The sequence below is a fragment of the Acinetobacter bouvetii DSM 14964 = CIP 107468 genome (genome assembly GCF_000368865.1).
Lineage (GTDB): Bacteria > Pseudomonadota > Gammaproteobacteria > Pseudomonadales > Moraxellaceae > Acinetobacter > Acinetobacter bouvetii.
Genome location: NZ_KB849726.1, coordinates 391,634 through 506,976, shown reverse-complemented (window position 1 = coordinate 506,976; position 115,343 = coordinate 391,634). Strand labels below are relative to the sequence as shown.

Sequence of the window (115,343 nt, the reverse complement as noted above, 5' to 3'; positions counted from 1 at the left end):
GCATACATCTGCTGCTCGGTCAGCGGCTCAATATGCTTAACGCGGAATCCTGAAGCAATATTTTGCTGCAGATACCATTTTTCCTGATCAAATGCCCCCGCGCTGGCATAACTTTGCGCTGGCCTCAGTTCACCGCGCAATCGGTAATAATGCCCTAATTGCAGCTCCTGCTGCGCTGAATGCAGATTCGCCAATGGAATATAGGCCAAATATTGCAGCGGCGGCTTAGCGTTTACTGAGCCATTCGAGTGCAGCACAGAAACTTTTTGCTGGACGCTTCGATCACTCAGCTCGTTTAAACGTTCTATATAAACAAGCAACTCTCTGGATTCCGGCTTATGCTCCACTTGCATAAGGCGCTGATCTAATTGGCTATTGGTATAGCCAAATCCTAAATATGCAGCCAGCAGCATACTCAGGCTGATATTCAAAATTTTGAGTAATAGGCTTTGAAGCTGAATGAACGAATGCATCATGCGCTGCACGATCAGCCAAATAGCCGCAGCACTGACCGCAGTCCAAAAACTCACTTGAGGATTGAGCCACATTGCGCCCATACAGGAAACGCCCAAAATCCAGCCAAGGCAAAACCATTGCAGCATTTTCTATTCTATTTTTTGCTTTATTGCGCGCAATAATAAAGCCCGCCAAGGCGGGCTTCAATCTATAGCGTAAAGTTCAAATGAATTAGGCTTTTTCAACCCAGAGGCCATCCTGCATATGCAGAACAGCATCTGCCGACTGCGCTAAGTATTCATCATGGGTAACAATCAGCATCGCCATGTTGAATTCTTTACGCAGCTCGGTCAGCAGCTCAAAAATTTTCACCGCTGTTTTGCGGTCTAAATTGCCTGTCGGTTCATCCGCCATCATTAACTTCGGCTTTGTCACCAATGCGCGGGCTAGAGCCACGCGCTGGCGCTCGCCGCCGGAAAGCTCCCCTGGCTTATGCGTTAAGCGGTGAGATAAGCCTACGCGTTCAAGCAAATATTCAGCCTGCTTTTTCACGTCTTTATACGAAGCGCCTTTGCGCAGCATCAGCGGCATGGCTACATTTTCCAGCGCGCTGAATTCAGGGAGCAAATGATGGAACTGGTAGACAAAGCCCAAATGCTCATTGCGGATATAGCCTCGCTCTGCCTCACCTAAGGTGTCAAAGCGCTGGCCGTTAATCATCACCTGACCAGACGTGGGACGGTCTAAACCGCCGAGAACATGCAGCAAGGTGCTTTTGCCTGAGCCGCTGGAACCGACGATCGAAACAAACTCTCCTGCCTTGACCTGCAGTGATAAACCGCGGATCACATCAACAGAAGATTTGCCGTCGGTAAAGGATTTAGTAATATTTTGCGCATCTAAAATTACATTACTCATAACGCAATGCCTCCGCTGGCTGAATTTTCGCTGCGCGGAAAGCAGGATAAATCGTTGCAATAAAACTTAAGCCGAATGACAAGGTCACAATAATCAGCACATCCTGCCAGCGCAAATAAGAGGGCAAATAGTTAATAAAATATGCATCAAACATATTCAAGCCTAGGCTCGTGTTGAGCCAGCCCACCACGCTGCTGATGCTGGATGCGGCGATAATGCCTAAGATAGCGCCAGAGACCGTGCCAATCACGCCAATCACCGTTCCCTGCACCATAAAGATTCGGGTAATGGTTGCAGGCGATGCGCCCAATGTCCGTAAAATTGCAATATCCGATTTTTTATCAGTCACCACCATCACCAGCGAAGACACAATATTAAATGCCGCCACTAAAACAATCAGGAACAGCAATAGGCTGACCATCGCTTTTTCCATCTGAATCGCGCTGAACAGATTGCCGTGCGTATAGGTCCAGTCAGATGCATAAAAATTGGCGGGCAAGTCGCGGACAATTTCCTGAGACACCTGCGGCGCTGCAAAAATATCATCCAGCTTCATGCGGATGCCTTGCGCGCCATCCGGCAGGCGAAGCAAGGTCGAAGCATCATTCAGGGCAATATAGCCCATCATTGAATCCACTTCGGCGCCAATACTGAAAATGCCGACAATTTTAAAGCGCTTAAAGCGCGGCACAACACCCGCAGGTGACGGTGTCGCTTCCGGTAAAACCAAAGTGATGCTGTCATTCAAGCCCAGGCCTAATGCATCTGTCAATTGCTTGCCCAGCACAATGCCGAATTCGCCTTTTTTCAGATTATCAATGCTGCCTTCAACCATATGGTCTTGAATAATCGAAACCTTTTTTTCGTACTCCGGTTCTATCCCCGTGACCATTACCCCAGAGACCTGGCCTTGCGCTGTCAGCATGCCCTGAAGCTGCGTAAACGGCGCTACGCCTTGCACATGCTCATGATGCTCAATTTTCTTTGCAAGTTCCGGCCAATTTGTTAAAATTTGTGTTGAAGAAACAGTGGCTTGAGGTATCATTCCCAAGACGCGGTTTTTCAGTTCTCGGTCAAAACCATTCATCACGGATAACACGGTAATGAGTACAGCTACACCTAGGGTAAGGCCGATCATCGAAACCAGAGCAATAAAAGAAATAAAGTGGTTACTGCGCCGTGCGCGAGTGTATCTCAACCCTATATACAGCGAGATTGGTTTAAACATAACCATCTAGTCCGAGGTAATAATTATGGAAAATTTACAGCATCAAAGCGGAAACACGGAACGCCGCGTTATGTCACGCATCGATGCTGCCTTGAGGATCAATTATCAGATCATTTCTGATGATGTAGCGCTGAATGATCCTTACGATCCTAATTTTGTCTTGCCGCGCTATTTTCTACTACTTGCAGAATTAGATCAATTTGATCACGCGCTTAACTACGAATTAGAACAATTAGCTGAGAAAGATCAACAAATTGCTCGAATATTATCCTTATTTAATCAAAAGTTAAACCTGATTACGGGATCTTTGTATGATGCAATTGTACAAAGCATGTTACCTATTCCAGAACATGTGAATTTTTCAGAGACCGGCTTAAGCTTTTTCAGTGAGCATCCCATACAAGAAGGCACTTACCTGCATCTCACGCTCAGCCATCCCGAAAATTTCTTTCATATCGCCGCGACTGCGCAAGTGGTTTACAGCCGCCATGAAGAAAATGGCAAATACCGCACAGGGGCTTATTTTATTACCCTGCATCCGCAAGACCGTGTAAAACTCTCAGAATGCGTCTCTTTAACCCAGCATAAGGACTGAAGCTTTATTCAGCCTTAATTTTTTGGGCGAGTGCTCTGCTCGCCTTAAAATCCTGATAAAAATATACAAACAGGCCCGTCAGCAGCACAGCGGCTCCCACAAACACCATAATGGTGATTTTTTCATCATTCAGCAGCGCGCCAACCAGCATCGCAATCATCGGCGTCAGGACTGTGGTTAAAGACAGTGTGGTCGCCTGAACATTTTTCACCAATTTAAAATAGCAGAACATCGCCACCAGCGACGCCATGACTACCGCATACGCCAATCCAAACAGCGATCTGGCGCCCGGCATTTCTGTTGGCGCATAAGACCAGATAAACGGCAGCAGGCATAGTGCAAATAGCGCCGACACCAGTATTGAACCAGTCGCCTGCGCCATCGGCTCAAGCGGCGCATTCACCTTTTTCACCCAAAAAATTGAAGCGCAATAAATGAATACGCTCAGCAGCATCAACGCAATTCCGATGGGCTGTACATGATGCTCACTGCCGCCAATGCAAATAATCCCTAGCCCGCCAACAGCAATCAGCATACCCAGCCATTGCATGCGCCGGAGGCGGATTTTGAACACAAAAAAACCGATTAATCCGGTAATAATCGGCGCAAGGCCGAACATTAAAGCAATAATGCCTGAACTGAGATAGGCCGTCGCCAAATAGGTGAAAATTTGTGAACCGATGAAACTGCATGCGCCCGCCACATAGCTGTGAATTGACAGCGCATTCAAAGGCAGTTTCGTGCGCAGGATCAGCATCAGCATTGCGGCTAAAGGCAGAGCAATAAAAAAGCGCAATGCGAGGGCCCATAAGCTGTGCAGATCTGCCACACTCCAAACAATAGCGAGTGGCGTCGTTGACCAGATAAAGACCAGCAAGGCATAGGTCGACATTAAGTTGAGTTTTGAGGGCATGATGGCCTTGTTTGTTCCTTAATGCTGAGCTGTTTTACGCTTTTGCTTCTGAATGGTTTGATCGAGACTGCTTGAAAATTCACGCTTATCCCGCTCTGAAATAGGCGGCGGCCCGCCCGTTTGAACTCCGGCACCGCGCAGGCTGTCCATAAAATCGCGTAAATGCAGGCGCGCTTTAACATTGGCAGTGGTATACACCTCACCGCGCGGATGAATTGCAATACCGCCCTTTTCAATCACTTGCGCCGCCAGCGGAATATCTTGCGTCATGACGATGTCATGTTCTTTCATCCGGTCGATAATTTCTTTATCCGCCGCATCTGCACCGCTCATGACCTGAATTGAGTTAATACGCACAGATGGCGTAATGCCGACATTTTGGTTCGCGACAAAGGTCACTTCAAGCTGATAGCGGTCCGAAGCACGAATAATCACTTCACGCAAAATTTTAGGCAGCGCATCCGCATCGACCCAAAGTTTAAATGGCAGCACAATCATTTCCAGTGCAAAAGTATGAACTTCATTTTAACAAATCTACATGACAGAAATACGTGAAATTGCGCTATTTTGTGTACAGGTTTCTCAAAAATTGAGAAAGCTCAATGCATCAGCTGCTTATTCTTATTTTAATGGACACTTAGTCCCACACATAAATGAACAAAAATTCCTATCTCACCTGGACACTTTAATTAGGTTCTATCAAAGCAAATTCGTATAATCGCCATTATGTTAAATAGTGAGCGTAGATTACTTTATGTAATATCTGATAATTTTTCCTTGCTTGTTCTTATATAAATTAATCCTAATCAGATCATTACGTTTATCAGTCTTGATATAGATATCGTAGTAATCGTAATGGTCATAAGAATCAGCACTTGCACCTACAGAGCTTCTACCTACTTTTTTATAGAATACTTTTTTACAACTCCATATTTTTGACGTATATCATTATCATAAGTAATTGTTCTATCTATGTATTTTTTGTTTTCTGTAGTGTTTATAGTTTTATCTATCAATAAACAAACTAATAGAATTAAACTTAATAGAGCTATGACTAATTTAAATTTCAAACTAGCATCCTCTTAAAATAAAAATTGATCTAAATTAATGGAATTTTAAACGATTAGATACTCTAAAATTAACATAATACAGCTTATGCGAAATTCTTAAATTTATTAAATATTTTTCAATGACTTATCGTGTTCCAAAAAGCCCAGACCTGCCAATCTTGGCTTTTTTGATGATTTTTCATGTTCCACGACTTGATGCAATCTCATTGAACGCTAAAGCAGAAAAATGTCCAGATGAAATAAAAATAGATGTCTAAGCCGTTATTGATTTTGCACATCAGCATCTTGAGCATTCACTTCTATGCAGCCATTTTGACATGGTCTAGACTGAAAATAACGGCTGAATACGGAATATTTAGCGCTCAAGACTTGAAAATTTCAAATAACCCTCGATTTAATACATAAATACAACCCAACATCAATCGTGCTTATGAAAAATCAGAACAGACCAGAAATGATCACTATTGAAGATCAGAACTTCGGTAGCCACATTGAACACTGGAATTTATTAACAGAACAACCGTGTACCGATGTTCCTCAATGGCTCGGTCAAGCTCTGGATGCTCCTGTGATGCCGATGGGCTTATGCGCTGCAGAATGCGATATGGACACCGGCACCTGGCTGATTCAGGGCCCCAGTAAAGCGTCAGTGCAGCTGACTCAAGTGATTGAAGTTGAAAACAACAAACCCAAAGCGGTAAAAACCGCATTTCCGTGCTTCGAGAGCCCGTATAAATTCAAGGCCAGCATTGACCGGATTATTACCTGCAAGTCCAATATTCAAGCCGTACTCTGCTTAAATTTAGGCGCCGACACTTCCGTATATGCCTTTGACAGCCTGTACAGCGTTAACCACAGCCAATACGAAAAGGGTCAGGACTATTTGGTGCAGCTGAATGGCTGGGCCTATGAGTTAGAAGCCGTTGCCGAACATGAGCAGTTAGTTGTCGATGACCCGGCCTCAATCAAACACCACCGCGCTTTAAACGATATTTTAGCCGCCAATAATGGCGTGGCGCCTGCGAACCTGCAGGAACAGATTGAAGCTTGGGAACCGCAGTCTGAAGATGATAAAGCCCCTGTCACTGTCGATTTTTCGAAAATGGTGGCCTACCTGTACGGCGAAAACATGGGCCAGGAAGATGAAGCCTGGTTTCAAGGCAATGTAGTCGGTAAATCATCCATGCAGTTTATGAATCAGGACTATACGCTTTACGATGTCACTTTAATTCATGAAGAAAATCAGCCCGCCGTGCTGATCCGCATTGCCACAAAAGACCCAGCTTATAAAGATTATGAGGTTGGCCAGTTCATTCGCGGCAACATTTGGATTCAGGCGAATATTTACACAAAATCTGCTTAATTTAAATTTAAAAAAAAAGCCTCTTTCTGTACAAATCAGACTTGGGCTTTTTTTATTTTAGCTGATAGCCAATTTCATTACATAATTGATAATCCGCTGAAATTTTATCCACAATTAATAATCAAAAGTCAGCATTTTAAATTCAAACTTAAATGCACTTATCCACATTTATAAATTCAAAATTAATTCCTTTTCGTGATTATTTAATATTCAATTATGAGGATTTTAAATCTCTTAATTAAATTTTATCTGACTGAAAATATGTAAGTTTTTATGCTTCTTACTCATCTTTTAAAATAAATCAAGCAGTTTGGCAATTTTAATCAACATAGTACTTTATTTAATCAAAATTTTATGGTAAAAATAAAAATTACAAATAGGATTTAACGATAAATAGATCGGACAATAAATATCTATGAAAATCGTGCAAGAAGAAAACATACAGCAAGCCGGACACAGCCTGATTTCTCGATATCATGTCGAGCCTATGGCCTGCCTATTTTTTGTTTTAGGCATGATGATCTGTGCATATTTACTCCACACTTTTATTCTTTAATTCAGCAGATACAAAAAAGCCCATCTTTCGATGGGCTTTTTTTCTTCAAGGATTATGCATTGCGTTTCGCAAAGCCATCCATGAAATTCACCAGCGCCTGCACACCTTCTAAAGGCACTGCATTGTAAATACTTGCACGCATGCCGCCAACAGAACGGTGTCCCGCCAGGTTCAGCAAATGATTTTCTTCCGCTTCTTTCAAGAATTGCTTCTCAAGCTCAGGATTAGCTAACGTAAATGGCACATTCATAATAGAACGGTTAGCTTTTGCAATCGGATTTGCATAAAAATCGCTTGAATCGATATAGCCATATAGCAATTCGGCTTTTGCCAAATTCGCTTTGTAAATGGCGTCTACACCGCCCTGTTCAAGCAGCCATTCAAAGACCAAACCAGACAGGTACCATGCATATGTAGACGGTGTGTTGACCATCGAATCATTTTTGGCTTGCGCAGCGTATTTTAAGATGCTTGGAATTTCAGGTTTTGCCTGATCCAATAGATCGTCACGAACGATCACAATTGTTAAACCTGCAGGGCCGATATTTTTTTGCGCGCCCGCATAGATCAAGCCGAATTTAGACACATCTAAAGGCGCAGATAAAATGCTTGATGAGAAATCTGCAACCAAAGGCTTATCTGTTTCCGGGATATTTGCAAACTGAATACCGCCAATGGTTTCATTATCTGCATAATGCACATAAGCGGCATCGTCAGATAAGTTCCACGTGCTTTGATCAGAAATCGCCATTTTGCCATCTACGGTTGTGCCCGCTTCAATGACATTAATGTCGCCATAGCGCTGCGCTTCTTTAGTCGCTTTTTCAGACCAAATACCGGTATGGATATAATCCGCTTTGCTGTTTTTGCCCAGCAAATTGAGCGGAATTGCAGAGAATTGCAAAGATGCGCCGCCTTGCAGAAACAGCACTTTATAATTCTCAGGAATGTTCATGAGTTTGCGTAAATCCGCCTCTGCCTTTTCTGCAACTGCAACATAATCTTTGCTGCGGTGGCTCATTTCCATAATGGAAAGACCTTTGCCATGCCAATCCAGCATTTCAGCTTGGGCTTTTTCTAAAACGGCAGTAGGTAATGCAGCAGGACCAGCACAGAAGTTGTACGCGCGCATGATTTTTCCTTTCAGAGTGAAACACAATAAAATGATGGCATTTAACCACAGATAGACGGTGCTTGCAGTAATTTATCCTGAAAATATTTCAATGCTGTCGGACATTTAAAGCTAAATCTTCAATAAAGATCTGATCTTTTTGCAGGTTTGATAATTTCAATAAAGGGCTCACCTGCCAGCAAATAGCTGACGATTCTTAAAATTAACGCGGGAATCACCACAATGGCGTGAATCAGCATGGCTGCGCTTAAATAAAAAGTAAACTCAACCCAGCGCAGCCAAGGCATAAAAACGGATTTTTTGCTTTCCAGCTTTTGCTGCTTTAACTGAGATAAAGGCGCATCACCATTTGCATCAATCCATTGCCGTGTTTTTAAATCATAAGTATTCGAGCTCATCAGCCCGCGGCCATAAGCGTGCACAATCCTTTTCGGCTTTAAGAAAAAACCTGTAGACAGCGCAATCAAATTCATCACGCCTAAAATTGGATGGCGGAACATTGAGCCTGTGCCCAACTCCCAAGCGCTGACCTCGCCTTCGCCAATCCGCCCAACGGTATAACCTGTCAAAATATGGTGCATATCGTGATATTTTAAATATTTATGGCGCACACCAATATTGGGCATTGGCACAATTAAGCAGCCTGTATATACACCTACCGTCAAAGGCTCACGGTCACCCACAATTGGGCCAAAGCCATTTTTTTGATAAAACAGCGCAATGGCTTCATTTAAGGTATATGAATCTGAAAAATTATTTGGCGCTTTGACTTGTAAATCCATCTTATATTTATTAAACATGATGATGTGAATACAATATAGCCGATTATTCTGATTTATTACATCCTGATAACAATTTCAAAAAAATGAACAGCTGTATAAGAAGCATATCACTGAACGGTTGCTTTATACTGGGTTTGACGATACGGAGAATCTATTTGATGTTACAGCATTCATCAAGTTTATGCAGATCTGAACAACAACAAAATCAAGCGAACAATATAACCAGCGCTACAGTGAAAAGTTCAATTTTTACGGTTTCATTACTGTTCAGTTCGCTTTGCCTTGCCCAAAGCATCAGCTTTCAACAGGCTGAGCAAAACGTACTGCAAGACTCTTACAGCACCAAAGCCAATCAGGCATTGCAGCGGGCATCACAGCTGGAAGCAGAAGCCGTTAAAGGCCTTGGCCTGCCGCGGGTCGATTTAAACGTGCGCGCTTATGCTTTTCATAATGAATTGGATATCCCTTTAGGCGCCGTCAAAAACAATTTAGAACAGTCGCTGTCAAATGGCGTCAACAGCAAAATTGATGAATGGCAAAATTCTAACCCGAATCTCGGCGGTTTAGCCGACCCGCTGAAAGAAGGTTTAAACCAAACCATCCATGATGGTGTCGGCTTAATTCCAGATGAATATCAAGTGGCATTAAATGATCAGGTGATCCGCCCAACCGTATCCATTATGATGCCTTTATATACAGGCGGGCTGACTTCCAGCGCTAAAGAAGTCGCTAATATTAAAGCCCAGCGCAGTCTGCTCAACACCAAACAGCAGCAGGATGTGCAGCGCTTTGAACTCATACAGGCTTATTTTAATGTGCAATTGCAAAAACAGCTGCAGGCCAGCAGTCAATTTAATTTGCAGTCCATGCAAAAACATTACAGCAATGCGCTCAAGCTGGAACAGCAAGGCTTTATCAGCAAAGGCCAGCGCATGCAGTTTGAAGTCGCGCGTAATAATGCCGAACGCGCCCATCAAAATACGCAAGCCAGCTATAAAGCCAGTTTATTTCAGCTGAATAACTTACTGCAAAGCAGCCAAATTACTGAGCTGAGCACTCCGCTCTTTGTCAATTCGACACAAAATTTGGCTTTAAACAGCTTATTGAAAAGTTTTCCTGAACAGTCTTCACTCATTCAGAAAATGCAGATGGATACGCGGCTGGCCAAAGCCAATGTCAAAGTGCAAAACGCCGCGAAAAAGCCCAGTGTCTTTGCTTTTGGCGAATATAGCCTGGACGATAAGCAAAACTGGATTGTCGGTGTGGCAGCCCGCTACAACTTATTCTCCGGCATTGATAAAAACAAAAATGTGCAGGCAGCCGAATTGCAGCGTTATGCTTCAGAGCTGATCACTGAGCACGCCAAACAAGAAATTGAAAACATCATTTATAAATCTTATAGCGAAGTGGTTACTGCACAGCAAAGTGACCAATTGCTGCAGCAAAACGTAAAAGCCGCCCAAGAAAATTTACGCATTCAGGAATTGTCTTTTAGAGAAGATATGGGCACGGCAACACAAGTGATTGATGCACAAAATGCATTAAGTGTTTTAAAAACAGAAACAGCGCTGAATGCTTATAAATATGTCATGTCACTGGCAGCTTTACTGCAAAGCCACGGTTCGATTGAACAGTTTCAGGGCTATATCAATCAGCCCAATACACGCTATGTCCGCTAATTTCAGATGGGGAATCCTATGAATCAAGATAAAAACTCACCTGAATCTGAAGAGAAGCCTATTTCACCTGAACAGTCCAATCATGCCGTTCAGACAAATTCCTCTGTATCTGAAAGCACAAATGCCAACAATGAAAAAAACTTAACAGCTCCCAAAGATGATTCTGAGCACCAGCAGACGGAGCAATCCGCCGTTGCGCCGCAAAATCCTAAAAAATCTGCAGCCATTAAAATCGCCGTCTGCATGGTATTGATTCTGCTGCTTGGATTAATTGCCTTTGGCTTATGGAAAAGCTATCAGCCCAAAGAAGTCGAATTGCAAGGCCGGGTGGAAGCCGAAACCATTCATGTCTCGACCAAAGTGCCGAGCCGTATTGAAGAAATGTATGTGCATGATGGTCAAAAAGTGACTAAGGGCCAAGAACTGGTGCGCCTGTTCAGCCCAGAAGTTGATGCGAAGAAACAGCAGGCGCTTGCAGTACTGCAGTCTGCTCTTGCGCTGCAATCAACGGCAGACCGCGGCTCACAGGAAGAAAATATTGCCACGCTGTATGCCAACTGGCAGAGCGTAAAAGCGCAGCAAAACTTAGCGCAAACCACCTATCAGCGCGGCGCAAAACTGTTTCAAGAAGGCGTTATTTCACGTCAGCGCAGAGATGAAATGCACGCTGCTTCTATTTCCGCGGCTGAATTAACAGAAGCTGCGTATCAGCAGTATGCCCGCGCCAAACGCGGCAGCACGCCAGAGCAAAAATCTTCTGCAGATGCGCAGGTCAGCATTGCCAAAGCCGCTGTGGCTGAAGCAAATGCTTTAGAGGCTGAAACTAAATTATTGTCGCCGATCAATGGAACGGTATCTAAAACCTACGGCAAACCCTCAGAGCTGGTTGCGATGGCTGTTCCCGTAGTCAGTATTATTCAGGATGATGATCTGCACGTCAGCCTGAATGTCCGTGAAGATCAATATCAGTCTGTATATAAAGCCAAAACCATGCGCGGCTATATTCCTGCCTTGGGCCAAACGGCTGAATTTAAAATTAAATATATTGATGCTGAAGGTGATTTCGCCACCATTAAAACCACCCGCCAAACCGGCGGTTATGACATCCGCAGCTTTAAAGTGCATCTTGCGCCTGTACAGGCCATGCCAGATTTAAAAGTCGGCATGAGCGTATTATTTAAAGTTAAAGAGGCGCAATAAATATGCGGGCAGGCGTTTGGCGTGAATTGCAGTATTTACTTAAGCACAAATGGGACTTGTGCTTAGTCACCCTTGCGCCTTTATTTATTGTCGTGCTGTTCAGCAGCATGTTTGCTCAAGGCAAGCCTGAACATTTGCCGATTGCCATTATTGATCAAGACCGCAGCAATTTAAGCCGCAGCATCGAACATCATTTAGCCCTGAGCAGCGCTGTGAAAATTGCGCTCATCAGTGACAGTCAAACTGAAGTCGAACAGCAGCTGAATCAAAATAAAATTTGGGGCTATGTGCACATTCCAGCGGGTGCAGAACAGCGCTTGGTGCAAGCCAAAGATGCTGAAATCAGCATTGCCTACAATCAAAGCTATTTTAGTGTAGGCAATACCATTTCATCTGCCATGCTGCTGGGGACGCTGCAGGCCATGGCTGATTTTATGGGCCAGAATTACTTAGAAAATACCCTCCCTTATTTAGATGTGCCAACACCTAACGTCAAAATTTCTCCGCTATATAACCCCGGGCTGAATTATGAGTTCTATTTAGAACCCTACATGATTCCAGCCATTTTGCATTTGCTGCTCTGCTGCTGCGTGGCCTTTTCTGTGGGGCAGGAACTGAAATTTAAAACCGCACAGCAATGGCTGCATGGGCAAACACTGTTCAGTGCATTGCTGTCCAAAAATTTGGTCTATATTTTAATTTTTAGCATTTGGACATGGCTGTGGATGATTTGGCTGATTGGCATCCGCGGCTGGTTTGTCGCAGGCCATTTGTGGCTGATTCTGCTCGCTCAGATTTTACTTTACAGCGCCTATGCCTTTATCAGCAGCACAATTGTGCTGGCCACAAAAAACCTGTCGAAAACCTTTGGCGTGATTGCCGTCTACGGCGGTTCATCGCTCAGCTTTGCAGGCGTAACCCTGCCCCTCAATAATGCCCCGATGTTCACCCAGTTTTGGGCGCATATTATCCCCTACACACCGTATGCCAAACTGCAAACCGAACAATGGGTGATTGGCAGCCCGCTGTCATCATCCTTGCAGCCTTTTGCCCTGCTCGTTGTATATAGCGTGCTGTATTTTGCACTGGCTTATATCTTCTTGAAAAAATGCGCCAAGGAGATCCTGTCATGAAACAGTTTTTCCACTACTACATTCAAACCTTTAAAAACATTGCTGCCAATTCATCTATCTTGACCACGCTGATTCTGTCGGTCTTTATGTACAGCTTTTTTTATCCTACAGCTTATCAGGCGCAGCAAGCGCAGGCTTTGCCGATTGTGATTGTCGATGAAGAGCAAAGTGCAATGACATCCGCAATTATTGGACGAGTCTCTAACAGTCCAAATGTAAAGATTAAGGCAGTCACGGCTAACTTTTTAGAAGCTGAACAAATGGTTCAGCGCCAGCAGGCGGATGGCATTTTGCTTTTGCCTGACAATTTATCCAACAGCATCCGCCATGGAGAAGTTGGCGGTGTCGGCTTATATCTCAGCGCTGCGAATTTTCTAAAAACCAAACAAATTGGCCTTGGCCTCGCTACATCTATTGAAAATGCGCTGGCGGAACAAGCAGAAAAGTTTGGCAATATTTCGCACTTCTCTCCTGCGCTGTCCATTCATCAAATACCGCTGTTCAATACCCTGTCTGGCTATGGCAGTTATATTTTCCCTGCAGTTGCGCCGCTGATTATTCATCAAACCATTGTACTGGGACTGTGCATGCTATTGGCGGGCTACCGTGAACAGTATCAATGGAAACCGACTGCAGCTGAATTTTGGGCAATTTTCGCGGCCATACTTACGATTGGCTGTTTGGGCTGCTTCTATCTATTCGGCTTTACTTTCTGGCTCTACGATTATCCGCGCGGCGGAAATTTTATGGGCATGCTGATCGCGGTACCGATATTCATTGGCTGCATCATTGGCCTTGCTATGCTGCTGTCCTCTTTTTTAGACATGCCTGAACGGGCTGGGCATCTGATTGTATTCACCTCAATTCCGCTATTTTTGCTCTCTGGCACGGCTTGGCCGCACGCAGCAATGCCTTTATGGATGCAGTGGCTGGGCAATTTTTTGCCTTCTACCCAAGGCATTCAAATGTTTATCCAGCTGAACCAAATGGGTGTGCCGACCAGCATTGTTGTGCCTAAATTAATCTATTTAAGCGCCTTTGCCGGCGTTTGCCTCTGCTGGTCTTACTATAGATTAAAACTTAAGCCAAACTAGTCAATTATTAATCATTTTTATTCATTACATAACTTAATTTTATTATCCAGATCGGATTATTAAATAAAACTGAAAGAAAAAACACCAATCAACAGCAACATCATAAAAATAGTTAGCTCATTTTTCATAAAAACTTCAAAATAGACTTAACCCAATCTGCCAAAATTTCTCTTGCCCTTGCAGCGCCATTTTTTGGATGCAGCGCAAGAGTTCATGCAGATTTTTTTTGTCCCTAATTTAGTTTTTTCAGAGCTGAGTATGAAAAAAATTAAGATGAGCCTTGCATGGCAAATCGTAATTGCACTCATTTTAGGTATACTTTTAGGCTCTATTCTCCACTATTCTCCTGAATACCGTGATGCCTTAGTAAATAATTTATTGACCCCGCTGGGTTCAATTTTTATTAACCTTATTAAAATGATTGTAATCCCGCTTGTAGTTTCAATGCTGATTTTAGGCATTGCCAATGCAAGTCATGGTTCCAATGTGGGTAAACTGGGTTTCAAAACCATTTTGTATTTTGAAATCATTACCACTATTGCAATTATTGTCGGTTTAGTTGCAGCCAATGTCTTCCAGCCCGGCGCTGGTATTGACATGTCGACTCTGACCCAAGTGGATATTTCCAAATATCAGGAAACATCCCATGAAGTCAGTTCGCATTCACATGGATTGGTGCAAACTGTATTATCTTTGATTCCGCCAAACTTCTTTGCTGCTTTAACCAGCGGGCAAATGCTGCCGATTATTTTCTTTTCGGTGCTGTTTGGCATTGGCTTAGGCTCTTTATCAAAAGAAACCAAACAGCCGCTGATCAGTGTTTTGCATGCCGTTTCTGAAACCATGTTCAAAGTCACTCACATGATTATGATGTTTGCGCCTTTAGGCGTATTCGGCTTAATCGCTGCGACTGTCGCGAACTTTGGCTTCAGTTCATTGCTGCCTTTAGTCAAGCTTGCATTATTGGTATATGGCGCTATTTTCTTCTTTATTTTTGTCGTTTTAGGATTTGTTGCCAAAATTTGCGGTTTCAGCATTTGGGCGATTATTAAAATCTTGAAAGATGAATTGATCTTAGCTTATTCAACTGCCAGTTCAGAAACAGTGCTGCCGCGCATTATGGAAAAAATGGAAGCTTACGGTGCGCCAAAACCGATTACCAGCTTCGTGATTCCAATCGGCTATTCATTCAATTTGGATGGATCAACACTGTATCAAAGTATCGCTGCAATCTTCATTGCGCAGCTGTACGGCATTGATTTAAGCCTGGGCCAGCAAGTCATTCTTGTCCTGACACTCATGATTACCTCTAAAGGCATCGCTGGCGTTCCTGGCGTGTCTTTCGTCGTGCTGTTAGCAACGCTGGGCAGTGTAGGCATTCCGCTCGAAGGCCTTGCATTCATTGCCGGTATTGACCGGATCTTAGATATGGCGCGTACTGTTCTGAACGTGATCGGCAATGCATTGGCTGTTCTTGTGATCAGTAAATGGGAAGGTGAGTTCGATTACGAAAAGCAAAAGAACTACGATCCTAAGCTGCACAACACACTCTAAAATTGACTGCATATAAAAGGACGCCTCGGCGTCCTTTTTTATATTTTATACAGAAAAAATAATGAGAAACGCCCATGAAAGCGTATTTAACATCTAAGAAAAAACAGCTATATTGATTAAAAATCATACAAATACTTATAAAAGCAGGGGGCGTTTTATGGAATACTTTATCAACAAATTAAAAGACCATATAGAGCATGTAAAACGCGTTGGAGCACACTGCACTACTGAGGAAACAACGAAACAAGCGCTTATTTTACCTTTGCTGGATATTCTAGGATTTAATCCTTACGATCCAACCAAAGTGCTTGCTGAATTTTCTGCAGATTTCCCTGGAGCCAAGTCAGCAGAAAGAGTGGATTACGCTTTGTACTGCAACGGCCAGCCTGTTATGTTTATTGAGGCCAAACCATTTGCCGCCAACTTAACCAATCATGCGCCTCAGCTTTCAAGATATTTTAATAGCAGCCTCGGCGTCACTATTGGCGCAATCACAAATGTTATGGATGAAAAACCACTTCTGACCATTGATTTTACCAAACACAATGCAGAAGAACTGACGCAATTGGCAGAGTTCAAGCATGATAATTTCCATGCTGAAAAATTACGCTTTTTCGCTGAAGAGAATCAATATATCCAGCAATTTAAAACCGTAATTAAACGCAGCATCAATGAAGCCGATTTAGATTTTGTCCGCTATGTAGCGCAACAAGCAAACATCCCTCGGCAATTGAATACTAAATTTTTAGAAAGCATTCAGCCTTTTGTTAAACAGGCTGTAGAACAAGCGATCAGCGATACTGTAGTAAAAGGCCTTTCAGCGCCAACGATTATCACCGCGCAGCCCGTTGAAATAACAGCCAGCCATAATGATGATCCCCCCCTGCACAGCCCGCCGCTGCAGATATCATTCATGCGGATAACAGCAAAATTGTCACGACAGTACATGAGCAGATGCTGTATCAGGTTGTTCAAGAGCTATTGCCTGAACATGAATTAACAGCGAAAGATACCGAAAGCTATTTTTCTGTCTTATACCAAAATAAAAATAACCGCTGGCTGTTTAGATATGATGTAAACCGCAAGCGCCCGACCATTCAGTTTATTGTCCCAATAAATGAGATACGCCATTTAGAACTCACCCGAGCGGGCCTTGAAGTGCAGGCGAATGGGCTCATTTTCTTAGATAAACCAGAATACATTTATAGAGCGGTCGGCATTTTGAAAGATTCTATCGAGTATTGTCTAAATGACGACCACTTTAAACGCAATATTTAAAATAAAAAGGATGCCTCGGCGTCCTTTTTATTTTGCGGAAATTCGCGCCTTAAATCTTCTCGCCAAAGACAGATACGCTTAAATCACGAATTTTCGCGCTGCCGCCGGCCTTGTCAAAACTGACATCATACTGCACTAAATTTTTGTCATACGCATATTCATACGTCACCGTATACTTGCTGGGCTGATTGGTTGCCTTGACTATGTTTTTCGCGACTATTTTCTTGGTTTTATAGTTTTCCTTTGGCAAGCCGCGCGCAAATTTATGCATTTCTTTTTCATTGCCGCTGAACCGCGCCTGCAGTTCCGGCTCTAAACGCGTCATCAGCTGGCTAAAATTCTGTGCGCGCAAGTCATCATAGGCAGCTTGGGCCACCTCAGCCTGTGCTGCGCTCGGGTCAGGAATCGCATTCATCGCTTGCTGACCCAATTTCTCACAGCCGCCTAAAGCCAGCGCAGACGCCAATACAGCATATTGAAGCTTCATCATCATTCTCATCCATCTATCTAGGGCCGACATAGAAAAAAGGACGCCGAAGCGCCCTTTTTATTGATTTAAAATCAGTCTTCTTCAGGCTCATTCAAATCAGATTCATTTTCTGTATTTTCAGCAATGATTTCATCATCTGCCGCCGATTCAGCGGATGCAGCTAAAGATGCATCATCCAGCAGTTCATCATCTTCTTCCACAGCTTCAATCGCCTCTACGCCAACCAGTGTTTCATTTTCACCTAGACGGATTAAACGCACACCTTGAGCATTACGGCCAGTTTGCGCAACTTCTGACGCACGGGTACGAACCAAAGTACCGCCGTCAGAAATCAGCATCAACTCTTTAGACGCATCAATGGCAACTGCGCCGACCAGCTCGCCATTACGCTCAGAAGTCTTAATTGCAATGACGCCTTTACCGCCGCGTTTCTTGGTTGGGAAATCATCGACTGGCGTACGCTTACCGTAACCGTTAGCAGATGCGCAAAGCACTTCGCCTGTTTCAGGCACTACCACCAAAGAAACGATGCGGCTGACAAATGCAGAATCTGCCGCGTCATCATCCGAATCCGTATCTGCATCTTCCGCATCTTCCGCTTGCGCTGCGCCGATAGTGACACGCATGCCGCGCACGCCTTTCGCAGAACGGCCCATTGCGCGAACATCTGTTTCAGCAAAACGGATCGCCTTGCCTTCGTTTGAGAACAGCATGATTTGCTGTTCGCCGTCAGTGATGGCTACACCAATCAAGGTGTCTTCATCATTCAGCTCAATTGCGCGCAAGCCGTTGGAACGGACATTCGAGAACTGTTCAAGTTCAACACGCTTGATCGTACCCGCTTCTGTTGCCATAAAGACATAGAAGTTTTTACGCAAGTTTTCTGCAAGTTCTGCAAATTCAGCGACAATTTCATCGTCCAAATCAGTTGCAGAAAGCTCGATACCCAGCTCTTTGAGCTGTTTGCGCAATGCATCAGAAAGGTCATCGCCATCAGCCAGTTCTGCAAACGCCACTTCCAGCGCATCATAATGCGAATTGACGATTTCATTTGCTTTCAGTCTTTCAGCATTCGCTTTCACGAAACTGCGGAAGTCAGCAAGACGCTCTTTGAATTTCTTCGGCGCATCAATCACCGGCAAGATTGCTGTGATGGTTTCATCAGCATCCAGCGGCAGCAAGTTCACCATCGGACGGCCTTTTGAACCGCGTGAAGCTTGCGGCACTTCAAATACTTTCAGGCGGTAAACTTTACCGACATTGGTGAAGCACAATACCGTTGCATGGTTTGATGTCACAATCAAATGCTGAATGTAGTCATCTGCTTTCATTGAGGTCGCAGACTTGCCGCGGCCGCCGCGGCGCTGCGCCGCATAGTCAGAAAGCGGCTGTGTTTTTGCATATCCTGTTTGAGAAACAGTGAGTACAACCTGCTCTTCTGGAATCAAATCTTCACGCGAGAAGTCAATGCGCGACTCTACAATTTCGGTACGGCGCGCATCGCCATACTGCTGCAGAATCAATGCAAGTTCTTCTTTAATGACATTCATCAATAAATTAAAGTCATTTAAAATTGCTGTATATTCAGCAATTTGACCTAAAATTTCAGTATATTCAGCATGCAGTTTATCTTGTTCAAGGCCCGTTAAACGGTGTAAGCGCAATTCTAAAATTGCGCCAACTTGCGCTGGAGACAAACGGTATACATTGCCTGCCAATCCGAATGGACGGCTTAGATCTTCCCCTTCAATTTCATCTGGACGGATTGAAATTGAACCTGCTTTTTCCAGCAATGCAACAACACCGCCCGCAGCCCACTCGCCTGCCTGTAAACGCTCACGCGCCTCACCAGGGTTCGCAGACGTTTTGATGGTTTCAATAATGGCATCAATATTGGCTAAAGCAACCGTCAAACCTTCTAAGATATGGCCGCGTTCGCGCGCTTTGCGCAATTCGAACATGGTGCGGCGCGTAACCACTTCTTGGCGGTGACGGACAAAGGCCGCGATAATATCTTTCAGGTTCATCAATTTTGGCTGGCCGTTGTCCAAGCAGACCATATTGATGCTGAAAGAATTTTCCAGCTGAGTATTTAAAAATAGATTATTGACAATCACTTCAGCGTTTTCACCGCGCTTCAAATCAATGGCGATACGCATGCCGTCTTTATCTGATTCGTCACGAAGCTCAGAAATACCTTCCAGTTTTTTCTCTTTCACTAACTCCGCAATACGCTCAATGGTTTTTGCTTTGTTAACTTGATAAGGAATTTCTGTAAATACGATTGTACCGCGGCCAGTTTTCTGGTCTTCTTCGATATGATATTTACCGCGGATATGCAAACGCCCCTTACCTGTCCGGTAAGCGTCTACAATGCCTGATTTGCCGTAAATAATGCCGCCTGTAGGAAAGTCTGGACCAGAGATGTGCTCCATCAATCCTTCAATGCTGATTTGCGGATTATTGGCATAGGCCAAGCAAGCGTTCACAACTTCAGTCATGTTGTGCGGCGCCATATTGGTCGCCATACCGACAGCAATGCCGGTTACACCGTTAATCAGCAAGTTCGGCACACGGGTTGGCATGACTTGCGGAATACGCTCAGAACCGTCGTAGTTGTCTTCCCATTCAACTGTATCTTTTTCAAGATCAGCCAATAGTTCATGGGTTAACTTGCGCATACGGACTTCGGTATAACGCATCGCCGCAGCGCTATCGCCGTCGACCGAACCGAAGTTGCCCTGACCATCAACCAATTGATAGCGCAAGCTGAAATCCTGCGCCATACGGACGATGGTTTCATAAACGGCGGAGTCACCATGCGGGTGATATTTACCGATCACGTCACCGACTACACGGGCAGATTTTTTGTACGCTTTGTTGTAGTCATTGCCCAGCTCGTGCATTGCGAAAAGCACACGGCGGTGAACAGGTTTTAGACCATCCCGCACATCCGGCAATGCACGCGATACAATTACGCTCATCGCATAATCGAGATATGAACTTTTGAGTTCATCCTCAATGGCAATCGGTCTAATTTCCGATACGCTCATGCATACTCCTTATTATACAGGTAAAAATGACCCGCATTTATATGTCGTAAATCCAGCTAAAATTTCACTCAAAAGCATGAGTCAAAATGTAAAATACAGCCGTAAATTATAGCATAAATCTGCTTTTAAATGTGTGTTTTGACAATCTGCTATCTTGTTATATTTTTTAAAAATTTGAATATTTTTTAGACAAAAATTTAGACTCTGGCCAATAGTAAGATGTTATGATTTTTTTATCTGCTGAAGGCCCATCAAACATGCGGTTAAATCTGATTTCTCAGACCCAATAATCTCTTTCAACTGAATTTAAGCCCAGCAGCCTTAGGGCTCATAAAAACCCAAACTGACTCAAAAACGCAGCTCAAAAAAAACCCTCAGAATAATCTAAGGGTTTTTTGAAACAGTAATTTCAGAAATTAGATTTTAGAAACCAATTCTGGAACTACAGTGTTCAAGTCACCGACTAACCAGTAGTCCGCTACTGCATTGATAGGCGCTTCTTCGTCTTTGTTGATCGCTACGATCACTTTAGACTCTTTCATGCCCGCCAAGTGCTGAATCGCACCTGAGATGCCTACAGCGATATACAGTTCTGGCGCAACGATTTTACCCGTTTGACCAACTTGCATGTCGTTTGGTACGAAGCCAGCATCTACTGCAGCGCGTGACGCGCCTTGAGCAGCACCTAGCTTGTCAGCTAATGGATCAAGCACAGTGTGATAGTTTTCACCCGAACCTACACCGCGGCCGCCAGATACAACAATGCGAGCAGCTGTTAATTCTGGACGTTCAGATTTCACGATTTCTTCTGAAACGAACTTAGAAATGCCAGCATCGCCAGTTGATGCAACAGCTTCAACGGCAGCAGAACCGCCTTCAGCAGCAACTGGATCAAATGCAGTACCACGTACAGTTGCAACAACGATTGATTCGTCAGATTGAACTGTAGCAATCGCGTTGCCTGCATAGATAGGACGCTTGAATGTATTTGCTGAATCTACTGCAATAATGTCAGTGATCATGCTTGCATCAAGAAGCGCAGCTGCGCGAGGCAGAATGTTTTTACCAGTTGTTGTAGACGCAGCAAGAATGTGCGAATAGCCGGAACCGATAGAAGCAACTAATTTAGCTACGTTTTCAGCCAATTGGTTTGCATAAGCAGCGTCGTCAGCAAGTAATACTTTGCTTACGCCCGCAACTTTAGCCGCTTGGTCTGCAACCGCTTGCGCGCCTGAACCAGCAACCAATACAGTGATATCACCACCGATTTTTTGCGCTGCAGCAACAACGTTAAGAGTTGCACCGTTCAGTGCTTTGTTGTCGTGCTCAGCGATAACTAAAATACTCATGATTTTATCCTTCTGTATTAGATCACTTTCGCTTCATTTTTCAATTTTTCTACAAGCTCGTCCACAGACTTCACTTGTACGCCAGCTTTGCGTTCTGCAGGCGCTTCAACTTTAACAGTTTTAAGCTTCGTTGCAGGTGTAACGCCAAAATCAGCCGGTGACTTGGTATCCAGCGGTTTTTTACGCGCTTTCATGATGTTTGGAAGCGCTGCATAGCGAGGCTCATTCAAACGCAAGTCAGTAGTGATGATTGCAGGAAGCGCAAGCTCTACAGTTTGCAAACCGCCGTCAATTTCACGAGTCACTTGCACTTTGTCGCCGTCAACTTTAACTTCTGAAGCGAAAGTGCCTTGGCCTGCGCCAAGAAGAGCGCCAAGCATTTGGCCAACTTGGTTAGAGTCGTCATCAATCGCTTGCTTGCCAAGAAGAATCAATTGAGGCTGTTCAGCGTCTACAACGCCTTTAAGAATTTTAGCCACTTCAAGCGCGCCCAGCTGGCTGTCATCCGCTTCAACCAGGATGCCGCGGTCAGCGCCAAGCGCCATAGAAGAACGGATTTGTTCTTGCGCTTCTTTAGGACCAATAGAAACAACAACGATTTCTGAAACAGTTCCTTTTTCTTTTAAGCGAACCGCTTCTTCCACTGCGATTTCACAAAATGGGTTGATTGACATTTTAACGTTCGTTAAGTCAACACCACTGTTGTCCGGTTTAACACGGACTTTAACGTTGGCATCAACCACACGTTTTACAGCAACAAGAGCCTTCATGTAATCCTCGGCTGTTTTAGCAAATATAAATGTTGAGAAAAGTTATATTAACTCTTCACTTTAAATTTTTTAGGTGCCCTATCTTGCAATGCACATGGCATTTGGGTCAAGTCACAATTATCGAAAGACCTGTAAAAATGCGTAATTTTCCTTGAACTTAACGTTCACACTTTTTCCGGACTATTTTATTTCATTGTTTTAACAAAAGATTCAGTCAATTTTTAACCATTGATTTTTATTATCTTTTTACTTGATGAGCTTCATCAAAAGTTTTGATTTAATCGTTCTTTCAAATCAGCCATTCATCTTGTTTATGCAGAAATGTCCTGCCGGCATATCATCTGCCTTTATGTCATTTAGGATAGATGCTCTATATTTGCAGCATTTTCTTCAAACATTCATCTTTCTGTAAAATGCAAAATTACAGCAGCATTTATGTGCATTGAAGTTTTACCGGTTCAAGCTTAGTGCATTGCAGAATTGAACAACCCAAAAGCCTGCTGAATTCAGCAGGCTTTTTAGCCGCTCATACAAAAAGTTCAGCATTCGGACAGGCATATTAATTCGCCATCAGCCACGCTGCGGCCAGTCCCAATAAGCCTCCCGATGCGCCATCTATCCACTTCTGCTTACGTTCATCAATATGGGTTTTCTGGCTGATTTTGCTGAAAATCAGGCTCAAAGCGCAGTACACCACAAAAATCAGGCCAATAAACACGAAAGACAGGATAAGACCTTGCGTGACTGTATTGCCCGACTGGTCAATAAATTGTGGCAAGATCGCAAAATAGATGAGCATGCCTTTCGGATTAAGCAGCGCAGTAAAAAAACCTTTTTTGATGGGGTTTGAACTGCTGTGATTTTCAATAGACAATTTTTTATTGCTGAACACCGATTTGATTAAATGCGCTGCTAAATAAAGCAAATATGCGATGCCGAGCCAGCGGATGGCCTCAAACAAAATTGGAAAAGACACAATAATCGCCGCGATACCCAGCGCCACTAAAACAGAATGCACCAAATAGCCAAAACAAATACCTACAGTCGCCATTATGCCTGCTTTTGCATCTTTGCCCATGACTTGAGACAGAATGAACAGCATATCTGGCCCTGGGGTAAAAATTAGCGGTGTAACCGTTAGTGCAAAGAGTAGCAATACAGACATTTTCCTTTCCTTTTACTGTATTTCAAGGAGAAAAATAGTATCTGCGAATTGATCTAAAATAGGATTTCATTTATTCTAATTTTATTATTAATTTTAGAATTATATTCTAATTTATGAAGATTTCTTCCAAATCTGTTCTAGTCAAACTAGATCGAATCGATAAAAATATCATTCATGGCCTGCAGAACAATGGCCGAATGCAAAACAACGATCTTGCGCGCGAAATTGGCCTATCGCCTTCGTCCTGCCTGCGGCGCGTGAAATTACTGGAAGAGGCCGGCGTCATTCAAAGCTACACCACAGTGGTCGATCCGCAAAAAATCGGCTTTCAGCTGCTGCTGTTTTCCCGGATTTGGCTGGTCGGTCAAGATGCCGAAACGATTGATACCTTCATTGAAGCAATGAAAGAACTGCCGCAAGTGATGGAGTGCTACATTATTTTAGGGGAATGCGATGCCATGCTGAAAGTGGTTGTGCCGGATTTAGAAAGCTACCGTAAATTTCAATCCACGCATTTAACCAAACGCAACGGCATTACCAGTGTAAAAACAGATGTTCCGAGCCAGATCGTTAAGCAAAGCTATCAGCTGCCTTTGGAAGATTTATGATGCAAAACTGCCCAAACACTAAGCCGCTAGTCCTTTTAGAAACTGCACGGCTGATTCTCAGGCCGTGGGAAACTGAAGATTTGGCGCCATTTGCGCACATGAATGTCAGTACTCAAGTCATGCAGCATTTTCCACAGACGCTGAACACACAAGAAAGCGATGCGCTGGCAGATAGATTTAAATGGCTGGGGATTCTGGGCGCTGGAATTAAAGCAAACAGGACAGTTTATTGGATTTACTGGACTGCATTTTCAGCCGGATTTATTTGAATTTTCTCCATGTACTGAAATTGGCTGGCGCTTAGCTGCCGAATTTTGGCATCAAGGCTATGCCACTGAAGCAGCGGACGAATGCCTAAGATTCGCCTTTGAGGTTTTGCAGCTCAAAACAGTGAAAGCATTCACGGCCGTGCAAAATAAAGCGTCTGAAAATGTGATGCTGCGTTTAGGCATGCAGCATCAGGGCTATTTCAATCACCCGAAACTGAATTCAAATAGCCCTTTACTGCGTCACACGCTGTATTGCATTAAACAGGCTGATTTTCTAAAAAATCACGGTGAATATGGCTTAAATCAATCAATTCATATTGAGCCAGCTCAAAGATTTGCCAAACCTCAATAAAGTCCTGCTTAGAGTCAAAAGAAGCCGTCGGAGATTGCGTTTCTTGCCATTGCAGGTCAGAAATCCAAAGATAAGCTTTTTGTGTATCTGCATGAATAGCTTGCACTTTACCATTGGCATTCACCCCCTGCACAACTGCATTTACAGGAAGAGACGGCTCAATATTGGGCAAACTGATTTCCACAAAATGCTTCACTTGCCGAAGGCCATAACCAGCAAAAATCTCTTTTTGTTTGGAGCTGAGCTGATCATACTTTTCTTGAATATCCAAAATCATTTCTTTTGCCTAGTTTTCAATTAAATTCTTTTATACGCATTTTTCGGAACAGCAGCGATTCCTCGGTTCGCTTAAGCGGATCCTACGCATTGATGGATTCTTTTATACGTGAAAAATTGCCTTTTTTTTATTCTACATTAGTGCAAGCATCACTATTAATCGCATCTAAGCGTTTACTTTCGAATAATTTATGTTCTTTGCACGCTTTTGTCTAGATTTCTTAAATATTGTTACCGCTTTTTAATCATTTCAAAATTAATTGAAATTTAATGCATGTTTACTGTGCAGCAAATGATTCAAATACGCACAAAACACTGCAGCAATCATTTTTTCATTCAAAAAATAGCTCATAACATCAATATCTTCAGTGGCACAACACTTGCATTGCTTCTCTGATCAAATACGATCACTGAGGAAAATACCTGTGCTGAACTTTAAAAAAACTATTCTACTTATATCGCTTTCCGCATTTTTAAGCGCCTGTAACGATTCAGATGAATCTGCATCCAATACAGATAATGAAACTATAAAACCAATTGCATTCACCCCAGTTGAAGCCAGTATTGCAAGTGTGCATCAATCGATTCAAAGCAAAGGCGCCAGCTGTGTTCAAATTGTGCAAAGCTATTTAGACCGAATTGAAGCTTATGATAAAAAAGGCCCCACATTAAACAGCATTATTTCTGTTAATCCGTCCGCGCTCACAGATGCTCAAGCCCTTGACGATTATTATGCACGGACAAGCCAACTCAAGGGTCCGCTTCATTGTGTAACGGTGTTGCCCAAAGATAATATTGATGCAATGAACATGGCAAATACCGCTGGATCACCCGCCCTGAAAGACAATTTCCCAAAAGATGATGCCTATATCATTCATAAAATTAAAGAAAATGGCGGCATTATTTTGGGCAAAGCTAATTTAGATGAATTTGCTTTTGGTTTTGGCGGTAAATCCAGCCATGAAAACGGCGGGCAAACTAAAAATGCTTATGATCTGACGAAAGGGCCTGGCGGTTCATCTGCAGGCACTGGCGCCGCGATTAATGCCAGCTTAGCGTTAATTGGCATTGGCACAGATACTGGCGGTTCTATTCGTATTCCTTCCGCCGTGCAAGGCTTGGTTGGCCTACGCCCTTCACTTCGCCTAGTCAGCCAAGACGGTATTATTCCTTTGGCGCCTACTCAAGATACTGCAGGCCCAATGTGCCGCAAAGCAATCGACTGCGCTATTTTAATGGATAGCTTAACTGGCTACGATCCATCCCCATCGTCTAATCAGCGCAATGATTTTGACCGCCTTGCGCCTTTAGTCGCTTCCGAAACGGAATACCGCACTTTGTTTTCTGTGCCAAATTCTTATGTTCCAGCAGAAACAGCATCATTACAAGGCAAACGCATTGGCCTGGTTCGGGCACTCTACGCACAGCCCAACAGCCGCGGCGTGATGAGTGAAGATGGCCAGCTGGTTAATGAAGCCATGGATCAAGCAGTAGAAAAAATGAAAGCTGCCGGCGCGATTGTCGAAGAAGTAGACATTGAAGATTTAGCCAATATTTTAACCAAATACTCCAGCCTTTCTGCCTATGAGTTTAAGACATCACTGAGTGCTTATTTAAAAACCACGCAAAGCATTTTTCAATCTTATGCAGACCTGCAAAAAAGCGGCCTGATGATTGCAACTTTCAATAATTATGACCGCGACCCAACAGCAGCATCCTTTATTGAAGGCTATCATCTCAATACCGTGATACGCGCGCCGCATGTTCGCGGAAATCTCAATGCAGCCCTAGACCATACAGACTTAAACGGTGTATTTAAGGGAACAAGCTACGATGCCTTGGCCTATCCAACCATGACTGCTTTAGCTGCCGATCTAGGCAACAGCCCATCTGCTGGAACGAATAACCGCCTCAGTCCATTTAGCGGCTTCCCGGCGCTTTCCATGCCGGCTAAAACAGTGACATCATCACGCAGCAGCTATCCAATGAACGTCAATATTGAATTCATCGCACGTGAATTTGATGAACCAACATTGTTGAATATTGCGACAGCTTTTGAGAAAGCAAATCCTGCACGCCAAGTCCCTGTTCATACCCCGGCGCTATAATGCTTTGCTAAAAAATAAATGAGGAGTTTCATGCTTCTCGTTTATTTTTTAGCTGCCCGCGGGTGCGCCTGATCATAAACTTTCGCCAAATGATCAAAATCGACATGGGTATAAATTTGAGTCGTGGTTAAATTGCTGTGTCCCAGCATTTCCTGTACCGCGCGCAAGTCCCCGCTATTGGACAGCATATGGCTGGCAAAGCAATGACGCAGCAAATGCGGATGCAAATCCACATTGACCCCTGCCCGCTGCGCTTGAAATTTCACCCGGTTTTCAATTTGCCGCGCGCCTAAAGGATTGCCTTTTTGGGTAATAAACACATTGGCCTCGGGCACAAAATCACCGTGCCATAACGGGTACACCTGCAGCCAATTCATGACAGCTTCTTTGGCTTTTGCGCCAAACGGCACAATACGGGTTTTATTCCCCTTACCGGTAATGCGCAGCAGCTGCCGGTTAAAATCAACATCTTTGATCCGCAGCGACTGCACTTCCGCCAAGCGCAGCCCGCTGGAATACAGCAGTTCTAAAATCGCTTTATCCCGCAGCCACATTTGTTGCTGCGCCTCTGTTTCTGGCGATGGCTGATCCAAAATTTGATTGACCGTTTCGATATCCACCAAACCCGGCAAAGGGCGGGACTGGCGCTTTAGCTGGAAATTATCGGCAGGGTTGAAGCGCATATATTCACTGTGCTCCGCCCATTTCATAAATTGACGGATCGCGGACAGCATGCGCTGCAAACTGCTGGAACTGAGTTGATGGCGCTCGACCTTGTATGCCAAATATTCACGTAGATCCGAAGTTTCCAGATCTGATAACGGAAGATTCCGTTTGCCGCAAAATAGAATAAAGTCCGAAACATCGCGCTCATAAGCCCGCAGGGTATGCGCAGACTGATTTTGAATTTCCCGTTCTTTGAGCCACATGGCCAGCAATGCAAATGCATCTATTTTAGAGGACATACTGCCGACTCATGCGCTGCTTTCTAACGCATGCAAATATTCGGTGACGAATTCAGCAACTTCCGATGCATGCTGCGCTGCAAATAAATGATCGCCTTGTTGAATAATATGCAGTGTTGAATGTTGAAATTTCTGATTTAAGTACCGTCCGACTGCAACTGGGCTGATCAAATCTGCATCGCCCCACAACAGCAGCACTTCCTGCTTAATCTTAGATAATTGGCTGGCGTAATCCAAATGAACAGCAGCAAACCAGTCTGGATAATTTAAAAATTGATTCTTGTATGCGCTCCGCCAATCTTCAACCTGGAAAGGGCTTAAATCAATACCGCCTGAAGTCGCAATGAGCACCAGCCCTTTCACCAGCTCAGGCTTCTGCAGTGCAGCCTGCAGCGCCAATATGCCTCCCATTGATTGCGCGATAATTACGCACGGCTGATCCACCTGTGCCAGCACATGACGGCTCAGGCTATCAAAATCATAGACACTTTCCTGCATGGGCACTGAACCAAAGCCGGGATAGCCAATAACATGCTTGGAATAGCGCTCTGGCAATAAGGCCATTAATGGCTGCCAAAATTCAAGGCTGCCGGATGCGCCAGGAAGAAATATCAATGGTGTCATTCAAGTTCAAGGCAAATGCATTCTTTTGTACAGCATAACTGATTTACAGGCATAAAAAAGCACCATCTTACGACCGTGCTTTTTTATTGCTTAATTTGGCTTTAACCTTGGAAGTAGCTCAAATCCAAACGGCCTTCGTAGACATTTGCAGTCGGACCGGTCATCCAAACCACATCGCCTTCGCGCCATTCAATTTGCAGTTTGCCGCCAGCCAATTCAATTTCCACTGAATTTGCCAATAATCCACGGCGCATGCCTGAAACAGCTGCCGCGCAAGCGCCTGTACCGCAAGCCAAAGTCTCGCCGACACCGCGCTCAAAAACACGCAGACGCGCATGCTTTTCATCAATGATCTGCATAAAGCCCGCATTCACCCGCGCTGGAAACCGCTCATGCGACTCCAGCTGCGGGCCTAAACGCGCGACATCCGCCTGAATCACATCAGGGACAATTGTCACGGCATGCGGATTGCCCATATTGACAACATCAATCGTGAGCTGTTCGCCGTCAGGCAAGCGAATGTCATATAAATTTTCAGGTTCTTCTGCAAGAAATGGAATTTCTTGCGGCAGGAATTTAGGGTAACCCATATTCACGCGGACCCAGCCATTTTGCCCCAGTTCCGGCTCTACAATGCCAGCCTTGGTCTGCACTTTCATTTTGGTTTTACTGGTCAGCTTACGCTCATGCACAAAACGCGCAAAGCAGCGCACGCCATTGCCGCATTGTTCAACTTCAGAACCGTCTGCATTGAAAATCCGGTATTTAAAATCGACATTCGGCATATCGGGCGGCTCAACAATCAAAAGCTGATCAAAACCAATGCCAAAATGACGGTCTGCCAAACGCTGAATAGTCATCGTGTCTAAAAATGCGCGCTGACTGATTAAGTCCAGCACCAAAAAGTCATTGCCTAGGCCATGCATTTTAGTAAATTCTAATAGCATCTCGAATTACTCCTTAAGGCAACAGGCGTTCGCGTTCCCACAATGATTCGATGCTTTCGCGCTCACGAATCAAATGCGGCTGATCACCATCGACCATCACTTCAGCAGCGCGGCCGCGGCTGTTGTAATTAGAACTCATCACAAAGCCATATGCACCGGCGCCCAGCACTGCAAGAATGTCATTTTCCTGAATTGCAAGCTCGCGCTCTTTCCCTAAGAAATCGCCCGTTTCGCAGATTGCGCCGACCACATCCCACTCTTTCGCTTCAGTATCGCTACGCGGCGTCACTTCCTGAATATCCATCCATGCTTCGTACAAAGCTGGACGGATCAAGTCATTCATGGCGGCATCAATAATGGCAAAGTTGCGGTGATTGGTCGGTTTCAGCAAATCAACTTTAGTCAGCAGCACGCCTGCATTGGCCGAGATGCTGCGGCCCGGCTCCATATAGACTTTCATGCCTAATTTTTCTAAAGCCGGCTTCATGGCATTGGCATATTCTTCGACGGACGGAGGAGTCTCATCCTTGTAGGTGACACCTAAGCCGCCGCCAATATCGATATGCTTAAGATTGATGCCCAATTCTTTGAGTTTCTCAATCATCACCATCACGCGGTCTAAAGCATCCACAAAAGGCTGGGTTTCTGTCAGCTGTGAACCGATGTGGCAGTCAATGCCGACGACATCTAAATTGGGCAATGACGCTGCATATTGATATGTTTCATACACGCTGTCAGATGGAATGCCGAATTTATTTTCTTTTAAGCCCGTCGAAATATACGGATGGGTTTTGGCATCCACATCTGGATTGACGCGCAGCGAAATAGGCGCTTTTTTGCCTAGTTTCGCCGCTACTTTCTGAATGCGGTCCAGCTCTGCATAAGATTCGACATTAAAGCAGGCAATCCCTACTTCCAGCGCTTTCTGAATATCGGCTTCTGTTTTACCTAGGCCCGAAAATACAATTTTCGATGCATCGCCGCCCGCTTTTAAAACCCGCGCCAGCTCGCCGCCCGTCACAATATCAAAACCAGCGCCCAGCTTGGCCAATACATTCAATACCGCAAGATTAGAGTTTGACTTGACCGCAAAGCAAATTTGATGATCGATAAAGCTGAATGCACGGTCCATATCTAAATAATGTTTTTCAAAAGTTGCTTTTGAATAAACATAAAGCGGCGTGCCAAATTGCTCTGCGAGCTGCTGTAGAGAACATTGCTCTGCGTGCAAAACCCCATTAATGCGGGTAAAACTCATGAATGTATCCTTGCTTTTAAGAGTTAAGGTGTAGTGGTGGAAGTCGAATCTTCAGGCGCAGCTGGCGGCTGAACTGGAGCCTGTTCAGGCTGCTCCGCAGATTTTTGTGGCGCTTCTGCATCTGAATAAAGCAAATATTTTGCACGTTTATCGTGGTTCTGATCGTTCGGCAGCTGCAAAGCGCCCGACTGACCGCAGCCCGTGAAAGCAAAACCCACGGCGCATAAACTCATGCAGCAAATGACTTGGCGCATCTGTTCACCTATCCATATTTTCAAAGAAGTATAGCGCAATCGCTTGGCTGACCGAAGCGCTAAACGCTAGAGATTATCGTCACTCATAAAAAAACGCCAGTCTAAGGCTGGCGTTTTTTTATTTTACTTGAATTATTTGTGTTTCGGTTTATAGAAACCAAAGTAACCGATAATCAAAAGAATAAACCAGATTGGGCTGACCATCAGCGCTTTCATCGTATCTGCTTCTAAAGACAGCACATAAATCATGCCGATAAAGAAGATGATGACCACCCAGCAGGTAAACAAGCCGCCAGGAAGCTTAAAGGTTGATTTCGCATGCAGCTCTGGGCGTGTTTTGTAATAAATAATGTAGCTCCAGATAATCATTAGCCATACGCAAATAAACAAAATCGTTGATAATGTCGTTGCTAAGGTAAATGCTTCAACTGTATTGGGCACAAAATACTGCAGCGCTGCACCCAACAGCAAACATACTGCAGAGAAGTACAATGCATTGGCTGGAACAGCGCGGCTATTCAAATGGCCAAAGGCTTTCGGGCCTTGCTCTTCACGCGATAAGCCAAACAGCATGCGGGATGTTGAGAACACGCCGCTGTTCATAGAAGACATGACTGATGACAGCACCACCAAATTCATAATAATGGCCGCCGCCGCAATGCCCGCCTGACTGAATAAATTCACGAACGGGGAAACCGTCGGGTCAATTCGATTCCAAGGCGTGACTGACATGACAATCACCAAGGCCAGCACATAGAAGATAATGATGCGGACTGGAATTGAATTCACTGCTTTCGGCAAGTTTTTCTCAGGATCTTTGGTTTCCGCAGCGGTAGTACCCACCAGCTCCACGCCCACAAAGGCAAAGATGGCAATCTGGAAGCCCGCCAGGAAGCCCGTGACGCCTGTAGGGAATAAACCGCCATGCGACCAAAGATGAGAAAACGCAGCAACTTCACCTGTCGTTGAAGTAAAGCCCGTAAAGATCATCCACAGGCCAACGCCAATTAAGACCACAATGGCAATAATTTTAATCAGCGCAAACCAAAATTCCAACTCACCAAACAGTTTTACGGTAACAAGGTTCAGCCCCATAATAAACACAATGGCGGCGATACTGATCATCACCCCTTCCCCTGGTGTAAAAGGTATGCCTCCATTAAAGAACTGCAGGTAATAAATAATTGCGGACAAATCTGCAATGCCGATGGTGATCCAGCACAGCCAATAGGTCCAGCCGACAAAATATCCTGCCCAAGGGCCAATCAAATCAGTCGAAAAATCGATGAATGATTTGTAATGGAGGTTAGACAATAACAATTCGCCCAGCGCACGCATGACGAAAAACACCATAAAACCAATAATCATGTAAATCAGTAAAATGGATGGACCAGCCAAGCTGATCGTTTTACCTGACCCCATGAATAAACCAGTACCAATTGCGCCGCCAATAGCAATCAATTGCAGATGGCGGTTAGATAAACTTCGCTTTAGTTCACTATCTTCGGTAGTCGAACTGAGGTTTTCATTTGACATTGTTATTTTGTCTCTCAGAATTCAGTGTGTAAAAGTAGCCCAAAAAAATAAAAATAAAAAAAGGTTTTTGAGCGATTAGCTGATATTTTTAACGTCCAATTACGTTTTAGATGTTTTTTTAAACAATGTCACCTGTATCCTTTTCTATTTGGCTCTGTCCTTGATAAATTAGCAGTTTGCGTGCCAATTTAAATTATGCGGAGAATCTGCTCAAAAAATTGTTTTTATAAGCCGCTATTGCTACATTCTCAGCATCTCTAATTTCTTATACAGATAACAAGCTACATGAGTAAAGTCAAAACTGTTTACCGCTGCGAACAATGCGGGACTGATCATCCTAAATGGGCAGGCCAATGCACAGACTGCGGTGAATGGAATTGCCTCACAGAAGTCAGCATTGCCCCGGCCGTTAGCCACCGCGCGCAGCCCAAAATGGGCAGCGGCGGCTATGCAGGCCAAGCAGCCTCTATCACCACCTTAAATAAAGTGACCGTTTCACGTGAATCACGCTTAGCTACAGGCATTGGAGAGTTTGACCGTGTCCTTGGCGGCGGCTTGGTCACAGGCTCAGTGGTTCTGATTGGCGGCGACCCCGGCATCGGCAAATCCACCATTTTATTGCAGACTGCCACACATATGGCGGCAGCCAACAGTTCGGCCTTATATGTAACCGGTGAAGAATCCCTATCTCAAGTCGCCCTGCGCGCACAGCGTTTAGACTTGCCGACCGATCAGCTCAAAGTCATGGCGGAAACTTGTGTAGAGCGCATATGCGATATTTTGGCGCACGAACGCCCAGCCGTGGCCATTTTGGACTCTATTCAGACCCTGTATACCGAAACCTTGCAGTCTGCGCCGGGCGGCGTATCGCAAATCCGTGAATCAGCAGCCTTGCTGACCCGTTTTGCCAAGAACAGCGGCACATCTTTATTTATTGTTGGCCATGTCACCAAAGAAGGTTCCCTTGCCGGACCGCGCGTTTTAGAACATATGGTGGACTGTGTGCTGTATTTTGAAGGCCAGTCTGATTCACGTTTCCGCATGATCCGCGCAGTGAAAAACCGCTTTGGCGCTGTCAATGAGTTGGGCGTGTTTGGCATGACCGATAAAGGCCTGCGCGAAGTCTCCAATCCTTCAGCGATTTTTCTCAGCCGTTATGATGAAGCCATTCCCGGCTCAATTGTGGTGATCAGCCGTGAAGGCACCCGCCCGCTGCTGGTTGAAGTGCAAGCGCTGGTGGATGATTCTCAGGGTCAGCCTAGACGTGTCGCTTTAGGCCTGGACCAAAACCGCCTGAACATGCTGCTGGCCGTCATGCACCGCCACGGCGGCGTGCAAACCTCAGGACAGGATGTTTATGTCAACATTGTCGGCGGCTTAAAAATCACCGAGACGGGTTCAGACTTGGCGGTACTGCTGGCCTGCGCGTCGAGTATTCGGGGTAAGGCGCTGCCGCAGCAGCTGGCTGTGTTTGGCGAAGTCGGCCTTTCAGGTGAAATACGCCCTGTGCCGAATGGTCAGGAGCGGCTAAAAGAAGCCATCAAGCACGGCTTTAAGCATATTATTTTACCGCGCGGCAATGCGCCGCAAAGCCCGATTCCTGGCGTAAATATCATCTCAGTCGCACGCCTGCATGAAGCGCTGACTGAAGCAATGAATCTGAGTGAAGAACTGACTTAATCGCTATTTCATGTCTTGAATCGTTTTTTTAATAAAAAAAACGATTTTCCTATTGAAATTCAAATAAAATGCCTGCATAAATACAGGGCGATTTTTTATTTTTATATAGGTAAATTTAATGGAAGTTCGACAGCGTGGTTTGATTGCGGGCGTTTTGACCGCTGCTTTATTGGTTGCACCTTTAGCTGCAGAAGCAAAACGTGCAGGTGGCGGTAAAAGCCACGGTATGAGCCGTCAAGCGGCCCCATCTCAGTCTTACCAACAGCCTCGTCAAGCTGCTCCAGTTCAACAGCCAGCAACTGCAGGCGCGCCAGCTAAATCTGGTTCAAATGTAGGCGGCATGGTGGCTGCCGGTGTAGCGGGCGCTGCAATTGGTGCAGTTGCCGCTAATGCTATGGCGGATGATAAAAACACTCAGGCGGCTTCTGAAGCGCAAGCCGCGCAAGAAGAAGAAAAAGGCGGCATTCCTAGCTGGATTTGGATTTTGCTTGCTGCAGCCGCTGCCTTCTTTATTTTCCGTAAGATGGGCGCAAAAAAAAAACTAGCCAATAATCCGTATGCGCCAAATAACGGTTCATCAAACATGGCTTACGCCAATAATGGGCCGTTTGGTCAGCAAAATGCAGCGCCAGGTTCAGCTGCTGGCGGCAGCACTAATATTTTTGGTCAGTCCGTTGGCGGTTCTACTGCGTCTCAAGCACCTGTAAACAACGCGCCTTTTGCAGGCGGCGTATATACCAATTCCGGCAGCCAATTGCCGGATGGTACAGAGCCTGCGGCTTTTTTACGTGTTGCGCGTCAGCGTTTTAACCATATTCAGTCAATGAATACTGCAAGCAACATTGCAGAAATTCAGCGCTACTTAACGCCAGATCTTTATCAGTCCATGTATAACGACATTATGGCCAATCAAGATCAGGACGTTGCTGAGTTTTCTAACTTAAATGCAATGGTAGCTGATTCGACAACTGAAAATGGCCAATATGTTGTAAGCGTTCGCTTTACTGGCACCGTCAGCGAAGATTTAAACAGCCTTCCACAGCCATTTGCTGAAATTTGGCATTTTGTAAAGCCTGCTGGTTCTAGCGAAGACTGGAAAGTGGCTGGCATTCAGCAAGAAAGCTAATCCAAAATGGTTTTAAAAGTAGCAGCTTCGGCTGCTATTTTTTTGCCTGCTCTTTTTTCTGAATTCCTGATCATTCAGTCGATTACCGCGTTCACCAAAAGCTTTATCAGTTCACTTTGCGATGTGAAATGTGTTTGTACATAGATTCGCTTAAATACGTGTGTACGGTGCTCAGCACTCACCTGCTCTAGGCTGTATACGCAAAGCGGAAAACCTTTGCTGCCCTTACAGCCAGTATAGGCGCAGCAGCAGTGCTGTTTTACTTCATTTAAACCCTGTGGTCTTAAAAGCTGATCTTCAGATTGGCTTTTTTGAGGCCAACCTATTAGGCTATGCCTATTCTGCACTTTTGGATCCGCTATGTCTGACCTCCCTATTTCACCTGCATTGTTTAACCGCGCGACAGCAGGCAACCGCGATGCTCAATTTGAACTGGCTGAAATTTACATGCAAAGTGACAATGATGAGCATGTTGAACTGGCTGAAGAGTGGGCGCTGAAAGCGGCGCAGCTGGGGCATGTTGAGGCGATGTATTGGCTAGGCGAAGGCTATGCGGTTTATGCCAAAGACATGCAGGAAGAAGATGCTGAAGAATCGAAAGCTTATTTTGAACATGCGCACCGCTGGCTGGAACAGGCGGCAAAGCATAATCACCCTGCTGCTATTTTGGAATTAGCGAATTTTTACCGCCGCGGCGATGTCGTTGAAAAAGACGTTGCCAAATCTATTGAGCTGGTCGAACAGTCTGCCAAACTCGGTGAAGCGCAGGCCATGCGTGATTTAGCGTTCATTTATGCCAATGGCCTAGGCATTGACGCAAATGAAGAAAAAGCGGATTTCTGGACTGAAAAAGCCAATGCTGCTGAGCAGTAACCGCAAAGCTCATTGAAACGATTAAAGCCCATCAACAGATGGGCTTTTTTATATGACAGCTATTTCGTTCAACTCGCGATATAGTCATTAACATTCACGATAATGACTTGACGGCAGATCCCCTCGGCCTGACGCTGCCGCTCAAAATCTTCGGCTGACATGGCGTCAAAGCTGTCAAAGAAGCTGATTTCGGCTTCATCGATATCATACACCAAGGAGTGATTGCCAATACCTTCAAAGGTATCGTAATAGGCAATTACAAACTTGTTTTGCTCAAAGGCCTGCAAAATTTCCGCATAACCTATTGCAGGCAGTACAGGCAATTGCAATTGCGCTGCTTCAGCATAACTGAGTTTTTCACCCTCCTGCAGATCCGGATCATGTTCTGTATAAAACTGCACGTTAAAGCCAAATTTTTTCAGTCCAACAGCTAAACCAATCGTCGTCGTACCATATCCAGCTTCATAGCCGCAGACCTCCATCAGCTGCTGAATATCTGCATCTATTCCTAAATGCTGCAGCAGCATCCAAACAGCGTAAATTCCGCCATTGGCCTCCAGGCTGGATAATTCTTCAGGCATTTCCAAAGCCATAATCAAAACTCAAAAATTTGTCTGAAGCGATAATAAACAAATCATTCAAAATTTGCCTGAAAGTTTTAATCATTCATGGGCTTTAGCGTGCACAAAGATAATGTCTAAATCCTGCTGAGGCACAAAGTTCTTTTCTGACATTTGGAATCGTGTCGGGCTGATTTTTTTGACTTTTCCAGCCCAGCAGAATGACACGAGCTCTCCAGCATCCCGTTCAATGGTCAATTTAAAGTCCTGAATCGGCTTAGCCCAATTCGCCCCAGTTTTTAAGATATAGCCTAATGCCTGATAAGGCGCCTGCTGCGATTTGGCTTTCTTTAAGCCAGCTTTAAAGTTCCGATCCATGCAGTACGCTTTAGTATCCTCTTCCGGATATAACGCCACAGAACCGCCCACCAGCGGCGCGTATTGATGCTGCACATGTGTTAAGGCATTGGCTTTAAAAGTCTGTTTCCAGCTGTAAATCACTTGCGAAGACCAGGTGATCACTTCTTCTTTATCTTTCGGCAGCGCTTTTTGCAATGCTACATTGTTGCAGCCTCTTAGCTTGGTTTCAAAAGCCTCATATTCATAATTTTGCCGATTCCAAGGATTCAGCATTTCTTTTTCGCTAAAACCGCATTGCTTAAAAACATCCGTCAAATCTACCGGCGCTGACTTGTCATCTTTTAAAATAAAAGTCCGGACATGCATCTCAGGCTGTATAGATTTTCCATCGATCTGCACCTTAAAGCTTTTAAGCAAGCGTTCCGTATCCGCAAAATCGGACTCAAAGAAATTTTCAATTTTAGGCAGCGGAAACAGCACCGTTTCCGTCACATCTTTAGCGCTCAAATTTTTGAATTGATAATCGACTTTAATGATCTTTTTGCTAATAAATAGATCTTCACTGAACATTTGGATGTCTTTATTTTTCAAATACTGCACACCACCCGTGGCGACATAGCCGGTCGAGTCGTTGGCCATGATTGACGCGGAAATTAGAGGCAAGGCTCCGAGTAATTTTTTCATCATTATTCTTTTATTCCAAACAGACCTATATAAAGTCAGAACGCATTATTCCATAAAATTTACAGATCAAATGCTTATCCGTTAGATATTAATCAATTTCAGATTGGAACTCATCCTAATTCCAAGTACAATACCCCGCTAGTCGAGGGATGCTGCGACTTTTTCACAGGCTGATTTTCAAAAATAGCAATGTGAAATCGCTAGGCTCGACGATTCGGTCATGCGCCTGTGAAATAACAGTGCTGATCAAAAACGGCATCCGCGAACATAACGATCCAATCTATTTTTTTCTAGGAGATCCTGATGAACGCGGTCACTGCTTCATTTACAGATTACAAAGTTGCCGACATTTCACTTGCTGATTACGGCCGTAAAGAAATTAAACTAGCAGAAGCAGAAATGCCAGCCCTAATGGGTCTTCGCAAACGCTATGCAGCCGCTAAACCGCTTGCTGGCGCGAAAATCCTCGGCTGTATCCACATGACCATTCAAACTGCTGTTTTAATTGAAACGCTGGTTGAATTAGGTGCAGAAGTACGCTGGACATCTTGCAACATCTTCTCTACTCAAGACCACGCTGCTGCTGCAATTGCTGCTGCTGGCGTTCCAGTATTTGCTTGGAAAGGCGAAACTGAAGAAGAATACGTTTGGTGCTTAGAACAGCAAATTAACGTAAACGGCACACCTTGGGATGCCAACATGATTCTGGACGATGGCGGTGACTTAACTGCGCTTGTTCACGAAAAATACCCAGAAGTGATTGCTAAAATCCACGGTATTACTGAAGAAACCACTACTGGCGTGCAGCGTCTTTACGAAATGCACCGCGACGGCACTTTAAAAGTTCCAGCGATCAACGTAAACGACTCTGTAACTAAGTCTAAAAACGACAACAAATACGGCTGTCGCCACTCTCTAAATGACGCAATCAAACGCGGTACAGATATGCTTTTATCTGGCCGCCGTGCGCTTGTTATTGGTTATGGCGACGTAGGTAAAGGTTCTGCTCAATCACTTCGTCAAGAAGGCATGATTGTACGTGTTACTGAAGTTGATCCAATCTGCGCGATGCAAGCATGCATGGACGGCTATGAAGTTGTTGCTCCGTACAAAAACGGCGTACAAACTGGCAAGAAAGAAGACATCAACCTTGACCTTCTTCAAAACACTGACCTAATTGTTACAACAACTGGTAACTACCACGTATGTGACGCTGCAATGCTTGATTCATTAAAAGCGGGCGCTGTTGTGTGCAACATCGGTCACTTTGATACTGAAATCGATACCAACTACCTACGCGGTTACAAGTGGGTTGAAGTGAAGCCGCAAGTACACCAAGTTTACCGTTCAGAAGACGAAAATAACTATTTAATTCTTCTTTCTGAAGGCCGTTTGGTTAACCTTGGTAATGCAACTGGTCACCCTTCACGTATTATGGATGGTTCGTTTGCCAACCAAGTATTGGGCCAAATGCACCTATTCGCTGAAAAATTTGCTGATCTTCCTGAAGATCAAAAACAAGCAGCGATCCGCGTAGAACTGATTCCTAAAAAATTAGATGAAGAAGTTGCTGCTGCAATGGTTGCTGGTTTCGGCGGCGTATTGACGACTTTGACTCAAGAACAAGCTGACTACCTAGGTGTTCAAGTTGAAGGCCCGTTCAAAGCTGAGGCTTATAAATACTAAGTTTTTCACCTCTCCTAACCTCTCTTGCGCTGAACTTTTAAGCAGTGCTTAAAGCACGCTCAGGAGAGGGATTTTTCATTACCGTTTTAAATAATGTAATGGATTCCCCTTCTCCCTTAGGGAGAAGGCTGGGATGAGGGAAATAATAAACAAACAGTATTTATAAAAAAGGATTTGAACATGTCAAAACAGATTCCTATTTCCTTTGAGTTCTTCCCGACCAAAACTGACGCTGGCGCGGAAAAACTTAAAGTTGTACATCAAGAACTTCAGTTGCTCAATCCTGAATTTTTCTCTGTAACATATGGTGCAGGCGGTTCTACCCGTGAACGCACCTTGTCTACATTGAATGATTTTAACGGCAAAGGCACACCTGTTGCTCCCCATCTGTCTTGTATTGGTGACAGCAAAGAGCGTATTGCTGAATTGCTGGATTTATATAAATCACAAGGCATTGACCGCATTGTTGCGCTGCGCGGCGATTTGCCGTCTGGTCAAGTGGGCTTAGGCGAATTGCCTTATGCAACGGACTTAGTACGTTTTATTCGTGAACATACAGGTGATCACTTCAAAATTGAAGTTGCGGCCTACCCAGAAATGCATCCGCAAGCAGACAGCTTTGATTTAGACATCAAGCGTTTCTGCGACAAAGCCAATGCCGGCGCAAACGCAGCATTGACACAGTTCTTCTTTAATCCAGATGCATACTTCTACTTTGTAGAGCGCATTCAGAAAGAAGGCGTGAACATTCCTGTAGCACCAGGCATCATGCCAATCACCAATGCCAGCAATTTAATCCGCTTTGCAGACGGTACAGGCGCTGAGATTCCGCGCTGGATCCGCAAGCAGCTTGCAACCTATGGTGATGACACAGATTCAATCAAAGCCTTTGGTCATGAAGTGATTGTGAAGCTTTGCGAACGCCTGATTGCCGGCGGCGCGCCAAGCTTGCACTTCTACACCATGAACACCACTGATCCAACGCGTCAGCTTGTCACTGACCTTGGCTTAGCTTAACCCCCATTGCTCGAGTAATACTGAAATGCCCCGTTTTTTTATTGAAGCTGATTTAACTGTTGATACGGTCATCGAATTAACTGAAACAGTTTTTCATCACTGGGTTAAAGTATTGCGTGCGCAAGTGGGCGAAAAAGCCACCTTGTTCAATGGGCAAGGCGGCGAATTCGAAGTTGAATTGACTGAAGCTTCCAAGAAGTCTGCTTCAGTCAAAATCATTTCATTTAATCCAGACAACCGCACCCCTGCTTTTAAGGCTTTACTCGGCCAAGTCATGAGTAAAGGCGACCGTATGGATTATGCGATTCAAAAAGCCGTTGAACTGGGCGTGGCGGAAATTCAGCTGCTGACCTCTGAACGCTGTGAAATGCGCTTGAAGTATGACCGTGACCAAAAGAAAATAGACCACTGGCAAGGCATTGCCATTGCGGCCTGTGAACAATGCGGCATGAATGTTGTGCCAAAAATTCATGCCCCGATCAGTTTAGAGGCATGGCTGGCATACGATCTGCCGGAGACTAAACTGGTTTTAGCGCCAAATAAAGATGAAACAGATGTACTGGCGGATGCATCTTTAAAAATTGCACTGCTGATTGGCCCAGAAGGCGGGCTGAGTGAAGCTGAAATTCAGCAATCCAATTCCGCCGGCTTTAAAAACTGGTGCATAGGCTCGCGAGTCTTGCGCACTGAAACTGCTCCAATTGTTGCCCTGTCAATTTTGAATTACCGCCTAAAAGCTTAGCTCATCCGAATATTATATTTTTGTATACAATTTGATTGATTTTTATGTTTAACGTAATTAATCTAATTGTAAGCAATAAAAATTAAGCGATGAAAAACCAGTGTGTTTGGATTAATAAAACAACAAGCGACTTTTAATTACTATATTTAAATAAGGCACTTATATTGATGACAGATGATCAATATGACTACATCAAGCAGTACAATCATGCTGCTCAAATCGAGAATACGCTTCGCTTGAGCCGTTATTTTCTTCTCAGTATTTTAATCATCTGTTTATATATCTTTTGTATTTACCAAATTTACTTTAACACTGTTAATTTTTATTTCAATTTTTGGTTTATCTTTACCGAATTATTTGCCAGTTTTTGCTGGCTCATCAGCACGGCCTATTTCAAGCCTCATCAATTTGACTTAAAAATTGCTCACCGCTGGCTTCAGTTTCAATGCTTCAGTATCGGCGCGCTGATCTCTGCCGGCATTTTCATCATTTATTATTATTTGCCGTCTATAAATCCTAATTTTGCCGATATTCAAGCGCTGACCTTATCTGCATTATTGCTGATTGTAACGCAAACCTTTGGTTTAACCTATTTAACACAGAAGCTGAATTACTTTTGCTTGGCCTTTTTACCCTCCATTGTGCCCTACTTGGTTTCACAATTTTTATTTCTCGATAAAAGCAGCCACCTGTTCAGCTTAGCCATCAATTTTGCTTTAATTGTCATACTGTTATGCGCAACCACGTCATACCGCATTCACCGCCGCATTTCTACCCTTTATGCTAAAAACAGCCTTTTAGTGAAAGAGGCCGAACAGCAAGTGGCGTGGACTGATGACCTGTGCAAGCAGCTCAAAAATGAAATCAACCACTCTAAAGATATCGAACTGCAGCTTCAGCTGAACAATCAGCTGCTGGAGCAGAAAGTGAAAGAACGGACTTTCGATATCGAGCAAATGAACAAAAATCTAGAAGATCAGCAGCAGAATCTTCAGCTTGCGCATGAAATTGCCGGTTTAAAACCCTGGGATTGGAACATTAAAGACCGAACAATTTCCCTGTCCAATAATCATAAAGGCACCTCTCAGCGCGATTCAAAAGAGCATCATTACCAACTGCTGCATACAGTCCATCCAGATGATGCAGAACAGTTCAAAAATGCGATGAAACAGCATTTACGCGGTCAGAATGACCGTTATGAATCGACCTACCGGGTACAAAACAGCCTGACTGGGAAATGGAGCTGGGTGCATGACATTGGCCGGATTATTGCCTGGGACCCTGACAGCAATAAACCGCTGCGCATGGTGGGCATCCGCCGTGATATTCAGCAGGAGCGCACATCGCAAGAGCGTTTAAAATTGGCAGCCAGCGTTCTTAAGCAAGCTGCTGAAGGCATTTTTATTCTAGATGAAGAGCTTCGCTATCTGGACGTCAATCCATGTTATGAACAGCTGACCGGCTTTCGCCATGAACAAATGATTGGCAAGCATTTATTTGATATCGCAGCAAATTATAAATCGCAGCAGCGCAGCGCGCATGCTGAGATTTTAAAGCAGGTGCTGCAGCATCAGCAGTATGACGGTGAACTGCAGGAAAAATTCCTGTCAGGAAAAGAATTAACACTTTGGCTGCACATCAATGCAGTGCTGGATGATCAAAACCGTGTCGCCCATTATATCGGCATTGTCTCAGACTTGACTGAACGCAAGCTGCAGGAACAGCGTTTATCCTATTTAGAAAATTATGACATCCTGACCGATTTGCCCAACCGGTTTTATTACAACTATCAGCTGCATCAGTACTTGATTTCGCAGCAGGACTCTTTAAAGCAGCTGGCCGTCATACGCCTGAACATCGACAGATTCCGCCCGCTGAACGAATACCTCAGCAACAACGGCGGTGATGAGCTGCTTCGGCAAGTTGCTCAGCGCCTGCGTCTAACCAATGCGGAGGCCTTATTTTTAGCCCATCTCAATGGCGATGATTTTGCCATTGTGTATGAAATTTCGCATATCCGACCATCGGTGATGGAACATTGCGAACGCATTGCCAAAGCTTTCACACTGCCCTTCAATATATTGGGGCAAGATCATGTCATCACACTGTCCATGGGCATTGCACTCTATCCAGAGCATGGCCGTCAGCTGGATTATTTAAACAACTGCGCGGAACAAGCGCTTTCTGAAGCCAAACACCTTGGCGGCAATACCATACGTTTATATTCTAATGAGAACACAGCGCTGCTGGAACAAGGCATCTTTTTGGAAAGGGAGCTCCGCAAAGCGATTCAAAGCAATGAACTGGTGGTCTATTACCAGCCAAAAATCAATTTCAGAGATAAAAATATCTATGGCTTTGAAGCTCTGGTGCGCTGGAATCACCCTGAAAAAGGCATTATCCCGCCAGGGCTGTTTATCCCGCTTGCCGAGCAGACCAGCCTGATTTCAGACATTGGGCGCATCGTCATCCAGCAAACCGCCAAACAGATCAAGAAATGGAACCAAATGGGGTTTAATAACATTTGTGTCTCAGTGAACGTCGTTGCCCAGCAATTGCGCCGCGGCCAGCTGCTGATCGACTTGGACGAAGCCATCAAAGCCAATGAAATTTCCGGCGACAGCTTAGAATTGGAAATTACAGAATCATCATTAATCGAAAACTCAGAAACAGTCAAAAAACTGCTGCAGGAAATAAAAAGCCGCCATATCAATATTTCTTTGGATGATTTTGGCACAGGCTACTCATCACTATCCTATCTTGCTGATTTTCCTATTGATGTTTTAAAAATAGATCGCAGTTTTATTTCCAAAATCGGTCAAAACAAGCACGAAGCCATCGTCTGCGCTATGGTTGCCATGGGCAAGGCTATGGGCTTAACTGTGGTGGCAGAAGGCATTGAAACCGAACAGCAGCTGCAATATTTGCGAAATTTAGACTGTGACATCGCGCAGGGCTATCTGTTCTCCAAACCGCTCCCTGAAGCGGAAGCAACGGTGTATTTAAAACAAAATATCCGCCCTGCCACTTATACATACTTAATCTAAGTACATCTTTCCGGTCTATAAGTTTGTTGGAAAAAGGTACTTTAGCGACTGTCCGAAGTGCCGAACAAGTGATATATTCGTGCTTATTTAAGAAACACTACCCGCATTTTTGGGCAACTCAGAACAAACGAGATACAGATGGACGATCAATCTTTAAAACAGCAGGCTTTGTACTATCACGAATTCCCAACTCCGGGAAAAATCAGCGTCACGCCAAGCAAACAATTGGTCAACCAGCATGACTTAGCGCTAGCCTACTCGCCAGGCGTTGCTGCGCCTTGTTTAGAAATTGAACGTGACCCGTCAACCGCAGCGCTTTACACAGCACGCGGCAACTTAGTTGCAGTTGTCAGTAACGGTACAGCCGTACTTGGCTTGGGCAACATCGGTCCTTTAGCCTCTAAACCAGTAATGGAAGGTAAAGGCGTACTGTTCAAAAAATTCGCCGGTGTCGATGTCTTTGACATTGAAATTGCTGAAAACGATCCAGACAAAATCGTAGATATCGTTGCAGCTTTAGAACCGACTTTTGGCGGTATCAACCTTGAAGACATCAAGGCCCCAGAGTGCTTCTACATCGAGCAAAAACTTCGCGAACGCATGAACATTCCTGTGTTCCATGACGATCAGCACGGCACCTCCATTATTGTCGGTTCAGCATTATTAAATGCATTGCAATTGAACGGCAAAAAAATTGATGAAATCAAAATTATTGCTTCAGGTGCCGGCGCCGCTGCCCTTTCTTGCCTGAACTTACTTTGCGCTTTAGGCGCAAAGAAAGAGAACATCATCGTTGCCGATTCACGCGGCCTGCTCACCGCAAAGCGTGAAGGCTTAGATGAATCTAAAAAAGCCTATGTACAAGACATCGAAGGCACCCAGCTTGCCGATGTGATGGAAGGCGCGGACATGTTCCTCGGCCTTTCAGCTGCAGGCATTTTAACCAAAGAAATGGTTAAAGTGATGGCGAAAGATCCAATCATCTTCGCCCTTGCAAACCCAGATCCAGAAATCCTGCCGGAACATGCGCATGAAGCGCGTTCTGATGTGATTATGGCGACAGGCCGCTCTGACTATCCAAACCAAGTCAACAACGCGCTGTGCTTCCCTTATATCTTCCGCGGCGCGCTGGACGTAGGCGCAACCACCATTAATGAAGAAATGAAGATTGCGTGTGTACATGCCATTGCGCGCATGGCGCATGTTGAGGCGGATGCTGCATCTTATGGTGAAAAATCTGCATCTTTTGGCCGTGATTACCTGATCCCGCGCCCATTAGACCAGCGCTTGATTCTAGAAATTGCGCCTGCGATTGCGCAAGCTGCGATGGACTCTGGTGTAGCAACCCGTCCAATCCAAGACTTCTCTGCATACCGTCAGCGCCTGTCTGAATTCGTCTATAACTCTGCGTTTATGATGAAGCCGATTTTTGCGCAAGCTAAAACAGATCCAAAACGCATTGCCTACGCGGAAGGTGAAGATCTGCGCGTTCTGCGTGCAGTGCAAATTGCAGTCGATGAAGATTTGGCCAAACCGATTCTTGTTGGCCGCCCTGCTGTAATTGAAGCGAACATCAAAAAGTTAGGCCTGCGCCTTGAAGACGGCGTGAACATTACCATTGTCGATCAAGAAAAAAATCCTGATTACGACAAATTTGCTGATGACTACTACAGCATCATGCAGCGAAAAGGTGTGACGCCTGAATATGCGCAGCGTGAAGCGCGCCGCCGCTCTACACTGATTGCAGCCATGCTGGTTCGCCATGGCGTTGCAGACGGCATGCTGTGCGGTACGTATTCAAGCTATGACATTCACTTAGACTTCGTCAGCAATGTGATTGGACTAAAAGAAGGCCGCAATAACTTCTTCACGCTGAATGCATTGATGCTTGAAGACCGCAACTTGTTTATTGCTGATACTTACATTAACCGTAACCCGACGGCAGAACAGCTGGCTGAAATGACTATTTTGGCAGCGGAAGAAGTCCGCCGCTTTGGCATTACGCCGCGTGTTGCGCTGCTTTCACACTCAAGTTTTGGTTCAGATCAAAGCGATGCCAGCGCGCAAAAAATGCGTCAGGTGTATGACATCTTGTCTGAAATTGCCCCAGAGCTTGAAGTGGAAGGTGAAATGCACGGTGATGCGGCGCTTGATGAGAACATCCGTCATTTTGCATACCCGAACTCGCGCTTTAAGGGTTCAGCCAACCTGCTTATCATGCCTAACCTGGACGCAGCCAACATTTCATTCAACTTGCTAAAAGCAACATCAGGCAACAATGTCACAATTGGCCCAATCCTGCTGGGCGCAGCCAAACCAGTTCATATTTTAACACCGACAGCGACGACCCGCCGCTTAGTGAACATGACTGCTTTAACGGTTGCTGAGATTCAAGAAAATGAGAAGTCCGCGCTGTAATTTAGCTGGCTAGATCACACTTAGAGACTTGAGAAAACCTCTATTCTGTAGCATGATGGCTTCAAGAATAGAGGTTTTTTCATGCAAGTTTATTTAGTAGGCGGTGCAGTTCGGGATCAGCTGCTCGGACACCCCTATCACGAAAAAGATTATGTTGTTGTCGGCGCAACGCCGGAACAAATGCTTGCTCAAGGCTACCAGCCTGTGGGCAAAGATTTCCCTGTTTTCCTGCATCCAGAAACCAAAGATGAATATGCACTCGCGCGGACTGAACGCAAGGCAGGACATGGTTATCATGGCTTTGAATTTTATACAGATCCAGCGGTTACGCTGGAACAGGATTTAATGCGGCGCGACCTGACCATTAACGCCATTGCGCAAGACGATAATGGCAATTTATATGATCCTTACAATGGCCAAAAAGATTTAGAACAGCGCGTGCTACGCCATGTATCTGAGGCTTTTGCTGAGGATCCGCTACGCGTCTTGCGCATTGCGCGCTTTGCGGCCCGCTATAAAAAATTAGGCTTTAAAGTTGCTGATGACACTTTTAGGCTGATGACGCAATTGGCAGAGTCTGGCGAACTGGAAGCTTTAACGCCTGAACGCGTTTGGAAAGAGACCGCCCGCGCCCTCATGGAAGATCATGCCGATGAATATTTTGAAGTGCTGCGCGCATGCGGCGCATTGAAAGTTTTATTTCCGGAGCTTGATCAGCTCTATGGCATTCCGCAGCGCCCTGAATACCACCCTGAGATTGACTGCGGCATTCACACCATGATGTCACTGCAGCAAGCCTGCCGCGCCAATTACTCTTTGGATGTGCGCTTTGCTGTACTGGTGCATGATCTAGGGAAAGCCTTAACGCCGCAAGAAGAGCTGCCGCGCCATATTATGCATGAAGAGCGCGGCATTCAGCCCGTAACTGAGGTTTGTGAACGGCTGCGTGTTCCAACCAATACCAAACAGCTGGCAATCGCTGTCTGCAAAGAGCATCTGAAATGCCATCAGGCGCTGACGCTAAAACCGGGAACACTGTGGCGCCTATTGCAGCGTTTAGATGTCTTACGCCGCCCTGAACGCGTTGAAGCTTTTGTGCAGGCCTGCGAATGTGACTCCCGCGGCCGTTTAGGACTAGAAGACAGAGACTATCCTCAAGCGCAATATGTACTGGACGCCATGCAAGTGGTGCGCAGCATTAAAGCGCAAGACCTTCCGCCAGACGTCCAAGGCTCTGATATTGGCGAGATGCTGATAGAGCGGCGCATTGCGGCACTGGCTGAATTGAAGGCACAGCACGCAGCCCTGACAATCTAATAAAAAAAGCTCCTCACGGAGCTTTTTTATTCACCATTTCAGCATGGCTAATCAGTATTTCTAATTGATGTCTTAAATGACCTCTTCAACATTAAAAATGCGGTTGAACATAACAATCAGCCATCTTTCACAGCATCAGCTGATATTTTTGCGATAGCGCTTTTCTGATTAAACCCGTGTATCCGAAAGCCATTTCACTCCCAACTTACGAAATATCCGCAGGAAATGTAATCACCTGGTCTAAACGCATTTGCTCAGTAGCAATCATCAGCAAGCGGTCTATCCCTAAAGCAATGCCCGAACATTCCGTCATATTGGGCAATGCAGCCAGTAGAAATTCATCTATCGGCATGACATGCAATCCCAGCTTTTCCCGCTCTGCATTGTCTGCTTCAAAACGGCTGCGCAGCACGTCAGCATCAATCAGCTCATCATAGGCATTCGCCAATTCCAAGCCCTCAATATACAATTCAAAACGGGCTGCAACTAACTCGCCGTCTTCATCAATGCGTGTTTTCGCTAAAGAGGCTAATTCAGGCGGAAAATCTGTCAGAAAAACGGGCGTATCAAAGCCTAAACTCGGTTCTACAAAATGTGAAAACAGCAAATCGATATAGCCTAAACGGTCATCGCCTAAATCCAGGCTGATTCCGACGCGGCGGCAGCAATCTTTAAGCTCTTGCAATGACGCTTGCAGCGGGTTTAATTCTAACCGGTCAATAAAGGCATGCTTATAGCTTAGGATGGTTGGACGAACTGCTCCAAAACGCTGCTTCAGGACGGCATTCAACAGATCCGTCACTTCAAACATTAAATCTTTCAAACTGAAGCCCGGACGATACCATTCCAGCATGGTGAATTCGCTGTTGTGTTTACGGCCATGCTCATCATCACGGAAGACTTTGCAAATTTGATAGATAGGGCCGCTGCCGCTGGCCAGCAGGCGCTTCATGGCAAATTCCGGCGAAGTCTGCAAATAATGTGTTTGCAATTTCCCCATGACATGGCGCTGCGCTTGTATCGAAGCCAAATGCACATCCGTTACGCCTGCCTGTGAAAGAATAGGCGTTTCCACTTCAAGCACGTCACGCTCAGCAAAAAACTGACGAATCTGCGCATACATTTGCGCACGGGCGCGCATTGCTTTTAGATCACAGGTGGGCTGATACTGAACTGATTTTTGCGTGGGATGGTTCATCGGCTGACTCATGCTTTAGGGCCTCCGTGCGCCGCCCATTCACGCCGAAGCGGATAGGTTTTACGCAAATGATCGAAAGCCGTTTGCACAACTTTGCCAGCTTTGACGCAGGCGCGCAAAGCAGCATCATCACGGGCAATATCGTAAATTTCTGCTAAATGCTGTTTCAACACCGTTTTCAGCGGCTGATTTTGGAAAAATTGCTCACAGACTGGAAGCTGTGTTTCAAACTTTTTATCTGCCGCTGCAGCAAAAGTTTTACAAAAAGCATCATAAATCATTTGCGTACCGCGCGCCTTGCCTTCCAAGCTGTAGCCTGCAATATGCGGGGTCACTAAAGTGATTAAGTTCAATAATTCTTCTGAAATTTCAGGTTCATGTTCAAACACATCCAGTACAACCTGACGCTGCGTATGATTAATATCGGCAATCAGATCAGCTTCTGCAACCACTGGCCCGCGGGCAGAGTTAATTAATACAGCTTGCGGTTTCATCTGCGACAGTACTTCTGCGTTGATAAGATGATAAGTTGGGTGCTGCCCTGTCTTGGTCAGCGGCACATGGATAGAGATTGCATCTGCCTGCTGTAATAATTCTTTAAATTCTACCTGCTTCACATGATCGCGCTGGACAAATGGATCATAGCCAATCACGCTCCATCCTAGAAGCTTGGCCATAACTGCCAAACGGGAACCGACATTGCCTAGGCCAACAATGCCTAATGTAAACTGCTCATTGGCTTCCATCAGCTCTGGCTTGAGCTTCAGCAATGCTGTAATCACATATTCCGCGACGGCTTGCGCATTGCAGCCCGCTGCATTTGACCATGCTATTCCCTGCTGTTCAATCGCAGGAATATCCAAGTGATCTGTACCAATGGTTGCGCTGCCGACAAATTTTAAAGCCGTATTCTGAATCAATGCAGCATTTACGTTTGTGACTGAGCGAACCAGCAGTGCTTCGGCATCTTTCACATCACCGTGCGTTAAACTGCGGCCAGCTTTATGTTCAATCGTTCCAAATTCGGCAAAGAAATAATCGGTAAATGCCAGATTTTCATCCGCAATGATTTTCATAAGCGCATCCAAAATTTTACTGCCGCTATGATAGCGCTTTTATACGCAGAATCGCTATGTGAGACAAAATCACTCATAAAAAAGCTCCTGATTTCTTAAAAGACTTTTTAGTATTTTGCGGAAGTATTGGCAGTCCAAGAATAGGTAATATTTGCTTAGGGGAATGGTCGCTATTCACACTGGTATTAGGATCAAACCAGATCAAAAGGTTTTCTTGATTCACCAAAACTTGGCTTAAGAACAGCAATTGTTCGTACGATTCATCTCTAACTGGTCAGTTCCAAACATTTTTCAAGGCAGGTGATTGCAATCCATGCACGTATATCGGTGCTGAATAAATTTGCGGGATTAGACAGATCATTGACCCGAGTTGTTTTCTAAATTTGAGTATTTTAGGGGCAACTTTAACTTTTAAATGTTTGTGCAACAAAGCTCTGTAAGCATAAAAGTTTTATTTTTAACATTTTCAGAAATTATAGATGTATGTATGACAAACGAACCATAAGCAGAGTTAATCAGTCTGTTTCTTTTCAGGAGCAGCCATATGGCTATGATCATAATGTTCTGCCATGAAATATTCTCCTTCCGATATTTACAATTAGCAGAGATACTGGATATAAACCCAATATCTCTGCTTCAAATTGATTAACCTATTGTATTAAGAAACTTTCTTTTCATTTATCCATCGATACAGAACCGGAAATAAAACCAATGTCAGCAGGGTCGAGGATATAATTCCTCCAATCACAACAGTTGCTAAAGGCCGCTGTACTTCCGCCCCAGTTCCGGTTGCCAATGCCATTGGGACAAAGCCAAGCGATGCCACACAGGCAGTCATCAGCACAGGTCGAAGACGCAAAATTGCCCCCTGCCACGTTGCATAATAAAGGTCATATTGCTGCCGCAGCTCTTTGATGAAAGTGAGCATGACTAAACCATTCAGCACGGCTACACCAGAGAGTGCAATGAAGCCAACGCCTGCAGACATAGATAGCGGTATGTCGCGCAGCCACAATGCGACTAAGCCGCCACATAAGGCAAATGGCACACCGCTAAAGACCAGCAGGCTTTCTTTAATGCTGTGAAATACAGCCATCAGCAGAATAAAAATAGTGAGCAATGCCAGTGGAACCACCAATTGCATGCGCGCTTTGGCAGACATCAGATTTTGAAATTGCCCCCCATAATCTATCCAGTATCCGCTTGGTAATTCCTGTGCGGATAGCGTGCTTTGAAGCTCTGTTACAAATGAGCCTAAATCTCGCCCCTCTACATTTGCGGTAATGACAACACGGCGTTTGCCATTTTCACGGCTGACCTGATTAATCCCCAAGATATTTTCAACACGCGCCACATCTTGCAGCTGGATTAATCCCCCATTCGGCAATTGCACCGGAAGCAGCGCTAATTGCTCAGGACTCCGCTGAGAGTCATCTAGGCGAATCACAAAATCAAAACGCTTGTCGCCCTGTAAGATTGTTCCAACATTTTGACCACCGACACTGGTCGCTACCAGATCCTGAATGGCTCTGACCGACAAGCCATATTGTGCGGCTCTAGACTTATCCACTTCTACATTTAATAAGGGCAAGCCGCTGGTTTGTTCTACATTAACGGCTGTCGCACCTGAAATGGATTTAATTTTTTGAGAAATCTTATTCGCTTCGCGATTTAACACTTCCATATCATCGCCAAATAATTTGACGCCCACATCACTTCGCACCCCAGAAATCAACTCGTTAAAGCGCAGTTCAATGGGCTGTGAAAACTCACTGTTATTTCCTGGCAATGCTGCTAAGAACCTAATCATTCTTTGGCGAAGCTCATCAATGGTTTGTTTGGGATCAGGCCATTCATCATGGGGCTTTAACAGTACAACGCCATCTGAAATATTAGGCGGCATGACATCTGTCGCGACTTCTGCTGTGCCAGTACGGGCAAAGATCGCTTTAATTTCAGGAAATTCTTTCAGCAGCAACTTTTCAGTATTTTCCTGCATCCGCAGTGACTGTTCTAAGCCCGTACTCGGAGAACGCATTTGCTGAACCGCAAAATCCCCCTCACCCAGTTGAGGCGCAAATTCACTCCCTGTTTGAGTGGCTAATACTCCCGTAAGAACTAAAATACTGGCCACTACGACAATCACCAATACACGAAGTTCATAGGCCTTATCTAACAGCATTTCATATTTAGTTTTAAGCCAATGCATCCAGCGGCTTTCAGTTTCCTTGACTTCTCCAGTAACAAATAGTGCAACTGCGGCTGGCACAAAAGTGACGGACAAAATCATGGCGCCAATTAAGGCCAGCACTACGGTCATTGCCATAGGATGAAACAGTTTGGCTTCTACACCGGTTAAGGTAAAGATGGGCAGATAAACCACCAGAATAATCAACTGTCCAAAAATGAGCGGGCGGCGCGCCTGTTTGGCTGCTAGAAAAACTTCTTTAAATCGTTCAGATCGGCTCAGCAAACTGCCTTTCATTTTCTGAGCTTCGGCGAGCCGGCGAATACAGTTTTCGACAATAACCACTGCGCCATCAATAATAATGCCGAAGTCCAATGCGCCTAAACTCATCAAATTCGCACTAATTTTCTGTTCTGCCATACCAGCTAAGGTAAACAGCATTGAAAGCGGAATAACGCAAGCCGTGATCAGCGCAGCGCGGAAATTGCCTAAAAACAGAAATAAAATCACAATGACGAGGATTGCACCTTCAATCAAATTCTTCTGAACGGTTTTAATCGCCCGGTCCACCAAATGCGTGCGGTCGTATACCGTCTCAATCACTACGCCTTTAGGCAAGGATTGCTGAATGGATTCCACTTTTTCATCAATCGCTTGAGCAACGGTACGGCTATTTTCGCCCATCATCATCATGGCAATGCCCAATACAGTTTCTTCACCATTATAGGTTGCCGCGCCGGTTCTTAAATCATGGCCGATCGATACTTTGGCAACATCTGAGACCCGAATCGGATAGCCGTTTTTATTGGCAATGCTGATGTTTTGAATATCTTCAATCGTGTTTAAAGTCCCGGGAACCCGAACAGTTAATTGCTGTCCATTTTTCTCGATATAGCCTGCACCGCGGTTTTCATTGTTTTCTGTCAAGGCCGTTTGTAAATCAACTAAAGGGATTTGCAATTGCTGCAATCTGTTCAGATCCGGGGCAACCACATAGGTTTTATTAAAGCCGCCAATACTGTTGATTTCCGCAACGCCTTTTACGCGCTGTAATTGCGGTCTGACAATCCAATCCTGAATTTCACGCAAATCCATCGCGGAATAAGCTGTTCCATCCGGCTTCTTAGCATGAGGTTCGGCTTTAATCACCCATTGATAGATTTCGCCTAAACCTGTCGAAATAGGCGACATTGCCGGCTGTATATTTTCTGGCATTTCTCCCATCGCTTCTTGCAAGCGCTGGTTAATGAGCTGTCTGGCCCAGTAAATATCAGTGCCATCTTCAAAAATGACAGTCACCTGCGATAAGCCATAGCGGGAAATAGAGCGGGTTTGTTCCATTTTCGGCATGCCCGACATGGCATTCTCAATGGGATAAGTAATCCGCTGCTCCATCTCCAAAGCAGTAAAGCCATTGGCTTGAGTGTTAATCTGCACCTGCGTATTGGTAATATCGGGTACGGCATCAATGGGCAGCTTTTGATAGCTGTAAAAGCCCACACCTATCCAAGCCGCAATAAAAAGCATAACCCAAATGGCATTCTGAATTGAAAACTGAATCAGCCGATCAAACAGCCCTTCAGGCTTTGCCGATTCGGTATCAGATATTTGAGGGGTTTCAGTGCTCATGCGAAGCCTCTCCTTTTTCCAGCTCAGATTTCAGCAAGAAACTGCCTTGACCAGCATATTTTTGTCCTGGATTCAGTCCATTGACCACTTCAATCCATGGACTGTTTCCAGACGATTGGCCGAGTTTTACGGCTTGCGGACTGAATTCAATTTTCTGTCCGTGCTGAGTGGCGACAAAAACCACATCTTTTCCATCGACATTCTGAACTGCAGACTTGAGCACCCGCAATGCACTGTTTTCACTCTGCTGCAGCAGGACATTCACCATCAAGTTTGGACGCAATTCGGCTGCCTTCGATTCAACTTTTGCGCGTACCTGCAGACGGCCAGTTTGAGTGTCCGCTTCAGTATTTAAAGTCTGAATAACCGCTTGATAGACCTTTTCCGTTTGCAGCGATTTAAATTCGATCTTTTGATTTGGGGACAAATCCATCATTTCAGCATTCGGCACAATAAACTCAAGCCAAAGCTGATCTAACTGGTCTATTGTAAAGAGCTGATCGGCCAACTGAACATTTTCCCCAAGAACCAAATCTTTTTTACTGATCACGCCGGAAATCGGGGCTTTCAAAATATAACGCCCGTTACTGGAATTCACGGCGCCAAATGCACTTAAACGGGATTGAGCGGCTTGAACTTGAATTTGCGCCCGCTGATAGCTGCTATAAGCCCGTTGATAGTCCTGCTTTGCTGAAATGCCCTGTGACCAAAGCTGACGCTCACGCTCAAAATCTTGTTTCGCCAGTTCAAGATTGGTCTGTTCAATTTTAAGATTGGCCTGCTGATCGACTAAATCAGGCACAAGCAATGCGGCCAAAGGCTGCCCTTTTTGAACCTTTTGGCCGAGCTCTACATAGACATTTTCGACATGGCCGCTAAAACTCGGGGAAACATGCGCTTGCTGATCCGTATTTACATTCAGTTTTGCCGGATAAGAACTGAGTTTAACCACTGGACCTTGATCGACCACAGAGAGCTGTATGCCTTGTTCAACCAATTGCTTCGCCGATAAGCTCACACCATCTGCATGCTCTTCAGTTTCACTTTCATGCTTCTCTTCGCCTTCTTCTGCATGTTCATCTGAAGTTACTGATTTATTCTTACCCGATATAATTAAAAGAATACTGAGAAGTACAGTTATGCTGATGACCACACTGATCAGCAGCGTCTGGGAAATTTTGCCGCTCTGTTTCTTTAAGCTATTTTTAAGATCAAACATGTTAATTTCCCCCGCCAATGACAGGCATGGCCTGTATGTCTTGCCATAAATTTTGATTCAATTGTGCAATCGCATCTTTTGACATCACTTCACTTGGGCTAATGCCTAGACTCAAACTTTCCGCTTCAATGGCCTTTTGCCAGCCGTCCCGCAACAGCTGAATTTTACGCAAACGGATATCCTGTAATTGAAGCGTGGCCTGCTGAACATCGCTTAAAGCAAACTTGCCAGCCAGAAAGCCTTGTAAGGTTTTACTTTGCACTTCAGCCGCCAAAGGAATTTGAGTGTCATTTACAACTTTGAATTGAACCTCTAAGCCCTGCAGTTCCGTTAAAACCGTGCCGATTTGCAGCGCATTTTGCTTGAGATAAAAATCTTTCTGACGCTCTAATAAATTCATTTTCTCTTGCGCGATTTTTATGCCATTTTGCTGGCGGTCGAAAATATTGAGCGGCACACTCACGCCAACGACCCATTGATTTTGTGTTGAGTTTTCCATGGACTGAGTGCGGTTGACACCCAGGTTTAAAGTAGGATTCGGACGCGCCTTGGCTTTCAGTTGATCTACCGTAACTTGAGACTCTAAGACCTGTAAAACCCGATATTTCTCAACATAGTTGTCTGCCAAATATTCTTGAACCTGCTGATGCGCCGATTTTGGCCAAAGCTTTTGCGGAGATAAATTAATCTGCAATGATTTATCTGACGTCCCCCATAAATTTGATAATTGCTGGGTTGCCACTTGCACCTGCAAGTCAGCCTGTCTAAAAAGACGAATATTTTCCGCATAGCTTAACCGTGCGCGATTCACATCGACTTGCGCGATACTGCCCGCATTAAAGCGCTTTTCAATGGCGTTCATGTTCTCTTCGCTTACGCGAAGCTGTTCATGAACAATGTTTTTTTCAAGTTCAGCGATGGCCAGTTGCGACCAGACATATTTCACTGCAAGCTCAACTTGCGCTTGATATATCTTCTGCTTCAGCGCAGTTTTATCTGCAGAAATACTGGCTAATTTTTGGTTCGCTTTGCGCTCACCAAAAATATCCAGGGGCTGTGATATGCCAATCGCCAGTTCTTTGTCATTATTTGAACCAAAGCCTGTTTGTTCAATTGAAAACTCAGGATTTTTGAACAGCTTACTCTGCTGGATATTCGCAGCATTAATGCTCTTCTGCGTTTCCCAAAAGTTTTGGGACGCTTGGTATTGATTGACCTGATCAATGGCCTGCTTCAGCGTTAAGTCTTGAGTACTGGCGACTGCAAAGGTACTTAAACTGATCATTGCGGATAGCACGATCCCTGTACGGAATGCAGGCCAGCATAAGTTCAGGATAGAGGTATCCTGATATAATTTGTTTTTTGACATGAAATGCCCCACACATAATGAAATTAGGAGTGGTGGGCTTTTATAAAACTACCCCACCGATAGCAGGGGCAAATCGGGAGGAGGTGTTAATTGATTTAAATAAGGGGATTTATAAAAAGTTCTTCCCAAATAAGATGGGATAATATCTGTTTCAAAATGAGTCTTGAACTTCAAATCATCAGGTGGATCAATCTGAATCACAATTGTATTTGAGAAATGACTGCACTTTTCATTAAAGCAAACCTTCTGACAATAGTCATAGATTTCATTATAGTTTTCTAGAGAATAAGGCGCTTGGCTAGAATGATCCGTCTTTTCATCTAAAGCGATTGGATTAGATAGTATTGAATTGGGCAGGTTTGGCATTTCATGCAGACATGCAGCCTCTGCCACACTCCAAATATTCTGGAATGTAAACAAGAGTACTAAAATCTGAATTAGAAATGTTTTTCTCGTCATACACAAATCTGTATTTAAGGAAGCTGTCCAAATCCATCTAGGATCTGTTCACAGAATTTAAGTCACCTTAAACTTTTTGCAATCTTAAGTAAAGATATTCACTAAATTCATGGGCGGAATATATTAGCCGGCGCAGTTATACCCTTGAAGGGATTCAGCTGATCTAGACTTATCCATTAAGCATACTTGTTTCTTTATTGGCACTCAATGATGCATTGACAGATTTTTGCCTTGAAATGACAATCCTAAAAATAAATCTATTTCAAGTGAAGCCAAATCAGTTTTGAACAGCCGCCGATGTTATAGACACTTTCCAGCTAAATAAAATGGCCAATGAACGAGGCATGTATGAGTAGCCGCGAGCGATATTCCGCCAAGAAAAAATGCCAAGCCCTGGAATGATACGAGGACCAGCTCGCAAGAGTGAAATGAACTCCTCCGAACAGTTAAGCATGTAGGTAGGGCGATATAGAAAGAATGATCAGGTTACCATCCTCAAAGTTTCGTCGAAGCCAAGATGCATTGCATTCAATCTTGCGAAACAGTCCTGCTTAGGTGATAAACTGAATGCTGTGAATTACGCAACTCATAAATTAACTGCTGTTTACAGGTGGCAAGTGTAGCAAAACCACCAGAACCCTCCATCTTAGTCAGGATGGCCCCACCCGCGCGATATGCATTAATCAGATTTGAATCAACTCAAGATCAATAAACTAAGAACTAAAACGTCAGCCTGCTGGTTAATCCTAAAACCAAAGCATTGTCGACATGGCTTGTTGCGCCGGGATGAATCACATATTGAATATTCGGGCGGAGCATGGCCCATTTTGTTGGATAATAGGAATAATTTAGTTCAAGATTATATTCTTCTTCTTTATTGATGCGGCTGCTATGTTCGCGATAACGGTCGCTCACATGAATACGATTCAGACCAAACCCTAAAATATCATTCTCATGATTTTCCAGTAACCCGATATATTTCAGCCCAATCTGCTGCATATTATCAATTTTATTGGTACGGTCATCATGAAAGCTTAAATTCATAAACCCGTGTAAACCTTGTTTTCCTGCTCCATGACTTGTTAACTGCTGTTCTGCAACAAACCATGCTCCAGAAGTATGGTCTTTAGCTTCTCCTGTCACAATATCTTTTTGATTTTCAATATTATCTGCGGTGTTGTACATCATACCCAGGCGGTAACTCCCCGCTAAGCCATTCACAGCATGTTTCGGCTGCCAAACAAGTTCAACTGGCGCCGTTCCCCCATCTGAATTTGATGTACTTAAGTTCCATCCCTCATTTTCTTTAATATTGGTTGGGTTAAATTCAAACACAGCAGCTTGAGCATAGAGTTCAGGATAAATTTGATATTTCAACATGCCTGCCCATTGGCTAACAGGAATGTTGTACCAGGAACTTCCCTGCCATTTGCCCATCTGCGCTGTACAGAAAGATGTATTTTGGAAATCACAAGACATCACATTAAAATAAGTTCCCATGCCAAACCGACCTAAGCGGACACTTATTCCATTATCTTTAAATTGTTTCTCTATGGAAAATTCGCTTAAACGGCTGCCGCTATTTCCTCGCCCATAACTTGCCTGAACATTGCCCATCTGCGGTGCAAGCGGATCAGAAAGCTGTCCAACTGAAACACTTTGACCTTGCCGTGCAGTCACAATTGTCCGAACTGAAACACCATCCCAACCGAGTAATTTTTCCAAGTCCCAATGACTCCCTAACCATAATTGGCTGGTATAGGTTGGATCTTGCCGATCGTGATATCCTCCATCTGCTAAATAGGCGGTATCGACAGTAATATTGGCATCAAACTTAATCCCTTGCTCCGATAGCTGACTTCGGGTTTCGTTCCAATCTCCCAACAAATAATCACCTTTGGAGTCTAAAACAGCTGCAGCATGGCTCTGCACGAGGGTAAAAATAAGTCCTGCGCTGCTGAATAACATTTTCGCTGTTAATTTCATTCCTTGATCCTTTTCGCTTTTTCGGCATGCAAAAACCCTATTCATATCATTTGAATGATATGAATCATGTGGACGCTGCCTTCGTTCTTAATTAAATTTAGACGTTTCGTTTGAGTAAAATTGCACTGCTGCCTATAATTTTACACTTTCCTTTTACTGTCACTTTTCAAGCCTGTTCCTTCGGCTAATTCTGTATCTAAAATCCCTTCATCAATCGCATTTCTTCAATGAAACCCGCAATACTCTATTATTGACCGCTATGCCGCATTTTTTAATCCAGCAGTTTTGCTGTATGGGCTTTTACAAAATGCGATTGATTCTCTCGCTGAAGCACAGAAGCAATGTAGTGGCCCGCTTTTAACATTGCAGAAAGGTCAATGCCTGTTTGAAAGCCCGATTGTTCTAATAAATACACCAGATCTTCTGTGGCTACATTTCCTGAAGCTCCTTTGGCATAAGGGCAGCCACCTAATCCTGCAATCGAAGAATCAAAAATCCTCAGGCCCTGCTCTAATGATTCAGAAATATTGGCAATCGCCATACCATATGTGTCATGAAAATGACCCGCTACCCTGTCAACAGGCAGAACGTTCAGACAATGCTGCAGCATTTTACGAACACGGACTGGGCTGGCTGTGCCAATCGTTTCGCCTAATGAAATTTCATAACAGCCCAAATCAAAAAGCTGCTTTGCAACACGCGCTGCTTTTTCAGGAGCAATTGCCCCTTCATAAGGGCAGTCAACAACACAAGATACATAGCCGCGCACTTGAATTCCATGCTGTTTGGCAACGTCAAACATGGGTTTAAAACGTTCAAAGCTTTCCTGAATAGAACAGTTAATATTTTTTTGTGCAAATGATTCAGATGCTGCTGTAAAAATGGCGACCTCTTTGCATCCGGCCTCAATCGCAGCCTCTAATCCTTTCATATTCGGAACCAATAAGCTGAAGCTTACCTGTTCAGGTTTTTCAAGCGCAGCATATAACGCTGTACTGTTGTCCATTTGCGGAACCCAGCGCGGTGAAACACAGGATCCCACTTCAATTGATTTAAATCCGCTGCGTACCAGCAGATTCAAAAACTCTAGCCGCTGGTTAAACTCAATGACAGATTTTTCATTCTGCAACCCATCACGGGCGCCAACTTCTACAATTTTTACAAAGTCATTCATGCTTAGCCCACCAAACCAATCAAAGCAGGAACAGACAGAATCGCCATGTAATATCCCATAAACTGACAGCCAGTATTAAAACCAAAATGCTTAGATAATAAGCCGCCGACGAGACCAACTGTGATAATTACCAATACGCCAAGGAGCGCACCTTCCCATAAACTGATCACTAAAATAAGGCCCACAAATGTTGCAATAATGGCCTCATGGCTAATGTATTTGGTTACGAATAAGGCTGCTCGGCGGGCATAATTCATGGCAAATGGATAAGACACGATGGAAGCAATAAAAACTGCAAGCAGGCCATAGCCCAAGAACTCCCATTGGCTTAAAAGATGATGCAAGTTATGCCCTTGCACTCCATTTCCACCCACGGTAAATACCGGCGGCGCATTGAATAATGGTGCAGCTGGGCCAGCGGCGACTGGACTTAAAGGCAGACCGAAAGCAATCAGCGGAATTAAAGCTTCTGCAATATAAGTAGACTCTGTAATACCATTCTTCGCGGTCAGCGTCGTCGTTAAGCGCTGATACACCTGTTTAAATTGTGAAGAGACAAACTCCCCCAAGGCGACGGTCATTGCAACTGGACTGAAAACAAACGTAGCACTTGAAACCACAGACGTCGCAACCGTCCATTTTACTTGTTCTTTATCCAGCACTTTCAGCGGATTAGGAAAGTATCCTGACCAACTCTTTACTTCAGGTGCAATAGAAAGCTGATTAACCGATTGACGCTGCATTTTTTTACGTCCTAATGGTGAACTCACCATTAGCAAATCTGCAATTAATGGCCCAATAGCAATACCCAGAAAATAGCTAATAGATAATTTAGTATCAAAAGTTGCCGTAAAACTTTGCAATCCAATAATCAGCACCACAAAAGGAATCAGCAGCAAAGTAGATGCTAATTTACCCGGCGAAAAATAGGTAATGATGATTGCCGCTAAAGCAAAAATCCAAGGTGCGAATGCTTTAATCGCATCGCCAAACGGGGCTAATAAGGAGGCAAATAACACAGCACACGGCACCGCAATAAATGCAGAAACAATGGCGCCAGAAATCATCTTGCGCAAAGCAATATGTGGCGCACCAAGCTTCCGCATCGCCTCACATTCCGCCATTAGCGGTGTGGCTAAAGTATCACCGGGGATACCCAATAATGCGGTAGGAATAGCATGGGTCATATGCTTTGCAACAACCGCAGCCATCCAGAAAGTGAATATCCCTACTGGCGGTGCGCCAAGTAAAATAATTAATAAAGTTAGAGGAGCAATTGTGGTAGTTTCGTCCGTTCCAGAAATTAGGCCAATGGCGGCAAATAAAACCGCGCCAAATAAACCGAATCCAAAAGCCATCAAAACTTGATCAAATAATAATTCCATTTTATTTACCCTCACTTTGCTGACGCTGTTGGGCATATGCAACAAAAGCATCGTACAAATTTAGTTCCTTTAATTCTTGAACAAGTTTTTCAGGTAAATCATGAATTTCACCAATTGATTTGCCTTCTTTTTCCCATTGATCAATCAATATTTCAAACCATTCCATGGATTGATTTTCAGACTCTAGAATTTCTCGTTTGGGTTTGTATAAAACTGAACAAATAAAACCCGCAATTAAGCATCCTGCTAATCCACACAACATGCTATATGCATGATTAAGAGTCTGGTTTTCAACAAATTGCCCTAATACCCATTGCGAGGAATAAAAAAATGACACGCTTAAGGCTGCGCCAATAAAAATCGATTTAACCAAAGCCGGGAAGCTGACCGTATCTCCCCATACTTCTACAAGCTCATCATTATTCTCACTTGATACATCTTTTTGAGAACATTGACGGTGATGAGCTGCATTTTTTTTATCTTGCTGCATCGCATTATCCATTGCGGCTAACTCCTAGTCCTTCCAGTTTTAAAAGCAAACGCATCAACTGCGCAATTCTGCCAACAGCTCCAATGCCCTATCATTTCTGACATCATGTTCTGCGACCATTTTTGCCACAATTAAGTCAACTTCCTCCAGATTAGCGCCCGCCACAACAGCAATATTGCGTGCATGCAATGCCATATGGCCACGCTGAATCCCTTCTGTTGCCAATGCACGCATCGCCGCCATATTTTGTGCTAAGCCAACCGCTGCAATCACTTCTCCGAGCTCACTTGCAGATTCAATATTCAGCATCTGAATAGACAATTGCGCTAAAGGATGGGTTTTCGTTGCCCCGCCGACTAAGCCTACCGCCATAGGCAATTCGATGCGGCCAACCAAATTGCCCTGAGCATCTTTCTCCCAAGCCGTAAGCGATGTGTACTGTCCGTTTTTGGCTGCATAAACATGTGCGCCTGCTTCAATTGCACGCCAGTCATTCCCTGTAGCAACAACTACAGGATCAATCCCATTCATAATGCCTTTGTTATGCGTTGCCGCACGATATGGATCAATGACAGCAAACTCATATGCTTCCAGCATACGTTCAATCACTTCTTCACCAGACAATGACTCTTGTTTCAGTTGATCGGGGCGTACAGTTAATTCCGCCCGGACTAGGCGCAAATCTGCGAGATTGGATAAAATCCGTAAACGAACTTGCCCCCCTGTCAGTTTTTCAACCAATGGCGTTACTGTCTCTGCCATAGTGTTCACTGTATTTGCGCCCATCGCATCACAGACGTTTACAATCAGATGCATAACAGCCATAGGGCCGACTTTGGTGGACTCAAATAAATGAACCTCGATGTCTTTACAGCCGCCGCCCAAACTGATCAGAAATTTATCTTTGCTATTTGCAAGCTGAATAATTTCCTGTTTATTGGCCAATAAAATTTCTTTCGCTTTTTCTGCAGATTCAATACCCAAAATTTGGACTTGTGCACGCATTAACGGCTCTGTGCTTGAAGTTCTAAAACCGCCATTTTCACGCACAATTTTTGCCATATATGATGCGGCAGCAACGACAGATGGCTCTTCAACCACCATTGGAATTAAATGATCTTTACCATTAATTTGAAAATTTGCAGCAACGCCAAATGGCAGTTCAAATTTTCCAATAACATTTTCAATCATGCCGTTTGCTAAATCACAAACTAACGCGCCGTCATTTTCCAATAATTGCTGTTGTTGGGCATTTAAACCTGCTATTTTTGAAACTTCCTTGAGGCGTTCTGAAACTGTTAATTTACGAAAATCAGGTAATTTAGAATTCATGCTGGCTATCCTATGCTCATTATGTTCATAGAAACAATTTAAGTGTTTGCCTGATTTCTCTCAAGGTACAGTTTTTACGGACAGTTTTTTTAGGACAGTTAAAATAATATTATGGACGCCAGCTCAGTACACCTTGTTGATCAAATTTTTCAGATTTTAAAACATCAAATAAAATCTCAACTGTATAAAAAAAATGAAAAAATTCCATCTATTCGAAAATTATGCATTCAGTATAATGTCTCTAAAAATACCGTCATTTATGCTTTAGAGCGACTAATAGACGAAGGTCTAATCTATTCAAAGCCCGCATCCGGTTTTTTTGTCATGGAACAAAAAAATCTGCCCAGATTTAAGCAAGCCAATATTGAAATGCATGACATAGATGAGCTATGGCTAATGCGCCGGCAATTAGAAACATTCAATGGCGTCATTAATGTGGGAGATGGCTTCCCCGATTCGTCGTGGTTTGACTTATTGCCCTTAAATAAACTTCTGCAAAAATCACTTCAAGAAAATAATACTAAGCTATTACGTTACGGGTCTAAATATGGTTATGAAGCGCTGAGAGAAACATTATCCTTACGCTTAAGCCAAATCAACATTAAAACTGTTCCTGATAATATTTTACTGACCAATGGTGTAAATGATGCAATCGATCTGATTATTCGATATTTCGTTGAATCCGATACTATTGTCTTAGTCGACTCGCCTATTTATTATCCGCTGCTAAAAAAACTGCAGCTCACAAAATGTAAAATAATGGAGGTTCCGCGTTTGGTCGATGGGCCAGACTGTCAAATTCTTGCAGAATATTTAAAGACACTCAAACCTAAACTTTTCTTTACCCAAAGCATTTCACACAACCCGACCGGTACACACATCAGTCTAGATAAAATCAAGATCATTAACAGCTTGTGTAAAGAACATAACTGTTTAATTATTGAAAATGATATATTTTCTGAATATACAGATATTAAGCACAGATTAAGCTCGTATAGTGATTTTTCACATCATCTTTATATTGGCGGATTCTCTAAGATTATCAGCCCATCTATTCGTGTTGGGTTTATTGTTGGTGAATACCATTTAATTGATAAAATCGCTGATTTCAAAGCCATTTTACATGTAAATAGTTCAGAATATGCAGAACAATTTATTTGTACGATTTTACAGAGTAAAGCTTATGAACAGCATCTTCATTTTTTTAAAGAAAGCCTAAAATCAAACAGCCAGCTTGCACTGAATAATATTAAAAAATTAGGAGGCAAGGTTTTTTACGAAGCTCAAGATTCTTTATATTATTGGACTACTTTTGAAAATCTAGATTTGTCTCATGACATGATGAAAAAGTCAGTTGAACATAAGCTTGTTCTCGCACCTGGCTATATTTTTAGTTTGGATGGAGAGAAATATAATCAATGGACTCGCCTCAATGTTAGCATTGCCTCTAAGCAAAATTTTTATGAAGAATTCAATTCCTTTTTAAACCTATAAAGATAATGCAGCTTCAAATGGCTTTGCTGCACAAACTTACCGTTAAAGGCTGATTCAGCAATATAATTTTCAGATGAGCAAGCCTGTACCTGAAATCTATATGGCAGCTGTCTTTTTTTAAAATTGAATGGCCATACTGTATCACTCAAATCTTTTTCCAATTTTATCCATTTACCTTAATGATGTGTGCTGAATTAACAGCACACATCAAAAAAAGCAGGCCGCTTTTAAGGGATAGATACCGCCTGTAAAATGGACATCGTTAAGCCATGGTATGAATGGTGTCCTTAAAGCGTTTCCATGACACATAAAAGAAGACCGATGCAATACCGATCAGCCACAACATGGACGGCCAAACGACATCAAAGCCTGCATTACGGTACAAAATAGCTTGAGCCAAAGAAACAAAGTGGGTTGTTGGCGCAATCAGCATAATATTTTGAACAATTTCCGGCATGCTTTCCCGCGGTGTTAAGCCGCCAGAAAGCATTTGCATGGGAATCAGTACCAGCATCATCAGCAAGCCAAACTGCGGCATGGACTTGGATACGGTCGCCATATAAATGCCCATAGATGTGGTCGCAAATAAAGTCAGCAAAGCACCCAAAAAGAATAAAGACAAACTGCCGTCAATCGGTACATCTAAGACCCCTTGCACCACAACTTTAAGGCCGAGAAATGCTGCAATCAGTACTACCAGGCTCATTGACCAGACTTTAGACATCATAATTTCAAACACCGTCACGGGCATAACCATTAAGTGTTCAATCGTGCCATGTTCGCGCTCACGAATTAAGGCTGCACCCGTCAAAATAATCGACAGCATCGCAACGTTATTGATGATCTGCATGACACTGCCAAACCATTGCGAATCAAGCGTTGGGTTGAAGCGCGCACGCAGTTCCAGCTCTACAGGCAAAGCAGTAATATGACGGTTTCGCAACACATATTCATTGACTTCTGACTGAATAATCTGCTGAACATAACCAGCCCCAGACATGGCCTGAGTCATACGCGTTGCATCGACATTGAGCTGAATTTCAGCCGTGTCGCCTTTCAAGACATGTTCCTGGAAATTGACTGGGATGTTCAATGCAAACGTAAACTCCCCTGCATCCATGCCAGAATCCATGGTATTCAACTCAGCGGTTTGGCTGATGAAGTACGGCGGATAAAAGGCCGACGAAATGCGCTCGGATAATGTCGATTTATCTTCGTCTACAATCGCTATCGGCGCCATATTTAAAGTATCAGTCATCGCTGTAGCCGCGGTATAAACTGACACCGTAAAAGTATAGATAATCAATACCAGCATGATCGGATCACGCCACAGGCTCCATAGTTCCTTGCAGCCCAGCTGATAAATATTCTGCAATTTATGTCTGATCATTTTATCGCTCCTGTTTTTTCAGCAAGGCGATGGCGGCTAACATGATGACAGGCACAGACAGCGCCATAATCCATAGGGATTTATTCAAATCATCAAAGCCCAAGCCTTTGTTGAATATCCCGCGGCTGATGTTGATCATATGAGTAGCTGGGTAAATTTCACCAAACCATCGGCCAAACCCTTCCAGTGATGACACAGGGGTAATAATTCCGGCAAACTGCATCACAGGAATTAAGGTAGCAATCACTACCAAAAACAAAGAAGCAATCTGGCTTTTGGTCATGGTAGATGCCAGCAGCCCCATTCCAGTTGAAAAAATCACAAACAACAATGACGCCAGTGTCAGCGTGAAGAAACTGCCTTTGATCGGAACATCAAACAGCGTGACAATCATCAAGCACATCAACAGATAATTCATCATTGCCAGTACGATATAAGGAATTTGCTTGCCAATCAGGAATTCCGTCCGCGTAACGGGCGTTACATATAAATTGACAATCGAGCCCAGTTCTTTTTCCCGTACGACAGATAGTGCTGTCAAGATTGCCGGAATCAGCAGCAGCAGCAGCGGAAAGACTGCAGGCGCCATGGCCGGCAAACTTTTAATATCGGGGTTATAGCGGTAACGAGTTTCGACGGTCACCAGACTTGAACGGTCATAACCGCTTTTTTCCAAAGTCTTTTGCATGAGCCAGTGGTTATGAATACCCTGTACATAACCTTGCACAGTTTCAGCACGTGATGGCATAGAACCATCAATCCAAGCCGCAATTTTGACATTTTCTCCCCGGGCAACATCCCGTGCAAAATTTGCCGGAATTTCAATGGCAAGCGAAATGTCACCGCTGCGCATGCGCTGATCAACTTCGTCATAGCTATGCAGCGGCGCCTTCTCAATAAAATAACGTGAGCCAGCAATACTCATGGTGTAGTTTGCACTGAGTCCAGACTGATCCCGATCAAGTACCGCAAAAGTCAGGTCTTCTACATCCATCGTAATACCAAAACCGATTACAAAAAGCAGAATCAGCGAACCCAGCAATGCTGTAGTAGCGCGGATCGGATCTCGCGCAAGCTCCAAAGACTCACGCCACGCATAACTGAACATACGCTGCAAGCTGAAACTTTTGGGCTTTTCATCTATTTTTTCAGCTGGCTTATTTAAATTGAGTTCAGATGATGAAGCATCTTCCGGATCGGTTTTGGTTCCTGCACCGGCATCCAGCAAATAACCAATAAATGCTTCTTCTAGTGTTTCGGCATGGCGATTTTCAATCAGCTGAGCTGGTGCTGCGCTATCTAAAACCCGGCCAGCATGCATCATAGACATGCGGTCACAGCGCATGGCTTCATTCATGAAATGCGTGGAAATAAAGATCGTGACCCCATCATTCCGCGAGAGACTGATCAAATGGCGCCAGAAGTTATCCCGCGCAATCGGGTCAACACCGGAAGTCGGTTCATCCAGAATCAAAATTTCAGGATTGTGCACCAGCGCTACCGCCAAAGATAACCGTTGCCTCAAACCTAGCGGCAAGTCATCAGGCAATTGCTCCTGTACCTTAGTCAAATCAAAACGCTGCAGCATCAACTGTACGCGCTCATCTATTTTGTCAGCAGGCACATGAAATAATTTTGCATGTAAAATTAAGTTTTGCAGAATGGTCAGTTCGGTATACAAGGAAAATGACTGCGACATATAGCCGACACGCTGCCGTGTTGCGAGATCGCTCCCATCAACCGGCTGACCAAATAGCCATGCCTTACCTTCCGATGCTTCTAGCAAGCCCGTCAGTACTTTCATTGTTGTCGATTTACCGCAGCCGTTCGAGCCTAAAAAGCCGAAAATTTCACCGCGCTTGATTTTGAAATTAACATGATCCACCGCAGTAAAATCACCAAATTTAACTGTCAAATCCTGTGCTTCAAGTGCATAGTGCTGCGAATCATACTCAGTCAATGGTGGAATCACCACAGACTCATAGCCCTTGGTTTTTTCCTCAGGCAGCAGCTTAATATAGGCTTCTTCCAAATTCTGACTTTCAGTTTTTGAGAGTAATTCCTGCGGAGTCCCGGTTTTTAAAATATTGCCGTCATCCATCATCGCCAGCCAATCAAAACCTTGGGCTTCATCCATATACGCAGTGGCCACAATCACGCTCATTCCTGGGCGGCCTTTGCGAATTCGGTTAATCAGTTCCCAAAACTGGGCTCGTGCTAAGGGATCTACCCCTGTCGTCGGTTCATCCAAAATCAGAAAATCTGGATCATGAATAAGTGAGCAGCACAGGCTCAATTTTTGCTTCATGCCGCCAGAAAGCTTGCCTGCAGGCCGATCCAAGAAACCATTTAAACCTGTACTTTTGGTCAACTCATCAATACGGCGGCGGCGCTCTTCGGCACTATGGCCAAATAGCCGCGCTACAAATTGTAAATTTTCTTCAACCGACAATGTCTTATACAGGTTTTTACCTAGGCCTTGCGGCATATAGGCAATATGCGGACAGACTTTTTTACGGTGTTTTTTACTGGCAATATCACCGCCTAAAACAGTGAGCTTACCTTCCTGTACAATTTTAGCACCAGACAGCAATGCCAGCAGACTGGATTTACCTACCCCGTCTGGACCGATCAAGCCAATCATGCAGCCTGCCGGAAGCGATAAAGTAATATTCTTTAACGCTTCAGTTTTTTCATATTTCAGGCTGACATTTTGAATCGCTGCAACAATCAGCCCTTGAACTGATTGTTGTGTCATGATTTAACCTTTTTTTCTAAGAATGGCGGCCAAGCCGCTTTATCATCAATTTTAATGTAGGCAACGCCCGGAAGGCCGGTCTTCACTTGTTTAATATTGTTTTGCAGCAGTTCCGGATCAATTTTCGCTTTAACGCGGAACATCAGTTTTTGCCGTTCGCTTTCCGTTTCAACCGATTTAGGTGTGAACTGCGCTGTATCTGCAACAAAAGACACTTTGGCTGGAATAACTATATTTTTAGCAGCATCCAGCACAATACGCACTTCTGTACCCATTGCAATACGGCCAGCGACTGTTTCAGGCAAGAAGAAAGTCATATATACATCAGACAAATCAATCAAATTCAATACACGACCGCCCGCAGCGATCATTTCACCGGGTTGCGCGACCCGGAACTGAACCCGCGCTTTTAATGGTGATTTCAACTGCGCATCATCAATATCAAATTTCAGACGTTCAATAGTTGCTTTCACCGCATCTACTTGTGAATGGGCGCTTGAAACCTGACTACGCGCAGCGACAATGGCGCCTTGTGCACTATTCACTTGCGCTTTGGCTGCGCTTAACACAGCGGCAACACGTTTAGCATCGGCGCGTTCATCATCCAGTTGCTGTTTTGACGATGCACCTTCTTTGGCTAAAATTTCAGTACGGGCTAAACGGTTTTTAGCTGCGGTTAATTCTGTTTCACGCTGTACTACCATCGCCTCAGCAGCTGCTTTTTCACTGATACGCATGGCCAGCTGCGCTTCGGCTGTTGCAATGGCATTTTCAGCCTGGCGTTGCTGAGCTTCGGCCTCACGGACTTGTGCTTCCAAAGTTGATACATTGATACGCGCCAAGACTTGTCCAGGCTCAACAAAGTCACCTTCCTTAACTAAAATCTCTTCAAGCTGACCTGACAATTTACTGGACACATTGATTTCCGTTGCTTCAATTCGGCCATTGCCGCTGACCAGTGCTTCGGTATCGGGCTTGCTAATCTTTTGCCAAACCAGATAAGCGACCAAAATTGCAACCACCACTGCCCCAACAATAGATAACTTTTTAATATTCATATGCTTAACCACCAAATATATTCAATAAAATTTAAAAGGAAGCTTGTTCAAGCGTAAAATTCCTTCTTCATCATTTTGTTCAGATTCTTTTAAAGCTGTATTGTTAAGACGGCGTTATGATGTTGCTGTCTCCCCCCAAAGCAAAGTATAGAGAGACGTAGGACTGCATTAAGGCGCTTTGCGTTTCAACCCATTGCTGCTCTGCAGACATTAGGCTGCGTTGTGCATCCAGTACATCAAGATAACCGACTGCACCATTGTCATAGCGCAATTGCGCCAGCCGAGCAGTTTCTCGAAATGCGTTCAAGCCTTGCTGCTGCACTTGCAATTGTTTGGTTAAATGCCGCTGTCCTGCCAAGGCATCAGCCACTTCACGAAAGGCATTTTGTACGGTTTTTTCATATTCAGAGACAGCGATGTCTTGACGTACTTCAGCTAAAGTCACGTTATTTTTCAAACGTCCAGCAGTAAAAATTGGAATGCTGATACTTGGCGAAAAAGTCCACAGTTCACTGCCTGAATTAAACAAACCATCAAGCTCAGTACTGGCGGTACCAAAACTGCCAGTTAATGCAATCCTCGGAAAAAATGCCGCGCGGGCTGCATGAATATTGGCATGTTTAGAATTGAGCATTGCCTCGGCAGAGCGAATATCTGGACGGTTCAGCATTAATTCCGAAGGCAGCCCTGTTTGCAGCACCCCAGTTTTAAAAGTCACTTGGTCTAAATCGGGTTTTGGAATTGCAATCGGCTGGCCAATTAGCTGCACCAAATAATTGGCTGTCATATCCTGACTTTTTTGCAACTGCGCCAATAAGGTCTGACCATTGGTTAACAAAGTTTGCGCCTGCATATATTCAACTTTCGACCCGGCACCCACTTCATAACGGCGCTTGAATATACGCACAGATTTTTCATAGCTTTGCACCGAACGCTGCGCAAAATAAATCCTTTTTTCTAATTCCGACAGTGTCACATAGCTTTGTATCGCCTGCTGGATAATGCTGTTACGTACAGCCAGCTGATTATATTCAGTCGCAAAAAACTGTTGCAAGGCTGCTTCATTTAAACTGCGGATACGCCCCCAAAGATCCAGTTCCCATTGGTTCATGCCAATACCGACAGAATACTGATCGGAAGTCACTGCACGACCGGCATAAGATAAATCAGCCGGCACTCGACTGCGGTCATAGCCAGCACTGCCTGAAATGCCCGGCCAGGCTTCGGAACGCTGAATACCGTATGCGGCTTTCGCTTCCTGAACCCTCAGCGCTGCAATTTTTAAATCGCGATTATGGGTTAAAGCCAGATTCACCACTTGAATCAAAACTGGATCATTCACATAATCAGACCATATTAAAGCCTGATATTTAGTCCCTTTTTGCATGGGATACACTTCAGCCAATGCCACTTGCGGTTTTTGGTAAGTTTCAATATGTTGACATGCTGTCAACATGCCTGAAGAAAGCACAATAAATAATAGACGCGAATATTTTGCAGACATTTCAGTCACTCCCCCCAATATTTAACTGAGTAATATAAATGTGCATGTGTAAACATGGCTTTTAAATGAATTTTAACGAATTGATTCAACCGTAATTCAATATCAAAATCCGGATCGGCCATCCACTTATGCACTAACCCAATCATTGAAGCCATAATAAAGTCTGCTAGCATTTCTATATCTACATTTCTTGACAGTTGTTCTAAAACTAAAGCCTCTCTTAGCTGCTTAATCAGCTCTTTTTCTCTTATTTTTTGCGACTCAATTAAACACTGACTCAATTCCTGATTAGATTCCAAACCATAGAATTTCAACCCAAAATATGCCCTATATTTATCTTTATTCTTATTAATATCATTTGCAGCATCTAAAAAAAGGCTATTTATAGCTTCAAGACCATATTTACCTTCGGTCGCTACTCTACACTTCTCACCCAACCATATTTCCAACGAATTTAATACACGAATTAACAATCCAGCTTCAGTTCCATAATGCCGCAAAACCAAACCCAAGCTACAACCAGAATTTACACAAACAGCTTCTAATGTAACAGAACCAATACTACCATCAGATAATAAAATAATTGCCTGATCAACCATTTTATTATCTAACTCAATTTCTACATCCTGATTTTCTTCTCCTTTCAAGCTATTTTCCCGCCTATCACCAAACTCATAAAAACAGATACTTTTCTGATTCATTTCCACCTCTATTTAAAAAAATATATAAAAACACTGTTATTAAAAATATTTATTTTTATAATATACTTTTAAAAAAGTTTAACGTCAAAGCAAATCAAAAAACAATAATTAAATATTATTTTTCATAAACTTAAATGCAATTAAATAAAAAAAAATCCAACTATTTTAATCTGAATTAATAAAATTAATCAAAAAAACAATCCGTCTTAAACAAAATTTTCCAGATACCCAAAAAAACCTAATAGAAACTTTAAAAAAACTGAATTAAATAGAAAGTTAGTTATTTAAAAATATTACCCATTAATCAACGGCCAATTAAAAAAATTATTTTTATAATCTCAACAGAAGCACAATATACCTTCAATAAATAATCAAAAAACGTATTGACTTTAACCAATAAAATAAATAAAAACTTGCCAAATAAAATATATTCAAATATATCAAGATGACAACCTTATCGAAATAACACTCCTAAACGAGGAAAATTATTACGCTTTATAGAATTTAGTACACGGATTTACTGACCTGCATACTTGAATAGCCACCGATTTTTTTTAGAAACATTTTAGTTAGATATAATGATCAATTAACCAAGTGTTTATGAGCGGCAGTAACTGAGCTCACAGCAGGCACCAAAGGAACACCCTGCCAAAGCGGGCGATATTGCCTACTATGCGCCTTGAAGCAAATGAAAAAATTGGTCAGGCTAACATCGCCAAAGTTTAGTTGAAATAAAAATGCGCTGCATCGAATTATTTAAAGATCAGCTCAGTGCTTGAAACTTTCCAAGCCGCGTCAATAAAATTTGTACACATCTGACAGTATTCAATATTTAAAGAATCAGGCCATTTTCTCACTCAAGCGGTAACTTAAATTTGAGACATAGGTGAAGCTTTAACTTTTAAATCTTTGTGCAGCAAAGCCAGTGAGATCTATACATTCGCCTTTTATGCAATCAACAACAGAACATTATTTTTTATATAAAACAATATCGATGCCAGAAAACTCATTCTTATATTTATCAAATAATTGTTCAAAATCCATAATCAATTCTTGATTACTGCAAGGCAATACCTCATTGCTATATGCATCACTCACACTGCACTTTAACTTTTGCTTTGACATTGTATAGACAGCCTTTTGGCGAGCAAATTCAGTTTTTCGAACGACTCCTAATCTCCGCATCTCTGACAAGATTCTGTAAACGCTCGCAAGACTGCAAGATTTAATCAAATTGAGCTGGATATATAATTGATCTACAGCCAATCCTTCTAAATTTTCATCCAAAATATCAACGATAAGCTGCTGTATTGATTGCTGTTGCTTTTCATTATTTAACAAAATGAAATATCCCAATTCCAGTAAAATATTGAGTGCCTTTTCAAACAAATAAAACCTATACATTTCCAAAAATGATGCTTCAGATTACATTCGAATATTTCCACCCAATGCGGCAATCAATTGTGCTGTATTGTTCATTTGAGAAAGTTGCAATTGCAAAGTCGTTTGCTCAGCCTGCAATCTTAAATTTTGAGCAGTAACCACTTCTAAATAACTCACTAAGCCTGCGCTATAACGCCGAGTTGCTGCTTGTTCATTCTCGGTTGCCAGCGCAAAGAGTTTTGCTTGTTCAGTTTGCTGCTGTTTAAAACTGGATGCCTGCAGCAACGCATCTTCGACATCTTTCCAGCCTGTTAATATCGACTGCTTATAGGCTGCTAATTTTTCATCGTAATTGGCTTGAACCTGAGCAATTTCCGCTTCTCGTTTACCGCCATCAAAAACAATGGCAGCCGCTTGTAAACCTGTAGACCATAAGTATTGCGGCGATAAGAACAAATGCCCCAAAATTTGACTGTTTAAACTGCCATTTAAACCTATCGTAATATCAGGCAGCCATGCAGTTTGCGCTAAACCCAGTTCAGCATGCGTCATGGCCAATTCCCGCTCTGCGCGAATAACATCAGGACGCTGGATTAATAATCGGCTTGGAAGCTGAGCAGGGATCTGTGGAACGGTCAATGCCTGCTTCTGTTTAGTCAATTGAAACTGAGCAACACTTTTACCTTGCAGCACCGCCAAAATATTTTCTTGTAAATTGCGATCTCGGGTGGTTTCAATCCGTTGAATTTGCACCTGCTTTAATTGCGTTTCTGCCTGTATGACATCTGCGCGAGCAATCATGCCTGCATTGTATTGATTCTTTAAGATTTGAACCGAACGCAGATAACTTTTTTGGGTTTGCTGCAGTACATCAGACTGTGCATCCAGTACACGAATATTCCAATAAGCGTCTGTGGCCAACAATTGCTGATTTAATTTAACTGCATCTAAATCGGCCTGATTGGCTACTAGATTGGCTTGCTGCCCTTCAATGGCCTTTGCTACCCGTCCCCAGATATCAGGTACCCAACTGGCTTGTACACCCAATCCAAATTGGCTACTTGCTGAGGTATTTTTTGCGCCATTACGATTTGCAGCACCATTTGCTGTGATATTGGGTACGCGATTGGCACGCTGTACTTCAAGCAAAGCCTGCGCTTGCTGATAACGTGCTTCGGCTTGCTTTAAGGTTAAATTTTCTTGATTCAATTGCTGCATCAATTGGCTTAAAACAGGATCTTGATAAATATTCCACCATTGTTCAGCTGAAATTTTTATTGCCGAGGTTGGTGTCCAGTTTAAATCTGCATATTTGTACTGATCATCTGCTTGCACAATCGGAATCTTATATTCAGGTGGCTGCAGTACTACATGCGAACTGCACGCAGTTAAAATGAGCATGCAGCTTAGGCTCATCACATTTTTACATATTAAACTCTGCATCTTATTTCCTATTTACCTAAATCAATTGCATGCACATTTTTCGATCTTCTGAAAAATTCAGCGCATTTTTCTAAAACCAAATACAACACCGGCGTGGTATATAAGGTGAGTAATTGCCCAAGCGCCAAACCGCCGACAATGACTACACCTAAAGGCTGACGCAATTCAGCCCCTTCTCCCCAACTGAGTGCCAATGGAACAGCGCCTAATAATGCTGCGGTATTGGTCATTAAGATGGGTCTAAAACGAAGTTCAGCAGCAGACACGACTGCTTGATAGGCTGATTTTCCTGCTCGCCTTTCCATCAAAGTGAAATCAATAAGCAGAATGGCATTTTTCACCACCACGCCAATAAGAAGGAACATTCCCAATAAGGCAATCAAGGTAAAATGAAAACCAAATGTCCAAAGCGTCAGTAAAGCCCCTAAGGCGACTGCAGGTATGGTGGACAGAATCGTAAATGGATGTACCACGCTTTCATAAGTCACACCCAGTACGATATAAATCAGCAAGATCACCACTAAAGCCAGTACAGGCGTACTTAAACCGCTTTGCAAACTTTGCGCTTCAGCTTCTTTATCGCTGGTCATAAAGATTTCGTTAGGCACCATCACTTCAGATAAAATTGAGCGAATCGCAGCATCGGCTTGTTCATTGGTATATTCTGGTTTGACCACATAGCCAATGCCCATCGCAGCGTATTGATTACGGCGATAAACCCGATCATTGGTAATTCCATAAGACCATGTGGCGAAATTACTCAATGGAACCGACTCACCTTGCTGGTTCGGTACACGAATATCCGCCAAAGCTTCAGGCTGTTCGGTAAAGCGTTTGTCGACTTCCATCACCACATGAAACTGCTGTGTTTGATCATAAATAGTTGAAATTTGACGCTGTGAAAAAGAGTTATTTAGCACACTGGCAATGCTTTCTATATTTACACCCAAGCGTCGAGCCGCCTCACGGTCAATATCCAAAGTCACATGCTGTGCGCCTTCATCGCCCATCGACTCAACTTCTGCAAGCTGAGGGAGCTTTTGCATTGCCGATGCAACTTTAGGCACCCATTCACGCAACAGCGCTACATTGTCAGATTGCAGCAGCAACATATAGTCTTGCCCACTGCCACCAAACGGGTCATCAAGCTCAAGCTCCTGCTTGACTCGCGCTGAAAAAATTGCCCCTGCCTGCCACGGCGCATTTTGCTTCAAACGCTCTACAACTTCATGAGCACTTTGACCATCGCGTTCGGCTTTCGGTTTTAAGCTCACCATCAAAAATGAATTGGTTGTCCCGCCTGAGCCACCAGACGTTCCCACCACACTTTGCACAGCAGGATCTTTGAGAAGACTCTCGCTAAAGGCGGCAATTTTTGGCTGCATAATCTGAAATGAGAATCCATCATCACCGCGAATAAACGCATCAACTTGCCCCGTATCTTGCTCAGGCAATACCCGTTTAGGCAAAGTCTGATAAATATAAGCAGAACCCGCAATTGCCCCAATCCATAACAAAATTGCCAGATAACTGTGTTTAAGCATCCATTTTAATGATGCTAAATAAGCCTGGTTCAGCTTCTGCATCCAGCGATGGCTATATTGATACAATGCCTGATGCTGATAACTGGCTAATGGCTTTAGGCAACGTGCAGATAAACTGGGTGTTAATATCAGTGAGATCACCACGGATAAAACAACAATAAACACCAAGGTTAATGAGAACTCTCTAAATAGGCGTTCTATCACCCCGCCCATAAATAGGATAGAAATGAAGATCACCACCAAAGCCAAATTCATGGCAATTAAGGTTGTGCCAACTTCCTGATTGCCTTTTAATGCCGCCTGAACAGGTTGCTCACCTTGTTCAATATGACGTTCGATATTTTCAAGTACAACAATGGCATCATCAACAACAAGTCCGATGGCAACAATTACTGCCATAATGGACAAATTATTCAGTGAGAATCCTGCCAAATACACCAGACTGCTTGCACCGATTAATACCACAACTAAGGCAACAGCAGGCACCAAGGCGCTTTGTACTCGCCCCAGCATCAACGCCACAACAATCACCACCAAGAGGATTGAAAGCAATAAGGTATCTCGTGCTTCGTCCAAACCTGCCCGAATAATTTTCGAACCATCCATCACGGTTGTAAGCTGAGCATCCTCAGGAATCATCAGCTGTAATTCAGGCAGTTTTTCTTTAATTTTCTCAATGGTTGCAACCGTATTGGCATTCGGTTGCCGGCTGATTTTAATAATGACCGCAGGTTGACCATTATGAAAGCCACTGACATAGCGGTTTTCTACTGAATCTTGAACCTCTGCAGCATCTTTTAAACGTACAATCGTTTGCGCATTTTTATAAACAGGGAGATTGGCAAAATCCTCAGCTGTTTTTAAATTGCTCGAAAGCGCTACTTGCCAGCGTAATTGATCATTTTCAACCACACCGAGTGCTTGAGTGCGGTTGCTTTTTACAATCGCTTCACGCACTTGCTCTAACGTCACACCCTGCGAAATCAGTGCATTGGGATTTAAAATAATCCGCACCGCAGGCATGGAAGCACCATCAATCGAAACCTCGCCGACACCACTGACCTGAGCCAAATTGGGCTGCAGCAAATCACTGGCAATTTCATACAATTTACCTGCAGATAAATGCTGTGAACTCAATGCCAAGTAAAAAATAGGGCTTTGGCTTGGATTGACTTTAAAATATTCAGGAGGGCTTGGCATGCCTGAAGGCAACTGCGACATGGCAGCGTTGATGGCTGCCTGTACTTCTCTGGCCGCCTCATTAATGTCCGTTGCCAAATCAAAATTCAAAACCACTTGCGCTGAACTTTGGCTGCTTGACGAGTTAATGGCTTTCACCCCAGAAACGCCCATCATGGCACGTTCCAATGGCGTTGCTACTGTGGCAGACATACTCTCAGGGCTTGCACCCGGTAAATTTGCCCGTACCACAATGGTGGGAATATCCGCTTGAGGCAAGGCTGCAACGGGTAAACGTAAATAAGCCAAAATCCCCAATAAAACAATGGCAATGGCAATTAAAACACTTGCTACTGGCCGATGAATAAAAGCTGAGAGTAATTTCAAGACTCTCTCCCCGCATCATTTGCAACGGCTGTATCTACACCCAATCGGTTTGTATCTGATTGGCTAAATGATTGCTGCAAGCGGTCAAAAAACAGATAAACCACTGGTGTAGTAAAGAGGGTCAAAATCTGACTTAGCAATAATCCACCGACCATTACAATCCCGAGCGGTTGTCTCAGTTCTGCCCCTGCACCCGATGCCAACATCAAGGGAATTGCTCCCACCAATGCCGCTAAAGTGGTCATTAAAATAGGACGGAAACGCATTAACGCCGCTTGATAAATGGCTTGTTGCGGCGATAGACCTTCATTGCGCTGAGCAGCCAATGCAAAGTCCACCATCATGATGCCGTTTTTCTTCACCAAACCAATCAGCAAGATAATGCCAATCAAAGCAATCATGTCTAATGGCCGATTGACCATAAACAAGGCAAGCAAAGCGCCAATGGCCGCAGAAGGTAATGTAGAAAGAATGGTAATTGGGTGAATAAAGCTTTCGTACAAGATTCCCAACACGATGTACATGGTGACAATGGCTGCAATCACTAACCAGAATGTATGTTGTTTCGAATTTTCATATGCTGCTGCAGCACCTTGCAACTTCACTTTGACATCAATCGGTAAATTGAGTTGCTGTTCCACTTGATGGATCACCTTAATTGCATCACCCAATGCTACGCCCTGTGCCAAATTAAATGACACGCCATTGGCGGGGAATTGTGACTGTTGCTGCAAGAGGATCGGGACACGCTTTTGTACAATGGTTGCCACGGAACTGAGTAGAATCGGTTCGCCGTTACTGTTATGAATATAAGTTTGGGCCAGAGCATCAAAGTCTTGTGTTGACTCAGGTGCAAGTTCTAACACGATGCGGTATTGATTCGACTGCGTGTATAAAGTGGCAATTTGCCGCTGAGCAAATAAATTTTGCAAAGCCAAACTGATATCTTCAATACTTAAATCTAAACGTGCCGCTGCATCGCGATTGACATCAATAAATGCCTGCAAGCCCAATCCGCCGCCATCACTGGTGACATCGGCAAATTCAGCTTTTTTGCGTAAAGCATCTACCAAAACAGGTGTCCATTGCTCTAAATCTGCACTGCGCGTTGCAGTAAGGCTCAGTTGATATTGTGTTCGGCTGATTTTGTCTTCAATACTCAACTCTTGCACAGGCTGCATCCAGCCTTGAATGCCTTTGACCTGATCAAACTCCTCTCGTAAACGAGTCATCACTTGCGATGCACTATCACGTTCAGCATACGGTTTAAGGTTAATAAGAATTCGGCCATTGCTGAGTTTTGGATTATTGGCATCAATGCCAATGAATGAAGACAAGCTTTCAACCGCGGGGTCTTTTAAAATTTGCTGCGCCAAGGCTTGCTGACGCTCACTCATGGCTTGGAACGAAATATCATCAGGCGCTTCTGTCACCACTTGAATCACACCACTGTCTTGTACTGGAAAAAAGCCTTTAGGAATCATCCAATACATGACACCAGCCAAAATGACCGTACTCAACATCACCGCCAAAGTAAAAGTTTGATGTTTAAATACCCATTCTAAGCCTTTGCCATATTGCTGAATGACCCAATCCAAGCTCCATCGGCGACGTGATGGCGCATGCTGCGTATTTTTAAGCAAATACGCACACATCATCGGCGTCAGGGTGAGTGAAACAACGAGGGATAATGCTATGGCTGCTGCTAAAGTCACCGCAAATTCATGGAATAACCGCCCGACAACATCGCCCATAAACAGCAAAGGAATGAGCACGGCAATTAACGATACAGTGAGTGAAATCAGGGTAAAGCCAATTTCCCGTGAACCTTTTAAGGCTGCTTGCAATAAGCTTTCACCGGATTCTCGATGTCGGGCAATGTTCTCCAGCATCACAATGGCATCATCGACCACAAAGCCTGTGGCAATGGTCAGCGCCATCAGCGTCAAGTTATTAACCGAAAAACCTAAAAAGTGCATCAAAACAAATGTGCCGATAATCGACAGCGGTACAGCAATGCTTGGAATAATCGTGGCAGAGAGATTTCTTAAAAATAAAAACGTCACCATGACCACCAGACACACGGCAAAAACCAGTTCTTTTTGCACATCATGAATCGAACTGCGGATACTTTCAGTTCGATCCGTTAAAATACGAATTTTGACATTCTCAGGAAGATTCTGCTGCAGCTCAGGTAAGGCCTGTTTAATTTGATCGGCAACCTGAATGACATTGGCATTCGGTCGGCGCTGTACATTGACCAAAATCGCGGATTGGCTGTCTGCCCATGCTGCCATATAGCGGTCTTCACTGCCCTCAATAACGGTGGCAACATCTTTGAGGCGAATGGGCGCGCCATTATTCCAGCGGAGAATTAAAGCTTCATAATCTGCAATTGAACGAATTTGATCATTGGCATCCAGCATGGTGGTCCGAAATGGCCCGTCAAAACTGCCTTTCGGCTGATTGGCATTGGCAGAATTAATGGCAGATCGCACATCTTCCGCACTCATTTTATAACTTGCCAGTGCAGCCGGATTCATTTGCACACGGATTGCTGGCCGCTGACCGCCTGCGAGACTCACCATGCCAACACCCGTCAGCTGCGACAACTTTTGCGCAACGCGAGTATCCACCATGTCATACACAGTGGTTAAAGGTAATGTTTCTGAGCTAATCGCTAGGGTGATAACAGGTACATCAGCAGGGTTGACTTTGCGGTAAATCGGCGGTGTGGGTAAATCATTGGGTAATTTACTGCTGGCAGTGCTTAATGAAGACTGAACTTCTTGCTCCACCACGCCCAGTTCAGCACTGAGATCAAACTGCAAGGTAATGACCGATGCCCCCACCGAACTGTTGGATGACATTTGCTTTAAGCCGGCAATTTTCCCCATTTCATGTTCAAGTGGTGCTGTAATGGTTCGCTGTACCGTATCTGGATTTGCCCCCGGCTGAAAGGTATACACCTGAATAATCGGATAATCGACTTGCGGCAAAGCAGAGACTGGAAGCATTCGCCAAGCCAGCAGACCGCTAAACAGCAACGCGAGCATCAGCAGCGTTGTTGCGACTGGACGTACAATAAAGAACCGTGAAATATTCATGATTTATCCAGCAGCAGATTCCGTTACAGGGAGATGCGGTTGATCATCAGCAATAATTTGAACTTCTTTGCCTTCTGAAAGACGATCAATCCCCTCAAGCACCACTTTTTCAGTGCCGTTTAAGCCTGCTAAAACTTCAATCTGACCATTGCTGCTTAAACCTAATTTTAGGCTTCTGATCTCAGCTTTATGGTCTTTATTGATGACGTAAACATAGGTGCCTTTTGCCCCATGCTGAACAGCGTCACTTGGAATACTGACGGCATTTTGAATGGTCTGCGCACTTAAGCGCACATTGACAAATTGATTTGGAAATAAGCTGTCATCACGATTATCAAACACCGCTTTTAACTTTAAAGTGCCTGTACTGATATCAATTTGATTGTCCAAAGCCTGCACATGCCCCACTGCAAGCTGTTTTTGCTCTGCTTTATCCCATGCACTGACTTGTACTTGATGACCAGATTTTAAAGTTTCACGTAATCCTGCTAGATGGCTTTCTGCAACGGCAAACTGCACATAAACAGGATGAACTTGCGTGATGGTCACTAAAGCTGTGCTTTCATTGGCCTGAATCAAGTTGCCTGCATCTTTTTGCTTAAAGCCGGCACGGCCATCAATAGGTGAATAAATTTTGGTATAGGACAATTGCAATTTTGCAGCATCGACCTGCGCACGATTAGATTGCGTTTGCCCTTTCAGCTGATTCACCAAAGCCTGCTGCTGTTCAACTTGCTGTTTAGCAATAGAGTCTTGCTTAAACAGCAATTGATAACGTGCAAGTTCAGTTTCCGCATTGTTTAATTGCGCAAGATTTTGATGTCTAGTTCCTTCAGCTTGCGCCAAAGCCACTGCAAATGGAGCAGGGTCTATCTGAGCCAATAGCTGCCCTTTTTTGACCCATTGCCCTTCTTTGAAATAAACCTGTTGCAGCACGCCAGAAACCTGACTTTGCACATTTACCGTATGCACTGGAACAACCGTACCAATGGCTTTAATTTCAACATCTAAATTGCTGCGCTGTACAGGCACTGCACGTACTGGAACAGGCTTACTCCACTGGCTATACTCTTCTTTCGGTTGATTTGAAGTCTTTTTCCAATATATTCCCCCAATAATCAGCAAAATGAAGATAGAAAATCCAATCACATATTTCAGTTTTCGACCCAATGAATTGCGTTTTTTCGCTACATCTATATTTTGATTACTCATAAAACTCACTCATTTACAGTCGAAAAAATTGCAATCCAATCACAATAAAAAAAGCCATGCTTGATAAATTCAAATTCAACTTTGCTTGATAAGATTGAATAAACACGATTGCGCCAGCAATCAGTGTGATGACGCCAAACCATGCGGTTATCCCGATCGAAACACCCCACGCTAAAATGCTGTGAAATAATGAAAGTGCTAAAAACATCCATCCAAAGACTTTAAGTATTTGGATTTTTTTTAAAGATAACGGCGCTTTCAAAACCAGTTTTGCATTGCGTTCCATGGAAAGATTTAAAGCAAATAAACCGATATAGCTCAAAAATATTGCGGTTAAAATATTGATCGACACTATGCTCATGACAATTCCTCTGACCGCGGAACTTCAATCACATCATCTGCCGGAGAAACACGTGGTTTTTTGTTTTTTTTAACAACAGGTTTTAAAATAGAATCCCGCTTGCACCACACACGGTAACTTGCCCATGCAAACATGATTCCAAGGAAAATAAATCCCAGATCAATACTGGCTAATGCAAAGTCTTGGTGTGAAAGTGATACGCCTAAGTGGCGATCTGTCGTAACAAAGTTGAGGATAGGCAACAATAAATAAGCCAAAGCAGCAAAAGCCAATATCTCAATCCAAGCACGGACAATCGGCCTGCTTAATGCATAGAGGAAGCTGAATAATAAGGTGATATATAAACAATGCACTTCCCAATTGGCACGGTTAGCGAAATCGGCAGGAATCAGTCGATTTGCCCAGAAATACACAGCTATTGCCAATGGTAAACCTGCAATCATGGCAATATTTAGGCGCTCAACCAAGGCATGACCAAAACTCATTCGCTTTGACTTTAATTGTTTTGGCCGGCGTTTAACGGTCCACAGCACCAAGCCAGTTGCAATCATGGCTGTGCCTAAAAGCCCTGTCAGCACATATAAGATACGTGCAAATGACGATGCAAATAAGCCTTCATGCAGCCCTAATACAGTTGTACCAAAGACCATCGGCGCCTTATCTTCATTGGACTTTTCCTGAACAATCTTTTGACCTGTATATAAATCAAAACTTAAAGATGTGCGTTTTCTTGCAATCGTATCGCTGCCAGTTTGGTAAAATTCAATTTTTGCAGGAGTTTTACCTTGATCAGGATAAAAATTTACCTGACTGATTTTTTGTGATCCGCCCCATTCACTTTGAACTTTTACAAGTAAAGGCTGAATAGGAACGAATTTCTGCTGGATTTCACCCATGGCTGGCGGAACAGCAGAATCATCCTTATTAAAACGAGAGTTCGTTGGGTAAAGTTCAGCATAATAGCGTTCTGTATTTTTCTCTCCCGAACCATAAACCATTGGAACACCCAAAGGCATATAAGCATTGGCAAAGAAAATTAAACCGCTATACGTGATCATGATATAAAACGGCAAAGCAATCACACTAATCACATTGTGTGCATCTAACCAGGACCGCTGGCCTTTGGCGGGTCTAAACGTAAAGAAATCTTTAAATATTTTTTTATGGGTGATGATGCCCGAAATGATGGCAACAAACATGAACATGGTGCAAATGCCCACGATCCGAATGCCCCAATCATAAGGAATATAATGCAGCGCATAATGCATACGATAAAGCGTAAAACCGCCACCCGTTTCACGAGGCTGAATTTGCTCAGAAACAGGTTGCCCTGATGAAACATCAAGCACTTCTTTATTATATTTACCCCGTTTCCCTTCTTCTTTGGGTGGCAAAGTCCAATTGACAGCGAAGTCATCTGCACCACGCTGATTGGTTAGCAGATTCACTCCCCAGCGTTCGGCTTTTTGCGCGTCAGGATTATTTTTTAAATAATGATAAGCTTTATCCAGCTGCTCATTTTCAGGAACAATAACATTGGACTGCAATGCTTTTTCAGGCTGCATCCATCGTGTCAGTTCAATTTGCACATAGCCTGCTGTACCTGTTAAAAAGACAAAAAATAAGATCCAGCCAACGACCAAACCTGTCCATGTATGCAGCCAAGCCATGCTTTGGCGGAAGCCCTCTTTCATATGCTTCCCCAAATTTTTAGTGCGCTGACGATACACCCAAGGCTAAATAACAGACCGATGGATAAGCAAACCGTTTTTAAAGTGCTTTTTATACTGAATACAGTCAAGATGAACACTAACCAAACAATGAAGCTAATCAAAAAACCGGTATATGTAGCGATTGCAAGCTGATTTGGAAAGAGCAACCCAACCATAGCAACCGTTAAATTTGCTGCAGCAAAACCGCCTAATGAAGCAAGCAGAATACGTATAAAAACAATAAATCGATGGTGATTTTGAGTGTTGAACTGAAAAGAAAGGGATTTCATGACTAGACCACTAACATTGCAAGCGTAATACAGCGATTACGCATCGTTATCTACTTAGACGGATGAGATGAATAAACAGCTCAAAAAAGATGTTACTTTGTGTAAATAATAATATTGCATTTAATAATGATTATCATTAAGATTCAACGAATATTTTTATTGAAATCTATTTCTTTCTAGAATTTGGATTTGATTGATTCTGTTTTAAGGCTATTTGATGAATTTAAATGTACATAAGCAGTTATGGTTCAGCCATGTTTATCAAACACACCAAACAACGTTGCTCTCCTGGTTTAAGCACAAACTTCAGCATCATCATCAATCTGAAGACTTAAGCCAGGAAGTCTTTTATCGCGCCCTGAAAAGCCATTATCAACATGAAAATATTAAGGAACCCAAAGCATGGCTACTTGGCATTGCCAAACATGTCATTATTGACCATTGGCGTCATCAACAAGTGGAACGCTTATATTTAGAGGCACTGGCCCAATTACCTGCTGAGTTTTATCCATCTGTTGAACATGAAATCTGCATTCGTGAAACATTATTTCAAGTCCATAAAGTCTTGGAAAAATTACCCGCGCGTGCAGCACAAGTTTTTTTATTATCTCAACTCGATGGCTTAACCTATAAAGGCATTTGTGCGCAGCTGAATATTTCTGAAGCCACCGTAAAACGGGACATGAAACTCGCTTTTCTTGCCTGTATCAGCCTTCAACAACAGTAATTTATCATTCACATATGACAACTCCAGAAAAACTGTCCAAACACGTTTTAGATGAAGCAACTGATTGGCTGGTGATTTTGCACTCTGGAGAAGTTAGTGATGAACAGTATCAGCAATTTGAACAATGGAAAAATCAAAAATCGGAAAATACACTGGCCATTGAGCAGGTCCAAAAAATCATCTCCGGACTCAATGAACTGCCGGCAAATTTAAGCCATCAATCTTTTGCCCGTTCAAAGAATGAATTTCATCAGACATTAAAAAACAATACTTTATTGAGCTTAATTGGCCTGTTCACACTCACCTTTTTTTTATATCAGTTGCCTTGGTCAAAATGGCAAGCTGACTATCACACCGATATTGGTGAAATTAGGAATATTCCTTTGGAAGACGGCTCTCAACTTGTCCTTGCCAGCAATAGCTATATCAATGTCGAATACACAAAGCAATCACGGAAAATTAAACTGATTGCCGGTGAAATTTATATAAAAACTGCTAAAGACCCTTATAAACGCCCTTTCTTTGTGAGTACTTCAAATGGTGACTTGGAAGCCTTAGGCACCCAATTTACTGTACGGCAAGAAAAGAAAAAAACTAAATTAAATGTTTATGAACATGCTGTAGCCATTCATTCCGCTGGGCCTGCAAAAGAAAAAATAATCAAACAAGGATTTCGCGCTGTTTTTAATGCTCAACAGATATCTAACGCGATCCCTTTAAAAAATGATCAGCCATATTGGACTCAACATTTATTAGTCGTTGAAAACTGGCCTCTCAAAAAGGTTTTACACGAATTATACCGTTACCAGCAAGGCACCTATTTTATAGACCCCAGTATTGAAAATATTCAAATTTCGGGCGTGTTTTCTTTGGTGCACATTGATCAAAGCCTTGAGGCTATCGCTCATGCAAACAGTCTTAATTTAGAGTTTTATAGCCCATATATACTTCATATTAAAAAGTCATAATTCGAGTTTTTAATTGCTCTTCAGCGAATGGTGATAAGCCTCTGCAATAATAATATTCTGCAGATATTCGAGCGGGCCAAAATAACTTGCACTAAAAATATGAGCTCTTTTTCTTTTTTATTCGACTTATAGGTAAACATACTTTCAGATGCAAATTTTATGTCAAAATTTCAGGTCAAAACCACATTAGCTATTGCGATTCGAGCAGTTTTATTAGGAGCTCCGGCACTTACAGTTGGACTACTCTCAACCAATGGCTATGCCGCTGCCGCACAGAGTATCACCGTAAAAAAAAGCACACTCGATCAAGCGTTAAAACAGCTTGCTATTCAAACAGGAATAACGATTAGCTATGATGCTCAAGCATTTTCAAAAATAAACAGTCAGGGCTTACAGGGGCAATATTCTCCTGAACAAGCTTTAAGAATTTTATTACAGCCAGCGAATTTAGAAGCCATTAAACTTGAAAACGGCGGCTTCAGCATTAAACCTCTTCATACAGCAGCCAGTGAAACTCAGCATCCCCAACTCAGCACAACTCAAGCAAGCGCAACATCTCAAGATACGAATGCTTCCGCCCATGAAATAACGCAATTACCCGCAATTATAGTCACTGCAAATGAGGAAAGCCCCTTAACGACGGAAGGAACCAATTCATATACAACTAAGGCAACAGCAGCCTCTACAGGTTTAGCCCTGTCATTAAAAGAAACGCCACAATTAGTCAGTGTGGTCACACGACAGCAAATGGAAGATCAAAATCTTACTCAGCTTATGGATGTCGCCAATCAAGCCGCAGGATTAACCATTAAACAAGGGGGCAATATCGGCTCAGACAATTCTCCAATTTATGCACGCGGTCAAACTGTAGACAGTTACTTACTAGATGGCATAAAACTACTCAACTCATATTCAAGTATTTTTCAAAGCCAAGACACAGCTCTTTTTGATCGCGTTGAAATTGTTCGTGGAGCAAATGGATTAATGACCGGCGCAGGCACAGCCAGTGCCAGTATCAATATGGTACGAAAGAAGCCATTAGAAGATTTTAAAGCTTCTGTCAGTGCAAGTGCTGGTTCATGGGATACTTACCGCACCGATCTTGATATATCCACCCCACTCAATAAAGAAGGCACAATCCGTGGACGTACAGTCTTTGCATATCAGACAGGCGATTCATATATAGACCGTTACAGCGAGGAACGCAAAGTCGCTTACGGGGTTGTTGAAGCCGATTTAAATGATAATACCAAAGCCAGCCTTGGTGTTAGCTATCAACAAATTGATATAGATGGCATTGCCCGCAGCGGTTTACCAACGTATTACACAGATGGAACACCTATCGATTGGTCACGGTCTGATTCAGCCGCGGCAAATTGGTCAACATCCGACCGATCTACAACTGGCTATTTTGCTGATATTGAACATCAGCTTAATGACCGCTGGAAAATAAAGGGCGTTGCATCCCGCACCATTACCTCTTCTGATGAAATTGTCGGCTATGTATTTTCCGGTTCAGGAATAAATAAAGCAACTGGCGCTGGCAGCGTGCTTTATGGAACACGCTGGGACTATAAACCCACCCAAGATTTATTTAATTTAACACTGAATGGCTCATTTGATTTATTTAATCAAACGCATGACGTTGTGGTTGGAACAACGTATGCCAAAAGCAAAAATAAGCGCCCTAACTCAACTGGTTGGGATACCATTCCAATAGATAATATTTTTGCTTGGGATGGCTATACGCCAGCTAAACCGGATTTAAAAACCAATGGCTGGTATAGTACCGATGAAAAAAGCCTCTCCGCATTTACTGCTGCCCGCTTAAAACTGAGTGACCCGCTCGCCATGATTATCGGTGCCCGGTTTGATGATTGGGAACGAATTTCAAAAACCAATCCGGAAACCGGCGGCACTGCGACAAATAAAAAACAAGAAGAAAAAGAAATCATTCCTTATATTGGATTAACATACGATTTCACTCCAAATTGGACAGCCTACACCAGCTATACAACTATTTTCTCTCCACAAGATAAATATGATCTTAGCGGGAATTTTATCGATCCATTGATTGGCAATAGTACTGAAATTGGTATTAAAGGTGAATTTTTTGATAATCAGTTAAACATCGGTGCAGCCATCTATCAAACCAAAGAAGATAATAAAGCTATTTTAATTACTGGCGCACCGCAAATTACGCTGCCTAATGGACAAAAAGTATCTCCATATCGTGCTGAATCAGGTACAAAAAGCCGTGGGATTGAGTTAGAAGCTACAGGGAAAATTACTGATTTATGGCAGCTTTCAGCAAGCTTTACACGCAATCTTTCCCAAGACAGCAAAGGTGACAGCCTAAATAGTGATGTGCCTAACAATACAGCTAAATTATTTACGACATATACATTGCCTCAGTTAGATGAAGCGCTCACCATAGGTGCAGGAATCCGTTGGCAAAGTGATATTTACACATATGTCACGCGTACTAATTCATTTAAATCAGAACAAGGGAGCTATGGCATAGTTGATTTAATGGCGCGCTATAAAATCAATGAAAATCTCACAGCAAATTTAAATGTAAATAATCTATTGAATGAGAAATATCATTTATCGACTTTAAATAGTTACTATGGAGCACCAGCTAACTTTCAAGTAGGTGTAAAGTATAATTGGTAATCTTTAAATTTTGGTAATATTAAAGGCTTATTCATTGCACAACATTTGCCAATGAATAAGCCTGCCCAATGCTGCACGTGCATGAATCTCGTTCACTGGATGAAGAAAGCTCCTTGAAGTGGCTTTGCTGCACAAACATTCAAAAACTGATCTCCCCCCAAATTCTTCAAATTTAAGTGCCTATTTGGGTATGAGCTCAACCTCATTCTGTAAATTTGTTTAAGATGGCTATTCTCGCATGCATCTCATTGACTTGGCTTTGAAAGTTTCTAGCCGTTAATTTATCGCCTAATAATTTGATGCAATGCATCTGGGTTTCTACTAAGCTGCGTCGATGATACCCGGACCATTTTTTCCAAATCGTTCTTCTTCGCCGTTTGATTGTTTGCAGTAATTCATTTCGCTCTATACATCTCAGCTTTTTTATCTTGCCAAGGCTTGGCATTTTTTCTTGGCAGTATCACCGCATGTGCTTGTCGATCTGAAATCAGCTGTCTACAGTCTTTTGCATCATAAGCGCCATCTGCATAGACTGGTGGAGTTTGATCAAGTAAAGCCCTAGTACTTGCGAATTACTGACATTATTTTCAGTAAGCTGAACGGCCCGTATTTGCATGGTTTTAACATCTATGCCGATATGAAGTTTACGCCATTGGCGACGGTATTCAGGCTGATGTTTCTTATACTTCCATTCGCTTTCACCTAAAAACTTAAGACCAGCAGAGTCTACAAGCAGATGTAGGCCATCATTGCTTTTCGGATAAACAATCTCAATATCGATATGCTTTTGCCTTCTGCCGAGGGTGGAGTACGAATATCACTGATATTCGGAGCTGTCCAATCTAATCTACACAGCTGAATTAGGCTTTGAACAAAGTATGTGACCATGCCTAAAGTGAGTCGAAATAGAGATTTGATCACGAGACAGCATTGAATCAATGTATCGAAATACCTTTGATTTCGACCCTGCTTACCTTGTGCCCGAGCACACCATTGAGTTTTGGGAGCATACTAAATTGAGATATCTCCCCCGATTAATTAAAGCTCAATTATACGAAGACCAATTGGTTGTACGATAAATTTTAGGTGCAGGCTCATTCATGGTTAAATTATATGGTTGAATAGGCCTTTAGTAGCGGGTTTGTGCAACCAAGCCAATCAGAAATAAGTTAAGAACTTATTTCGAATGCAATTTACAAAAAATCTGAGCTCACAGTTGTCTATTTTTTATTATGTCTGTCAGTTTATTTTCAGCTATTCTTATTAGAAGCTCATTAAATTTCCCACAATCTTTATCCAAAGAAGTCTATTTCGATCCAAAATTTTATGTGGGACAAAAGCATAGATAAGAAAAAAGCCCTTGTAAATACAAGGGCTTTTGAATTTGGCGGAAGCGGTGAGATTCGAACTCACGGAGGGGGTAAACCCTCGTCGGTTTTCAAGACCGGTGCATTAAACCGCTCTGCCACGCTTCCATGGGCGTCATAATACGGCTCTTTTCCGATGATGACAAGTAATAAATGAAACTAAGCCATTCAAATGCATATTGTTTAACCAAAAAAATTATAATTGGGCTGCTAATTCAGCGCCGTCGCGAATAGCGCGCTTAGCATCCAATTCTGCAGCCAATTTTGCACCGCCAATGATATGGTAATTTGCTAAGGTCTTTTCCGGCGCTGCAGGCATTAACTCTTTAACTGATTCTTGGCCTGCACATACCACTACGGTATCCACACGCAGCAATTGATCATGCCCGCCCAGTTCAATCCATAAACCTTCATCCGTCACAGCTTTATATTGTACGCCGCGAAGCATACGCACTTGATGCTTTTTCAACTGCGCACGGTGTACCCAGCCTGAAGTTTTGCCCAGCCCCGCCCCAAGGGCTGAAGTTTTACGCTGCAATAAATATATCTCACGAATAGGCGGATGAACTTCGGCTGCTGTCGTGCCGCCTTCCGAGACATAGTTCGGGTTTGGATCGACCCCCCATTCACGCTGCCAATCTGCAAGCGGCTGCGGCTGAGGTTGATGCTCAGGTTTCAATAAATACTCAGACACATCAAAGCCAATGCCCCCTGCACCAATCACAGCCACCTTTTGTCCAACGGGCGCACCGCGCAATACTTCTGCATAAGACAAGACTTGCGGTAAGTCACTGCCGTCAATACGCAGTGCACGCGGAACCACACCCGTCGCGACAATCACCTCTTCAAAACCTTCTCGCTCCAGCTGTTCGCGGTTGGCTTTCGTATTTAAACGAAGCTCTACCCCAGTTTTTTCAAGCTGCACTTTGAAATAGCGGATGGTTTCATGAAACTCTTCTTTGCCCGGCACAACTTTTGCCAAATTGAACTGGCCGCCAACTTCATGAGCGGCTTCAAATAAAGTAACTTGATGACCGCGGCTGGCCGCTACCGTAGCTGCGGAAAGGCCTGCAACTCCACCGCCTATGACCGCAATACGTTTAGGCTTCGATGTTTTCAGATAAACCAATTCCGTTTCAAATGCCGCCTGCGGATTGACTAAGCAGGTGGCGCGCTGGTTTTTAAAAGTATGATCCAAACAAGCTTGGTTGCAGGCGATACAGGTATTGATTTCATCAACACGATTGGTTGCTGTTTTATTCACCCAAAATGGATCGGCCAAGAGCGGACGCGCCATTTGCACCATATCCGCCTTGCCCGCAGCCAAAATTTCTTCGGCAGTTTCCGGCATATTAATGCGGTTAGAGGCAATCACCGGAATAGCCACATGCTTTTTCACTTCTGCCGTATAATCCGCAAATGCTGCTCGCGGCACAGACGTCACAATGGTGGGGATACGCGCTTCATGCCAGCCAATGCCTGTATTCAATAAAGTTATACCCGCCTGCTCTAAAGCTTTGGCAACCGTAATCACTTCATCCATGGTGTTGCCGTCATGCACCAAATCCAGCATCGACAGGCGGAAACAGATAATAAATTTCTCACCTGCTTTAGCGCGGATGGCTTTGACTATTTCCACTGCAAAACGCATCCGGTTTTCAATCGGCCCGCCCCAGCGGTCTGTACGCTGGTTTACATGGCGGCTCAAAAACTGATTCAGCAAATAGCCTTCTGAGCCCATGATTTCCACACCGTCATAGCCCGCTTTTTGAGCTAAGCTTGCGCAGCGTACATAGTCGTCTATCGTGTCTAAAATCTGTTTATCACTCAATTGCCGCGGCTTAAATGGCGAAATAGGCGATTTAATTGGGCTGGAAGACACCACAAAAGGCTGATAGCCATAACGGCCTGCATGCAGAATCTGCATTAAAATTTTCGCGCCATGCTTATGTACGGCATGAGTCACCAAGCGGTGCGGCGCAATATCACCCAAAGTATTCATCGTACCGCCCGCAGGCAGCAGCCAGCCTTGGCGGTTTGGCGAAATGCCGCCCGTAATAATGAGGCCTACGCCGCCTTTTGCGCGTTCGCCAAAATAAGCTGCCAATTTTGGATAATTATAAAAACGGTCTTCTAAGCCAGTGTGCATAGAACCCATGACTACACGGTTTTTAATGGTCGTAAAGCCTAAATGCAGCGGCTTTAAAATATTTGCATAGCTAGTTGTCATCATGAATCCTTGTATTTGGCTTTGCAACTTGTTGCATACTACTTTAGCGGGTTTTATAAATTTTGGGATGACAATTTAAAAAATATTCTGCGCGTCTTCGGTCAATGCTATACGCAATAGAATGTCAAATCGATGACATGGAACATTTAAACAAAAAGCCCATCATTAAAATGATGGGCTTTTTATCAAACAAGCTTCAAGAGGCGCAGCTACGCTGCAGGCTGTTATTTCCAATGTTTCAGCTTGCTGGTTTGTCCAATCCCGACATTAAAGCTATTGGTCGGATCCAGCTTTTGATAATGATTTTTCAGCGCAGGTTTCGCCACATACAAATGCCCGACATTATGCTCCGCAGGATATTCAGCGCCACGGTCATCGAGTAAATGCCACATTTCATGTTCCATCGCCAAAGGGTCTACGCCTTTTTTGACAATATAATCCTGATGGAACACATGGCACAGGAAATGCCCGTAATACAATTTATGGATAATTTGCTCATCCATGGCTTTCGGTAAAGTTTCCACCCATTCACGGTCATTACGGCGCAGCGCAATATCCAGTGCCACAATGTCTTCCACTTCCGAACGGTGTGTATCACGATAACGGATTGCAGCGCCTGCCACCGCAAAACGGTGCAGAAATGCTTTACGCCCTTCCTCATCGCTGCATTTGAAAAAATTTCCTGAATTTCGATTGCTGAAATAATCTTTTAAATAACGTTCAACCTGATCCACATCCTGATTTTCAATACGAATCACCAAATGATGCTCATACAAATTACGGAATTCATTCATGCGTTTCGGCAAATGATTCGGCAAAAATTTAGTCACCAGCTGCAAGACTTTATCCGACAAACCGCGTAAATGAAGTTTTTCCAAATAGCCATCGACTTTATCTTTCATGGCAAATGCAGCAGGCACTTTTGCCGTACCGAATTTCTCAATAAACATAAAGGTATCTTTGCCGTATTCTGCACCAATGTCATAAGCGATACGATGAATATACTCGCCTGCAATCGGCAAGCGCGGCAAATCTTTCAGCAAAAAGCGGCGGATTTCCGTCAAATCATCATGTAAATTGGTTCCCACATAAAACACCTGACTTGGAATCTTTTCAAAGGTATCCAAACGCACTGCAAAGACACAGACTTTGCCTGCAGATCCCGACGCTTCAAATAAGCGGCTTGGATCAGCATTGAAACGTGCAGGCGTATTTTCATCAACTTGCTTTACGTCATGTGAATAGCGCTGATCAGAGGCACAGCAGCTTGAATTATTCACAATGTCATTAATTTGATAGTTTTTATTTTCCAGCGCTGTGAGGATTTCTTCAGGCGTATTGCCCAGATTGACCCCTAAATGATTGACCAGCTCCAATTCGCCTGATGAATTGACTTGCGCATACAGTGCAAGCTCGGTATAGGCAGGACCGCGGCGCACCAATGCCCCGCCTGAGTTATTGCACACGCCGCCCAAAACCGATGCGCCAATACAGGATGAACCAATCACCGAATGCGGTTCACGATTGAATTGCGCCAAATCTTTTTCAAGCTTGTCTAATGTCGCACCCGGCAAGCAAATCACTTGCTTGCCTTCATTAATCACTTGTATGCCAGCCAATCGACGGGTGCTCATCAAAATCACAGGACGGTCATAATCATCGCCAAATGGTGTTGAACCCCCTGTTAGGCCCGTATTGGCTGCCTGCATAATCACGATGCAATCTGCATCCACCGCGGTTTTCAGCACTTGCCATTGTTCAAGCAAAGTTCCCGGCACAACCACGGCCAAGACATGACCTGAACCGTAACGGCGACCTTGACGATACAGGCGTGTGTCATTGTCATCCGTCAAAACGTGCTGTTTGCCGACGATGTTGATGAGGTTTTGAATGGTTTGATGTGGAGATTGTTGGGTGGTCATGGTCGTATGTCTTCTATTTTTTTCAATACCTGAATTGGATAGTTCCCTCTCCTGAGCGTGTTTTAAAGCACTGCTTTAAAACTCAGCGCAAGTGAGGGTTAGGGAGAGGTGCTTTTCAATTAAATGAAGGAATAAACTCCTCCCCTCATCCCAGCCTTCTCCCAAAGGGAGAAGGAGTATTACTATTTAAATCAAATAACATTTCCCACTTTTACAAAAGGGAGGGATTCACTATCAAAAGTAATTATTCAGCCAACTCTTTCTCTAACTTCACCAAACAATCAGACGTAATATCCGCAATGGTTTTCGCACCCGTCAATGTCATCGCCACACGCATTTCTTTATCAATCAAATCCAGCAGATTCGAAACGCCTTCACCGCCTGCAGCACCCAAAGCATAGACAAATGCGCGACCGAGCATACAGGTATCCGCACCCAATGCCAGCATGCGCACGACATCCAAACCATTGCGAATACCAGAGTCCGCAAGAATTTTAATATCGCCTTTCACAGCATCTGCAATTGGCGGCAAAGCGCGTGCAGAAGACAATACGCCATCCAGCTGACGGCCGCCATGGTTCGAAACCACAATGCCATCTGCACCGAAACGTACTGCATCTTTGGCATCTTCAGGATCAAGAATCCCTTTAATCACCATTGGGCCATCCCAGAACTCACGGATCCACTCAAGGTCTTTCCATGAAATCGATGGGTCAAAGTTATTGCCCAGCCAGCCGATATAGTCTTCAAGACCCGTTGGCTTGCCCAAGTATTTAGAAATATTACCCAAGTCATGCGGACGCCCCATCATGCCGACATTCCATGCCCAATGCGGATGGAAGCACGACTGCATATAACGGCGCATGGCCGCATTTGGACCACTCATGCCTGAGTGAGCATCACGGTAACGCGCGCCCGGTACAGGCATATCCACGGTGAAGACTAAGGTTGAACAGCCTGCAGCTTTGGCGCGTTCCAAAGCATTTTTCATAAAGCCGCGGTCACGCAACACATACAGCTGGAACCACATCGGACGGTTGATTGCAGGCGCAACTTCTTCAATTGGACAGACCGAAACAGTCGATAACGTAAAAGGAATGCCCTTCTTATCTGCTGCAACGGCGGCTTGCACTTCACCGCGGCGCGCATACATGCCTGTTAAACCCACAGGTGACAATGCCACAGGCATCGACAAGGTTTCATCAAACAGTTTGGTTTCTAAACTGAGCTGAGACATATCATTTAAAACACGCTGTCTTAACGCAATTTTTGATAAATCTTCTACATTGCGTTTTAAGGTGTATTCCGAATACGCTCCACCATCGATGTAATGGAATAAAAATGGCGGTAAACGACGTCGCGCGGCTTCACGGTAGTCATTTGCAGAAGAAATAATCATGTTTTATATCCTGTTCAATCGGCTTGCACGCTGACGACGGGCTTCTTCCTCATCAATCATCCGTACCTGCTGTACTACAAATTCGATATGTCCACAGACTGCAGCGCGTGCAGCCTCGGGATCACGACGTTCAATTGCATCCATCACCTGTAGGTGCTGATCACGCAACTGATCATAACGGCGGGCTTCGGTATAGACTTTACGACGCCCTAAAACGACATTAAATTGCAGCAAATCAAACAAGCTGCGCATCATCTGAATCAACACCAGATTATGAGACGCTTCTGCGATGGCCAGATGAAACTCTGCATCAGCCATCGAGGCTTGATCATCATCGCCCAAAACTTGAAAATGGCTAATCTGATCATAACAATAGCGGATTTTTTCAAGGTCTTGAGGCGTTGCCCGCTGTGCCGCATACCACGCTGTTCCACCTTCCAGAATCATCCGCGCTTCCTGCACATCAAAACGATAGGCAGGATCTTCATCGATCAGATTACTTAAAGGTTCGACAATTTGATTTTGCGACCAGTTTGCAGGCAATTGCTGCAAATAAGTCCCCGCCCCAACTTTGCTGACCAGCATGCCCGTACTGGTCAGTTGCGAAATGGCCTCTCTCAAAGAGGAACGGGATACACCGAGCTGCTCACACAGCTTACGTTCGGCAGGCAGACGGTCTCCGACTTGCATACTGTTTTTTTCAATCAGCATGCGCAGGTTTTGTACCACTTTGTCGGAGACTTTCATCTGCTTTCCTCAGTTTTGCATCAGGTCTGTGCAACCGCATGAGGATTCATGATTTGAAAAATCAAGGAATCATCCATGGGAACACATAGGCTTGTAATGTGATGATGATACCAATCATCACGGTAAATGAAATACTGTGTTTTACCGTAAAACGGAATAAATCAGACTCTTTACCCACTAAACCTACTGCTGCGCAGGCAATTGCAATTGACTGAGGAGAAATCATTTTTCCTGTGACACCGCCACTGGTATTGGCAGCTACAAGCAACACTTCAGGTACGCCAATTTGCTGTGCCGTGGTTGCCTGCAATGCACCAAACAACGCATTTGCAGAAGTATCTGAACCCGTCAAGAACACCCCTAGCCATCCCAAGAATGGAGAGAAGAATGTAAATGCCTGACCGGTATGCGCAAGCGCCAATGCAAGCGTTGCAGACATCCCTGAATAGTTCGCGATAAATGCAAAAGCCAACACCATGCCAATTGAATAAATTGGAATTTTCAATTCATTGACCGTTTCACCAAAAGTCACCATCGCGTCTTTCGGCTTCATTTTTAAATAAATGATGGTAATGATGGCCGCGAACATAATCGCAGTACCCGTTGCCGAGAACCAGTCAAACTTATAGATCGCATCGTAGTCCTTGATCTCAGGCACCACAGGCGGCATTTTTTGAATCATTTGATGCAAGAATGGCACTTTGATCGAAATCACCATGTCATGCAAAGCGCCATCTTTGGTGAATAAATCCTTAAACGGTTTTACGCTCCAGATCGTCACCATTGCCGTTAAGATGGCAAATGGCGACCATGCTTTGGCAATTTGACCAATGCTGTATTTTTTCGCTTTTTGCGCTGCAAGATTTTCATCAATCGATGCATCTTCGTCAGCAAAACGGAAGATATGTTTTGGCTGCCAGAATTTCAAAAGAATGGTCAATGAAATCAAGGATGCAATTGCCGCAGTAATATCCGGAAGTTCGGGACCGACAAAGTTAGACGTTAAGTATTGCGCCAATGCGAAAGAACCGCCGCCCACAATCACCGCAGGCCAAGTCTCTTTCACGCCGCGCCAGCCGTCCATGATCGCCATGATCCAGAACAGCACGATGATGACCATAAACGGCAATTGGCGGCCGACCATCTGACTGATTTCCATGGTTTCAACACCTGAAACCTGACCCGCCACGATAATAGGAATACCCATCGCGCCAAAGGCAACAGGCGCAGTATTCACAATCAAACATAGACCCGCAGCATAAAGCGGTTTAAAGCCTAAACCGACTAAAAGCGCAGCTGTAATCGCCACAGGCGCGCCAAAGCCCGCCGCGCCTTCAAGGAAAGTACCAAATGCAAAACCAACGAATAGCATTTGCAGACGCTGATCTTCAGTGATGGACAGGATTGAAGAACGAATAATATCGAACTGCCCTGTTTTCACAGACACTTTATACAGAAATACTGCACCGATAATGATCCAGGCAATCGGCCAGAGACCATAAAAGAATCCGTAAATCATTGAAGCGAATGCCATCGGCGCAGGCATTTGATAGCCAAATAAAGCCACCAATAATGCAAGCACGACAGTTATCGTGCCGGCAACGCTTCCCTTCATGCGGAACACAGCAAGCGCTAAAAAGAAAAAGATAATTGGAATGAGCGCGATGGCACTGGAAACCCAGATATTCCCCATCGGATCATAAATCTGTTGCCACTGTTGAAGCATTGTCATCTCCTTGAAATGCTTTCAGGAAAATTAAAAGAGATCTGATCAAACACTTATTTCTCAATAATTGGTAAGACCAATATTCAATTAAATAAAAAATATATCACCACAAGCAAGAATATCGTACTTTTTGTTGAATTAAAGATCAATTATTAATTTAATGATTTAAAATTGGTCATACCAATATTGTTCTTAAAAACGGAATTCTATCTTTGGTTTTAAGGCGGAGGGTACTCAGATCAAATTATTTAAATCTTTAATTTTTAATATTTTTCATTGAACCAGAAAATTTCGGCCCTGCTCACATTATACTTTAGTCTAAAACAAAGATTTGGGAGGCTGTTCTTGTAAACCCGCCGCCTCAATAGATCGCCATTTATACATCAGGCTTGAAGCCATCTAGCTCCCCCGCATATTGAAAATATGAATATTCTATTGATAGCTTATTTTTAAACGCTTTAGCCTCTGACTGAATGAGCACATCCATTCAGATAAAAAGCAGGTTTTTTACTGTTACTTTTCCCATTGCTTTGCTGTTGCTTTCCACAGTGAAAACAGTCCCAGCACTGTTCCAACGGGAAAGCTCAGCAGCATAAGAACAGCCATCACCCGTGACAAAATCAGCCCTTCATTATTCCCCTTTTTAACTTGAATGCAGGCCAAAACATTAAAGCCAAACATCAGCAGCATCAGCACAGTTAATACCGCCAATTCAATCATAGGCATCGTGCTTTGCTGATATTCCAAATACCAGACTATAGCCAATGCGCAAAAAAGCAGCCCTGCATAGATGCCATGCACCAAGCTTAAGGTTTCGTTCTTGCTTTTTGGATGCGGATATAAGGGCGGTAAATTATTCATTGCCATAACAGGTATCCCCCTATGAGATGTGTTTTTCACTGAACATTTTTTCAGCATTCGATTATTTTCCATCCCAATGAATCGAAATAATCAAAAATGTTTTTTTCCAGAACAATACTTCAAAAATTTTATTCATTTTTTGAATCTGCGGAAGTTGCCAATACAAATATATCAGCAACTTATCGCTTTAATATGAACGCATTGCTATTTAATGCCGATTTTCCATCACAGCGTGCCGAATATTCTGTTTTGATGCAAAATTCAATGAACTGAAAATAATGCCGGAACAAATAAAAGCGGCTCCAATGAGAATGTTGATTGTGATCGGTTCATGCCACAGCACATGCCCAAAAAACAAACTCAGTATTGGAATGCACATCACTGAAATTGAAGCGACAAAAGTATCGACCTGGCTCACAATCCAATTCCAGAGCGCAAAAGCAAAACCGGTCCCAATCACCGCAATATAAAACAGAATCGAGTCATTCAGCGGATTGAGCCACACCTTAAAATCGACGGGTTCAAATGCCAAAGCGCCCATTAAAATAATGAAACCGCCAATCAGCATTTGCCAAATCGTCAACTTCATTTTGTCATAGGCTGCAAAATTCTTTTTGACGTAAACCGTCGTCATGGCCCAAAAAAATCCTGACAGAATCAAAAAGCCTTGGCCAATTAAGGCTAAATTCAAATGCATGTGGTGCAGCTGCGGCCATAGAATGGCAGCTAAGCCCAATGTCCCGCACAGCAGTCCAATGATTTTTTGCGTATTTAAGCGCTCTTTCAAAATATAGTGCGCCAAGACGCCAATAAAAATCGGCATGGTAAATACCAGAACTGCGGATAAACCGGAATCTACAAATTGCATGGCAAATATCTGTGTCGCATAGAAACCGATGCAGATCATCAAACTAGAAACAATCAGCTGTTTCCATTCCCCTTGTGCAGGCAGCACAGACTTTTTCAGCAGCAGCTGTACAGCAATCAGCGTCAATGCAGCCAAAATCAAACGCATTGAAATAAACAGAAACGGCGGAAAAATTTGCAGGCTGTGCTTGACCAATCCCCATAAAGATCCCCAGACCAGACAGAGCAAGGCAATGGCACTCACAACTTTAATATTCATTTGCTGCACTCAACAGATGGAAAGTTCCAGCAGTGTAAATAATAAATGACATCATGAATAATGTTATGTTTTAATCTATACATCATTTTTTTTGATGTCTTGGGTGAGTCATTGGTGATCCCTGCCTGGACCGATACTTGAGGATGCAAAATGAATATCGATATGAGTGATATCAAATCATTTGTTACTGTAGCAGAGCTTAAAAGCATTACTGCTGCCGCGCACAAGCTTAATTATTTGCAATCCAATATGACGGCTAAAATCAAAAAAATTGAAAATCACTATGACCGTCAGCTTTTTATTCGCAAGCCTAAAGGTGTAGAACTGACTGAGTCAGGCATCAATCTTTATCAGCAATACAAAAAAATGATGTTCACTTGGGAAGAGACTGAAAATAAAATTTATCAGCAAGAAAAATACTTACGCTTTGGCACCAATACCAGCTTAGGCGGCATGCGTTTTTACCCCTCTTTTAGCCAGCTTTATGAAACTTATCCTGATCTCTCAATCACCATGAAAACAGGAGCGACAGGCTTTATTGAAGATGAAATAGTGCAGGGAAATTTGGATATTGCGTATGTACTGGGGCATCCAAAGCAGAAAAATCTGCAGTACATTCATAAAGCGGATGACCATCTGGTGCTGATTGGGAAAAATGTCATTAACCATGACAACGTTGCCGACTGCATTCATCAGCAAAATGTTCTTTTAGCTTCGGAACAATGCTGCTATTCCACAACCTTGGATCAAATTTGTGTTGATTATCAGATTAAAAAAGGCGAAACGACACATATTTTTGACCATGAAGCGCTGATTCAATTTACTCAGCTTGGCATGGGCATTTCTATGATTGCCAAATCACTGATCGAGAAATTTAACATTCAATATTATATGGAAGTGCCTGAACAATACCGCAATATCGGTTTATATTTGATCGCACGGAATGATCATGTATTTACGCCCATTGAGAAGCAGTTTGTGGGATTGAATGATCAGCTGTGAGGGCGGATTGCTGTATTTGTTTCTTTCGAATAAACAGTGTTCCTGTTGGAAATGCCGCGAGCAATCATAGCGATCAAAAAGCAAATAAATATATATCGTGCTGATTTGAGTTCCATCTGTACTTGCTGTGCGGCATATGCTTGAAGCGCCGTTTGAATTATTCGTACGATAAAATATTCCAAAGCGGCACATGGTTGACTGTCATCAAATGATGCTGAAAAATCCAATATCAATCATATCAGCAATGAATAAGCAGGCCGCTGCATAATGCATTGATAACAGGCCGACATTGAGTTTTTGCGATTGGATGATTGGCCAAGCTGATTTTGGACGATTCCTATTGTTATTGCCTCTTTTTTTATTTTTCCTCTGAGCGCGTATACAGCCGAATTCGCCGGCTTTATATCCTGCATTGAGCTGCCCGCCGCACCTGCATCCCCTGCATTAGGCCCAGCCCAATAAATGCGGTCTAATTTTTTATAAATACCGCATTTAATGCTGCGTATATAAGCTAATTTTACTGCACTGCATCTGTTTCGTTCTATTTCTTCGATAAAATCTATTCTTCACATTGTTTTTTTGCCTATTCCGAATTTTTTCAGAAAAAAAATGCGCCAAAAAGTGATATCATTGAAGAAATATATATTCTCTCGGGCCACCCTTTTCAGGTGCCTATTTTAATATCGTTAGGATTAACAATGACTGATAATGCAACTATCTTGCAGAATGTCCCTGTTGGCAAAAAAGTTGGTATTGCCTTCTCTGGTGGTCTAGATACTTCAGCTGCTCTTTTGTGGATGAAACAAAAAGGCGCAGAACCTTATGCTTATACAGCAAACTTGGGGCAGCCTGATGAAGACGACTACGATGCGATTCCACGTAAAGCGGAAGCGTATGGCGCAGTAAAAGCACGCTTAGTTGATTGTCGTTTGCCGCTTGCTCTTGAAGGTATTGCGGCGATTCAATGCGGCGCGTTCCACATTTCTACTGGCGGCGTGCCGTATTTCAACACAACGCCATTAGGCCGTGCAGTTACAGGCACAATGCTTGTTACCGCAATGAAAGAAGATGACGTTAACATTTGGGGTGACGGCTCTACTTACAAAGGCAACGACATTGAGCGTTTCTACCGCTACGGCCTATTAACCAACCCTGCGCTTAAAATTTATAAGCCTTGGCTAGACCAAACGTTTATTGACGAATTAGGCGGCCGTGCAGAAATGTCACAGTTCCTGATCGACAATGGCTTTGACTACAAAATGTCAAAAGAAAAAGCATATTCGACTGACTCGAACATGCTGGGCGCGACCCACGAAGCAAAAGATCTTGAGTACCTCAATGCAGGCATCAAAATTGTTGACCCAATCATGGGCGTTGCATTCTGGAAAGATGACGTAGAAGTTAAAGCTGAAGAAGTCTCTGTGACTTTTGAAGAAGGCTTCCCTGTTGCCTTGAACGGCAAACGCATCGAAGATCCTGTTGAATTCATTCTTGAAGCCAACCGTATCGGCGGCCGTCACGGTCTGGGCATGTCGGATCAAATCGAAAACCGCATTATTGAAGCAAAATCCCGCGGCATCTACGAAGCACCGGGCATGGCGCTCCTTCACATCGCTTACGAGCGTCTTGTGACTGGCATTCACAACGAAGATACCATTGAACAGTACCGCATCAACGGTTTGCGTTTAGGCCGTCTTCTTTACCAAGGCCGCTGGTTCGACTCTCAAGCGCTGATGCTGCGTGAAACTGCGCAGCGCTGGGTTGCGAAAGCGGTCACAGGTACGGTGACTTTAGAACTTCGCCGCGGCAATGACTACACCATCATGAACACTGAATCTCCTAACCTCACTTATGAAGCTGAGCGTTTGACAATGGAGAAAGGTGATTCTATGTTTAGTCCAGCTGACCGTATCGGTCAATTGACGATGCGCAACTTAGACATCACTGATACCCGCGCAAAACTAGGCATCTACACTGGCGCTGGCTTGCTTGCTGTTGGTACGGGTTCAGCAGTTCCGCAATTGAAAGATAAAAACAAATAATTATTTGTTTGCCAATAAAAAACCGCTCACATGAGCGGTTTTTTTATTGGCAGCAGAATTTCAGCAATATCTGCTGCTATCCGCCCGATTTGAACCTCTGCCTAAACCGCTGCAAACATTATCGGCAGCATCAATGCTGAGAATGAAAAGCTGAAAGCCTAATTAAGCCACTTGCGCAGAGCGGATAGATTGATAATAGATTTGGTTACGGCCAAGCTGCTTAGCGCGGTACAGCGCTTGATCGGCGATAGACAGCAAATCCTCTTTCGACAGCTCTTCTCCGCGGAACACCGTAATGCCTAGGCTGATCGTAACATGGCTGGACACGGTGGATTTTGCATGCGGAATTTCCAAACGGTCAATGGCTTTATAAATATTAGACGCAACGGCATAAGCGCCATGCGCGTCAGTTTCAGGCAAGAGCACCACAAATTCCTCACCGCCATAACGCGCAACAAAATCCATATGCCGGATCGCATTTTTAACGGTCTTGGCGATGGATGAAATCACATCATCGCCCTTTTGATGCCCATAAAAATCATTGTAGTTTTTAAAGTGGTCAACATCGATAAATAGAATAGATAAGGCGCTTTCATCCCGCTTGGCCTGTTCATAACAGGTATCCAGCATTTCATCAAAGGTCCGGCGGTTGGAGATTTTAGTCAGTTCATCATGCTGGCTTAAGTGCAGCAGCTCGGTGGTGTGTATGCGGTGAATTTTCTCACTGATATCCGCCCGCAGCATGCTGAGGAAAATCATCCGTTCCCGCGCGCAAAGCATTTTGCTGATGACAAAGCCCAGCACGCAGCTGCCGATCAGCACCCGCCCCATCACCATGGCATCAAACTTCACATACAGGGAAAACAGCATCATCATCGTAACCATTGCCGCCATCAGGCCTGTCATCAGCATATGCGCAGGCTTCACGCCCGTCAAAATATAGCCCAAGATGTAAATCATGCAGATGATCATCATGGCTTGATGCTTTAAAGCCGGCGTATAAACGGTCATGGTCAGCCACGACATAGAAATCACGGCCCAAAAGACTAAAACCATGGAGGCATGCGGGAAATAATGATTCAATTTTTTATAATGGGCAAATACATAGAGCAGCCCCAGACACAAAGCGCCATTCACCAATCCCGCCAAACAGCGAACAAAATCATGGCTGAAATACGCTTTTTCAATGATCCAGTAATCCCCAGGAATCATCAGCAAAGTCAAAATAAAATAGGTTAATACCCCGATCCAGACGTATTGATTAATATTGTCGCGGGCGCGGTCTAAATTTGTAATCCAAAATTGAGTTTCCAGTTTTTTAGGAAAAACCTGTCCGACACGGCGGCTTTGGCGTGCAATCAATTCTTCTAATTTTTCTTTATCATATTGCAATTTTGCAAGATTGTACTTGTATTCCATTGCCACGATTTATTTAATTATTTTAGTGCCCTTAAAATAACACAATTTTTTCAAATTATTTAGATCACACACGCCATTTGTCTTTAAAACGCGTTACCATTTTCACACTTTTTGCATTATTATCTATTTTATTTCCAAGTTTGAAATCGCCTTGAACTCGATTACTATTCTTCAGCCAGATGACTGGCATGCCCACCTTCGTGACGGCTTAGCCTTAAAACGCACGGTTCCAGATTTAGCCAAACAGTTTGCGCGCGCGATTTGCATGCCAAACTTAGTCCCGCCTGTAAAAACTGTTGAAGAAGCAAATGCTTATCGTGAACGCATTATGGCGCATGTGCCTGAAGGCGTAAATTTTGATCCGCGCATGGTGCTGTATTTCACCAATAATACTGCGCCAAGTGAAGTGCTGAAAATCAAGCAGTCTGAACACGTCAACGCAATCAAGCTTTATCCTGCCGGCGCAACCACGAACTCTGACAGCGGCGTCAGTGACATCAGTAAAGTTTATGGCGTCATTGAGCAAATGGAAGAGCACCAAGTGCCGCTTTTGCTGCACGGTGAAGTTACACATAACCATGTCGATATTTTTGACCGTGAAAAGCGCTTTTTGGATGAAGTGCTGTCTCCGCTTTTAAAGCAGTTTCCTAAACTGAAATTGGTGCTGGAGCACATTACCACCAGCGAAGCTGCGCATTTTGTTTTGGAGCATGACCGCAATGTGGCTGCCACCATTACACCGCAGCACTTATTGTTTAACCGCAATGACATGCTGGTGGGCGGCGTTAAACCGCATTTTTACTGCCTGCCGATTTTAAAGCGCCAAACGCATCAGCAAACCCTGCTTGAAGTCGCTACCAGCGGCAGCCCTAAATTTTTCTTAGGGACTGACAGCGCGCCGCACTCAAAAAATGCTAAAGAAAATGCATGCGGCTGCGCAGGGTGCTATAGTGCGCCTAACGCAATTGAGCTGTATGCTCAAGCATTTGATCAAGTCGGAAAAATTGAACGCCTGGAAGGTTTTGCCAGCCATTTTGGCGCAGACTTCTATGGCCTGCCGCGCAATACCAATACCATTACTTTGGTAAAAGAAGATCAAGTGATTCCTGAAAGTTTAGACTATTTGGATGGTGAACAGATTATTCCGCTGCATGCGGGTAAAACCATTCAATGGAGAAAAGTGTGACAGATGAAACTCTACCAGTAATTGGTCAGCGTTTCCGTGGATTCCTGCCTGTCGTTGTTGATGTTGAAACCGCAGGCTTTAATTCACAGACCGATGCATTATTGGAAATTGCAGCCATACCGATTGTGTATGATGCAGAAGGAAAATTTGTGCCGGGCGAAGCGCACCATGCGCATATTAACCCATTTGAAGGCGCAAACTTAGACCGCAGATCTTTGGACTTTATTGGCGTAGACCCGTTTAATCCAATGCGTATGGCCATGGCTGAAGATGAAAAGTCTGCATTGAAACGCATTTTTAAATCAGTCAATGAAGTCCGCCGCCAGCAAGGCTGCACACATGCCATTTTAGTGGGCCACAATGCGCATTTTGATTTAGGCTTTGTACAGGCAGCCATTGCCCGTACAGGAACCAAAAATCAGAACCCGTTCCACAGTTTTTCTGTTTTTGACACTGTCACCTTAAGCGCTGTAGTTTTTGGCCAAACGGTTTTAGCTAAATCCTGCATTCAGGCTGGCATTGAATTTGACGGCAAAGAAGCGCATTCTGCATTGTATGACACACAGAAAACAGCTGAATTATTCTGCTTTATATTGAACAAGCTTGGCCCAAGTTTGTTAGATATCCTAAGCGCTGAAAAATAATTGCAGCTCTCCCCCCGCTGGCTTAAAATTTCAATCTGGCAACATGCCTAATATGTTCAAATTTTAAGCCAGCGGGGCTTTTTTGACCTTATAAAAACCTCGATTAATCGTTTTTTCTTCTCAATAAAATCGTTTTTTTGTATTAAAAATAAGTCTCATTTGTATTGATTAATATAACATTGTTAATGATAATCGATCGCATTACTATTTATATCCACTTTACCCTCTATGCGATTTGCCCACTCTCCGCTTGCTCTGGCTATTTTTTCTGTGCTTTGCCCTATCGCATATGCAAATGATGCCGAAAATGCAGCCGTACAGCCCGAAGTGAAATTAAATACCATTATCGTAGAAGCAGAAAAGGCAAATGAAGTCGGGCAAACCACTTACAGTAAAGAAGATTTAGAAAAAACGCCGAATACACAGAAAACTATTTCCGAATTTTTAAAAGTTAATCCGAATATTCAATTTTCGAATAAAAACAACAATGCAGCGAGCCAAGCTGAAATCAACGCAGCGGATATGTCTATCCATGGCGCCCTGCCTTATAACAATAGCTTTCTATTAAATGGCATGAGCTTCAACAATGATATCAATCCATATTCAGGAACAAGTTCACTCAACAACATATCTGATTTAGATGGAACATCTCAAGCTGTTACGATCAACACAGATTTATTATGCAATTTGGAAGTCTTAGACAGCAATGTCAGCGCGAAATACGGTAAATTTACAGGAGGCGTCATTAGCGCAACAACATGCGCCCCTAAAACAGTAGTGGGCGAAATTCACGGTTCAGTGAATTATGATTACACCAATTCAAACTGGAACCGCTTCAATTATATCGATACAGATGAAGAAGCCGAATTTAATGATCCAACTAAAGCCAATGCCCAAAAAAATTATACCAAGCAAGGTTTCAGTCTATACACGTATGGCCGCCTTACGGAAGACTTCGGTTTAAACTTTGGGCTTAGCCAAAGAACTGCAGACATTAAAGCGGCATCACAGCTTAAAGATGGCCGCCCTTATAATGAAGAACGTGAAGTTGATAATGCTTCATTAGACATGTTTTATGATCCAAGCGAAGATCTTTCGTTTAAATTAGGACTTCAGCATGCCAATGATCAGAAGCTCCGATTTGTATCAAATGCGCTGTCTGATGGAATTCATCAATCCTCTGACAGCAATGCAATTAATTTAAACATAGACAAAAAATTTAATGGTGTGACCTTAAAGCAAAATCTCAGTTATCAAGAAAAACAAAATGACAGAGTCAGCAGCTCAAATGATCAGTATTCATGGTTAACGTCAGAAGATAAAAATTGGGGGACATCAACCACAGCGACTGAAGGTGTATCTGGAACCATTTTAAGCAAACAAAAGACCTTAGAATACAATACTCATGCCGAGTTTAATCCGCTGCAATTTCTAAATACAGCACATCAATTCAATATCGGCGCAGGATTCAGCCATAACGAAGCGCAGTGGCAGAGACCAAATGATTTTACTGCTTATTTTGTACCATCAAAATTTGGCACGGACTGTATTAAAAATGACGGAACAGTTGCAGATGCATGTGATCCGAGCTATATCCCAAGCAAAGGAACCTCTGGACAATACAGCATTAAAAAGACGGTGCATACCAGCGGACAGTTAGATGTACAGCAGGATTCTTGGTTTGCCTATGCTGAAGACCGAGTCAATTGGAAGAATACGCTGGAAGCAGTAATCGGCTTACGCTATGACTACGACAGCTTAAGCAAGAATCATAATTTGGCGCCACGAACTGCATTTCACTATATGCCGTTCGCAGATCAGCGTTTAAAACTGAGCACAGGATGGAGCCGCTATTATGACCGCTACTTATTTAATTTTGACCTACAGGATGGCATCAACTCGCTAAAGCAGAACTATACCCGTACAAATATTAATAGCGATTGGATCTCAAGCGCAAATACCTCATCCATTAATGTCAAACGCAGTGACCTCAATTTGCCATATGCAGATGAGTGGCTTATCGGTTTAAGTGCTGAGCTCAATAACTTGCGCATGCAAATGAAATATGTCAACCGCCAATATAAAGATCAGTATTATTTAGCCCGTCCAGACGCCACTGATTTATGGACGCGCATTTATACCAATAACAAAGAATATAATTCTGAGGATATTACTTTTACCTTAGGCAATATCGCGCCTATAGAGGCACTCAATGCCAAGCATCGTGTTAATTTTGCATTCAACTATACAGATACTCAGCGAGACTATAATGATGCTGATGAAGTTGAGTTAAAAGAATATTCACATGTTTTATATAACGGAAAAATTACCGCGACTAATGATATTCCTGCAAGCGACTACAATGTCCCAATCACTGCCCGATTGAGCTGGGATTTCACACCAAATAGGCTTGAAGGTCTGAATATCAGTAACTTTTTAGTTTATAAGCCGCGCCATAATGGCTTGATCAAAAGCAGCATCCCAACTAAAGATCAAATTCAGTATAATGATTTACCTATTATCTATAGTTATGATGATACGGACGTTCCAAGTGTGGTGCGTTGGGATATGCGCGCAAGCTATACTCATAAATTTTCTAAAGATTACAGCGGCATGTTCGGGCTCACCATGAATAATGTCACCAATCGGCATAATAAATACCTAGACAATGACTATTATTTAAAATCTGAAATCGGACGCCAAATTGTTGCCGATGTTACTTTTAAGTTCTAGTGGCCTCAAACAAAACTCAAAAGCGCTCCAGCGCTTTTAAGTTTTCTCAAACAGACAGCGCACTATTGCAAAGCCTATCCTGATCATCGTACTGTCTGTTTTCCTCTCGGATACATGCAGCTCCCCCCCTTTACTGACTTATATTCAAGGCCTTTAAAAATTAGTCTGCCTGCAACAAAATAAAATGAAGCAAAAACATCACCGTGTGTTTATTCTTCGGCATTTTCGCTATACTGAGCGGGCTTTTTTCAATCTCCCCCCCATATTTATGCTGAAAAATATCCTGCTGGTTTTACTTATTTTATTTCCTGCCGCGCTATATATTTATATGATCAGCCGGGATGACGGCACCAAACCGGCAGAACAAAAACAGTCATCCTCCGAACAGCATTCAGCTATTCAGCCAAAATCTTAATCCGAATATTTATATCTATTTTATTGATAGTCAAATATAAATTATAAGAAAAAACCGATTTATGTGATTTTTCATATAACGAACCTATAAAATATGTTTTTAAAAACTTTTGTTTTCAATCTATGCAATCTCCCTCTCAGCCTTCGCAGCAATCCTCTGCGGAAGGGACTACGCCGTCTTTAAAACGCGCAATGACCACGCGTCATCTCATTATGCTTTCCTTAGGCGGCGCCATTGGCACTGGCCTGTTCATGGGTTCTGGTGAGGTTATTTCCCAAGCAGGCCCATTAGGGGCAGTTCTTGCTTATATTATTGGAGGCATCATTGCCTATATGGTCATGCTTTGCCTCGGTGAGCTTGCCGTACATTTACCGGTATCCGGATCATTCGGGGCATTTGCGACCAACTACATTGGCCCAGGAACGGGCTATATGGTCTCTTGGATGTACTGGCTCGGCTGGTCTGCCACTTTAGGCACAGAATTTACCGCAGCCGCCATACTGGTGCAGGAGTGGTTTCCGCAAACTTCTATCTGGCTATGGACCCTGATTTTCGCTGCGGGCGTGCTGCTGTCCAACCTCAGCTCCACACGCACCTTTGCCGAGTCTGAATTCTGGCTGTCTTTTATTAAAGTGGCGACGGTGCTGATATTTATCGGGCTTGGCTTTGCCTGCATTTTTGGCCTGATTCCTTTTGAAGGCTATACCTCTGCCCCGCTGTTCAGCAATTTGACAGAACATGGCTGGCTGCCAAATGGCTTGTTCCCGCTTTTTGCAACCTTGCTGATCGTAAACTTTGCTTTTAACGGGACAGAAATGATTGGGATTGCGGCGGGCGAAACCGAAAACCCAGAAAAAAATGTGCCCAAAGCCATTCATGCGGCCGTATGGCGCTTGATGATTTTCTTTGTCGGCACCATTATCGTCATCAGTTCTTTGCTGACCTATACCGATGCGGGCTTAAATGTCGGCGGTCACGGCGGACTCAGCAGCAGCCCATTCGTTTCAGTTTTCAACTTGATGGGCATTCCCTATGCAGAAGACATGATCCGTTTTGTGATCATTACCGCCTTATTGTCTACCGCAAACTCAGGCTTATATGCCGCATCCCGCATGATGTGGGCACTGTCTGCACAAAATCATCTGCCGCGCGTATTTGCCAAAGTGAATAAATCAGGCGTTCCTGTGGTTGCCATTTGGGTCACCATGATTGGCGGTTTGCCCGGCTTGCTGTCTGAACAGTTTGGCGCAGATGTAATCTTTAAAAACCTGATGGGCGTGGCTGCGTTTACCATGGTGATTGTCTGGATGAGCATTTGCTGGAGCCAATTCAACTTCCGCCGCCAATGGCTGAAGCAAGGCCATACTGTCAGTGAGTTGAAATTTAGAACACCTTGGTTCCCGCTGGTGCCGATATTGGGCTTTATCTGCTGTACGGCCACAGGCTTAAGCATGGCCGCCGACCCTGAAATGCTGTCTGGCTTTATCGGCTGTCTGCTGTTTATGGCGGCATGCTATGCCAGCTATTACTGGCTGTATCACAATAAAAATCAATAACAGTCCTATTTTTTAATCAAAAATTTTTGATGAATTTGACTTTGAACAAAGCGCAGCGGCACCGCTGCGCTTTGTTATTCAGCCCGCCATGATGGATGGCAAGATTGACGGCCCTTTAAAAACGCCGCGCCTTTCAATTGCTCACCTCAAAACAAATCTCTCATTTTTTAATCAAACAATTCAATATTTTAAAAATAATGCCTTCTCAGGTTTGACAGCTTTTTTAAAAATCCCTAATATAGCCATCACCTCGCAACGTCCCTATCGTCTAGAGGCCTAGGACATCGCCCTTTCACGGCGGTAACCGGGGTTCGAATCCCCGTAGGGACGCCATCTATCTTTTTATAGACTATCTTTTATCAAATAATTAAAAGCTGATTGCACTCTCACTATTTTTCTCTACAATAGCCCGCTTCCTACTATTTTCTTAATGACATTTTATGCACTCATCTCCGAATGATGCTCTGCATCAGGGCAATTCTGCGCCGTTAAAACGCGCTATGAGTACTCGGCATCTGGTCATGATTTCGCTTGGCGGCGCAATCGGCACAGGCCTGTTTTTAGGGTCGGGTGAAGTCATTGCACAAACGGGGCCTGTCGGTGCCATCATTTCATATTTTTTGGGCGGCATTATCGCCTATATGGTTATGCTGTGCTTAGGCGAACTTGCCGTTCATATTCCTGAGTCCGGCTCATTTGGCGCCTATGCCAAACGCTATATCGGGCCAGGTACAGGCTATACCATTACCTGGCTGTACTGGCTGACCTGGTCAGTGACATTAGGCACAGAGTTTACGGCAGCCGCATTACTGATGCAGGAATGGTTCCCTGACAGTTCTATGTGGATGTGGACCCTGTTTTTTGGCGTTTTTGTATTCAGCCTGAATATGATTTCAACCAGATGGTTCGCTGAATCTGAGTTTTGGCTGGCTTTAGTCAAAGTGATTACGGTCGTTGCTTTTATTGTGTTGGGTTTACTCGCCATCTTTGGCGTGATTGGCTACAGAGGCTATGAAGCTGCGCCTTTATTTAGCAACTTAACGGCCCAAGGCTGGTTCCCGGAAGGTTTATTCCCTATCTTTACCACCATGCTGATCGTTAACTTTGCATTTTCAGGTACAGAGCTGATTGGTGTAGCTGCGGGTGAAACCAAAGATCCAGCGAAGAATGTGCCGAAAGCGATCAATACCGCGATTTTCCGCTTACTGATTTTCTTTGTGGGCACCATCTTAGTTGTGACTTCACTCCTTCCGCATCAGGAAGCAGGTTTAGCGGCTGAAGGCGTCAGCAGCAGTCCATTTGTTACGGTATTCCAGCATATTGGCATTCCTTATGCTGAAGACATTATCCGTTTTGTGATTATCACTGCGTTATTGTCTGCTGCGAATTCAGGCCTGTTTGCCGCATCCCGCATGATGTGGTCGCTGTCTTATCAAAAGCAGCTGCCAGCGGTGTTCTCTAAAGTCAATGCGCGTGGTGTTCCTTATGTGGCTGTCATCGTCACCATGATTGGCGGCATGCCGGGCTTATTGTCTGAGCAGTTTGCACCCGAAACAATTTTCACGAATTTACTGGGGATTGCGGCATTTACCATGGTGGTTGTATGGATGAGTATCTGTTTATGCCAATTCAACTTCCGCCGTCAATGGTATAAAGACGGACATACCAAAGCAGAATTGGGCTTTGCTGCCCCGCTGTTCCCGATTGTGCCGATTCTGGGCTTTATCTTCTGTTTCATTACCTGCATCAGCATGGTATTTGATCCATCACTGCGCATCAGCTTCTTTGGCTGTTTAGCATTTATTGCGGTCTGCTACGCCAGCTATTATGCGTTCTACCATAATAAATCCTAAACATCAGGCTTTTCAGTATAAATAAAAAAAGAGCAGCTCCAGCTGCTCTTTTTTTATTTATACTGTTTTGACAAAGGACATCTTTCTAGGTGCGTCTATGAATATTATTTTAATTCATGGAATGAACCAGCAAAATCAAACAGCTGAATCACTGCGTCAGCGCTGGTTAGGAATTTTCAAAAGCGGGCTGCATCATTGCCAGCAAGATGCCTATTATCCTTATTTAAAGCAGCACATCCGCATGCCCTTCTATGGAGACCTGCTTTCAAGGCACCATCTGCAAAATACATTAAACGCCGGCACATTGATGCCGCAGCATTGGCCGCATTTTCCATTTGTTCATACTGTTCCACTGCAGCCCAGCCCTCAGGCAGCGCATGAACACTCGCCCGAAATTTGCAACAATCCGCAGTTAAATGTCGAAGATGCGCTGAATTCCAATCCTAAAATAAAATGGATGGCCGCATTAAGCCGGGATTTGGCCCTGCGCGACTTTGCCCTGATCATTAATCATTTTCCTGACCTGCATGCCAGCCTGCTGCATAAATTTCTAGTCGAAACCTATCTCTACTTATCCAATCCGCACTTCATCCACGCTGTTCATGCACGGATTCATGAACAGCTGCACACAGCAAAACCGCAAATGATCATTGCGCATTCATTGGGCACCGTCATTGCCTACAATTTTATGATCCAGCACCCTGAACTGAACATTCAGAGATTTATCACGCTTGGCTCGCCGCTCGCATTCCGCGTCATACAGTCTCATCTTCCGCAGCCCATCCAAAGGCCGCCTTCTCTCGCAGGCGACTGGATCAACTTTTACTCTGCGGATGATTTCCTCACCGCCTTTCCCCTCTCGGAATCGCCCTTTAAATTTAAGCCGGCAATTATCAACCACGAAATTCGGACACAGCTTGAACATCCGCATGACATTGGCGGTTATCTGCAGCATCCGCTTGCGGTCGCGGCATTGCTGGAAATGCTCAAAAAAACGCCTTAAACGATGTATTTTTCAAGCTTTTTTTCAGATATTGTTTTAAATTTATGCACTCGGTACAGAAATCTGAAATTATTTGTGGAAAAGCGTTTGACACCCCCCGGTTTTCACCCTAATATACGCCCACCTCTGAAACGTCCCTATCGTCTAGAGGCCTAGGACATCGCCCTTTCACGGCGGTAACCGGGGTTCGAATCCCCGTAGGGACGCCAATTTCAGAAGTACATTTTA

Annotated in this window: 83 protein-coding genes, 3 tRNA genes and 5 pseudogenes (1 of these 91 cut by a window edge); 36 read left to right on the top strand and 55 right to left on the bottom strand. The window is 43.8% G+C overall.

Going from position 1 to position 115,343, the window contains the following annotated elements; all coding sequences use genetic code 11:
- From F941_RS05225 to F941_RS05215, 3 genes and pseudogenes are all read right to left on the bottom strand, one after another.
- Window positions 1–602, bottom strand: a pseudogene (locus F941_RS05225) (DNA internalization-related competence protein ComEC/Rec2); it reaches 1,851 nt to the left of the window's first position.
- A gap of 85 nt (window positions 603–687) precedes the next feature.
- Window positions 688–1,374, bottom strand: coding sequence for a lipoprotein-releasing ABC transporter ATP-binding protein LolD (gene lolD, locus F941_RS05220; RefSeq protein WP_005008634.1), 687 nt, complete (start codon window positions 1,372–1,374; stop codon window positions 688–690).
- On the bottom strand, window positions 1,367–2,602 hold the full coding sequence (locus tag F941_RS05215) for a lipoprotein-releasing ABC transporter permease subunit (RefSeq protein WP_005008632.1): 1,236 nt from the start codon (window positions 2,600–2,602) through the stop codon (window positions 1,367–1,369). Before F941_RS05215 ends, lolD begins: the two co-directional genes overlap by 8 nt.
- Before the next feature lie 25 nt (window positions 2,603–2,627).
- On the opposite strand from F941_RS05215, the gene F941_RS05210 reads away from it, so the two are divergent.
- Complete coding sequence (locus F941_RS05210; RefSeq protein WP_005008630.1) at window positions 2,628–3,197, top strand: PilZ domain-containing protein; 570 nt, start codon at window positions 2,628–2,630, stop codon at window positions 3,195–3,197.
- Between the two features lie 4 nt (window positions 3,198–3,201).
- Here the strand turns inward: F941_RS05210 and F941_RS05205 are convergent, their stop codons facing one another.
- Together F941_RS05205 and F941_RS05200 are read right to left on the bottom strand one after the other, a co-directional pair.
- A complete protein-coding gene (locus tag F941_RS05205; RefSeq protein WP_005008628.1) occupies window positions 3,202–4,110 on the bottom strand; it encodes a DMT family transporter in 909 nt (302 codons plus the stop codon).
- Between the two features lie 18 nt (window positions 4,111–4,128).
- Complete coding sequence (locus tag F941_RS05200; protein ID WP_005008626.1) at window positions 4,129–4,608, bottom strand: YaiI/YqxD family protein; 480 nt, start codon at window positions 4,606–4,608, stop codon at window positions 4,129–4,131.
- A 1,002-nt stretch (window positions 4,609–5,610) separates the two neighbouring features.
- Between F941_RS05200 and F941_RS05195 the strand changes: the two genes are divergently transcribed.
- A complete protein-coding gene (locus F941_RS05195; RefSeq protein ID WP_005008624.1) occupies window positions 5,611–6,543 on the top strand; it encodes a hypothetical protein in 933 nt (310 codons plus the stop codon).
- Window positions 6,544–7,151: 608 nt separating this feature from the next.
- Here F941_RS05195 and serC read toward each other — a convergent pair.
- Both serC and F941_RS05185 read right to left on the bottom strand, forming a co-directional pair.
- The gene (gene serC / locus F941_RS05190; protein WP_005008620.1) at window positions 7,152–8,231 is read right to left on the bottom strand and encodes a 3-phosphoserine/phosphohydroxythreonine transaminase; all 1,080 of its coding nucleotides are present in this window, start codon (window positions 8,229–8,231) and stop codon (window positions 7,152–7,154) included.
- A 119-nt stretch (window positions 8,232–8,350) separates the two neighbouring features.
- The gene (locus F941_RS05185; protein ID WP_228128310.1) at window positions 8,351–9,013 is read right to left on the bottom strand and encodes a hypothetical protein; all 663 of its coding nucleotides are present in this window, start codon (window positions 9,011–9,013) and stop codon (window positions 8,351–8,353) included.
- 158 nt (window positions 9,014–9,171) lie between these two features.
- Here F941_RS05185 and F941_RS05180 point away from each other — a divergent pair, with 158 nt between their 5' ends.
- From F941_RS05180 to F941_RS05155, 6 genes and pseudogenes are all read left to right on the top strand, one after another.
- Complete coding sequence (locus F941_RS05180; protein ID WP_005008614.1) at window positions 9,172–10,692, top strand: TolC family protein; 1,521 nt, start codon at window positions 9,172–9,174, stop codon at window positions 10,690–10,692.
- 18 nt (window positions 10,693–10,710) lie between these two features.
- Window positions 10,711–11,892 carry an HlyD family secretion protein gene (locus tag F941_RS05175; protein ID WP_005008611.1) on the top strand — a complete coding sequence of 394 codons (1,182 nt, stop codon included), beginning with the start codon at window positions 10,711–10,713 and terminating at the stop codon, window positions 11,890–11,892.
- Window positions 11,893–11,894: 2 nt separating this feature from the next.
- On the top strand, window positions 11,895–13,025 hold the full coding sequence (locus F941_RS05170) for an ABC transporter permease (RefSeq protein ID WP_005008609.1): 1,131 nt from the start codon (window positions 11,895–11,897) through the stop codon (window positions 13,023–13,025).
- Window positions 13,022–14,119 (top strand): ABC transporter permease, encoded by a 1,098-nt coding sequence (locus tag F941_RS05165; RefSeq protein WP_005008607.1) that lies wholly within the window; start codon window positions 13,022–13,024, stop codon window positions 14,117–14,119. Before F941_RS05170 ends, F941_RS05165 begins: the two co-directional genes overlap by 4 nt.
- A 258-nt stretch (window positions 14,120–14,377) precedes the next feature.
- Complete coding sequence (gltP, locus tag F941_RS05160; RefSeq protein WP_005008605.1) at window positions 14,378–15,673, top strand: glutamate/aspartate:proton symporter GltP; 1,296 nt, start codon at window positions 14,378–14,380, stop codon at window positions 15,671–15,673.
- 157 nt (window positions 15,674–15,830) lie between these two features.
- Window positions 15,831–16,951, top strand: a pseudogene (locus tag F941_RS05155) (type I restriction enzyme HsdR N-terminal domain-containing protein).
- 49 nt (window positions 16,952–17,000) lie between these two features.
- Here F941_RS05155 and F941_RS05150 read toward each other — a convergent pair.
- The 5 genes from F941_RS05150 to F941_RS05130 form a co-directional block, all read right to left on the bottom strand.
- Complete coding sequence (locus F941_RS05150; RefSeq protein WP_005008598.1) at window positions 17,001–17,438, bottom strand: DUF5065 family protein; 438 nt, start codon at window positions 17,436–17,438, stop codon at window positions 17,001–17,003.
- A 74-nt stretch (window positions 17,439–17,512) separates the two neighbouring features.
- On the bottom strand, window positions 17,513–20,494 hold the full coding sequence (gyrA, locus tag F941_RS05145) for a DNA gyrase subunit A (RefSeq protein WP_005008594.1): 2,982 nt from the start codon (window positions 20,492–20,494) through the stop codon (window positions 17,513–17,515).
- Window positions 20,495–20,910: 416 nt separating this feature from the next.
- Window positions 20,911–21,843: an electron transfer flavoprotein subunit alpha/FixB family protein gene (locus F941_RS05140; protein ID WP_005008591.1), complete on the bottom strand. Its 933-nt coding sequence runs from the start codon at window positions 21,841–21,843 to the stop codon at window positions 20,911–20,913.
- Between the two features lie 17 nt (window positions 21,844–21,860).
- The gene (locus F941_RS05135) at window positions 21,861–22,613 is read right to left on the bottom strand and encodes an electron transfer flavoprotein subunit beta/FixA family protein (RefSeq protein WP_005008590.1); all 753 of its coding nucleotides are present in this window, start codon (window positions 22,611–22,613) and stop codon (window positions 21,861–21,863) included.
- Window positions 22,614–23,172: 559 nt separating this feature from the next.
- Window positions 23,173–23,778, bottom strand: a complete 606-nt coding sequence (locus tag F941_RS05130) for a LysE family translocator (protein ID WP_005008589.1) — start codon at window positions 23,776–23,778, stop codon at window positions 23,173–23,175.
- Window positions 23,779–23,891: 113 nt separating this feature from the next.
- Between F941_RS05130 and F941_RS05125 the strand changes: the two genes are divergently transcribed.
- Complete coding sequence (locus F941_RS05125) at window positions 23,892–24,386, top strand: Lrp/AsnC family transcriptional regulator (protein WP_005008586.1); 495 nt, start codon at window positions 23,892–23,894, stop codon at window positions 24,384–24,386.
- Window positions 24,386–25,007, top strand: a pseudogene (locus F941_RS05120) (GNAT family N-acetyltransferase). The gene F941_RS05125 and the pseudogene F941_RS05120 overlap by 1 nt, the downstream one beginning before the upstream one ends.
- Here the strand turns inward: F941_RS05120 and F941_RS05115 are convergent.
- Window positions 24,913–25,284: a hypothetical protein gene (locus F941_RS05115; protein ID WP_005008580.1), complete on the bottom strand. Its 372-nt coding sequence runs from the start codon at window positions 25,282–25,284 to the stop codon at window positions 24,913–24,915. The pseudogene F941_RS05120 and the gene F941_RS05115 sit on opposite strands and share 95 nt — an antisense overlap.
- A 424-nt stretch (window positions 25,285–25,708) precedes the next feature.
- Between F941_RS05115 and F941_RS05110 the strand changes: the two genes are divergently transcribed.
- Window positions 25,709–27,391 carry an amidase gene (locus tag F941_RS05110; RefSeq protein WP_005008577.1) on the top strand — a complete coding sequence of 561 codons (1,683 nt, stop codon included), beginning with the start codon at window positions 25,709–25,711 and terminating at the stop codon, window positions 27,389–27,391.
- A 41-nt stretch (window positions 27,392–27,432) separates the two neighbouring features.
- On the opposite strand, the gene xerA is transcribed toward F941_RS05110, so the two are convergent.
- The 6 genes from xerA to F941_RS05080 all read right to left on the bottom strand — a co-directional run bounded on the left by xerA (window position 27,433) and on the right by F941_RS05080 (window position 32,975).
- Window positions 27,433–28,356 carry a site-specific tyrosine recombinase/integron integrase gene (gene xerA, locus F941_RS05105; RefSeq protein ID WP_005008574.1) on the bottom strand — a complete coding sequence of 308 codons (924 nt, stop codon included), beginning with the start codon at window positions 28,354–28,356 and terminating at the stop codon, window positions 27,433–27,435.
- 9 nt (window positions 28,357–28,365) lie between these two features.
- Window positions 28,366–28,980, bottom strand: coding sequence for an alpha/beta fold hydrolase (locus F941_RS05100; RefSeq protein WP_005008571.1), 615 nt, complete (start codon window positions 28,978–28,980; stop codon window positions 28,366–28,368).
- Window positions 28,981–29,081: 101 nt separating this feature from the next.
- Window positions 29,082–29,927 (bottom strand): diaminopimelate epimerase, encoded by an 846-nt coding sequence (gene dapF, locus F941_RS05095; protein ID WP_005008569.1) that lies wholly within the window; start codon window positions 29,925–29,927, stop codon window positions 29,082–29,084.
- A gap of 13 nt (window positions 29,928–29,940) precedes the next feature.
- The gene (gene lysA / locus F941_RS05090; protein WP_005008566.1) at window positions 29,941–31,185 is read right to left on the bottom strand and encodes a diaminopimelate decarboxylase; all 1,245 of its coding nucleotides are present in this window, start codon (window positions 31,183–31,185) and stop codon (window positions 29,941–29,943) included.
- 23 nt (window positions 31,186–31,208) lie between these two features.
- Window positions 31,209–31,439 carry an LPS translocon maturation chaperone LptM gene (gene lptM / locus F941_RS05085; protein ID WP_005008564.1) on the bottom strand — a complete coding sequence of 77 codons (231 nt, stop codon included), beginning with the start codon at window positions 31,437–31,439 and terminating at the stop codon, window positions 31,209–31,211.
- 132 nt (window positions 31,440–31,571) lie between these two features.
- Entirely contained in the window at window positions 31,572–32,975 is a 1,404-nt protein-coding gene (locus F941_RS05080; RefSeq protein ID WP_005008562.1) for an amino acid permease, read from the bottom strand.
- Between the two features lie 285 nt (window positions 32,976–33,260).
- Between F941_RS05080 and radA the strand changes: the two genes are divergently transcribed.
- From radA to F941_RS05065, 3 genes are all read left to right on the top strand, one after another.
- Complete coding sequence (radA, locus tag F941_RS05075; RefSeq protein WP_005008560.1) at window positions 33,261–34,655, top strand: DNA repair protein RadA; 1,395 nt, start codon at window positions 33,261–33,263, stop codon at window positions 34,653–34,655.
- A gap of 118 nt (window positions 34,656–34,773) precedes the next feature.
- The gene (locus tag F941_RS05070) at window positions 34,774–35,781 is read left to right on the top strand and encodes a Tim44 domain-containing protein (RefSeq protein WP_005008558.1); all 1,008 of its coding nucleotides are present in this window, start codon (window positions 34,774–34,776) and stop codon (window positions 35,779–35,781) included.
- A 360-nt stretch (window positions 35,782–36,141) separates the two neighbouring features.
- Entirely contained in the window at window positions 36,142–36,654 is a 513-nt protein-coding gene (locus F941_RS05065) for a tetratricopeptide repeat protein (RefSeq protein WP_005008556.1), read from the top strand.
- A 68-nt stretch (window positions 36,655–36,722) separates the two neighbouring features.
- Here the strand turns inward: F941_RS05065 and F941_RS05060 are convergent, their stop codons facing one another.
- Both F941_RS05060 and F941_RS05055 read right to left on the bottom strand, forming a co-directional pair.
- On the bottom strand, window positions 36,723–37,247 hold the full coding sequence (locus F941_RS05060) for a cysteine peptidase family C39 domain-containing protein (RefSeq protein WP_005008554.1): 525 nt from the start codon (window positions 37,245–37,247) through the stop codon (window positions 36,723–36,725).
- Window positions 37,248–37,316: 69 nt separating this feature from the next.
- Window positions 37,317–38,258, bottom strand: a complete 942-nt coding sequence (locus tag F941_RS05055) for a DUF4424 family protein (RefSeq protein ID WP_026253312.1) — start codon at window positions 38,256–38,258, stop codon at window positions 37,317–37,319.
- A 303-nt stretch (window positions 38,259–38,561) separates the two neighbouring features.
- Here F941_RS05055 and ahcY point away from each other — a divergent pair, with 303 nt between their 5' ends.
- The 6 genes from ahcY to F941_RS05025 all read left to right on the top strand — a co-directional run bounded on the left by ahcY (window position 38,562) and on the right by F941_RS05025 (window position 48,485).
- The gene (gene ahcY / locus F941_RS05050) at window positions 38,562–39,944 is read left to right on the top strand and encodes an adenosylhomocysteinase (protein WP_005008549.1); all 1,383 of its coding nucleotides are present in this window, start codon (window positions 38,562–38,564) and stop codon (window positions 39,942–39,944) included.
- Between the two features lie 180 nt (window positions 39,945–40,124).
- Window positions 40,125–40,961 (top strand): methylenetetrahydrofolate reductase [NAD(P)H], encoded by an 837-nt coding sequence (gene metF, locus F941_RS05045; RefSeq protein WP_005008548.1) that lies wholly within the window; start codon window positions 40,125–40,127, stop codon window positions 40,959–40,961.
- A 25-nt stretch (window positions 40,962–40,986) separates the two neighbouring features.
- On the top strand, window positions 40,987–41,703 hold the full coding sequence (locus F941_RS05040; RefSeq protein WP_005008546.1) for a 16S rRNA (uracil(1498)-N(3))-methyltransferase: 717 nt from the start codon (window positions 40,987–40,989) through the stop codon (window positions 41,701–41,703).
- Window positions 41,704–41,870: 167 nt separating this feature from the next.
- Complete coding sequence (locus tag F941_RS05035; RefSeq protein WP_005008544.1) at window positions 41,871–44,750, top strand: bifunctional diguanylate cyclase/phosphodiesterase; 2,880 nt, start codon at window positions 41,871–41,873, stop codon at window positions 44,748–44,750.
- Between the two features lie 138 nt (window positions 44,751–44,888).
- The gene (locus F941_RS05030; RefSeq protein ID WP_005008542.1) at window positions 44,889–47,168 is read left to right on the top strand and encodes an NADP-dependent malic enzyme; all 2,280 of its coding nucleotides are present in this window, start codon (window positions 44,889–44,891) and stop codon (window positions 47,166–47,168) included.
- Between the two features lie 81 nt (window positions 47,169–47,249).
- Window positions 47,250–48,485, top strand: a complete 1,236-nt coding sequence (locus tag F941_RS05025) for a multifunctional CCA addition/repair protein (RefSeq protein WP_005008536.1) — start codon at window positions 47,250–47,252, stop codon at window positions 48,483–48,485.
- 205 nt (window positions 48,486–48,690) lie between these two features.
- On the opposite strand, the gene epmA is transcribed toward F941_RS05025, so the two are convergent.
- From epmA to F941_RS04995, 6 genes are all read right to left on the bottom strand, one after another.
- Window positions 48,691–49,683: an EF-P lysine aminoacylase EpmA gene (epmA, locus tag F941_RS05020; RefSeq protein WP_171065505.1), complete on the bottom strand. Its 993-nt coding sequence runs from the start codon at window positions 49,681–49,683 to the stop codon at window positions 48,691–48,693.
- 8 nt (window positions 49,684–49,691) lie between these two features.
- Complete coding sequence (locus tag F941_RS05015) at window positions 49,692–50,759, bottom strand: 4-phosphoerythronate dehydrogenase (RefSeq protein ID WP_005008534.1); 1,068 nt, start codon at window positions 50,757–50,759, stop codon at window positions 49,692–49,694.
- Between the two features lie 658 nt (window positions 50,760–51,417).
- The gene (locus tag F941_RS05010) at window positions 51,418–54,576 is read right to left on the bottom strand and encodes an efflux RND transporter permease subunit (RefSeq protein WP_005008533.1); all 3,159 of its coding nucleotides are present in this window, start codon (window positions 54,574–54,576) and stop codon (window positions 51,418–51,420) included.
- The gene (locus tag F941_RS05005; protein WP_005008530.1) at window positions 54,566–55,795 is read right to left on the bottom strand and encodes an efflux RND transporter periplasmic adaptor subunit; all 1,230 of its coding nucleotides are present in this window, start codon (window positions 55,793–55,795) and stop codon (window positions 54,566–54,568) included. The genes F941_RS05010 and F941_RS05005 overlap by 11 nt, the downstream gene beginning before the upstream one ends.
- A 1-nt stretch (window position 55,796) precedes the next feature.
- Complete coding sequence (locus tag F941_RS05000) at window positions 55,797–57,164, bottom strand: TolC family protein (protein ID WP_005008529.1); 1,368 nt, start codon at window positions 57,162–57,164, stop codon at window positions 55,797–55,799.
- 48 nt (window positions 57,165–57,212) lie between these two features.
- On the bottom strand, window positions 57,213–57,623 hold the full coding sequence (locus F941_RS04995; RefSeq protein WP_005008527.1) for a hypothetical protein: 411 nt from the start codon (window positions 57,621–57,623) through the stop codon (window positions 57,213–57,215).
- Between the two features lie 367 nt (window positions 57,624–57,990).
- Between F941_RS04995 and F941_RS16710 the strand changes: the two are divergent.
- Window positions 57,991–58,204: pseudogene (locus F941_RS16710) on the top strand (IS5/IS1182 family transposase); the annotation flags it as partial.
- A 139-nt stretch (window positions 58,205–58,343) separates the two neighbouring features.
- On the opposite strand, the gene F941_RS04990 reads toward F941_RS16710, so the two are convergent.
- From F941_RS04990 to F941_RS04970, 5 genes are all read right to left on the bottom strand, one after another.
- The gene (locus F941_RS04990; RefSeq protein ID WP_005008524.1) at window positions 58,344–59,609 is read right to left on the bottom strand and encodes a carbohydrate porin; all 1,266 of its coding nucleotides are present in this window, start codon (window positions 59,607–59,609) and stop codon (window positions 58,344–58,346) included.
- 271 nt (window positions 59,610–59,880) lie between these two features.
- The gene (locus tag F941_RS04985) at window positions 59,881–60,783 is read right to left on the bottom strand and encodes a hydroxymethylglutaryl-CoA lyase (RefSeq protein ID WP_005008521.1); all 903 of its coding nucleotides are present in this window, start codon (window positions 60,781–60,783) and stop codon (window positions 59,881–59,883) included.
- A gap of 2 nt (window positions 60,784–60,785) precedes the next feature.
- Window positions 60,786–62,168, bottom strand: a complete 1,383-nt coding sequence (locus tag F941_RS04980; protein WP_005008519.1) for a tripartite tricarboxylate transporter permease — start codon at window positions 62,166–62,168, stop codon at window positions 60,786–60,788.
- 1 nt (window position 62,169) lies between these two features.
- On the bottom strand, window positions 62,170–62,670 hold the full coding sequence (locus F941_RS04975) for a hypothetical protein (RefSeq protein WP_005008517.1): 501 nt from the start codon (window positions 62,668–62,670) through the stop codon (window positions 62,170–62,172).
- Between the two features lie 42 nt (window positions 62,671–62,712).
- Window positions 62,713–63,990, bottom strand: coding sequence for a hydroxymethylglutaryl-CoA reductase, degradative (locus F941_RS04970; RefSeq protein ID WP_005008515.1), 1,278 nt, complete (start codon window positions 63,988–63,990; stop codon window positions 62,713–62,715).
- Between the two features lie 111 nt (window positions 63,991–64,101).
- Here F941_RS04970 and F941_RS04965 point away from each other — a divergent pair, with 111 nt between their 5' ends.
- The gene (locus F941_RS04965; protein WP_005008512.1) at window positions 64,102–65,484 is read left to right on the top strand and encodes an aminotransferase-like domain-containing protein; all 1,383 of its coding nucleotides are present in this window, start codon (window positions 64,102–64,104) and stop codon (window positions 65,482–65,484) included.
- 262 nt (window positions 65,485–65,746) lie between these two features.
- Here F941_RS04965 and F941_RS04960 read toward each other — a convergent pair whose 3' ends face one another.
- From F941_RS04960 to F941_RS16475, 13 genes are all read right to left on the bottom strand, one after another.
- Complete coding sequence (locus F941_RS04960) at window positions 65,747–66,874, bottom strand: ABC transporter permease (protein ID WP_005008510.1); 1,128 nt, start codon at window positions 66,872–66,874, stop codon at window positions 65,747–65,749.
- A 1-nt stretch (window position 66,875) separates the two neighbouring features.
- The gene (gene rbbA, locus F941_RS04955) at window positions 66,876–69,632 is read right to left on the bottom strand and encodes a ribosome-associated ATPase/putative transporter RbbA (protein ID WP_005008508.1); all 2,757 of its coding nucleotides are present in this window, start codon (window positions 69,630–69,632) and stop codon (window positions 66,876–66,878) included.
- Window positions 69,629–70,690: an HlyD family secretion protein gene (locus F941_RS04950; RefSeq protein WP_005008507.1), complete on the bottom strand. Its 1,062-nt coding sequence runs from the start codon at window positions 70,688–70,690 to the stop codon at window positions 69,629–69,631. The genes rbbA and F941_RS04950 overlap by 4 nt, the downstream gene beginning before the upstream one ends.
- Before the next feature lie 103 nt (window positions 70,691–70,793).
- Window positions 70,794–72,194, bottom strand: a complete 1,401-nt coding sequence (locus tag F941_RS04945) for an efflux transporter outer membrane subunit (RefSeq protein ID WP_005008505.1) — start codon at window positions 72,192–72,194, stop codon at window positions 70,794–70,796.
- A gap of 5 nt (window positions 72,195–72,199) precedes the next feature.
- Complete coding sequence (locus F941_RS04940; RefSeq protein WP_005008501.1) at window positions 72,200–72,895, bottom strand: TetR/AcrR family transcriptional regulator; 696 nt, start codon at window positions 72,893–72,895, stop codon at window positions 72,200–72,202.
- A 969-nt stretch (window positions 72,896–73,864) separates the two neighbouring features.
- Window positions 73,865–74,236, bottom strand: a complete 372-nt coding sequence (locus tag F941_RS04935; RefSeq protein WP_228128309.1) for a transcriptional repressor — start codon at window positions 74,234–74,236, stop codon at window positions 73,865–73,867.
- Window positions 74,237–74,320: 84 nt separating this feature from the next.
- The gene (locus F941_RS04930) at window positions 74,321–75,721 is read right to left on the bottom strand and encodes an efflux transporter outer membrane subunit (RefSeq protein ID WP_005008497.1); all 1,401 of its coding nucleotides are present in this window, start codon (window positions 75,719–75,721) and stop codon (window positions 74,321–74,323) included.
- Between the two features lie 8 nt (window positions 75,722–75,729).
- A complete protein-coding gene (locus F941_RS04925) occupies window positions 75,730–78,831 on the bottom strand; it encodes an efflux RND transporter permease subunit (protein WP_005008494.1) in 3,102 nt (1,033 codons plus the stop codon).
- Window positions 78,828–81,938, bottom strand: a complete 3,111-nt coding sequence (locus tag F941_RS04920) for a multidrug efflux RND transporter permease subunit (protein WP_005008493.1) — start codon at window positions 81,936–81,938, stop codon at window positions 78,828–78,830. The genes F941_RS04925 and F941_RS04920 overlap by 4 nt, the downstream gene beginning before the upstream one ends.
- 3 nt (window positions 81,939–81,941) lie before the next feature.
- Entirely contained in the window at window positions 81,942–83,150 is a 1,209-nt protein-coding gene (locus tag F941_RS04915; protein WP_005008492.1) for an efflux RND transporter periplasmic adaptor subunit, read from the bottom strand.
- A gap of 13 nt (window positions 83,151–83,163) precedes the next feature.
- Window positions 83,164–83,511 (bottom strand): DUF3325 domain-containing protein, encoded by a 348-nt coding sequence (locus F941_RS04910; RefSeq protein WP_005008491.1) that lies wholly within the window; start codon window positions 83,509–83,511, stop codon window positions 83,164–83,166.
- Window positions 83,508–85,205: a PepSY-associated TM helix domain-containing protein gene (locus tag F941_RS04905; protein WP_005008490.1), complete on the bottom strand. Its 1,698-nt coding sequence runs from the start codon at window positions 85,203–85,205 to the stop codon at window positions 83,508–83,510. The genes F941_RS04910 and F941_RS04905 overlap by 4 nt, the downstream gene beginning before the upstream one ends.
- Window positions 85,202–85,513: a hypothetical protein gene (locus tag F941_RS16475; protein WP_154649275.1), complete on the bottom strand. Its 312-nt coding sequence runs from the start codon at window positions 85,511–85,513 to the stop codon at window positions 85,202–85,204. The genes F941_RS04905 and F941_RS16475 overlap by 4 nt, the downstream gene beginning before the upstream one ends.
- Window positions 85,514–85,730: 217 nt before the next feature.
- On the opposite strand from F941_RS16475, the gene F941_RS04900 reads away from it, so the two are divergent.
- From F941_RS04900 to F941_RS04890, 3 genes are all read left to right on the top strand, one after another.
- Entirely contained in the window at window positions 85,731–86,240 is a 510-nt protein-coding gene (locus F941_RS04900) for a sigma-70 family RNA polymerase sigma factor (protein ID WP_005008489.1), read from the top strand.
- 14 nt (window positions 86,241–86,254) lie between these two features.
- Window positions 86,255–87,208, top strand: coding sequence for a FecR domain-containing protein (locus F941_RS04895; protein WP_005008486.1), 954 nt, complete (start codon window positions 86,255–86,257; stop codon window positions 87,206–87,208).
- Window positions 87,209–87,367: 159 nt separating this feature from the next.
- On the top strand, window positions 87,368–89,884 hold the full coding sequence (locus F941_RS04890) for a TonB-dependent siderophore receptor (RefSeq protein WP_005008484.1): 2,517 nt from the start codon (window positions 87,368–87,370) through the stop codon (window positions 89,882–89,884).
- 202 nt (window positions 89,885–90,086) lie between these two features.
- Here F941_RS04890 and F941_RS04885 read toward each other — a convergent pair.
- The 9 genes and pseudogenes from F941_RS04885 to F941_RS04845 form a co-directional block, all read right to left on the bottom strand.
- A pseudogene (locus F941_RS04885) lies at window positions 90,087–90,986 on the bottom strand (IS5 family transposase).
- 283 nt (window positions 90,987–91,269) lie between these two features.
- Window positions 91,270–91,359: transfer RNA gene (locus F941_RS04880), tRNA-Ser, on the bottom strand.
- 88 nt (window positions 91,360–91,447) lie between these two features.
- Entirely contained in the window at window positions 91,448–93,484 is a 2,037-nt protein-coding gene (locus F941_RS04875; protein ID WP_018572444.1) for an NADPH-dependent 2,4-dienoyl-CoA reductase, read from the bottom strand.
- A gap of 221 nt (window positions 93,485–93,705) precedes the next feature.
- Window positions 93,706–95,403, bottom strand: a complete 1,698-nt coding sequence (gene dld, locus F941_RS04870; RefSeq protein ID WP_005008479.1) for a D-lactate dehydrogenase — start codon at window positions 95,401–95,403, stop codon at window positions 93,706–93,708.
- A gap of 244 nt (window positions 95,404–95,647) precedes the next feature.
- Window positions 95,648–96,802, bottom strand: a complete 1,155-nt coding sequence (lldD, locus tag F941_RS04865; RefSeq protein ID WP_005008476.1) for an FMN-dependent L-lactate dehydrogenase LldD — start codon at window positions 96,800–96,802, stop codon at window positions 95,648–95,650.
- Window positions 96,803–96,805: 3 nt separating this feature from the next.
- On the bottom strand, window positions 96,806–97,549 hold the full coding sequence (lldR, locus tag F941_RS04860; protein WP_005008474.1) for a transcriptional regulator LldR: 744 nt from the start codon (window positions 97,547–97,549) through the stop codon (window positions 96,806–96,808).
- A gap of 61 nt (window positions 97,550–97,610) precedes the next feature.
- The gene (lldP, locus tag F941_RS04855; protein ID WP_018572443.1) at window positions 97,611–99,281 is read right to left on the bottom strand and encodes an L-lactate permease; all 1,671 of its coding nucleotides are present in this window, start codon (window positions 99,279–99,281) and stop codon (window positions 97,611–97,613) included.
- Between the two features lie 507 nt (window positions 99,282–99,788).
- Window positions 99,789–100,142: a hypothetical protein gene (locus tag F941_RS04850; RefSeq protein ID WP_005008459.1), complete on the bottom strand. Its 354-nt coding sequence runs from the start codon at window positions 100,140–100,142 to the stop codon at window positions 99,789–99,791.
- Window positions 100,143–100,344: 202 nt separating this feature from the next.
- Complete coding sequence (locus F941_RS04845; RefSeq protein WP_005008456.1) at window positions 100,345–101,262, bottom strand: DMT family transporter; 918 nt, start codon at window positions 101,260–101,262, stop codon at window positions 100,345–100,347.
- A gap of 150 nt (window positions 101,263–101,412) precedes the next feature.
- Here F941_RS04845 and F941_RS04840 point away from each other — a divergent pair, with 150 nt between their 5' ends.
- Both F941_RS04840 and argG read left to right on the top strand, forming a co-directional pair.
- Window positions 101,413–102,264 carry a LysR family transcriptional regulator gene (locus F941_RS04840; protein ID WP_005008455.1) on the top strand — a complete coding sequence of 284 codons (852 nt, stop codon included), beginning with the start codon at window positions 101,413–101,415 and terminating at the stop codon, window positions 102,262–102,264.
- Window positions 102,265–102,962: 698 nt separating this feature from the next.
- The gene (argG, locus tag F941_RS04830; RefSeq protein ID WP_005008454.1) at window positions 102,963–104,306 is read left to right on the top strand and encodes an argininosuccinate synthase; all 1,344 of its coding nucleotides are present in this window, start codon (window positions 102,963–102,965) and stop codon (window positions 104,304–104,306) included.
- A 162-nt stretch (window positions 104,307–104,468) separates the two neighbouring features.
- Here argG and F941_RS04825 read toward each other — a convergent pair whose 3' ends face one another.
- Window positions 104,469–105,725, bottom strand: a complete 1,257-nt coding sequence (locus tag F941_RS04825) for a diguanylate cyclase (protein WP_005008453.1) — start codon at window positions 105,723–105,725, stop codon at window positions 104,469–104,471.
- A 151-nt stretch (window positions 105,726–105,876) separates the two neighbouring features.
- On the opposite strand from F941_RS04825, the gene pyrC reads away from it, so the two are divergent.
- The 9 genes from pyrC to F941_RS04785 all read left to right on the top strand — a co-directional run bounded on the left by pyrC (window position 105,877) and on the right by F941_RS04785 (window position 115,324).
- Window positions 105,877–106,911 carry a dihydroorotase gene (pyrC, locus tag F941_RS04820; protein ID WP_005008452.1) on the top strand — a complete coding sequence of 345 codons (1,035 nt, stop codon included), beginning with the start codon at window positions 105,877–105,879 and terminating at the stop codon, window positions 106,909–106,911.
- Entirely contained in the window at window positions 106,896–107,555 is a 660-nt protein-coding gene (gene rnt, locus F941_RS04815) for a ribonuclease T (protein WP_035361767.1), read from the top strand. Before pyrC ends, rnt begins: the two co-directional genes overlap by 16 nt.
- Before the next feature lie 270 nt (window positions 107,556–107,825).
- Window positions 107,826–110,288, top strand: a complete 2,463-nt coding sequence (locus tag F941_RS04810) for a TonB-dependent receptor plug domain-containing protein (RefSeq protein WP_228128308.1) — start codon at window positions 107,826–107,828, stop codon at window positions 110,286–110,288.
- A gap of 537 nt (window positions 110,289–110,825) precedes the next feature.
- Window positions 110,826–112,259 carry an amino acid permease gene (locus tag F941_RS04805; RefSeq protein WP_005008446.1) on the top strand — a complete coding sequence of 478 codons (1,434 nt, stop codon included), beginning with the start codon at window positions 110,826–110,828 and terminating at the stop codon, window positions 112,257–112,259.
- A gap of 88 nt (window positions 112,260–112,347) precedes the next feature.
- Window positions 112,348–112,539, top strand: coding sequence for a hypothetical protein (locus tag F941_RS16185; RefSeq protein ID WP_154649274.1), 192 nt, complete (start codon window positions 112,348–112,350; stop codon window positions 112,537–112,539).
- Window positions 112,517–112,592 (top strand) — tRNA-Glu (locus F941_RS04800). Before F941_RS16185 ends, F941_RS04800 begins: the two co-directional genes overlap by 23 nt.
- 107 nt (window positions 112,593–112,699) lie before the next feature.
- A complete protein-coding gene (locus F941_RS04795; RefSeq protein ID WP_005008445.1) occupies window positions 112,700–114,112 on the top strand; it encodes an amino acid permease in 1,413 nt (470 codons plus the stop codon).
- Between the two features lie 97 nt (window positions 114,113–114,209).
- The gene (locus tag F941_RS04790) at window positions 114,210–115,115 is read left to right on the top strand and encodes a hypothetical protein (RefSeq protein ID WP_005008444.1); all 906 of its coding nucleotides are present in this window, start codon (window positions 114,210–114,212) and stop codon (window positions 115,113–115,115) included.
- A gap of 133 nt (window positions 115,116–115,248) precedes the next feature.
- A tRNA-Glu gene (locus F941_RS04785) sits at window positions 115,249–115,324 on the top strand.
- Window positions 115,325–115,343: the final 19 nt, after the last annotated feature.

Excerpts from the sequence above, each read along its gene's own strand:
- lolD (WP_005008634.1), bottom strand. The coding sequence starts at position 1,374 with ATGAGTAATGTAATTTTAGATGCGCAAAATATTACTAAATCCTTTACC.
- F941_RS05215 (WP_005008632.1), bottom strand. The coding sequence starts at position 2,602 with ATGTTTAAACCAATCTCGCTGTATATAGGGTTGAGATACACTCGCGCA.
- F941_RS05210 (WP_005008630.1), top strand. The coding sequence starts at position 2,628 with ATGGAAAATTTACAGCATCAAAGCGGAAACACGGAACGCCGCGTTATG.
- F941_RS05205 (WP_005008628.1), bottom strand. The coding sequence starts at position 4,110 with ATGCCCTCAAAACTCAACTTAATGTCGACCTATGCCTTGCTGGTCTTT.
- F941_RS05200 (WP_005008626.1), bottom strand. The coding sequence starts at position 4,608 with ATGATTGTGCTGCCATTTAAACTTTGGGTCGATGCGGATGCGCTGCCT.
- F941_RS05195 (WP_005008624.1), top strand. The coding sequence starts at position 5,611 with ATGAAAAATCAGAACAGACCAGAAATGATCACTATTGAAGATCAGAAC.
- serC (WP_005008620.1), bottom strand. The coding sequence starts at position 8,231 with ATGCGCGCGTACAACTTCTGTGCTGGTCCTGCTGCATTACCTACTGCC.
- F941_RS05185 (WP_228128310.1), bottom strand. The coding sequence starts at position 9,013 with ATGGATTTACAAGTCAAAGCGCCAAATAATTTTTCAGATTCATATACC.
- F941_RS05180 (WP_005008614.1), top strand. The coding sequence starts at position 9,172 with ATGTTACAGCATTCATCAAGTTTATGCAGATCTGAACAACAACAAAAT.
- F941_RS05175 (WP_005008611.1), top strand. The coding sequence starts at position 10,711 with ATGAATCAAGATAAAAACTCACCTGAATCTGAAGAGAAGCCTATTTCA.
- F941_RS05170 (WP_005008609.1), top strand. The coding sequence starts at position 11,895 with ATGCGGGCAGGCGTTTGGCGTGAATTGCAGTATTTACTTAAGCACAAA.
- F941_RS05165 (WP_005008607.1), top strand. The coding sequence starts at position 13,022 with ATGAAACAGTTTTTCCACTACTACATTCAAACCTTTAAAAACATTGCT.
- gltP (WP_005008605.1), top strand. The coding sequence starts at position 14,378 with ATGAAAAAAATTAAGATGAGCCTTGCATGGCAAATCGTAATTGCACTC.
- F941_RS05150 (WP_005008598.1), bottom strand. The coding sequence starts at position 17,438 with ATGAAGCTTCAATATGCTGTATTGGCGTCTGCGCTGGCTTTAGGCGGC.
- gyrA (WP_005008594.1), bottom strand. The coding sequence starts at position 20,494 with ATGAGCGTATCGGAAATTAGACCGATTGCCATTGAGGATGAACTCAAA.
- F941_RS05140 (WP_005008591.1), bottom strand. The coding sequence starts at position 21,843 with ATGAGTATTTTAGTTATCGCTGAGCACGACAACAAAGCACTGAACGGT.
- F941_RS05135 (WP_005008590.1), bottom strand. The coding sequence starts at position 22,613 with ATGAAGGCTCTTGTTGCTGTAAAACGTGTGGTTGATGCCAACGTTAAA.
- F941_RS05130 (WP_005008589.1), bottom strand. The coding sequence starts at position 23,778 with ATGTCTGTATTGCTACTCTTTGCACTAACGGTTACACCGCTAATTTTT.
- F941_RS05125 (WP_005008586.1), top strand. The coding sequence starts at position 23,892 with ATGAAGATTTCTTCCAAATCTGTTCTAGTCAAACTAGATCGAATCGAT.
- F941_RS05115 (WP_005008580.1), bottom strand. The coding sequence starts at position 25,284 with ATGATTTTGGATATTCAAGAAAAGTATGATCAGCTCAGCTCCAAACAA.
- xerA (WP_005008574.1), bottom strand. The coding sequence starts at position 28,356 with ATGTCCTCTAAAATAGATGCATTTGCATTGCTGGCCATGTGGCTCAAA.
- F941_RS05100 (WP_005008571.1), bottom strand. The coding sequence starts at position 28,980 with ATGACACCATTGATATTTCTTCCTGGCGCATCCGGCAGCCTTGAATTT.
- dapF (WP_005008569.1), bottom strand. The coding sequence starts at position 29,927 with ATGCTATTAGAATTTACTAAAATGCATGGCCTAGGCAATGACTTTTTG.
- lysA (WP_005008566.1), bottom strand. The coding sequence starts at position 31,185 with ATGAGTTTTACCCGCATTAATGGGGTTTTGCACGCAGAGCAATGTTCT.
- lptM (WP_005008564.1), bottom strand. The coding sequence starts at position 31,439 with ATGCGCCAAGTCATTTGCTGCATGAGTTTATGCGCCGTGGGTTTTGCT.
- F941_RS05080 (WP_005008562.1), bottom strand. The coding sequence starts at position 32,975 with ATGTCAAATGAAAACCTCAGTTCGACTACCGAAGATAGTGAACTAAAG.
- radA (WP_005008560.1), top strand. The coding sequence starts at position 33,261 with ATGAGTAAAGTCAAAACTGTTTACCGCTGCGAACAATGCGGGACTGAT.
- F941_RS05070 (WP_005008558.1), top strand. The coding sequence starts at position 34,774 with ATGGAAGTTCGACAGCGTGGTTTGATTGCGGGCGTTTTGACCGCTGCT.
- F941_RS05065 (WP_005008556.1), top strand. The coding sequence starts at position 36,142 with ATGTCTGACCTCCCTATTTCACCTGCATTGTTTAACCGCGCGACAGCA.
- F941_RS05060 (WP_005008554.1), bottom strand. The coding sequence starts at position 37,247 with ATGGCTTTGGAAATGCCTGAAGAATTATCCAGCCTGGAGGCCAATGGC.
- F941_RS05055 (WP_026253312.1), bottom strand. The coding sequence starts at position 38,258 with ATGAAAAAATTACTCGGAGCCTTGCCTCTAATTTCCGCGTCAATCATG.
- ahcY (WP_005008549.1), top strand. The coding sequence starts at position 38,562 with ATGAACGCGGTCACTGCTTCATTTACAGATTACAAAGTTGCCGACATT.
- metF (WP_005008548.1), top strand. The coding sequence starts at position 40,125 with ATGTCAAAACAGATTCCTATTTCCTTTGAGTTCTTCCCGACCAAAACT.
- F941_RS05040 (WP_005008546.1), top strand. The coding sequence starts at position 40,987 with ATGCCCCGTTTTTTTATTGAAGCTGATTTAACTGTTGATACGGTCATC.
- F941_RS05035 (WP_005008544.1), top strand. The coding sequence starts at position 41,871 with ATGACAGATGATCAATATGACTACATCAAGCAGTACAATCATGCTGCT.
- F941_RS05030 (WP_005008542.1), top strand. The coding sequence starts at position 44,889 with ATGGACGATCAATCTTTAAAACAGCAGGCTTTGTACTATCACGAATTC.
- F941_RS05025 (WP_005008536.1), top strand. The coding sequence starts at position 47,250 with ATGCAAGTTTATTTAGTAGGCGGTGCAGTTCGGGATCAGCTGCTCGGA.
- epmA (WP_171065505.1), bottom strand. The coding sequence starts at position 49,683 with ATGAACCATCCCACGCAAAAATCAGTTCAGTATCAGCCCACCTGTGAT.
- F941_RS05015 (WP_005008534.1), bottom strand. The coding sequence starts at position 50,759 with ATGAAAATCATTGCGGATGAAAATCTGGCATTTACCGATTATTTCTTT.
- F941_RS05010 (WP_005008533.1), bottom strand. The coding sequence starts at position 54,576 with ATGAGCACTGAAACCCCTCAAATATCTGATACCGAATCGGCAAAGCCT.
- F941_RS05005 (WP_005008530.1), bottom strand. The coding sequence starts at position 55,795 with ATGTTTGATCTTAAAAATAGCTTAAAGAAACAGAGCGGCAAAATTTCC.
- F941_RS05000 (WP_005008529.1), bottom strand. The coding sequence starts at position 57,164 with ATGTCAAAAAACAAATTATATCAGGATACCTCTATCCTGAACTTATGC.
- F941_RS04995 (WP_005008527.1), bottom strand. The coding sequence starts at position 57,623 with ATGACGAGAAAAACATTTCTAATTCAGATTTTAGTACTCTTGTTTACA.
- F941_RS04990 (WP_005008524.1), bottom strand. The coding sequence starts at position 59,609 with ATGAAATTAACAGCGAAAATGTTATTCAGCAGCGCAGGACTTATTTTT.
- F941_RS04985 (WP_005008521.1), bottom strand. The coding sequence starts at position 60,783 with ATGAATGACTTTGTAAAAATTGTAGAAGTTGGCGCCCGTGATGGGTTG.
- F941_RS04980 (WP_005008519.1), bottom strand. The coding sequence starts at position 62,168 with ATGGAATTATTATTTGATCAAGTTTTGATGGCTTTTGGATTCGGTTTA.
- F941_RS04975 (WP_005008517.1), bottom strand. The coding sequence starts at position 62,670 with ATGGATAATGCGATGCAGCAAGATAAAAAAAATGCAGCTCATCACCGT.
- F941_RS04970 (WP_005008515.1), bottom strand. The coding sequence starts at position 63,990 with ATGAATTCTAAATTACCTGATTTTCGTAAATTAACAGTTTCAGAACGC.
- F941_RS04965 (WP_005008512.1), top strand. The coding sequence starts at position 64,102 with ATGGACGCCAGCTCAGTACACCTTGTTGATCAAATTTTTCAGATTTTA.
- F941_RS04960 (WP_005008510.1), bottom strand. The coding sequence starts at position 66,874 with ATGATCAGACATAAATTGCAGAATATTTATCAGCTGGGCTGCAAGGAA.
- rbbA (WP_005008508.1), bottom strand. The coding sequence starts at position 69,632 with ATGACACAACAATCAGTTCAAGGGCTGATTGTTGCAGCGATTCAAAAT.
- F941_RS04950 (WP_005008507.1), bottom strand. The coding sequence starts at position 70,690 with ATGAATATTAAAAAGTTATCTATTGTTGGGGCAGTGGTGGTTGCAATT.
- F941_RS04945 (WP_005008505.1), bottom strand. The coding sequence starts at position 72,194 with ATGTCTGCAAAATATTCGCGTCTATTATTTATTGTGCTTTCTTCAGGC.
- F941_RS04940 (WP_005008501.1), bottom strand. The coding sequence starts at position 72,895 with ATGAATCAGAAAAGTATCTGTTTTTATGAGTTTGGTGATAGGCGGGAA.
- F941_RS04930 (WP_005008497.1), bottom strand. The coding sequence starts at position 75,721 with ATGCAGAGTTTAATATGTAAAAATGTGATGAGCCTAAGCTGCATGCTC.
- F941_RS04920 (WP_005008493.1), bottom strand. The coding sequence starts at position 81,938 with ATGAATATTTCACGGTTCTTTATTGTACGTCCAGTCGCAACAACGCTG.
- F941_RS04915 (WP_005008492.1), bottom strand. The coding sequence starts at position 83,150 with ATGAGTAATCAAAATATAGATGTAGCGAAAAAACGCAATTCATTGGGT.
- F941_RS04910 (WP_005008491.1), bottom strand. The coding sequence starts at position 83,511 with ATGAGCATAGTGTCGATCAATATTTTAACCGCAATATTTTTGAGCTAT.
- F941_RS04905 (WP_005008490.1), bottom strand. The coding sequence starts at position 85,205 with ATGAAAGAGGGCTTCCGCCAAAGCATGGCTTGGCTGCATACATGGACA.
- F941_RS16475 (WP_154649275.1), bottom strand. The coding sequence starts at position 85,513 with ATGAAATCCCTTTCTTTTCAGTTCAACACTCAAAATCACCATCGATTT.
- F941_RS04900 (WP_005008489.1), top strand. The coding sequence starts at position 85,731 with ATGAATTTAAATGTACATAAGCAGTTATGGTTCAGCCATGTTTATCAA.
- F941_RS04895 (WP_005008486.1), top strand. The coding sequence starts at position 86,255 with ATGACAACTCCAGAAAAACTGTCCAAACACGTTTTAGATGAAGCAACT.
- F941_RS04890 (WP_005008484.1), top strand. The coding sequence starts at position 87,368 with ATGTCAAAATTTCAGGTCAAAACCACATTAGCTATTGCGATTCGAGCA.
- F941_RS04875 (WP_018572444.1), bottom strand. The coding sequence starts at position 93,484 with ATGATGACAACTAGCTATGCAAATATTTTAAAGCCGCTGCATTTAGGC.
- dld (WP_005008479.1), bottom strand. The coding sequence starts at position 95,403 with ATGACCACCCAACAATCTCCACATCAAACCATTCAAAACCTCATCAAC.
- lldD (WP_005008476.1), bottom strand. The coding sequence starts at position 96,802 with ATGATTATTTCTTCTGCAAATGACTACCGTGAAGCCGCGCGACGTCGT.
- lldR (WP_005008474.1), bottom strand. The coding sequence starts at position 97,549 with ATGAAAGTCTCCGACAAAGTGGTACAAAACCTGCGCATGCTGATTGAA.
- lldP (WP_018572443.1), bottom strand. The coding sequence starts at position 99,281 with ATGACAATGCTTCAACAGTGGCAACAGATTTATGATCCGATGGGGAAT.
- F941_RS04850 (WP_005008459.1), bottom strand. The coding sequence starts at position 100,142 with ATGGCAATGAATAATTTACCGCCCTTATATCCGCATCCAAAAAGCAAG.
- F941_RS04845 (WP_005008456.1), bottom strand. The coding sequence starts at position 101,262 with ATGAATATTAAAGTTGTGAGTGCCATTGCCTTGCTCTGTCTGGTCTGG.
- F941_RS04840 (WP_005008455.1), top strand. The coding sequence starts at position 101,413 with ATGAATATCGATATGAGTGATATCAAATCATTTGTTACTGTAGCAGAG.
- argG (WP_005008454.1), top strand. The coding sequence starts at position 102,963 with ATGACTGATAATGCAACTATCTTGCAGAATGTCCCTGTTGGCAAAAAA.
- F941_RS04825 (WP_005008453.1), bottom strand. The coding sequence starts at position 105,725 with ATGGAATACAAGTACAATCTTGCAAAATTGCAATATGATAAAGAAAAA.
- rnt (WP_035361767.1), top strand. The coding sequence starts at position 106,896 with ATGGAGAAAAGTGTGACAGATGAAACTCTACCAGTAATTGGTCAGCGT.
- F941_RS04805 (WP_005008446.1), top strand. The coding sequence starts at position 110,826 with ATGCAATCTCCCTCTCAGCCTTCGCAGCAATCCTCTGCGGAAGGGACT.
- F941_RS16185 (WP_154649274.1), top strand. The coding sequence starts at position 112,348 with ATGATGGATGGCAAGATTGACGGCCCTTTAAAAACGCCGCGCCTTTCA.
- F941_RS04795 (WP_005008445.1), top strand. The coding sequence starts at position 112,700 with ATGCACTCATCTCCGAATGATGCTCTGCATCAGGGCAATTCTGCGCCG.
- F941_RS04790 (WP_005008444.1), top strand. The coding sequence starts at position 114,210 with ATGAATATTATTTTAATTCATGGAATGAACCAGCAAAATCAAACAGCT.